The following is a 115,343-nucleotide window of genomic DNA, read 5'->3' on the forward strand; positions in this document are numbered from 1 at the left end:
GCCCATTTTTACCTGGCGCAGGTCCGGGCGCGCCTGCGGTTGGCGGTCGGGCAATGCATGATCGATGCGCGCGCCATGAAAATCGCCCCGCCGCAAAACTTTGGCGAACAAGCGCATCTGATTGCTGGTGCGCGTGCGCTCGCCCACAATCCGGGCGCTCGGCAATGCCGTCTCACGGGCGACTTCGGCGACGAAGTCCTCGCCCAGGGCGTCGAGCTCTTCGGCAATCGCATCAAGAAATGCCGCCCGCTTTTCCGCCGGCAGCTTGCGATAGCGCGGATAGGCGGCAGCAGCAGCGGCGACTGCGGCATCGACTTCGGCGTTGCTGGCTTCGTGAAACGCGACCGGATAGGCGTCGCCGCTGGCCGCTGCAAGGCTGCGCAGTGTGATGGCGCCCTTGGCGCTGCGCTGGCCACCGATATAATTGTGGCCGAGAATGGAAGTTGTCACTGGATGATGTCCTTGTTTGTTCAGCGATGTGTCGTCATGGCGTACAGTGAAATTCACCGGCGCTTACAGCGACTGTTCCAGCATCGTTGCGTAATCTTCTTCGCTGGCCACGCGGGGATTGGTCTTGTGGCTGTGATCGGCCAGCGCGCCCTGGATAATCTTCGGGAACAGCGCGCGGTTCACGTCCAGTTCTTTCAACCCGGCCGGCAATCCCAGCCGCTGGTTGAGCGCCTGGATGGCGGAGCCGATCTCGGCCGGATCGGCCAGGCCCATCGCCTGCGCCATGCGCGCCAGCTTGTTATCTTTCTGTACCGACGCCGACGACCGGTTGAAGTCGATCACCGCCGGCAGGAAAATCGCGTTCAGCGTGCCGTGATGCAGGCGCGGATTGGCGCCGCCCAGCGAATGACTCAAGCTATGCACGCAACCCAAACCCTTTTGAAATGCTAGGGCGCCCTGCATCGACGCGCTCATCATGTTGAAGCGGGCTTCACGGTCTTCCGGATCGCGGGTGGCGCGTTCGATATGCGACCATGCACGCCACAAGCCATCGAGGGCAATGCCGTCTGCCGGCGGGTTGAAGGCTGGCGCCATGAAGGTTTCCATGCAATGGGCAATGGCATCCATGCCGGTGGCCGCTGTCAGCATGGCCGGCAGCTTGAGCGTCAATTCCGGATCGCAGATCGCCGATTTCGGCACCAGGTACGGCGACAGGATGCCAACCTTGCGGCCATCGTCGAGAATCAGGATGGCGCCGCGTCCCACTTCGCTGCCGGTGCCGGCGGTCGTTGGAATGGCAATCACCGGTGCGGTGGCCGAAGTGATGCGGGCAACGCCGCCTTCGATGGCGGCAAAGGTTTTCAGCGGACCGGTGTGGGTGGCCAGCACGGCGACACCCTTGGCCAAGTCGATCGAGGAACCGCCACCGACCGCGATGACGCCGTCAAAAGCGCCTTCGCGGTAAATGTCGGCGGCGGCGCGCACCGCAGCTTCGTTCGGATTGGGCGGCGTCTGGTCGAACACGGCCACGCTGGCGGCATTGTTCAGTTGCGCCAGCACCCGGTCGAGAATGCCGGCGGCCTTGATGCCGGCATCGGTCACGATCATTGGACGGCGGATGCCGATGCGGTCGCATTCCTGTTGCAGCAAGCTCAGTGCGCCGAAATCAAATTGAACCTGAGTAATATAGTTAATCAGTGCCATGAGGGGGTTTTCCCAAAAGTTATAGATGAAATATTTGCCGCGTTAGCGCGCTGGCGCCATATCCGCATGCAGACGATCGCTGCTTTTTATTTATAGAGCGAAAGCCAGCACTTCAGGGGCAACTGTAAGTCAGGAAAACTTGCCTGACTAATGAGAAGTGATTATGCTGGTATAACTTTTTTTCATATCAGAGTGGCGTTATGTTGCCTCCCCTTAACTCGATCGTCTCCCGCCTGCGTTTGAAACAGCTGCGTCTGCTGGTTGCGCTGGGCGACCATGGATCCCTCATCAAAGCGGCCGAACAGGTGGCGTTGACACAGCCCGGCGCAAGCAAGGCGCTGCACGAAATCGAATCGGCGTTAGGCGCCACCCTGTTCGTGCGCACCAATCGCGGTCTCGAACCGAATGACGTGGGGCACGTCGTGATCCGCTACGCGCGCCTGATTCAGACCGATCTGGCGCACTTGCGGGAAGAGATGATCGGCATTCTGCAGGGCCATGGTGGCCGCCTGTCGCTCGGCACGATCATGGGTGCGGTGCCGCTGCTGACCGAGGCCTTGTCGCGGCTGCTGGAAAAACGCCAGGCGCTTTCGGTTGAAATCGTCGAGGATACCAGCGCCCACCTGCTCCATATGCTGGACGAGGGCAGGCTCGATCTGGCGATCTGCCGCACCAGCATCAGCCAGCGTCCGCACCTGTATGACAGTCTGGACGTGCGCGACGAGCAATTGGCGGTGGTGGCCAACAAGAGTCACCCGCTGGCGCAGGAAAAAAAACTGGTGCTGTCCGATCTGGCCGGCTTTCGCTGGGTGGTCTACTCGGCCAACATGCCGATGCGACTGCTGCTGGAACGCGAATTTCACGAGGCGGGTCTGCGTTTTCCTCTCTATCTGCTGGAAACGACATCAGCCTTCACCACGCTGTCGCTGCTGCAAAGGAACCCGACGCTGGTGGCCTTGCTGTCGACCGACGTCGCGCAATTCTGTTCACGCTTCGGCATGACGACAGTGCTGCCACTGGAACTGCATTCGCGCAGCGAACCGTACCAGCTGGTCACGCGGCATGGGAGCGTGCTGTCGCCGGTGGCCCGCCTGTTTATTCAGGAGCTGACCCAGGAATCCGGCGACGTTGCCAGCCTATAGCGGCAGGTTGCGCGGCTTGCGCCCGGCCTTGGCGCTGACGGCGTCAAACACGGCATTGGGCAATAGCCGCAGCAGCTTTGCCACCATCCCCATCTGCCACGGGATCACCCGGTAGCTTGTGCCCGCAGCGATGGCTTGCTGCGCGCGCACGGCGAATTTTTCAGCCGGCATCAAAAATGGCATGGGATAGGGATTAATGCGCGTCATCGGCGTGTCGATATACCCCGGCGCAATCGTCACCACGCGGATGCCGCTACCGCGCAATTCCACCCGCAACGATTCGCAGTAACTGATGACCGCCGCCTTCGAGGCGCTGTAGGCGCCGGCGCCGGGTATGCCGCGGATGCCGGCAACGCTGCCGATGCCGACCAGGCGGCAAGCCTGCCCCGCGGCGGCCTGCCGCTTCATCGTCGCGATGAACGGCGCAAAAGTCGCCACCGTGGCCGACAGGTTGGTGGCAACGATCCGCTCGAACACCGCCAGGTCTTCGGCAAATTCCGTCAGGGTGCCCTGCGAAATGCCGGCATTGGCAATCACCACGTCGGCGCCGCCGGCGAGCGCAATGAAATCGGCAGCGGCGGCAGCCAGCGCGCCATGGTCGGTGACGTCGAGCGGGTAACAGCGATGCCGTTCCGGATGGGGCAAGCTTGCCGCCAGCTGCTGCAGCACGTCGGCGCGGCGCGCCACCAGCGCGAGGCATGCTCCCTGTGCGGCATAGTGCCGCGCCAGGGCGGCGCCCAGGCCGCTGGAGGCGCCGGTGATAAAGACTCTTTGCATGGATCGGCCCTTGAAAAGAAAAAGTCCGCCGTCTTGCGAGCGGCGGACCGAAAAGCGTGCGGCAAGCGTGCCGCCGCCCTTATTTTTTTGCCGCCGGCTTGGCGGACATGTTCACGAGGCTGTCCAGGACCTTGGCAGTGGCGGCATGCAATGCCGCGTCCGGCATGCGGCCGTTACCTTCGGAAATAATGGAGGGCGCCGTCAAGTAGCGGCCATCGACTGCGAGGGTCGGCACGCCGCGGATCTGGTAAGCCGATTGCAGCTGCAAGGCGCGCTTGACCTTGGCATCGACGCCGAAGGAATTGTAAAGGTCGAGGAATTTTTGCTTGTCGATGCCTTCCTTGGCAATGAAGTCGACGATCTGCGCCTCGGTATCGAGCTGGCGGCGCTCGACGTGGATGGCGCGGAACACTTTGGACTGGAACTCATCGGCCTTGCCCATCGCTTCCAGCGAGTAATACAGGCGCTGTTGCGGCACGAAGGAATCGCGGAATGCCACCGGCACGCGCTTGAAGGCAATCTTGTCGCCCTGCTTTTTCACCCACTCGGCCAGGGCCGGCTCCAGGGTATTGCAGTGCGGGCAGGAGTACCAGAAAAACTCGGTGACCTCGACCTTGCCGGCCGCAGCTTCGGTCTGCTGCGGCTTGTCCAGGGTCAGGTAATCCTTGCCGTTTTGCGGATTGTCCGGCGTGGCGCTGACGGAAGCTGCCAGCAGGGAAAAACCGACGGCCATGAAAACACGAGAAAAAAGACGCATATCGATCCTTGTAAAAAAGTTATTTCTGGATGCGAACGACTGCCACATCCACCCCATTTTCAGACAGCTTCGAGCGGATCCTGTTCATCGCATCAACTTGCGAAAACGGACCCACACGGACGCGATACAGGGTACCCGTATCGGCGCTGCGCTCGCTGATACTGCTTTCGACGCCCAGCAAGGCCAGCTTGGCCTTGGCATTTTCCGCATCAGCCTGCTCGCGGAAGGCGCCCGCCTGCAAATAATACGTCCACTTTTCTTCGCCTGCAGCGCCGTCCTTGGCGGCAGCCGCGCCTTCGGCCAGCTTGGCCTTGTCGGCGGCCGGGGCCGGGGCCGGCGCCTTGGCCGGCGCAACTGGCGCTGCGGTCGCCGGGGCCGGCGCGGCGGCTGGCGGCTCGGCGCTGACGGCAGGCTCTTCCTTCTGGAATTCGCGCGCGGCCTGCTTGGCCGCATCGCGGTTGCCGTACAGGGACTTGTTCAGGTCCGGCATCTGGCCGGCCTCGGGATCCTGCTTCGGCTTGAAGCCGCGGTCGACAAAGGGGATCGGGGTCTTGTTGATGGTAACGGCGACGCCCACTGCGATGCCCAGGCCGATGATCAGGCCGATGATAATTCCGAGAAAAGTGCCGCCGGCTTGCTTGTGCCTGTAGTTCATGTAATTCCTGCTGCTTCCGTAAAGAGGGTCCATCACATCCGTGATGGCGCTGATACACCGATCAGCGCCAGGCCGTTGCGCAACACCTGGCGGGTCGCCTGCAGCAATGCCAGGCGTGCCAGCTTGGTCGCGTCATCATCGACAAGCACCCGCTCGGCGTTGTAGTAGCTGTGCAGGTCGCCAGACAGGTCGCGCAGGTAGAAAGCTACCTGATGCGGGCCCAGTTCGTCGAGGGCTTTTTGCAGCATGTCGGGATATTCCGCCAGACGCGCGAGCAAGGCGGCCTCGCGCGGCGACGTCAGTGGCGCAAGATCCACACCGGCCAGGGTCGTTTCATCACCGCCCCACTGGTTGAATACCGAGCAGATGCGCGCATGCGCATACTGGACGTAGTACACCGGGTTCTCGTCGGACTGCGCCAGCGCCAGGTCGACGTCGAAGACGAACTCGGTGTCGGCCTTGCGCGAAATGAGGAAAAAGCGCACCGCATCGCGCCCGCGCGTCAGGTCGCGCGCGCCGCCATTGTCGGCGCCTGCAGCATCGGCTGGCGCCTCGCCGGCCGACCATTCGATCAGGTCGCGCAGGGTCACGTAGGAGCCGGCGCGCTTGGAAATCTTCACTTCCTCGCCATTCTTCATGACGGTGACCATCTTGTGCAGCACGTAGTCGGGATAGCCCTCGGGGATGCCCACGCCGACCGCCTGCAGGCCGGCGCGCACGCGCGCGATGGTGCCGTGGTGGTCGCTGCCCTGGACATTGATGACCTTGCCGAAGCCGCGCTGCCACTTGGTGATGTGGTAGGCCACGTCCGGCACGAAATAGGTATAGGTGCCGTCGGACTTCTTCATCACGCGGTCCTTGTCGTCGCCGTAATCGGTCGAACGCAGCCACAGCGCGCCATCCAGCTCGTAGGTCTTGCCCGCCTTGATCAGGGCTTCCACTGCGGCGGCCACCTTGCCATCGTGGTACAGCGAGGATTCGAGATAGTAGTTGTCAAACTTCACGCCAAACGCTTGCAGGTCGAGGTCCTGCTCGTGGCGCAGGTAGGCGACCGCAAACAGGCGGATCGATTCGAGGTCGTTGGGGTCGCCGCTGGCGATCGCCGGCGCGCCGTCGGACGCCGACACGGTTTTCTTTGCCAGGAAATCGGCGGCGATGTCGGCGATGTAGTCGCCGTTGTAGGCCGATTCCGGCCAGTGTGCATCGCCCGGCTTGTGGCCGCGGGCGCGCGCTTGCACTGAATACGCAAGGGTGCCGATCTGTACGCCGGCATCGTTGTAGTAAAACTCGCGGGTGACGTCATAGCCCTGCTGCTCGAACAAGGCCGCCAGGGCGTCGCCCAGCGCGCCTTGGCGGCCGTGGCCGACGTGCAGCGGGCCGGTCGGGTTGGCCGAGACGAATTCGATCAGCACGCGCTTGCCGGCGCCCGATGCCCCCTGGCCGTAGCGCTGCCCCTGCTGCTGCACCGCGGCCACCACCGCCTGCTTGGCAGCCTCGGCCAGGCGCAGGTTGATGAAACCGGGGCCGGCGATCTCGGCGGCAGAGATCAGCTGCGCGCGCCCGGGCGCTGCCAGCAGGTTCGCCACCAGGGCTTGCGCGAGTTCGCGCGGATTTTTTTTCAGCGGCTTGGCCAGCTGCATGGCGATATTGCAGGCGACGTCGCCGTGCGCCGGGTCGCGCGGACGCTCCAGCACGACGGCGGGAGCGAGGTCGCTGCCGGCAACGATGGGCGCGAGCGCCTGCTGGAACAAGTCGATGATTTGCTGTCGTTGTATTGCGAGCATGGAAATTTCAGTCTATGCGGCGCCAGGCGCCAGGATTTGGGTTCAGACGTGATTATACCGGCTAGGTTGCCCGGCTCGCCTTCCCATCGGCAATATGACCCATCCTACACTGGCGCAACGCCAGTGCCTGTAACATAATGAAACAGAATCGACAAAAAGTATGCTGGCGCCAAGACCCTTGCAGAATTCAGGGTTTTTCCCGCCTTTTTTGGCAAGATGGCATCGCCGCCTGTGCGCAGCTTGCCGGATAGGAACGCACCATGAAAACCATTAACCTGTTACCCGCCGTCACGCTGGCCGCGGCCTTGTTCGCACCGGGCGCGCTAGCGCAAGGCGCCGGCCCAGCCAGGCCGGAAGCTACCGCCGCCGTGCCGGCAGCAGTTCCGGCTCCCGCGCCGGCCGCCCCGCGCACTGCCGCGCCCGCCCGCGCCGCGCCTACCCGCATTTACCGGCAAGTGCTGCCGGATGGCCGCATCGTCTACTCCGACGAAAACGTCGCCGGCGCCAAGGTCGACCATACCATCACCATGGCGCCCCCCATCGAGGGCAACCTCTGGAGCACTGAGCCGGGAACGCGTCCAAACATCGCGCCGCAGACCACGCCAACGCCGGTGCAGCGCATCGACCCGGTGCGCACTCCCGCGCCGGGCAAGAGCACCATTGCCGTGCCGGATGCCGCGCTGGCCGAAGTCATGCGCGCCGAAATGCTGCTGGAAGACGCAAAAAAGCGCCAGGCAGCGGGCATCAAGCCCCTGGCCGGCGAGCAGCGCGACAATAGCGATGGCGGCCTCTCGTATAACCAGGCCTACTTCAGCCGCCAGCAGCGCCTGGCACGCGATGTCGAATATGCCCGCGAAGAACTGAAAAAAGCCATGGCCGTGCGCGACGGCGTGCGCAGCGCGCGCTAGCGCCACGGGGCGATGATGCATTTACTGATCCGCAAATTCGCCCTCGCCTTCCTCCTTCTTTGCTGCAACTGGACGCAGGCAGCGCCGCCAGCCAGTACGCTGCGTATTTTCCCCACCGGCCCCATCTACGACTACCGCTGGAAGCTGCTGGAACTGGTCCTTGGGCGCACCGCGGACATGGGTGCACCGCAGCAGTTGGTGCCGTACCCGGAAGACGTGACACAAAACCGCGCCATGCTCTTGCTACAGGCAGGCGCAATCGACGTCATCGCGCTGGGCACCAATGCCGAGCGCGAAGCCATGGCGCAGCCCATCCGCATTGATATCCTGCGCGGCATCGTCGGCTACCGGGTGCTGGTGATCCGCGCCGCAGACCAGGCGCGCATCGCACGCATGGATGCCGACACCCTGCGCCGCCAGCTCAGCTTCGGCCTGAACAGCCAGTGGGCCGACCTGCCGATCATGCAGGCCAACGGCTTCACGGTAGAGACATCCAGCAGCCATGAAAACCTGTTCGGCATGCTGACCGCGGGCCGCTTCGATGCATTTCCGCGCGGCCTGAACGAAGCAGCGCGCGAACTGCAGGAACGCCGTCACCTGTATCCGGAACTCGCCCTGGAACAGGGAAAAGCCCTGTATTTTCCTTACCCGATCTATTTCTGGGTCAACCGGAAAAACACCGCGCTGGCGAAACGCATCGAGCGCGGCTTGCAACTGACGCTGGCCGACGGCACTTTCCGTAAGCTGTTCGAGAGCTACCATGCCGCCGAAATCGCCACGCTGCAAAAAGAACGACGGCAGGTGATCCGCCTGCCCAACCCGATTTTGCCGAAAGGCAATGCCGAACCCGACACGAGCTGGTGGTGGCAACCACCCCGTACGGAGCGGCGCCACGACAAACCATAAACACGACAATCCGTCATAGCGAACATGAGAGAACTGAAAATGGGCAAGCAGAAGCTGGCGCGTCGCCTGTTATACGTGATGTTTCCGTGGTACCTGGCACTGGCGCTGAGCGCTACCGGCGTGCAATTGGCAATTCAGTATTTCACCGTCGAACGCGCCATCGTTACCGATCTGGCATCGCTTGGCGCCACGGTGGGGCCGGCCGTGACGACGGGGGTCTGGGAACTGGACACGCCCAAGCTGGCCTCGATTGCGCGCGCACTGCGGCAAAACGCCATCGTCTCGGGCGTGCGGATTGCCGACGTCAACGGCGAAACGATGGTTGCCGAAGGCAAGGTGCCCAGCGCTCAGGCGGGCACTGCTGCCCCGCTCTTGCGCCCGCGCCATCACCAGAGCGTCGCACTGGAGTACGATTCGCAGCGCGAAGGCAAACGCATGATCGGCTTTCTGCACCTCTACACAAGCGATGAGGTATTGTGGGAACGTATCAAGTACGGCTTTTTCGTGGTGCTGGCCACCTCGCTCTTCATCACCACCGGCCTGTGGCTGCTGTTTTCCTGGACCATCCGCAACCGCCTTGCCGATACTGTGACCCGGGTGGCCAAATCCGTGTCGGACTGGCACTTTTCCGGCGACACGGCGCCAGCTGAAAAAATTCCCTACCCCTACCGCGACGAACTCGGCCTTTTGGTGAACGCGCTGAACGACAGCCGCAGCCGCCTGTTCGCTTCGATGCAGGAACTCAAGGCCGTCAACCAGAACCTGGAACAGAAGGTCAGGGAACGCACGCGCGAGCTCCAGCAAGCCAAGGAAATCGCGGAAGCGGCCTCGCAGGCCAAGGGCAGCTTCCTGGCCAACATGAGCCATGAAATCCGCACCCCCATGAACGCCATCATGGGCCTGACCCACCTGGTGCTGCAGACTGACCTGGCGCCGCGCCAGCGCGATTACCTGGAAAAGGTGCAGACCTCGTCCGGCGCGCTCCTCGGCTTGCTCAACGATATCCTCGATTACTCCAAGATCGAAGCCGGCCGCCTGCAGCTGGAACAGGCCGAATTCGAGCCCGAGCGCTGTTTGAGGAACGTCGCCGACCTGTTCATCGGCCGCATCGAGGAAAAGCAGCTGGAACTGTTCGTCGAGATCGATCCGGCGGTGCCGCGCTGGCTGGTAGGCGATGCGCTGCGCTTTGAACAGGTGCTCAACAACCTGGTCGGCAACGCCATCAAGTTCACCGATGCCGGCGAAGTGCACGTGCGACTGGGCCTGCAGTCGCGCAGCGACGAAGAGGTTGTGCTGCAAGTGACGGTGCGCGACACCGGCATCGGCATGGACGCAGCCCAGGCGCAGCGGATCTTCGAAGCATTCACGCAGGCCGACAGCTCGATCACCCGCAAGTTCGGCGGCACCGGGCTGGGCCTGGCAATCTGCCAGCACCTGGTGCAGCTGATGGGCGGCGAAATCGCCGTGCTCAGCGCGCCCGGGCGCGGCAGCACATTTACGTTCAGCGCGCACTTTGGCCGCGCCGGGCAGCGTCCCGTCACCGAAGGCGAGCACCTGCAGCAGCTGCGCCCGATGAAGACACTGGTGGTGGATGACCAGGATACTTCGGTGGCCCTGCTCGACAAGATGCTGTCGTCCTGGGGCTTCACTGTCACGACCTGCATCTCCGGCGCCACTGCCCTGGAGCTGGTATTTGCCGAAGAAGCCAGCGGCCGGCCCTTCGAGCTGTTGCTGCTGGACTGGAAAATGCCTGGCCTGAGCGGGCTCGAAGTGGCGCAAAAAATATCCCGCGCCGCGCAAAGCGGCCGCATGCAGTCGCCGCCGATCATGGCAATGGTCACCGCGCACGACCGTGAGGCGCTGCTGCGCGAAGCGGGCGACACGCGCCTGGATTCCGTGCTGGCCAAACCGGTGGTGCCATCATCGTTGTTCGACGCCATCCTGGTTCTGCAAAACCCGGAGCGCACGTCGCCGCAGGCCCAGGCGAACCGTACCCGCGATTCCCTCCAGCGCCATGCGGGCCCGCGGGAGACGCTGGCGTCCATCCGCGGCGCCCACGTGCTGCTGGTGGAAGACAACCCGCTGAACCAGGAAGTGGCGCGCGAATTCCTGCTGCAGGGCGGCCTGCAAGTGACGCTGGCGGAAAATGGCCAGCAAGCCCTCGACCTGGTGCGCACGCAACAATTTGACGCGGTCCTGATGGACCTGCACATGCCCGTCATGGACGGGCTGGAAGCGACGCGGCGTATCCGCGCGCTGGAACAGGGGCGCGAGCTGCCGATCATCGCCATGACCGCCGCGGCGATGAAACAGGACCGCATTGCCAGCGCCGCCGCCGGCATGAATGACCACGTCGCCAAGCCGGTCGACCCGCAAGAACTGGCCACGCGCCTGGTCGCGTGGATCCGGCCGCAGGGCGGCGCCACCTTTGCCATCGCCGGCACACCGCACGACGCCGGCGGCGATGACAGTGCCAATGGCACAAAAACCAGCCAGGCGGCGCAGCTCGTGCTGCTTTCGCGCGCCCTGCCGGGAGTCGCTGTGGCGCAGGCGCTGGCGAGGTTGCACGGCAATCTCGCGCTCTACCGGCAATTGCTGGGATCTTTTGCAGAGCGCCATCGGCACTCGCCAAGTGCGCTGCGCCGCCATGCCGGCGCCGGCGACCATGAGGCGCTGTACCGGTTGGCGCATGAATTGAAAGGCGAGGCCGGCAACCTGGGACTGGCGGGCGTGGGCGACGCCGCCGACGCACTGGCGCAGGCCACGCGTCAAGCGCAGCCGCAGGCCGGCGAACTTGCCGTTGCGCTGGCGGCGCAATGCGCGCAGGCACTTGCGCTGATCGATGCGCTGCCGGCAACAACACCGGCCGCCAGCGACGCCACACCCGCGCCATCCAGTGGCCAGCCGCTTGACCAGGAGATCACTGCGTTATTGGAAACCTTGCGCAGTGAGCTGACCGCGCGCCAGTTCGGCGCCATCCAGACCGCCGAACGCATTGAAGCGCTGCTCGCAGGCGGCGCGCCGGCATCAGCTTTTCAGCCGGTGGTGCAGGCGGCCAGGGTACTGAACTATGCCGCAGCAGGGGCGTCGCTGGAACGCTTCATGCTGCAACTGGTGGCACAGGCATGAGCCGGCAGCACCGGCGTCACTCCGAAACCATCGCGGCCGAAAGCGCCGGCAGCGCCTCGAAGTCGCTGACCTCACAGGGCTTGCCAAAGAAATAACCCTGATACAGGGTGCAGCCCTGGTTGACGAGAAAATCCAGCTCGGCAGCGGTTTCCACGCCCTCGGCGATCACAGGGATGCCCAGGCTGTTACCGAGGGTCATGATGGCGCGAATGATGGCGGCATCGATATTGCTATCCACCGCATTGCGTACGAATGACTGGTCGATCTTGAGCTGGTCGATCGGCAGTTTCTTCAGGTAAGCCAGGGAAGAATACCCGGTGCCGAAGTCATCCAGTGAAATACTGACGCCGATTTCGCGCAGGCGCTGCATCTTGCGCACGATGCTGTCGGTATTTTCCAGCAAGAGGCTTTCCGTGATTTCCAGCTTGAGCAGGCGCGCATCGATGCCGCTGGACTGCAACAGCAGCTCGATTTCTTCGACAAAACCGCCCCGTTCGAACTGGCGCGAACTGACATTCACCGCCAGCGTCAGATGCGCAGTGGCGGGGTTCGCTTGCCAGAGGCGCAGCTGGCGGCACGCCTGTTCGAGGATGCGCTGCCCGAGCGGCACGATCAGGCCGGTATCTTCAGCCAGCGGAATGAAGTCGCCCGGCGCCAGCACGCCCTTTTCGGGGTGGCGCCAGCGCACCAGGGCTTCGGCGCCGATGATGCGGCAGGTGCTGTCGACTTGCGGCTGGTATGCCAGGAAAAATTCGCCGCGCTCCAGGCCCTTGTAAAGCGCCTGCTCCAGCGCCACCCGCGTCATGGCGCTGGCCTGCATTTCCGGATCGAAGAAGCGCAGTGCATTGCCGGGCGAGGCCTTGGCGCTGTACATGGCCATTTCGACTTGCTGCAGCATTGCATCCTCGCCCAGGCGCTGGCCGCTGAACAGGGTCACGCCGATGGACACCGACACGCGGTACTGCTGGTCGGCCACTTCGAGCGTGCGGTCCACTGCCGCCATGACGCGCTCGCCGATGCCGGCGGTGCGCTGGGCTGCCTCGGCCTGGCTGGCGCCGAGCCCTTCCAGCAAGATCAAAAACTTGTCGCCGCCCAGGCGCGCCACCATGCCGGCATCCCCCACTGCCTGCTCGATGCGCCGGGCCGTCTCGACCAGCACCAGGTCGCCGACACTGCGGCCCTGCGCCTGTTCCAGGCGGCGGAAATTGTCGAGGTCGAGAAACATCAGCGCACCGGTATTGCGGGTGTGGGCACCGAAAGCCAGCGCCGCGCGCAGGCGGTCGCGCAGCATGCGCTGGTTGGGCAGCCGGGTCAGCTGGTCGTAAAAGGCCAGCGCGCGGATTTCTTCCTCGGCGCGCTTGTGCGGCGTAATGTCCTGCAGCACCGCCAGGTAGCCGGTCGGGTCCTGGTCCGAGCCGGCCAGGGCGTTGAGCGTCAATTGCAGGCTGCAGCGATTGCCGTCCTGCTCGAGGTCGAATTCCTGCTGCACCGTGCACTGGCAATCGATGGCGGCAGCAATTGCGCGCGCCAGCTGCTGCGCCGCTTCCGGCGGCAGCGCCGCGTCATACTGCTGGCCGACCAGTTCCGCCGACAGGAAGCCCAGGCGGCTGTCTTGCGGCACATGACACATGGTAATGCGGCCTTCGCGATCCAGCACCAGCACGGCATCCTGCAACGAGGCAATCATGGTGGCCAATTGCGCTTCGCGCCGGCGCAGCTCGAATTCAGCGTGCTTACGCCGGCTGATGTTCATGTAAGTGCCCATCATTTTCAGCGGACGGCCGCTGGCATCGAATTCCACCGCCTTGCCATGCAATTGCATCCAGACGTAAGTGTCATCCTTGTGACGCATGCGCAGTTCCGGATCGAACAGCCGGGTCTCACCGCTGAAATAGGTGTCGCGCGCGGCAAACAGCACGGGCCAGTCATCCGGGTGCACCAGCTGGCGCCAGCTCATCACGCAGGGGGCCATCTCGCCGCGCGCATAACCGAGCGGAATCGCCCAGTTGGCGTTGAACATGACATCGTCCTGCTCGGGGCGCCACTCCCACAGGCCCTGCTCGGCGCTTGCCAGCGACAATTCGAGGTCGCGCCGGCGCCGGCTGCGCTCGAGCACGTTGCGCACGCGCGCCAGCAGGATGGGGACGACAATGGGCTTGGTAATGTAATCTTCGGCGCCGAGCTTGAAGCCGGCCAGCTCGCTGCCCAGGGATGTATCGGCAGTAACAAAAATGACGGCGACATCGCGCAGGACCGGGTTGGCATGCTGGCGCAGGCGGCGATGCATCTCGTGGCCGCTCATGCCAGGCATCATCACGTCCAGCAGGATCAGGTCGGGAGGAGCGCGCTCGGCCAGTTCCAGCGCCTCGGCGCCAGACGTGGCGAAACGCACTTCGTAGGCATCTGCCAGGGCGTTGCCGAGTACGACAACATTCGCCGGAACGTCATCGACGATCAGGATGTGCGCGCGATCAGATACCTGTGCTTCCACCTCAAACTCCCCTTGGCGCAGTCTGTTGCTGCGGCATAGCCGGCTTCGCCCCGCCAGACTGGCAAGACCCGTTTGAGGTTAATTGTATGCTAATTCGGGCGTGCGCCCAATCCCGGGCAATCCGTGGCTAGCGCACAACGCTGAAGGGCAAGGCGCGCGCAGGGCGCCGTTCGAAGAGTTTTTCGCATTCGGCGGCCGGCAGCGGCTTGCTGAAATAATAGCCCTGGCCGATGCCGCAGCCGTGTTGTGCCAGGAAATTTTGCTGTTCGGCCGTCTCGATGCCTTCAGCCACCACGCCGATCTGCAACTGGCGCGCCATCGCCAGGATGGCGGTCACGATGGCCGCGTTGTGCGCATCGACATTGACGTCGCGCACGAAGGAGCGGTCGATTTTCAGGGTGTCGATCGGGAATTGCCGCAGGTAAGACAGCGAGGAATACCCCGTGCCGAAGTCATCGATCGAAATCGATACGCCGAGGTCGCGGATCTGGTTCAGGCGCGCGGCGCTGCTGACCGGGTCTTCCATGACGATGCTTTCGGTCAATTCCAGTTCCAGCAGGCGCGGATCCAGGCCGCTGCTTTCCAGGCACTGAGCGATCTTGGTAATCAGCGCCGGGTCCTTGAACTGGCGCGCCGAGACATTCACCGCCACGCCGATCGCGTCGGCGCCGCGCTTTTGCCAATCCTGCGCCTGGCGGCAGGCTTCCTGCATGACCCACTCGCCAATCGGCACGATCAAGCCGGACATCTCGGCCACCGGGATGAATTTCAGCGGCGCGATCATGCCCTGGCCGGGCCGGTTCCACCGAATCAGCGCTTCCACGGCAATCACGGCATTGGTCTGCAAGTCTTGCTGCGGCTGGTAATGCAACTCGAATTCGCGGTTTTCGAGGGCCTGGCGCAACTGGTTTTCCAGGCTCAGGTGCTCGCGCGCCAGTGCGCTCATCTCCGCCGCGTAGAAGGCAAAGCCATTGCCGCCGGCCTTCTTGGCCTGGTACATGGCGGTTTCCGCGCGCAGAATCAGCTGTTCCGGCGTGTCGCCATCGTCGGGATAGGTGCCGATGCCAATGCTGGGCGTCAGGTAGAGTTCTTCGTTGGCGATCACAAACGGCGTCTCGAAGCAGCGCTGCAGCTTCAGCGCCGCGCGCGCCAGGTCTTGCGAGTCGTTCACGTAGGGCAAAACGATCAGGAATTCATCGCTGCCCGGACGGGCAATCAGGTCTTCGGTGCGCAGGTTCTGCTTCAGGCGCTCGGCCACGGCGCAGATCAGGTCGTCGCCGGCGGCATGGCCGAGGCTGTCATTGATGCCCTTGAAACGGTCCAGGTCGAACATCAACAAACCCAGCTTGAAGTTTTGCCGGCGCGCCAGCGACAGTGACTGGCGCAGGCTTTCCAGCAACAGGCTGCGGTTGGGCAAGCCGGTCAGGCCATCATGTTGCGCCAGGTAATGCGCGCGGTCCTCGGCAGCGCGCTGGTCGCTCACGTCGCGCAGCGCCGCCAGGCGCACGCGGCGGCCTTCGTAATCGAAGTCGCGTGACTGGATCACCAGCGGCACCTCGCGGCCGCTGGCATCGGTCAGGGTAATTTCATAATCCTCGTCGCGGCGCGAGCGCAGCATTTCCTCGAGGCGGGCGCGATGCGCCGGAATCACGAATTCCAGCGCAGAGCGGCCGACCAGGCCATCGGCAGAACAGCCCACCATGCGGGCAAACGCCTGGTTGGCATTGATGATGACGCCAGCGTCGTGGAAGACCAACCCCTCGCTGGCGACCGCGGCCAGTTTCTCGAAGCGCGCCTGGCTGGCGCGAGCAGTCGAAGTCGATTGCAGCGCAGCTTGCTCGGCTGCCTGGCGGATCGCCACCTCGTCTTTCAGCGAGGCGACCAGTTCCTCATTGTTGAATTGCACGCGCAATGCCGCGCGCATGGCATGTCCCAGGCGCGTCGACGTCAGCAGCATCGACACCAGGAACACGACCGCCATGACACTGAGTTCATGGCTGACGGTGGATTCCGCCGTCAGTCCCCAGGCCAGCATCGGCGCCACCGCGCACACCGCAAAGACGCGGTAGACGCGCGGCACAGCAGAAAACATGGGCAACGCCGCAGCGCACACACCCAGCACCAGCACCGCGAGCACCAGCTGATATTCGTAGCCCACGTAGACGGAAAGCAGCACGGGGCACGCGCCCCAGCACAGGCCGATCATGGCAACGCAGGCGGCAAAACGGTTGGCCCACCTTGCCGCCTTGCTGTCGGCATCGGCCGCATTGCGGCGGCGGGCATGCATCAGCATCAGCCCTGCGGCGGCGCAGGAAATGGCCGCCAGCCAGCCCAGCAGCAAGGCAGCCGGCACGGTCTGGACGATCGCCACCAGCAACACGGCGGTCACCATGGTTGCCAATGCTGCGCCCCGCGCTTGTTGATACAGCAAGTCCACCTGCCGGGAAAACAGGCGATTTTCCGTATGCACGGCCGTCTCCTTGATTATTGTGAGAAAAGTATATTTCCGCTGGGAAATAAGTATACGGGCCAAACGGCCAGTCGGCGCCCCTCCTCCGGCGCGCCGTGCTGCGGCGCAACAAAGCCCCGCAGACAGTCAACGTTCCGCTGCAAACCCTTGAATTTAGCCGCCATGGCCTGAAACTTTGCGGAGCATCTGACGTCTATGGGTGCACAAGTCCTGCCTGTATTGTTGCAGTGCCGCTTGCACTGTTTCCGCTTCATAAAAAGGTGGATGCAATGAAATACCTGCAAAACCAGGCGGTAGCAACGCCAGTTGGTCGGGTTCTGGCGTTCCGGCCACGACACCTTGCCGCTGCGCCGGCGCATGCGCTGTACGGCGATGCGCTCGAACGGGGCTGGCACCAGCATTCCATCAAGCTGCTCGCCGAAACGACCGCCCAGCCGATGCAAGTGGTCACGCCCATGTATGAACAGGTGCTGGCCGAGTTGCGTCCCGCGGCAAGGCTCAAGGACTATTTGCCGATCTTTGTCAGCCGCCGCGTCCGGCGCATGCTGGGCGCCTGAGGCCCGTCGCCGCCTCGCCCAGCTGCCTCTCTATATATAATCTCTGCAGTCCCGTAATCCCGCCGGCGCGCAGTGCGCCGGCGGCCCAGCGCCGCGAAGCCATCCATGGAAATTGAACTCAAGCTGCTGGTGGAGCCTCGCCACCTCCCTGCCCTGCGCCGGCTGCCGCTGCTGCAGCAATACGCCTGTGCGCCGCCGCGCACGCTGCACATGCGCGACATTTACTTTGACACGCCGGACCTGGCCATCCGCAACAACAATGCCGGCTTGCGCGTGCGGCAGGTCGAGGGCGCCTGGATCCAGACCTTGAAGGGGGGCGGCAGCGTCGCCAGCGGCTTGCACAGCCGCCATGAGTGGGAATCCCGCGTAGCAGGCCCGCATCCAGACCTGGCCGCCCTCGCCATGATCGTGGATCGCCAATGCACCTGGAGCCGGCTGCTGCGCCAGCCCGACCTGGCCGCGCGCCTGGAGGCGGCATTTACCACCGATATCCGCCGCACCCTGTGGGAATTGCGCCTGGCCCAAGGCGACATGGTCGAGTTCGTGCTCGACGAAGGCAGCATCGAATGCCGCGGCGATAAAACCGCCGTGTGCGAAATCGAAATCGAACTCAAGTCCGGTGCGCCCGAACACCTGTTCGATTTTGCCCTGCTCCTGCTCGAAGCCATTCCGCTGCGCCTGTCCAACAGCAGCAAGGCGGCACGCGGCTATGGCCTGTACCGGCCGCAGGCGCCCGCCATCGTGCGCGCCGCGCCCTTGCGCCTGGCGCGCGAACTGACCGTCGAGGAGGGTTTCCGAGTCATCGTCGGCAACTGCCTGGCGCAAATCCAGGGCAATGAAGCGGCGGTGGTCGATGGCAGCGCTGCGGAAGGCATCCACCAGATGCGCGTCGGGCTGCGGCGCCTGCGCTCGGCGCTCAAGCTGTTCCGCAAACACGCGCCCTGCCCGCCGCAACTGCTGGCCGAACTGGCATGGCTGGGCGATGCCCTGGGTCAGGCGCGCGACTGGGAAGTATTGCTGGACGCGACCCTGCCAAGGCTTGCCCCGCTGCTGCCGCAATCGGCGGCGCTGGCATTGCTGCAGCAAGCCATCGAGACAATCGTCGCCGACCATCATCAGGAAGCTGCCAGTGCCGTTGCCTCCGAGCGCTTTGCCCGGCTGGCGCTGAATCTTGGGGCCTGGCTCGTCGGCGCGCGCTGGCGCGGCCCGGTTGCCGGCCGGCGCCAGCGCAAGCTGGATGCGCCGCTGGTGAAATTTGCCCGCAAGGCACTAGCGGGCAACCAGGCGGCGCTGCTGCGCAAAGGCAAGCGCCTGCCCCATGCTGGCCCGGCAGAACGTCACCGCGTGCGTATCGCCGCCAAGAAAGCCCGCTACGCCACCGAATTCTTCCAGTCGCTGCAAGCGCCCAGGCGCGTGCGTCCTTACATCGCCGCACTGGCCGCGCTGCAGGAGACGCTCGGCTGGCTCAACGATGCCGCCGTGGCCCAAAGCTTGCTGGCAAGCCTGCAGCAAGCCGGTACCGCCACGGCCGAACTGGCCGGCGCAGCAGGCATGGTGCGCGGCTACCTGAGCGCAGCCCCTGCGCTGACGCAGGCGGAATTGCTGGAATTGTGGAAAAAATTTGCCCGCACGCGTCCGCCCTGCCGCAGCTAAGCGGCGACAGCGCGGCAATGCAAAGGGGCTTAAAACTGGCTGTGATACACCTTGAGGATCACGCCGGGATCGGCCACGAGACGGGCGATGGCGCCGGCGCCATCGAGCGTGGCGGCGTCGAGCGAGCCATCGGCTACTGCTGCTGCCAGGGTGCTGGCGCGCCGGAGCACCTCCAGCTTGGCCGCGCCGCCAGACCAGACATAACAGGCGTGCTGTGCAGCCAGGGCGTGCAACGACAGCGATACGCGCGCATGCGGCGCCTGCCCCGGCTGCAGCGCCACGTAACGGCGCTCGGTCGTAGTGGCTTCATGCCATTGCGGCGCATCGGCAAACAGCGAAGCGGTATGGCCATCGGTTCCCAGGCCCAGCACAATCACCGCCGGCTTGACGAGTGCCGGGTTGGCGTTGGCAACCTGCACCGAGCGGCGCGCCCACAGCCAGGGGTCGGTCGCCGCCGCCACGTGCGACATCAGGGGCAGAAAGCGCGCTGCCGCAGCCGGCCCGCACAGCAAGTGCTCGCGCACCAGGGCGGCATTGGCATCCGGATGGTCGGGCCGCACGCTGCGCTCGTCCACCAGCGAGATGTCGATGTTTTCCCAGGCCAGCGGCTGCTGCGCCAGCGCCGCAAAAAACGGCAAGGGACTGCGCCCGCCGGACACTAGCAGCAAGGCCCGCTCCTGCTCCTGCGCAAGCACTTGATGCAAGTCCTTACTTACCTGCAATGCCAACGCCTGTGCGGCATCATCTGCGGTCTTGAAAGTTGTCAGTTGCAAAGCCATCGCTGCTCCGGGGGATGCGCAAGCCGCGCGAACCCGCATCATATACGATGCTGCAGGCGCCGATCCAGAACTGCTCAGAACTGTTGCACGTAACGCAGCGCCAGCATCTTTTCCATGGGCGCGGCAGTGATGTTGTCCGGATGGCGCCGCAGCGACACGGCCCAGCCGCCATACGCCGTTTGCCCCAGGGGCGCGACATAATTCATTTCCGCCAGCACTTCGCGTCCGCTCGGCACTGCCGGGTTTGGCGCGGCGCCGCTGCCGGCAACCCACAGGCCGCGATAGGGACGGATCGGCTGCGACAGCGTCAGCGAAAAGCGGTCGCCGGTGCGGTAACGGTCGGACGCCACGACCCCGACAGAAAAAGCATTGCTGTGCACCGTGCTGCCATCGATACCGACTAGCGTGCGGCCATACGAAGCCTGTGCTGCCAGGGCGACCTTGGGCGCCACCAGCCAGACCCCGGTCAATTGCGCCGAACTGGTCGGCGCGCCCAGGCTGAAGGCTGTCACAGTGCGCCGGCTGCCCGGCCAAGGTTGGCGCTCCTTGCTGCGCATGAGGGAAAACGACAGCGCCGTATCCTCGAAGGAATGGGACAATTCCAGCACGCGCGCATCGATGCGCGGCTGCACCGTCATCAAAACTGGCGACAATTCGTCCGGATCGAAGGCACGCAGCGCCATGCTGTGGGCCAGGCCGCTGCGCAGGATGCCGAACTTGACGCGGATGCCGCCCAGCTCGCGCGAAATGCCCGCGTGCGATGCATTCGGCATCAGGGAAAAATAGGGGTTGCCCAGCGCCGGCATAGCCAGCATGGCGTCGGCATCGCCTGAGTGGCGCGGCACGAGCCCGCCGGCGCCAAAATACTCGGCTGCCAGGCCGCCTGTGCCCACCGCATAGTCGCGGCCATCATCGCCGCGCGCCACCAGCGCATACGCGCGCGATGACAATAGCGGTGTGGCCGTGCTGCGATCGAGTTGCCCGAACACTTGCTCGAGCGGCATCGAAGTCGGCCGGATAAAGCCGCGCCCGAGATCATTTGCCAAGGCTGTCTGCAGGGGTGCTGCCAGCAAACAAAACGCCGCCAGTCCGAAGACACGGGACTTGAGGTGAATGAACTTAGCCATACGCCCTCCCTTTGCCAAACCGCTTGCGCGGCATAAGGGCAACGGGGTCGCCCTTACTTTCATTGTGTACTTTTATTTCCAGTTTGCAAGTAAATCCTGCGAAATCCCATATTTATGGGATACCCAAGGACACGGTTTTAGCTTGTAATTGCGTACATGCAAGAAATTTGACATTGGTGGACAACATGCACGCCCTCGACGACTTTACTGACCATTGGCGCGACCAGCCCAGCTTCCTGGTCGACGGTTTCGGCAACTCCACGTTCCTGGCCCAGGTGGAATACCATTCCCAGCGCATTCACCACCGCCACTCGACCATCGTGCGCATCCGCAAGCCAAGTGCGGGCCTGGGACAGGTCTCGCTGCAAAAAGCGCCGGCGCCGCTGCAGGGCTTTCCGCAACTGCTGTTTTCGCCGCCGCTGCACGCCTACGATTACGACCCCGCCAGCCACGCGCTCCTGGTGCAGGGCCACTCCAACCTGCTGGGCGGCGACTACCAGGTGGTGATCGTGCCGGCATAAGGCAACTGAGGCATAGCAGATTTACAATTCCCCGCGGTTTTCAGCGCAATATCCCGATTGCGGCGCGATTATTTGCTATAATCTGCGGCTTCGCGCATTGCGAACCGGAATCCAGGAGAGATGGATGAGTGGTTTAAGTCGCACGCCTGGAAAGCGTGTGTAGGTTCATAGCCTACCGGGGGTTCGAATCCCCCTCTCTCCGCCAAACACAAAAGCCCCGCACTCGCGGGGCTTTTTGTTTGGGCGGAGAGAAGCGCGCAATGCGCGCGGGGGGATTCGAAGCTTTTGCGCTTGCAAGCGCAAAAGCCGGGAGAATCTGCGGGGCGGTGTGGCGCGCAGCGACGCGCCGGGCCGCAGGGTGCCCCAAAAATTACAGCTGTTGCAAAACAGTACAACTGAATCAGACCCAGCCCTAAAAATGTTACGCTAGAAAACTTCTAGCGCTTCACCTGATCACCATGGCAATACAACGAGCCGTTAGCTCCCTCAAATTCAAATATATCGTTCTGACCTTGCTCGTGGCGCTGGCGATCATCACCGCCGCAGTGTTGCAAATCTGGATCGACTTTCAGGAAACAAAACGTCGCCAGGAATTAACGGCCGCGGACGTGACCAAGGTCGTCGAGGCGCATGTATTCAACACGGTCACGCAAGCACAAAACATCCTCGGCCTGGTAGCCGAAACCATCATTGATGACGACGGCCCGCACATGATGCGGGAGGCAGGCCGCTGGAAGCAATTGCACGCCTTTTGCGCCAGCCTGATTGGCTGCAAATCGATCGCTGTGGTGGATCCTTCCGGGCAGATCGTGGCGCTTTCAGATACCCGTGATGTGCCAAATATCGATGCCTCGGACCGTCTTTACTTCAAGGTCCCGCAAAAAACAAAGCGGCTTTTTATCGGCCCTGCCGTAGTCTCCCGGGTGAAGGGATCGCCGATTTTGTTTTCGATCGCCTTGCCTGTCTTCGATTCGGCTGGCAAGCTGCTTTCTGTCGTGTCTGCCGGCATGGTGACCAGCCATGCAACCGATTTTTATGGCTTGATGGGATTCGGGGTCAGCACCACCGTCTCGATCTTCAAGGGGAATGGCGACCTGGTCGCGCGCTATCCGGACATGGCAAGTCACGTCGGCAAAAACAATGCAAAAGGCCAGCTCTTTGCCAAGGAATTGCCCAAAGCACCCAGCGGCACTTATGAATCCATTTCTGTTTTTGACGGTAAAACGCGCATTGCCGCTTATCAGTCGGTAAAGGACCTGGACCTGGTGATCTTTGCCGGCATAGAAAAGAATGTCGCGTACCAGAACTGGTGGAACCGCAGCGCATGGACAGCCTCGATCATCGGCTTCCTCCTGGTTTTCATCCTCTTCATTTTATATTTCGGCTACCGTTCATTATCCCGGCAAGGCAAGCTGGAAGTGAAGAACAGGGAATTGAGCGAGCTGGCCACGATTGATGGCTTGACCGGTATCGCGAACCGTCGATTTTTTGATTTGACGCTGCAGCGCGAGTGGGACCGGCACAAGCGGGACAAGTCTGCACTGTCTGTGCTGATGCTCGACGTGGATTTCTTCAAGAGTTATAACGATCGTTACGGCCACCAGGCCGGCGATGAATGCCTGCGCAAAATAGCGCAAATACTGGACGCCTCGATCCATCGCGACATTGACCTGATTGCCCGCTATGGCGGCGAAGAATTCGCCGCCATATTGAACTGCGATGCCAATGGCGCGTACGTTGTCGCCGAGCGCATGCGACTGGCGGTCGGGTCGCTCGCCATTCCCCACGAAGACTCGAAAATCGGCACGACCGTGTCGATCAGCATTGGCCTGGCAAGCACGTCCACGAGCAAGATTGTCAGCAAGGAGGACTTGATTCAGTTGGCCGATGTCGCCTTGTACGAATCCAAATCCAATGGCAGAAACATGGTGAGTCCAAGTCCTGGAAAAATCGAAGCCCTCGAAGTGTTAGGTTGATTTGCTGCATCAGTGCTCTGGCACATCTCGTTGAAAATCGCTCCGCTGCCGGAATCCTTCCCGGCTTTGCTGTCTAATCCAGGTAATGATTGTAGAGATCGGCCGGTTTTCAGGAAAACGTATGGCAACCACCCTCAGGCATAGAAGCACCGATATCGTCACGCTGGAAGAAGGCGAACGCATCGCGGACAAGTGCGTCCCCGGCGATATCGCGCTGGTTCAGGAAGACGGCGGCTGGTGGACCCATTTCATCGGGGACGATGGCAGCGTTGAAAGCTATGACGAGGCCTACCCCACTTATAACCAGGCCCTGTGGGCCGCCAAGGCGGCCGCTGAATACACTTCTTCAACGGAAGACTAGCAGCCTAATTGAGCCTGGAAATATAGGCGGCGATGTCATCGGCCGACATCGGCATGGCTACCTGGGCGCCCTGCACCTCGTCGCATTGCAGGCTGCGCAACAGCTGCAGGGTATGTTCGCTTTCGACGCCTTCGGCAATTGTCGTCAGGTTCAGGCTGCGTGCCATCTGGATAATGGCGCGCACGATCGCCGATTCTTCCATGTCGCTGCCCAGGTCGCGGATGAATGACTGGTCGATCTTCAGCTTGTCGACGGCAAAACGCTTGAGATAGGCCAGGCTGGAATAGCCGGTGCCGAAATCATCGATGGCCAGCTTGAGCCCCAGCGCCTTCAAGCGCCGTACCGTTGCCAGCACCTGGTCGGAATCGTGGATCAGCACCGATTCGGTGAGCTCGAGCTCCAGCAGCGCTGGCTCCAGGCCCGAGGCGGCAAGGGCCGCGCCGACGCTTTTCTCGAGGTCGCCGCGCTTGAACTGCACGGCCGACAGGTTGACGGCCATCAGGAGTTGCGGCAAGCCTGCGCGCTGCCAGGCGACGGCCTGCCGGCATGCCTCGTGCAATACCCAGTCGCCGATCGGGATGATCAGGCCGCAGTCCTCGGCCGTCGGAATGAAGCTGCCGGCCGGTAGCATGCCCAGTTCCGGATGGTTCCAGCGGATCAGCGCCTCGACACCGACCACCTGGCCGCTGGCCAGGCTAATTTGCGGCTGGTAATGCAGCACGAACTCGCCGCGTTCCAGCGCCAGGCGCAAGCCATTGCGCATGTTCAGGTGGGCGCTGGCTTCGGCATTCATCTGCTCGGCGTAAAACCGGTAGGTATCACGGCCGGCTTCCTTGGCGTGGTACATCGCCGTATCTGCTTTTTTCAGCAGCGTATTGAAATCGCGCCCATCGTCCGGATACACGGCCACGCCCATCGACAGCGTGGCGAACAATTCCAGGCCATCGATATTGAAGACACGCGCCATGTTGTCCAGGACCTTTTCCGCCACTTTGGCAATCGCCTCGTTATCCCGCATGTCCGAAAGCACAATCAGGAATTCATCGCCGCCCTGGCGGCTGATGGTTTCGGTTTCGCGCACGCTTTCGCGCAGGCGCGTCGCCACGGCCTTGAGCAGGGCGTCGCCGATCAGGTGGCCGAGCGAGTCGTTGACCGATTTGAAACTGTCCAGATCGATGAACAGCAATGCCGCCTTGGCATGCGCACGGTCGCTGTAGGCCATCGCCTGTTCCAGCCGGTCCTTGGCCAGCAGGCGATTGGGCAGCTTGGTCAACGCATCGTGGTAGGCCAGGAATTCGATATACGCCTCGGACACCTTGCTGTCGGTAATATCCTGTACGGTGCCGATCGCCATCTGGACCTGGCCTGCATCGCCGAACGTCATCTCGGCGCGCTGATGCGCCCAGCGCATGCCCTCGGCCGTTTCAAACCGGTGTTCGACGTCAAAGGGCGTACCCTGCAAGGCAGTCTGCCAGGCGTTCCTGACCAGTTCACGGTCTTCCGGCAGCACGCAGTTGAGAACAATATCCCGCGACAGCGGCGTACCGGGCGGGATGCCGAAAATCTTGTACGTCTGCTCGGACCAAGTCACCTTCAGGTCGGCGATCTCGACGGTCCAGCTGCCGATGTTGGCCACCGATTGCGCTTTCTGCAGGGTACGTTCGCTTTCCTGCAGCGCCGCATGCAACCGGTTGCGCTCGACCACCAGCCGGTTGAAGCTGCTGACCAGCCGCCCGGTTTCGTCATCGCGCGCCACTGGCAGCGGCGTCAAGGCATTGCCGTGCTCGGCCATGCGTCCGATTGCCTTGGCCGCGTCTTCCAGCGGGCGCAGATGGCGCGTGAAAATGATGTGCAACAGCGCGGCAATGGCAAGCGTCATCAGGAGCGCCGTCAGGTAGATTTCGCGCTGCAGCGTCTTGATCGGCGCAAATGCCGTCTTGGTCGCCACGCCGGTAATCACCATCCAGTCGGTCGTTTTCATGAAGCGGTTCACATTCAGTGCCTCGACGCCGTTGGATACCATGTTAATGCCCGGCACCTCGATGCGCTCGCGCAGGCGGCGGTCCAGCAAGGGATTGACGCCCTTGGGAGGCAGTTGCTGCATGATCCGCTTCTGGTTATCGGCGAAGACGATCATGTTTGCCTTGGCCGACATCACCACGACCCGCACGATCATGCCGAGGTTGAGGTTTTCGCGGAACTTGAACAGGTTCGGGTCGAACGGCGAGATGCCTGCCGTGAGCACGCCGGCGGCAGCACCGGAGGCATCCTGCAGCTGCATGGCGAACGGAATGATGGGTTGCCTGGAAAAGCGGCTGATCACGGGCGTGCCGACATACGGCTTGTTTGTCGCCATGCTGGCGCGGAAATGCTCGCGGTCGCCGATGTAAGTGCCTACCCGCCCGGGATGTTGCGGGTAATCGGCAATGATGGTGCCGTTCTTGTCGGCCACCAGCAAGCCATTCGGAAACAGCTTGGGCGGCAGGTCGCGTTGTTCAAACAGGCGCTGGATTTTTGCCGGGTCGGCGAGCATGGCCGGCGTGATTGCAGCTGCTGCCTGGCTGAGCAAATCCGTGCGCAACTGCAGCTCGCTGTCGAGGTCGGCGGTGACAAAGTCGGCCGTTGCCGACATTTGCGCAATCAATATTTTTTCTAGATCGGCCTGCAACACGGCAGACATGCGCACCGCGAAGCCCCAGATGGCTGCGACAATCACGATCAGCACCACCACGAGCATGCGTAACTTCAGGCTTTTTGGGCCGAACGGCTGGGTCATTAAGTCATACGTTTTATGCAAGGCAGCGGCCATCTTAACATTCGATTCCGGCGTTCCGGCGGTTGCGATAAATCTTGACGATATTTAACCAAATAGTGTTGCCGAAATAGCGGCGCCTAGGCAGCCTCGACCTGTGCGCCCCACAACGCCCCGCCCGCCAGATCCATATGGGTCAGGTACAGGCGCAGGTCAAATTCGAACTGGTGGTATTGCGGCTCCATGTGCTGGCACAATTTATAGAATGCCTTGTCGTGCTCCTTCTCTTTCAGGTGCGCCAGCTCATGCACGACGATCATGCGCAAAAACTCGATCGGTACGCTCCTGAAGACGGAAGCCACCCGGATTTCATGCTTGGCCTTGAGCTTGCCGCCCTGGACCCTGGAGATGAAGGTGTGCGTGCCCAAGGCATGCTTGAGCACCTGAATCTTGTTGTCAAAACCGACCTTGCTGATCGGTTCCGCATTGCGCAGGAAGGCGCTTTTCAAGTCGAGCACGTATTGATACAGTGCCTTGTCGGTGCGGACGTCATGGGCTGCTGCATATTTTTTCAGCAGCACGCTCGCCAGTTTATCTTCCGCTAGCAGTCCCCGGACTTGTTGCTTCAGATGTTCGGGATAGCCCGCCAGATATTTCAAGTCTTGCATTGTCTATCACTTACTCCTGTGGAATTGCCATCTGCATGCCGGACGTAGCATGGTGCTTATTTTTAACCGTGTCAATTTCCCGCAGGGCGGCGGAAAATGCAACGGGCGGACTGCGCATCTTGCGCAGTCCGCCCGTAAACTACTTCGGCGTTAGCGGCCCGCAGGCCGGGGATCAGGCCGCTTGTGCCAGCGCCGGATAGTCGATGTAGCCCACCGGGCCCGGCACATAGAAGGTTTGCGGATTGGGCGCATTGAGCGCCGCATCGGCCTTGAAGCGCTGCACCAGGTCGGGATTGGCGATATACGCGCGGCCGAAAGCCACGGCATCGGCGCGGCCCGATTCGACTGCATCGATCGCCATGTCGCGGTTGTAGCCATTGTTGGCGATGTAGACGCCCTTGAATGCCTGGCGCGCACCGGCAAAATCAAAGCCGGGCACGTCGCGCGCGCCGCCCGTGGCGCCTTCGACGAAGTGGATGAAAGCGATCCCGCGCTGGTTCAATTCTGCCACCAGGTGGCCAAACACCGCTTGCGGATTGCTGTCCGAAATGTCATTGGAGGGCGTCACCGGCGACAGGCGGATGCCGACGCGGCCGGCGCCGATTTCGGCCACCACCGCATCCACCACTTCCAGCGCGAAGCGGGAGCGGTTTTCCACCGAGCCGCCATACGCATCGGTGCGCCGGTTGGCGCCGTCGCGCAGAAACTGGTCGACCAGGTAACCGTTGGCGCCATGGATTTCGACACCATCGAACCCGGCGCGGATGGCGTTGGCGGCGCCACGGCGGAATGCCTCGACCACGCCGGCGATTTCGTCCGTGCTCAAGGCATGCGGCACCGCGAAGTCAACCTTGCCGTTACGGGTATAGGCCGCGCCCCTGGCTTGCACTGCCGAAGGCGCCACAGGCTGGGCACCACCGGTCAGGTCGGGGTGGGTGATGCGGCCGACGTGCCAGATCTGCGCGACAATTTTCGAGCCGGCATCATGGACGGCCTGGGTGATTTTTTTCCAGCCTTCGACCTGGGCATCGGAATAGATGCCGGGCGTGGCCATGTAACCCTTGCCCTCGGGGGCGACCGGGGTGCCTTCGCTGATGATCAGGCCGGCATTGCTGCGCTGGCGGTAATATTCAACGTTGATTTCGCTGCCCGGAATATCCCCGGCGGCTTCATCGGCGCGGCTGCGCGTGAGCGGCGCCATGACGACGCGGTTGGCGACCTCGATGTCGCCGATGCGAAAACCTTGAAACAGCTTGGTGTCGGCAATGGCAAGGGCGTTGGTACTGGCAGTGGTCAGGGGAGCATTCATGAGATGGGATCCTTCAAGGGGAGTGATCGATGCTGGATTATCTCCATTCCAGACCACCATGAGTAGACTGGTAAAGTGATATTATCTATTCCTGACAGGAATAGATAAAACCATGGATCGTTTGCGCTTGATGGAAACCTTTGTGCGGGTGGTGGAGACCGGCAACTTTTCGGCCGTGGCGCGCGAAGGCTTTACCACGCAGTCCGCCATCAGCAAGCAGGTGCAGGCGCTGGAGGCGCAGGTCGGTGCGCGCCTGCTGGTGCGTTCCACGCGCAGCCACTCGCTCACCGAAGCCGGCAAGCTGTATTACGAGCGCTGCCGCCAGGTACTGGATACGCTCGAGGATGCCCGCATCGAAGTGCACCGCGCCGAGCATGAAATCAGCGGCGTGGTGCGGGTGGCGGCACCCGTCGCCTTCGGCCGCCTGCATATCGTGCCGCGCCTGCCGGCGTTTTTTGAACGCTATCCCAAGCTGCGCGTGGACCTGCAGCTCGACGACAGCTTCATCGACCTTGTGGCAGCGGGCATTGATGTGACCTTCCGCGTCGGCGAACTCAAGGATAGCCGGCTGACCGCGCGGCGCATCGGCACGGCGCACCGCGCTGCCCTGGCCGCGCCGGCTTACCTGGCACGGCATGGCGAGCCGCGTCATCCGGATGAACTGCTGCAGCATAACTGCCTGATCTATACGCCACTGGCCAGCATCAATGAATGGCACTTCCGGGATGAGCAAGATGCAGCGCACGTGGTGCGCGTTGCCGGCAGCTTCCAGTCCAACAGTTCCGAGGCGATCCGCCAGGCAGTGTGCGAAGGCATCGGCATCAGTTATTCCACGCTGTGGGTGTATGGCGACGATATCCGCGCCGGCCGCATCAAGCCTATCCTGACGCAATTCCGCCCGCCGCCCCTGCCGCTGAATGTGGTCTTCCAGCCGGCCCGGCGGCCCTCGCTGAAGATCAACAGCTTCGTCAATTATTTTGCGCACGCCTTCGACCAGGACCCGGATATCGCGCAAATGCTCACTGCCGCGGAAGAATAGGCACGCCCGATGCGTTATGCTTCCGCTATTCTTCACGCATCACAATCATCACTGGACCAGCCGATGGACGCCACCCTGCGCAATACCCTGGAACAAATGCCGAAGGCAGAGCTTCATATCCACATCGAAGGCTCGCTGGAGCCGGAACTCATCTTTGCCCTGGCGCGCCGCAACGGCGTTGTCCTGCCGTATGCCTCGGTCGAGGCGCTGCGCAGCGCCTACGCCTTCACGAACCTGCAATCCTTCCTCGACATTTACTATGCCGGCGCCAGCGTGCTGCTGACCGAGCCTGACTTTTATGACATGACCATGGCGTACCTGGCGCGCGCGCACGACGACCATGTTCGGCATGTGGAAATCTTTTTCGACCCGCAAACCCATACCGCCCGCGGCGTGGCATTTGCGACCGTGATCGGCGGCATCTACCGCGCGCTGCAGGATGCCCGGGCGCAGTGGGGCATGAGCGGTGCGCTGATCATGTGTTTTTTGCGCCACCTGCCCGAAGCGGAGGCATTCGCCACGCTCGAAGACGCCCTGCCTTACCGCGACAAGTTCATCGGCGTGGGGCTGGACTCTTCCGAACGCGGCCATCCGCCGGAAAAATTCACCAGGGTATTTGCGCGCTGCCGCGCACTGGGCTTGCATCTGGTCGCGCATGCCGGCGAAGAAGGCCCAGCCCAATACATCACGACCGCGCTGGATGACTTGCATGTGGAACGCATCGACCACGGCGTGGCTTGCCTGCAGGACCCGGCGCTGGTCGAGCGCCTGGTGCGCCAGCAGACGGCGTTGACGGTATGTCCGCTATCGAACATCAAGCTGTGCGTATTCGAGCGGATGGAAAACCACAACCTGCTGGCGTTGCTGGACGCGGGCATTGCCGCAACCGTCAATTCCGACGACCCGGCCTACTTCGGCGGCTACCTCAACGCCAATCTGCTTGCCGCATTCGAGGCCTTGCCCCTGACCCGCGAACACGCGCACCGGCTGGCACGCAACAGCTTTGCTGCAGCCTTTCTGCCACCGGCAGAAAAGGCGGCCTATCTGCGCGAAGTCGAGGCGTTTTTCAGCCAGCAGCCATAAAGTCCCTACAATTCATACAAGACGAGCAAAGGAGAATGTCATGACGCCCTACCGGCAAATCCCCATGGTGGTCAAGATGCGTGGCCTGTCCATTATCCAGACCATGGTGATCCTGGCGATCATCGGCATCGTCGGCTCGCTGCTGGCCAACTACGTCATCGACAAGCGCTGCGAAGCCGAGCCGACAAGGGAAATCTGCGCCAGGCGGCAATAGAGGCACCAGACGCTACAATGCCTTGGGCCGGGAGGATTGTTCGGCGCTTTCCGCCAGTTTTTTATTTTTTTCGGTCAGGGTCTCGATCAGTCCATCGATGCCGGCGCGGTTGATTTCCGACGTAAAGGTATTTCTATAGGCTTCGCTCATCCATACGCCAACCACGTTGACGTCAAAAATCTTCCAGCCGTCCGGCGTCTTCGCCATCCTGTAACTGACCCGGATCGGTTCGCCGCTGCGCTTGCGTTTCTGCACCACTTCGAAACGCACCTCCACTTCGGTTGCGCCCGGCTCGGCGCGCAGGGGCAGGAATTTCAAGGGATAGTCTTCCTTGATTTGCGACATGGCACCGGCATAGGTGTACATCAACAAGTCACGAAATTCGTTGATCAGTCGGTCTTTCTGTTCCGGGGTAGCGGCGCGCCAGTGGCGGCCCACTGCCAGTGCGGTGGCGCGCTGGAAATCGGCATGTGGCAGAATTTTTTCATTGACCACGGCAACGATGCGCTGACGATTGCCCGCCTGAATTTGCGGATCACGCGTTGCCAGGTGGATGATTTCCTCGCTGACGCGCTTGACCAGCACATCTGGGGCTTCCTGCGCAGACACCTGGCTTGCCAGCGCCAGCACGGTAAAGAGCATGCCGGCGAATGCCGCTGCCCGGTGACGGATTGTTTTCATGTGTCTGCCTTTACCCTGTCGCCACTGCATTTTCCGGGGCCTGCCACTGCCATATTGTGTGACAGCGGTGCGGCCATAAGTCATGCAAGATTCCAATTGCCATCTTGCGCTTTCCGCGAACGGATTTATTGTTGCGCATTAAATAATCCAGTGACATCTCCGGCAGGCGGCCCCTCGTCCGGTGCTTTCTGACAGCGGCGGCGCCTTGGCGCTGACGGCCACTTCGCCAGCCTTATCCTTGCTGCCGCTGCGCTTCCAGCCGGCTGGCCAATTCTGCAGGCGACATCGGCTTGCCGAACAGCCAGCCCTGTGCGTAATGTACACCGTGTTCGCGCAAATAGTGCGCCTGTGCTTCCGTCTCGACGCCTTCGGCGATAATTTTCAGCTTGAGCGATTTCGCCATTTCAATGATATGCAGGATGACCTGGCTGGTGGCCGATTCGGTGCCGATGGTGTCGACGAACGATTTGTCGATCTTCAGGTAATCCAGTTCGAACGTGGTCAGGTACGACAGGCTCGAATAGCCGGTGCCAAAATCATCGATGGCGACGCAAATGCTCATCTTGCGAATGTCGCGGATAGTCTGGGCGACATGCTTTGCATTGAGAAAGCCTCGTTCGGTTGCTTCCACCATGATGCCGCCGGGTCCGATGCCCGCTTTTTTGATCATGTCATGCAGTTCGTTGACAATATCGTTGCTTTGGAGATCCTCTGGCGATAAGTTGATGCCGACATGGAAATCCGTGTTCCGTTGCAATAGCTCGGCAATGTCGCGTACGACCAGCGCCATCACTTTGCGGGTCAATTGCCTGATCAGGCCATTTCCCTCCGCGGCGTGGATGAACAGGTCAGGCGCCAGCACTTCGCCATCTTTGCGGCGCCAGCGGATCAGCGCTTCGGCGCCATGCCAGCTGCCGCTTTGCAGATCGACCAGCGGCTGATAGAGCAGGAAGAACTCATCCGCGCGCAGCGCAACGCGCAGCAGCGCTGGTAGCGACAACTGCTGCCGTGTCAGGTAAAACACCGCGAACGCCAGCATGAGGCCCGCCGCAATTCCCACTGGTACCACCAACAGTGCTGTGCGGCGCATCCCCGCGCGCAGATAGGTGGCCGGCACGGCAGCGTAGGCAGTAAAGGCATTCAGTCCGGAATACTCGGTCGCGACGATATAGTCACCGTCGAAGCGCCGGTTTTTTTGTCCCGGCCTTGTGCCTTCCAGCCATTCCGGCTTGAACGCCCCACGGTTCATGAGCGGCTTGCCATCCTGGCCAACCAGGCCAATCGCCATGTCTGGCCGGTACATTGCCACGTCCAGCGGCAAGGATCGATGCACAATCGCCGCATAGCCACTTTGCTCGCGCGTGGAAATCGTGAATCGCATGGTCGGCGCAAACGGCAGCACGACCGAGGCGCGTATGCTGACCCCGGTAATATTCACATAGTCCGGTGCGCCTATGGCAATGCCGACGCCGTGACTGCCCAGCGAAGAACACATGAGTTTATTGTTGGCAACATACCCCACTGTCTGGAGATTGGTCGAACCGACGTCGATTTCGCGCATGCGCTCGATGTTTTCCAATGAGCATGGATCGGCGGACCGCGCGGCCTCCAGCTTGTCAAATGCAGCCAGGATCTGCAGGCTGGTTTCGTCGCTGCGACGCAGGACTTCGCTGGCAAGACTGGCGGCGCGCACTCTTTCTTCGTCGAGGCTCTGGCTGCCCGCCACGTACAGCGCAACCAGGATCGGCGCCGCGATGGCAATCAGGCCGACAACCAGTGCCATGACGATGGCGGCACGTTTTCTCAACTCGGTCTCCTTGACTCGCACATCGCATCGCCTGCGGTTTGATTTACCCAGTAATGTTCTATGGATCGCGGCAGCCTGCAATATCCTTTTTCTGCTGCAGCTGCGTTCTCTTACTCTATATGATTCTCCACATGCTTTTGGTTTTTTCCATTGGGGCCACGCGTTCGCACGCCCCTGTGGCTCTTCACTTTATTTGCTGCAAGACAATCTCCTGTCTGAATTAATTTTTCGCGAATTTGTTCCGCATTACAATTGGCTTTTCACCCTGGAGCGCCTATCGTGCCGCAGCAACCTGCTGACTCACCGCTTCGTCTGACTGGTTTTCGCACGGTATTCGCCTGCCTGTTTCTGGCCGGAGCCGCCACCTTCACGATGCCCCAACCTGCCCATGCGCTGAGCTGCGGCGTCCATGAAAAAAGCGTGTGCAAGGGAGAGGACAAGCAGTTTGCCGGCGGATTCAATCCCGGCACTGGCTACGGTGGCTTTGGCGGCGGCGCGTGCCGGGCGCGGCAGACGCCCGTGATTTTTATCCACGGTAATGCCGATGGTTCCGTGAGCTGGGATGCCCCGCCGGGCAATGTTGCCGGCTATCCGACGCCGCCACGTTCCGTGTATGCGGAAATGAAGGCGCGCGGCTACCAGGATTGCGAATTATTTGGGGTGACCTATCTTTCGGCGGAAGAACGCAAGCTGGAAAACGTCGGCAAGAATTATCACCAGCCAGCCAAATATCGCATCATTCATGATTTCATCCTGGCGGTGCAAGCCTATACCGGCAAGCCGCAAGTCGATATCGTGGCCCATTCGCTGGGTGTGACGCAAACGCTGGCGACCTTGCACTACTACAAGATGTCTGGCTCTGTGCGCAAGTTCGTCAATATCGCCGGTGGCCTGCGCGGCTTGGCCAGTTGCCAGCTGACCGGCTTTGCCAACCCGCAGGCGCCGACCTGCGGATCGCAAAATTTAGCAGACGGCAATACCTTCGGTTTTTATCCGGAAGGTTATGCCGGCGTACTGTGGGTGAGCAACCCGTGGACCGGCACCGGCACGCCCAGATCGTTGCGGCAAGCGCCCAAGCATGCTGCTGCCACGACGTTTTATACCATTAGCGCAGGCAACAGGGACGAGGTGGCTTGCGCTGCGTCGGGCTTCCACTCCGGCTGCCATCTCACCAGCAAATTCGACGCTGCGCCCAACGTGCGGGCACAAATCGACATCGGCGCCGGCGCAGATGCGGCGCAACTCGACCTGGACTGGTCGGACAAATCGCCCTTCAATCGCATGGGCGGCGATGCCAGCAATGGCATTGGCCACTTCCGCGCCAAGGATAATGCCGGCACCATCATTTACCGAATGCTGCAAACGGATTGCCGCGGCCTGGCATGCGCCCAGGAGTATCGCTATGGGCCCAAATCGGCTTACTAAAGCTTGCCATGTGCCTGAAGTTTGTTCAAACGCAATAACTGGAGTTTGTCACCGGAAAATAATTGGTGTTTTGACAACTGGATGACACCAAGATGATGAATCCGAACCTCGTTGCCGCGGCCCAGCATGGCAGCGCGTCGGTTGCGTTGCGCGCGGAAGCCTATCTGGCCAGCCTGCATGAAACCTCGGGAAACAACCTCACGGCCAACCTGGCGAACGGCATGGCGCTGGTGTCGGGACTATTGTGCGGCAAGCCGGATAATGCCCCCGCACAGGAACTGCACCGGGCGTTGGCAAAGCTGGTACTGGCAAAAATGCAGCGCATTGCGCGCGACACCAGCATGGGTCGCCAACAAGAAGCCTATCCCTGCTTTACCTCTTAAGCCAAAAGCAAGCGCCATCCGGCACCCGCTGCACGGCTATTTGCTCAGGCCGTCGACCAGCACGTGGCCTTTGATGAAGCCAGCCTGAATCGCGGCCGCGCGGTTGGGATAATCGCCGTCGTCGCCGGACTCGCCTATGACTTCGCTATCGCTGCTGGGGTCTTCTCCCGGCCAGGCAATGCGTACGGCGTAATCCCAACATGCGCGGGAACCTTCGTGGGGCAATGCAGTGACATAAATTTCCATGTCCTTGTACAGCTCGGTTTGCCAATCCTGTTCGCTTGCCATGACCACCTCCTGTATTGTTCAGCATAGTGGATTATGCAGACGATAGCAGGACAATCTTCAAGCGTGCCGCAATCGTTCAGCGGGCTTTCGACAACACGATCAGCCAGCGGCGCAGCAACAGGATATGCAGATGACCAGGAGCAACGCCCGGGTTGCATTCAAGAAGAGGATGCGCGCGGTAATAGCGCGTGCGGCAATCACGCCCGATGGAAACTTCGCGGCGGCCAACCCGCAGCTGGATGCTGGTTGCCACGTAACCGGGATGGAAACTGGTAGGGAGGGAAGACGTCAGGTTTGCCATGGTGCTAGCCTTTCTTGTATGTTATTGACATTGAACGCAACGCCACTTTAGCACGAACACTGTACGAATACACAGTATTAACTGTATTAATAAACAGTATTTTAAATGGTGTTGTTTTCAAGTCAATTGCATGAAAGGCCACTCAGGCACAGCGGCATGCTGGCATAAAAAACGGCAGCCTAGGCTGCCGTTGTTGTCTGGCTTGGTGCGATTACTTCTGGCGACGACGGCCCAGCAGGAATGCCGCCAGTCCCAGGCCCAGCAGCGCCAGGGGTGCCGGTTCCGGCACTTCTGCTGCAGCAACATACTTGAAATCATCGAGAATGAAATAATCGTACGTGTAGTTGCTTTGGTCGGTCAGCACGGCGTAAGCAATCGGCGCGTTGTCGGTGCCGCCGATGAAGCCGACGTACTGGCCGGACTGGGCAGCGATGTTCAGCGTGCCAAGCAGCGAGCCGCCGACGCCGAACAGGTCGATGGTCCAGGGCTGGTCAGCCGCGCCCCAAGAAAAACCGAAGGCGGAAACCGGGTTGGCAAACGCAATGGTGAACGGGCTGTCGCTGGACTGGCTGGCGATGTAATTGCCGCTGGCGCCATAGCTGCCGGAATAAGTGTTTTCAACAAACAGGGGCTGGTTGCCGCTGAAGGTGACAAAGCTGTTAAAGGTACGCGAGGTGAAGGAGCCGGTGGCTTCCGCATTGAAATCAAGTACGGTGGCGCCGTTCAGGGCAGGATCGGCGCTGCTGGAAATCAGTGCTGCAGCAGAGGCGGCGCTTGCCGACAGCATCAGGGTGGCGGCAATCAGGAAGTGCTTGAAGCTTTTCATGGGAATCCTTTGCTTGGGTATTTGAAGGTGCCTGTCCCAAGAGGAACAAGCTGCCATTAATTTGCAATTTGGAATCATTAATGCAAAAGTCAGGCCACCCAAGACAAGTGATTGTTTTTATTGGGAAATCTAAATTTCGTTAAAGAAATTTTCATGCTGCTGTAAATATTTCCGACAGATATCAAATTCTACCTGGCGTTTCCCCCTCTTCCATTGCCGCCTCGCCCAGCAAGACCTGCAAGCCGCTGGCGCGCTTGGTCTTGCGCAAAACCGCTGCTTCCAGCACGGCCGCCGCCGGCGTCACCAGCGTAAAGCATTCTCGGGCGCGTGTGATGCCCGTGTACACCAGTTCACGCGCCACGACCTGCCCGGCTTCCGGCGGCAAGACCATGGCCACATGGCGGAATTCCGAGCCTTGCGACTTGTGCACGGTCATCGCATACGCGGTTTCCACCGCCGCCAGGCGCGTTGCCAGGACGCTGCGCACCGCGTCGCCGTTGAGGAAGTACACGCGCTGGGCATCGGCGCGCGCCGGGTCCGGCAATACGATGCCGATGTCGCCGTTGAAGACGCCGACGCCGTAATCGTTGCGGCTCACCATGACGGGCCGGCCTGCGTACCATTCGCCGCGGCGACGGATCAGGCCTTCCCTTTCCAGGCGCTGTTCGATGGCCTGGTTGAGGCCGGCCACGCCCCACTCGCCCTCGCGCACGGCGCACAGGATGCGGAACGTATCGAAGGCCAGCAATACCGATTTCACCCATGCCTCGTACGCGACAGGATCGGCCGCATCGTCGGCCCGCGGCATTTTTTGCAGCAGCGCGAGATAGGCGCGGTAGCCGCCCGCGGCGCCCGCGCGGCCATCTGTCGCCAGCGCCAGCACGTCGGACTGCCGTGCATGCGCGATCCAGTGCACAGGGCCGCCGTCCGGGCAGCGCAGGCTTTCCTGCACTGCCGCCGGGTCGCCGGCATTGACTGCCGATGCCAGTGCGCCGATGGGGCCGCCGAAGCGCCGGCTCTTGCGCAGCATGACGGTTTGCTGCGCAAGCATGTCTCCGGCGCCCAGCATCTCCGCCGCGATGACCTGGCCGCTTGCTGCCAGCGCATAGTCCGCGGTGGCTTGCACATACGCGCCATGCTGGGCATCCGAGCACAGGTCGCCCAGCACCGCGCCGGCTTCCACCGAAGCGAGCTGGTCCTTGTCGCCCAGAAGGATCAGCATGGTCGTCGCTGGCAGCGCGTCAAGCAACGCCGCCATCATTTCCAGATGCACCATCGATGCTTCATCGACGACCAGGACATCGATGTCGAGCGGGTTGCCGGCGTGGTGACGCAGCGCGCGCGTGTCGGGGCGCGCGCCCAGCAAGCTGTGCAGGGTGCCGGCGGACGGCAGGCGCGCTGCCAGTTGCGCCAGCGGCAGGGCTGCGCCAACGCGGGCCACCAGGCCGCCGAGGGCATCGTCGATCGATTGTTTCAGGCGCGCCGCGGCCTTGCCGGTGGGCGCAGCCAGCGCAATGCGCAGGCGCTCAGGGTCTTCCGCCAGCGCAAACAACAGGGCCAGCAAGCGCGCCACCGTATAAGTTTTACCGGTGCCGGGGCCGCCGGTAATGATGGAAAAGCTGCTGCGCACGGCAATCGCGCAGGCGATCCTTTGCCAGTCGGGCCCGGCATCTGCCGCTGGCGCTTCCTGCGCAGCCGCGTCGAACAACCTGTCCAGCCAGTCGCGCACGCGCGCCGCATCCACTTCGCGCACGCAGGCAGCGCGCATTGCGGCCTGGCGCGCCACCAGGGTTTCATTGCGCCAGTAGCGGCGCAGGTACAGGCGGTCGCGGTCCAGCACCAGCGGCTGGCAACGGTCTTCTGTTCCGACCACCCAGACCTGCGTGCAGGCGCCCAGGGTAGTCTGCCATGCCGCAGCATCGGCGGGCAGCGGGCCGCTGGCATCCAGCACACCCTCCCACTGCTCGCGCGTCCAGCCCAGCAGCGCACACGGGTCGGCAGCGAGCTCGCCGAGATTCAGGCAACTGTGGCCGCGTCCTTCAAGTTCAGACAAGACGGCGCTGGCCAGCACCAGCGGCGCCGTGGTGGCAGGTGCTGCAGGAGCTGCATCGGCTGCAATGGCGGGCGACGCCGCCGACAGCGTGGCGATGAAGCGCGCAAAAGCGACGCCGAGATGGCGCAGCATGCCGTCTTCGACCAGCGCCTCAAGTCCGGCAAGCAAGGCATTTGCCTGGGTCATGCAAAATCCTCCGTGGCGGCCGGCACCGGCAGCAAGGCATCCAGCGCCTCCAGCAGGACGACATCCGCCGGCAAGTGGTAACAGCCGCGCGTCTCGGGGTTGTTGATGCCGCGCAGGAAGTAAAACAGCGCTCCGCCCAGTTGCGCCTGGGGATCGTATTCCGCGCCCAGGCGGCTCTTCAGCAGGCGGTGCAGCGCCAGCAGATAGATTGCCCCCTGCACGTCGTAACGACAGGCAGCCATGCCTTCGGCAAGGGCCTGGCGGTGGTAGCCCGCATCGGTCGGCGCCAGCGCATTGGACTTGTAATCCAGCACCCAGTAGCGCCCGGCATGTTCGAACACCAAGTCCTTGAAGCCGCGCAGCATGCCATGCAATTCGCGCTCCGACAGGGATGCGCGGGCGATGCCGTCGAGCAGGTGACGCTGGCACAGCGCATCAAGCGCGCCAGTGGCGACGCTGTGTGCCGGGAACCAGAATTCGGTTTCCGGCATGGCCCCGTCCAAGTCGCGCAGGGCAGCGCCCAGCGGCGGCAGCGGCGTTTGCGCAATCGCCCGCAGCCAGGCCACGGCGTCATCCTGCCTGTGGCCCCACCCTGCGCGCTCGCAACGCGCGCGCAGGCGTGACTCGAAGGTGACGTCGTCGACGATGCCGAATCCTTCGTTGGCCATCCATTCCAGTTGCGCGTGGAGGAACTGGCCGGGCAGCGAGCCGCGCGGAAAGCGGTGCCAGGCAGTGTCCTGCAGCTTGCCGAAACTGCGCAGGTCGTCGTCTTCCGCCAGCTTTTCCGCCAGCGGCGTGGCCGGTACCGGGGCGCTGCCGAGTTCGCGGGTGATCGAGGAATAACTGGCGATTTTCCAGTGGCGCTCGAAGCTGGCCGCATACGGCGGGGCATTCTGCAGGGGCGGCCGGCGCGGCCGGCGCGACAGCGGGCCGAAGCCGGGATCCGCAGTGGCATCGAGCAGGCTGATGGCGGCGCAATCGCCGCGCATCGCCTGCAGGCGCGCCATCAGTTGCGCGCCGTCGATCGCCTCGCCGCCGCCCAGCAGATAGCCCATGGCGCTGTCGTGGATCCTGTCCTTCAACGACGCCACGCCCAGCCAGAGCGCATGGCGCGCGCGCGTCAATGCCACGTACAACAGGCGCAAGTCTTCGTCCAGACGAGCGCGGTCCAGCTGCTCGCGCGCTTCTTCAGTCCGGGCGAAATCGACGCGGCGCGCGCCGTCTTCGCCGGTATGGAAAAAGAAGCTGCGGTTCGCGCGGTTGACAGGCTTGGCGCTGACGGCAAAAGGCAAAAACACCAGCGGGTATTCCAGGCCCTTGGACTTGTGCACGGTAATCACCTGCACCAGTTCGGCATCGCTTTCCAGGCGCAGGATGCGCTCGTCGCCGCCTTCGCCGTCATTGGCAATCTGTTCGGCCAGCCAGCGGATCAGGGCATGCTCGCCATCCAGGTTCTGGCTGGCCGCCTGCAGCATTTCCGCCAGGTGGAGCAGGTCGGTCAGGCTGCGCTCGCCGCCGGTTTCACGCAGCAGGCGGGCCGGCAGATCGAGTTCGTGGATGAAGCGGCGCAGCATGGCCAGCACGCCCTGGCGTTGCCAGACCAGGCGCAGGGCTTTCAATTGCTCCACGCGCGCTTCCCACGCCAGGTCGTCGGCGGCAAGATGCGCCAGCGCCTCCAGCGACAGGCCAGCGCTGCGCGTGGCGAAAGCCGCACGCGCGCAGCCGGCGTCGAGCGGATTGGCGACCGCCTGCAGCCAGGTCAGCAAATCGGCAGCCACCGTGCTTTCGAACACGGAGTCCTTGTCCGACAGGTAGACGCTGGCGACGCCGCGGCGCAGGAGCGCCCGGCGCACCGCCGCGGCTTCCTTGCGGTCGCGCACCAGCACGGCAATATCGGCCGGTTTCAGGGGAGTCAGCGCGTCCGCTTCGGCAAAGCCGGCGGCAGGGTCGTCGAGCAAGGCCACGATGCGCTCGGCGCACAGGGCGGAAAAATGCTCGCGGTAGCCGTCGCTTTTCAGGTCGGGCGAGTCGCTGCACCAGAACGTCATGGCGGCGACTGCGCCGCCGGTCTCGACAAGCTGCTCGGCTCGGCCTTGGGCGCCGACCGGTTCGAACGGCAAGGGGTTTTCGCCACCCCGGCGGAAGCGGAAGGCGCCTTGCGCGTGGCCCGCGCCGCACTGCCCATCCCGCCCGGCCGGCGCACCTTCGGCATGCAGAAAGAGGTGGTTGACGGCCTCGACGACTGCCGCCGTCGAGCGGTAATTGGTGCCAAGCAGATAATGCCGGCCGGCGGTAGCGCGGCGCGCATCGAGGTAGCTGTGGATGTCGGCGCCGCGGAAGCCGTAAATGGCTTGCTTGGGGTCGCCGATCAGGAACAGGCCCAGCTCATCCGGGTTATCGGCGATGCGATAAAGACGGTTGAAGATGCTGTACTGCTCGGGCGAGGTATCCTGGAATTCATCGATCAGCGCAACCGGGTACTGGCTGGTGATGCGGCGCGCGAGCGTTTCGCCATTGCCGCCTTCCAGCGCCATGCGCAGGCGCGTCAACATGTCGGCAAAACCGAACTGGCGCCGGCGCTGCTTGAGTTCCATCATGCGCTTTGCGATGCGGCAGGCGGCATGGCGCTGGATCTGGTAGGCCAGCGGCTCAATCGCCGCCAGCTGCGCCTGCAGCGCAGCGATGGCGTTAAAATCGCCGGGAATTTCGGCAGAAAATTTCGCCTTGAAACAATCGGTGATATGCGCCGGCGTCAGCCTGTGCCAGGCCGCGTCGAAGGCCGCGCCAGGCACGATGATCTCGGGGCCGTCAGCCCAGGTGCGCAAGGCCTCGAAACATGCGTCCAGCGTTGACTGCTTCATCTTGACGCCGTGCAGTCCGGCGCGATGCTTTTCCACCCACGCCACCATGCGTTCGACGCGCTCGCGCCAGCCAGGCTTGAACGCCGCCGCCACCGCATGCTGCTCATTTGTAGCGCGCGCGATCAGACGCGCCAGGCTTTCGTCGCCGGCGTCATCGAACAGGCCTGCATGCGGCACCAGCTGGCGCATCGCCTTTTCCAGCGCATCGACGTTATCCCAGCAGCCAAGCAGCATCGCCAGGGCGCTGCCGCCCAGCGGATACACCTGCTGGCGCCAGTAATCGCGCACGGCATCGCGAAACAGGCTTTCCTCGTTACTGACCAGTTCTTCATCGAACAGGCTGCCGCTGTCGAAGGCATGCTCGCGCAGCATGCGCTGGCACCAGGCATCGATGGTAAAGATGGCGCATTCGTCCATCGCTTCGGCTGCCAGCATCAGGCGGTGCGCCGCCTGCAGGCGTTCGGCCTGGCCGGGGTAGGATGCGATCAGTTCGATCAGGAAACCGTCATGGTCCTGCGGCGCCTGGCCACGGAAGCAGTGCGCCGCTTCCACCAGGCGCGCACGCACGCGGTCGGACAGCTCGCGGGTGGCGGCGCGCGTGAAGGTCATCACCAGGATTTCCGCCGGCGCCAGCGGCCGGCCGAAGCCATCGTCGCCGCCATGCCCGAGCACCAGGCGCACATACAGCGCGGCGATGGTCCAGGTCTTGCCGGTGCCGGCGCTGGCTTCGATCAGGCGCGAGCCGCGCAGCGGGAAAACGATGGGCTCAAGTGTCTGGCTCATGCTGCCTCTCCCGGTTGCTGCTCATCGTCGTGCAGGATCACTTCGACGGCGCCGGCGCACCAGGCAACCAGCGGCTGATACAGCGCCAGGGCGCAGGCGCGCCACTCCGGCTCGGCCTCGAGCGCGGCAAAATCTGCCCACAGGCGCGCCAGGCAAGGGTCGGCGACCTCGCCTTTCTGGAAATTGCCGGTCTGATGGTCGCGCCGGCCGTCATAGGTTTCGCGCAGCTTGTCATCGTCGCCTTCGCACAATTTCAGCGCGGTCTTGCGGGCCACCGGCAAGGGATTGCGCAAGCCTTGCCGCCACAATTCCAGCAAGGCTTGCAGCGCCTGGTGCGAGGCCTCGGCTTCCAGCGGCGCCAGGCGCAAGGTGGCATCCAGGCCCACCAGGTACCCGGTGACTGGCTGCCCGGCGACCGCAGCGGCCAGCTGGCGCACCCAAGCATCCAGCAACTTTTCCGGGCGCGGCATGATTTTCTTTTGCACGCTGCGCGTCAGCGCGCCGGGGTTCTGTTCGAGCCACGCAGTCTGGCGCCCATCGCCGCGCAGCTTGTCGATCCAGTCATCCAGGCGCATGCCCTCGTGCGCCATTGCCACCGGCAGCTTGCCGGCAGCATCAGGAAATTTCGCGCACAGCGCGAGCCAGGCCTGGCGCACCGGCGCAAGTTCGCGCACCAGCCGGTCTTGCCAGTACCGGCCCATCATGCCGATCGGCAGCACGCCCTGGCGCGCCAGGCGCGCAGTGCGCTCGCGCAAGCCCGCCTCGACTTCGCCCATGGCTTCCTGCTGGCCGTCGTCGTCCAGCAGCATCGCGGCGATGCCATATTTTTCCAGCGCGTTCAGGCCGAACGGTTCCTCGTCCTGACCCACCAGGGCACTGTCAGCGAACACGACCTGCAGGCGGTGCCGGAAAAAATACGTCACAGGCTGGCGTAAAAATCGCGCCAGATCGCCCAGCCTGACGCTGGCCGGCAGCTCCTGCGCAGCCGAACCTGCGGCATCCGCCGCCGGCCCCAGCAGCAGTTCGCCCTGCGTGGCCGCGGCAGCGTCGCGTCCCTGCGCATCCTCATGGGCCACGCGCCATTCGCGTGCAAAGGTCAGCAAGCCGCCTTCTTCGAAGTAGCGGCGGCTGAAGGGCTGCAGCGGGTGCTCGGTCGTCAGTTGCCGCAAGTCGAGGTCCCAGCCGCGCGCCAGGTAATCGCGCAGTTGCGACAGCAGCACCGAAGGCGGCTGCTCGCTGTTGTCGCGCACGTTGCGGCCTACCCAGCTGATGTACAGCTTTTCGCGCGCGGCCAGCAGCGCTTCCAGCATCAGGTAGCGGTCATCGTCGCGCCGCGAGCGGTCGCCCGGGCGCGCAAGACCAGGCAGCGCCAGCAAGTCGAAGTCGGCATGGTGGGCGCGGCGCGGATAGTCGCCGTCGTTCATGCCGAGCAGGCACACGGCGCGAAAAGGCACCGCGCGCATCGGCATCAGGGTGCAGAACGTCACACCGCCGGAGACGAAGCGCTGCGCCAGCGTGGGCGCGTCGATGGCGCCCAGCCAGGCTTCGCGCACCACCGCCAGCGGCACGGTCGCCGCAAAGCCGCCGGATTCACAATCTTCCAGCCAGCACGCCAGCGCCTGTTCGAGACTGGCAATGGTGAGGCGGTCGCGCTCCTCGCGGGCGTCAAAGAAGCTGGCCAGCAGCAGACGTGCGCGCGCGCCCCAGGCCTGCGGCGTGACATCCTGTGCCAACGCCTCGCGCCAGATCAGCAGCTTTTCGATGAAGGCCGCCAGGGAGCCCGCCAGCGCGGCGTCCAGGCCACCCACTTCGGCATACGGCTCGATGCCGCCGTAGCTGGCATCGTCACCGCTGGCATAGCCGAGCAGCATGCGGCGAATGCCGAATATCCAGGCATTCTGTTCGCCCGCCGGCGCCAGACCCAGGCCGGCGCGATGCTCGGTATCCAGGCCCCAGCGCACGCCGGCGCCATCGATCCATTGCGCCAGGCGCGGCAAATCCGCCGCAGCAATGCCGAACTTGGCAGCAAGCGCCGGCACGTCGAGCAGGTCGCGCACTTCGCTTTGAAGGCAGCGCTGCTGCGGCAGGCGCAGCAGCCATTCGAGGGCCACAAGCAGCGGGTTGACCTGGCGCTCGGTGACATCGGCGATTTCGAAGGGGATGAAACGCGCATCGTGGCGCGGGTACTGGCCGAACACTGCAGCGATCGCCGGCGCAAAGACTTCGATATCTGGCACCATCACCACGACATCGCGCGGCCGCAGCGGCACGGCAGTGGCATCGTCGGCGAACATCGCCAGCAGGCGGTCATGGAGAATCTCGACTTCGCGCTGGGCGCTGTGGGCAATGTGAAATTCGATCGAGCGGTCGTCCGGCGCGACTTCGGCGCGCGGGTGCTCATCCAGCGGCAGCATGTCGCGGATCGCCGCCTGCACCTGCTGCAGCAGGCAATCGCCCTCTCCTTCGCTGTAGAGGTCGATGCGCAGGCTGGAAAAATGTTCGCGGGTGGCCTGGGCGTCGTCGAATTCGTCGAGCATGCGCACGAAGTCGCGCCCGAGGCGCCCCCAGCCTGCCAGCAGCGGATGGCTGTGCGCATGCAATTCTTCCAGCGGCAGCGCGGCCAGGTCGCGGCCCTCGCGCATTTCCTGGCGGCGCCGGCCGGCTTTCAACAGATCGCGCCCGGCGATGATGTCGCCCCAGTAAAAGCGGCAGGGGTTGGGCACCGCCACCACCACTTGCATCTTTGCCGCCAGGGCGCCCAGCGCCTGCAGCGTCTGGTAGGGCAAGGCAGACACGCCGAACACCACGACCCGGCGCGGCAGGCGGGAAACGGACGCCTCGCCGGCCTGCAGGGCCGCGACAAAACGCTGGTGCACGCTGGCGCGCCCGCTGGTGCGTTCCTCTTCCGGCAGACTGGCCAGCACTTCGCGCCACAATTCTGCTTGCCAGCGCTGGTCGGATGCCAGCGGCGCTGCTTCACCAGCGGCTCTGCGCAACTGGTCGTTGCCGCCGGCCCAGTCCGCCAGCCAGTCGGCCCGGTACACCTGGTATTCATCGAACAGGTCAGCCAGGCGCAGCGCCAGCTGCAGGCGCCGCTCGGGATCGCCATCGGCGAGAAAATGGCGCAACGGCGCAAAGGCCGGGCGTGCCAGCAAGTCCGGCAGCAGCGCCATCAGGCGCCAGGTCAGGGGCGACTCGTCCAGCGCCGAGCGGTACGGCACCTGTTGCGGCCCGAGCATGCCGCGATACGCGTCCCACAGAAATCGTGCCGGCAGCGTCACGCGCGTGGAAGCGCATACGCCCATTTCCTCGGCAAGGGCGATCTTCAGCCACTCGGCCACGCCATTGGATTGCACCAGGATGATTTCCTGCTCCAGCGGCGCCAGCGGGTTGCTGCGCAGCCAGCCGAATACGGCGCTGCGCAATTGTTCGAGCTGGTTGCCGTGGATGGCGAGAAATCCTGGGCTCAGGTTGGATGGCATAGTGCTGAAAAAATAGGCAAACCGGTGCGGGACGACGGGTCAAGACCAAATATGGTCGTACGAATCGTGCTTGCGCGCAAGCGTGCACTGCAATTCCAAGGCATTTCGTCATCTTTTTGCCATGCTGCGTGGCAGCACCGGCACATGCCGTAGGGACGAAAAAAAACGCGCCGGCAAAAAGTGTGGAGACGCCCGGCGCGTATAAAGGAGAAGAGAAGAGAAGAGACTTGCTGCGGCAGAGATTGGCGGCATGGGGAGCCGCCGGCTTCTGCCGCCCTACCGCATCAAATGCCGCCCATGCACAGGTACTTGGTGACCATGTAGTCATCCAGGCCATACTTGGAGCCTTCGCGGCCAATGCCGGATTGCTTGACACCGCCGAATGGCGCCATTTCATTCGAAATCAGACCGGTGTTGATGCCCACCATGCCATATTCCAGGCCTTCGGCCACGCGCCAGATGCGGCCGATATCGCGCGAATAGAAATAGCTGGCCAGGCCGAATTCGGTGTCATTGGCCAGGCCGATGACTTCCTCGTCGGAATGGAAGCGGAACAGCGGCGCCAGCGGGCCGAAGGTTTCTTCCTTTGCCACCAGCATGCTGGCCGTGGCGTCGCGCACCACGGTCGGTTCGAAGAAAGTCTGGCCCAGGGCATGGCGCTTGCCGCCGGCAATAACCTTGCCGCCCTTGGCGACGACGTCGGCAATGTGCTCCTCGATCTTGGCCACGGCATTTTCGTCGATCAGCGGGCCTTGGGTGACGCCGGCTTCCAGGCCATTGCCGACCTTGAGCTTGTTGACGGCAGCGACCAGCTTTTCAGCGAAGGTGTCATAGACGCCATCCTGCACATACAGGCGGTTGGCGCAGACACACGTCTGGCCGGTGTTGCGATACTTGCTGGCCAGGGCCCCCTCGACCGCGGCATCCAGGTCGGCGTCGTCGAAGACGATGAATGGCGCATTGCCGCCCAGTTCCATCGAGGTCTTTTTGACGGTGCCGGCGCATTGCTGCATCAGCAGCTTGCCGACCTCGGTGGAGCCGGTGAAAGTGAGCTTGCGCACGATCGGGTTGGCAGTCATTTCGCCGCCGATGGCAGCAGCCGAGCCCGTCACCACCGAAAACACGCCGCGCGGCACGCCGGCTTCTTCGGCCAGCACCGCCAGCGCCAGTGCCGAGTAAGGCGTCTGGGTGGCAGGCTTGACCACGATCGGGCAGCCGGCCGCGAGCGCCGCGCCGACCTTGCGGGTGATCATGGCCGCAGGGAAATTCCAGGGCGTGATCGCCGCGCAAACGCCAATCGGCTCCTTGACGACCACGATACGGCGGTCCGCTGCCGGACCGGGAATCGTGTCGCCATAGGCACGCTTGGCTTCCTCGCCGAACCATTCGAGATAAGAAGCAGCATACGCCACTTCGCCCTTGGCTTCGGCCAGCGGCTTGCCCTGCTCGACCGTCATGATATGCGCCAGGTCATCGGTATTGGCGACCATCAAGTCGAACCAGCGGCGCAGAATGTTGGCACGCTCCTTGGCCGACTTGTTGCGCCAGGCGCTCCAGCTGGCATTGGCGGCTTCGATGGCGCGACGGGTTTCGTCGGCACCCATCTTCGGGATGGAACCAATGGTTTCGCCCGTGGCGGGATTGGTGACAGGCAGCGTGGCGCCACCGTCGGCGTCCACCCATTGTCCATCCACATAACATTGCTGGCGGAACAGCGCCGGCTTGTTCAGGGTAATCATGATGATGCCTTTCAAAGTTGGTCAGATGTGCAACGCGCGTTCATACGCCGCCAGCACCGCTTCATGCATGGCTTCGGATTGCGTCGGATGCGGGAAAATGGTTTCCATCAGCTCGGCTTCGGTGGTTTCCAGCTCGCGTGCGATGGTATAGCCCTGGATCATTTCAGTGACTTCTTCGCCGACCATGTGCGCACCCAGCAATTCGCCCGTCGCCTCGTCGAAGACCACCTTGGTGAAGCCGCCGGTGGACCCCAGTGCCAGCGCCTTGCCGTTGACGGCAAACGGGAACTTGCCCACCTTGACCCTGTGCCCTGCCGCTTTAGCCTTCGCTTCGGTCATGCCGACGCTGGCGACTTGCGGATGGCTGTAGGTGCACGCCGGGATCTTGCTGATATCCAGCGGGTGCGGATTCTTGCCGGCGATTTTCTCGATACAGATGATGGCTTCATGGCTGGCCTTGTGCGCCAGCCAAGGTGCGCCGGCCACGTCGCCGATCGCATACACGCCCTGCTCGCCGGTGGCGCCATAGGCATCGGTGACGATATGCGTGCGGTCGACCTTGACGGCCGTGCCTTCCAGGCCGAGATCCTCGACATTGCCGACAATGCCGGCGGCAGTCAGCACCACGTCGGCCGTCAGGCTTTCCTTGTGCTTGCCATCCAGGGCCAGGGTCCATTCGGCCGCCTGGCCGGCGCCGCGCTTGCTGCTGGTTTTGATGCTGGCGCCGAGGTAAAGCTTCATGCCTTCCTTGCGCAGCGTGTCTGCGACATAGGCCGACACTTCCTCGTCTTCCACCGGCAGCACGCGCTCGGCCATTTCCACGACGCTGACTTCTGCGCCCAGGGCATGGTAAAAGCTGGCGAATTCAATCCCGATGGCGCCGGCGCCGATCACCACCAGGCGCTTGGGCACGCGGCTGGGCACCAGCGCTTCGCGGTACGACCAGACGCTTTCGCCATCCGGCACGAGACCCGGCAGCACGCGCGCACGCGCGCCGGTGGCCAGAATGATATTGCGCGCCGATAGCGTCGACTTGCCGTCCGTTCCGGTCACTTCGAGCTTGCCGCGGCCAGCCAGCCTGGCATGGCCATTGACGACGGTGACCTTGTTTTTTTTCATCAGGTAACCGACGCCGCCCTGCAATTGCGCCGAGACGGCGCGCGAACGTTCGACCATGGTTTTCAGGTCGATTTCCGGCGTGCCGACGTTGACGCCGAAGCGCCTGGCATCGCGCACCATGCGCAGCACGTCGGCCGAACGCAAGAGCGCCTTGGTGGGAATGCAGCCCCAGTTCAGGCAAATGCCGCCCAGCTGCGCCTTTTCCACCAGCGCGGTTTTCAGGCCAAGCTGGGCCGCGCGAATGGCTGCCACATAGCCGCCCGGGCCGCCGCCAACCACCACCAGATCATATTGTGCTTGGGTCATGCTCACCTCAGATCAGGATGCTCAAGGGGTTTTCAATATACTGCTTGAACTGTGCCAGCCATTGCGCGCCGACTGCGCCATCGATGGCGCGGTGGTCGACCGACAGCGTCACCGTCATCATGCTGGCCACGGCCAGTGCGCCGTCAACGACAACTGCGCGCTGCTCGGTGGCGCCAACGGCCAGGATCGCCGCTTGCGGCGGATTGATGATGGCCGAAAATTCCTGCATGCCGAACATGCCGAGATTGCTGATCGTGAAGCTGCCGCCCTGGTATTCCTCGGGCGAAAGCGCATTGCTGCGTGCGCGCGCGGCCAGATCGGCGATTTCGGCGCTGATGGTCGACAACGATTTGCCTTCTGCCGCACGCACCACCGGCGTGATCAGGCCGCCCTCGGTGGACACCGCCACCGAGATATCGGCTTGCGCATACTTGCGCATGGCAGTATCGGTCCAGCTGACGTTCGCTTCCGGCACGGCGCGCAAGGTTGCTGCTGCTGCTTTCACAATGAAATCGTTGATCGAAATCTTGCGCGGCGCACTGGCATTGATTTCCGTGCGCAGGGCAATCAGCTTGTCCATGCGGCAATCCGCCTTCAGGTAGAAATGCGGGATGCTGGATTTGCTTTCCGTGAGGCGGCGCGCGATGGTGCGGCGCATGCCGGAATGTGCGACTTCGACATAGGCTGCACCCACGCCTGCCGCCACTTGCGCTGCGGCAGGCGCCGCGGCCTGGACTGCTGCTGCGGCAGGCGCTGCGGGAGCACCTTCGACATCGCGTTTGACGATACGGCCACGCGGGCCGCTGCCCTGCAATGCGCCCAGATCCACGCCGCGTTCCCGGGCGACGCGGCGCGCCAGGGGGCTGGCGAAAATGCGTCCGCCATTGGCAGCGGCTGCCGATGTTGCCGCCGCAGGTGCTGCCGGCGGCACGGCGATTGCCGCACCTGAAACGTTCGCCTCAGGAATCGCAGCCAGAGGAATGGCTGCAGCAGGCGCCGGGGCGCTTGCCACGCCAGCCGCAGCCAGAACGGCGTCGATATCCACATTGGTTTCACCAACGGCAAACAGTACCGCGATCGGCGCGCCGACTTCGATATCTTTGCCGGCGGGGGCGAGGATCTTGCCGAGCACGCCGGCTTCATCGGCGTCGAATTCGATCAGCGCCTTGTCGGTTTCGATCTCGGCCAGGACGTCGCCCACCTTGACGGCGTCGCCTTCCTGCTTGGTCCATGCCTTGATCACAGCCGACGTGGCGTTGGCAGCGATCTCCGGCATCTTGATTAGTTTAGCCATTTCAGTCGCGTCCTTATTTCTTCAGGTCGGCGCGATAGGCGCCAATGTCGGTGTATTGCACCAGTTCAAGCACATTGCCTTCCGGATCACGGCAAAATGCCAGGTACACGCCAGGGCGCACTTCCACGCGCTGGTTGCCGGTCATGAATTCGATGCCCGCTTCCAGCAGCTTGCCGATGGCAGCATCGATATCTTCGACGATGAAGGTCAGGTACGTGGCATTGGGCTTGTCGAGGATGTACTTCGCAGGCGCGTCTGCAGCCGGTGGCGTGTTGGGCGCCAGAAGCTTGATGCGTTCGCCGTAATTGGTCTGCAGGCGCACGACGGTATAGCCTTCCGCCGACAGCGCCGATTGCGCTGCCTTGTCGGCGCCGATCCGGATTTCGCTGATAAAGCTAAAGCCCATCACTTCTTCATAGAAGCGGCGCAGCTTGGGCAAGTCGCGGCAGGCGATGCCGACTTCCAGGGGGACGATCATATTGATGCTCATATCTGTTCTCCTTGATTACGCTGCGCCCTTGTCGCGCATGACTTGCCTCAGACCCTCGACCACTTCCTCGGTGCGCGCGGCAGCGGCACGCTCCAACACCTTGGAAATGCTGGGCGAGGCTTCGCTGCCGGACACGCGCTGCACCGGCTGGTCGAGCCAGTCGAAGTAACGGCGGTGGATTTCATCGGCCAGCCAGCCGCCGTAGGACGTACCGATCGAGCCTTGTTCCACGATCAGGACATTGTTGGTCTTCCTGATGCTCGCTTCAATCGTCTCCCAGTCGATGCTGGCGCGGTCCAGCCAGCGCAGGTCGACCACCTCGGCATCGATGCCGGTCTGCTCCACTGCTTCGAGCGTATGCGCCACCATCGACAGGTAGGTCAGCACGGTGACTTCGGCGCCGGCACGGCGCACGGCAGCCTTGCCGAACGGGATCTGGTAGTCGAAGTCCTCCACCGGCGCGATGCCCGAGGCGTTGTACAGGTCGACGTGCTCGATCACCAGCACCGGGTCCTTCAGCGCCAGCGCCGCATTCATCAGACCGACGTAGTCGAACGGCGTCGAAGGCGCGACGATGCGCCAGCCGGGGCTGGTCGCAAAAATGCCGGCCGGGTCCATCGAGTGTTGCGAGCCGTAGCCGGTGCCCATCGCCACCTTGGTGCGCAGCACGAACGGCATGTCGATATCACCGCCGAACATGTGGCGCGCCTTGCCGATCTGGTTGAACACCTGGTCGGCGGCCACCCACATGAAGTCGGGGTACATGAATTCGACCACGGGCTTGAAGCGCCCATCCATGGCCATGCCGCCGCCCAGACCGACGAAAGCGTTTTCGCTGATCGGCGTGCCGAGCGTGCGGTCGGGATACTTGTCCTTCAGGCCGCGGGTGGCGCCATTGGTACCGCCCTTCAGGCGATGCACGTCTTCGCCCATCACCACCACGGACGGGTCGACCGCCATGCGGCGGTCCATCACATCGGCCACCACGTCGATGAATTTTCGGGTATCGAGCTTGCCGGTGAAGCTGGCCTGCTCTTCGGTGCGCGCGCCATTCAGTTCGGACAGGTCGCCGCGCACGCCGACATTGCGGAAATCCGGGCTTGGCCAGAGTTCCGGGCGGATGCGCTTCTTGCCGGCCTTGCCATTCGGATCGGCTTCGGTGAGCGCTGCCACGGCCTTGGCCATGGAAGCCTTGATGCGGTTCCGCAGCGCCAGGATGCCGGCGGCATCGATCAGGCCGCGCTCCTGCATCTTGGTGCCGAGCAGTTCGAGCGGATCGCGCGTGCGCCAGCTCTGCTCTTCTTCACGGGTGCGATAGCCAAAGGCGCTGCCGGGGAAGCCGCCGTTCTGGTGGAAGAAGCGGTAGACATCGGCTTCGATGACGGTCGGGCCCTTGCCGGCGCGCATGTGCGCCAGCGCTTCGTTCATCGCGAGATACACGGCCAGCGGGTCCATGCCGTCGACTTTCCAGCTCGGGATATTGAAAGCCAGGCCGCGCGCCGACAGGCGCGGTTCGGCCGTGGCTTCATTGACGGTCGTGGAAACCGCGTAGCCATTGTTTTCGATAAAGAAGCACAGGGGCAGCTTCCATGCCGCAGCAAGGTTCATGGTTTCCAGCACCGAGCCGATATTCACCGCGCCGTCGCCGAAATACGTTACCGCCACCGCATCGGTGCCGGCATGCTTGTGCGCCCAGGCAGCGCCTGCCGCCAGCGGCGCGCCGCCGCCGACGATGGCGTTGGTGCCGAGCGCGCCCGCTTCTTCCCAGCGCAGGTGCATGGAGCCGCCGCGGCCGCTGCAAAAGCCTTGCGCCAGACCCAGGATTTCCGCCAGGGTGCGCTGCAGGAGCGTGTCGATTTCCGGCGTCAGCTCGGCTTTCGGGTCGACGCCATCGGGCGTGAGATAGCCCAGCGCCTTGGACAGGAACTGGTGGTGGCCGCGGTGCGAACCGTTGACCTGGTCAGCCCCCGTCAGCGGCACGATGGAGCCGGCGGCGCCGCCTTCCTGGCCGATGGCAGAGTGGGCCGGGCCGTGCACCAGGCCATCCATGGCCAATTCCAGCACGACTTCTTCAAATGCGCGGATCAGGTGGGAATGGGTGAGCAGCGTGCCGAGCACCGCCGGGTCGGCGGCTGCCCAGTCGGCATCGGTCGTGCGCAGTTCGACCCAGTTGGACGCCGGGACGAGTGCAATGTGGTCTGACATGGTGTCAATCTCCAGATAGAGGGTATGAGTTTGGTTCGGTTCAGATATAGCTGTAGGCAGACCAGCCGCCATCGGCGACGATGGCCTGGCCATTGATGTAGGCGGCGCTATCGGATGCCATGAACAGCGCCAGCGTGGCGATTTCATGGGTCTTGCCAAGGCGGCGCGCCGGCGTGCGCTTGATCAGCGCGTCGTAATCCATGCGGCCGGTGCGCACCAGCTCATCCGTCAGCGCGGTCTGCACATAGCCGGGCGCCAGCGCATTGACGCGCAGGCCGCTTGGGGCCCATTCCACCGCCAGCACCTTGGTCAGCATCACGACGGCTGCCTTGCTGGCGCAGTAGGCGGCACGCTCGGGCGCAGCCACCGTGCCATACATCGAGGCGGTATTGAGGATCACGCCGCTGCCCTGGGCAACCATGCGGCGGGCCACGGACTGGGCGCAATAAAAGGCGCCATTGAGATTGATATCGATGGCACGGCGCCAGTCGGCGGCTGCCAGCTCCAGCGTTGGCTTGTTCATCGAAATGCCGGCGTTATTGAGCAGCACGTCAATGCGGCCGAAGAGCGCCTGCACGTCGGCGACAGCGTTTTCCACCGCAACTTCGTCAGTGATCGACGCCACGCAGGTGGTGACTTCAATGCCAGGATAAGCAGCCTGCAATTCCGCCTGCGCCTTGTCCAGTGCAGCGGCGTTGATATCCAGCAGCGCCAGCCGCGCACCATTGATGGCAAAGGCATTGGCCATGGCGCGGCCGATGCCGCTGCCGCCACCGGTGATAAACACCACCTTGCCGGCCAGGTCGGGAAAATTCTTGTACTGCACTTCTGCATGCAACGCATGCGCGTCGATATCTTTTTGCGTGGTGTCTTGGACCTTGCTCATACTGCCAACCAGTCTTTCAGGAGTTGCGGATTGCCGGTCAGTTCGTTGGGGGTGCCGCTGAACACGATGTGTCCATGGCCCAACAAGCAAACGCCGGTGGAAATTTTCATGGCGATGGTGAGCTTCTGCTCGATGAGCACCACCGACACGCCGCGCCGGTGGATTTCCTGGATCGCTTCACCCACCACGGTCACGATCTTCGGCGCCAGGCCTTCGGTCGGCTCGTCGATCAGGATCACTTTAGGGTTGCCCAGCAGCGAACGGCACATGGTCAGCATCTGCTGCTCGCCGCCGGAAAGGTTGCCGGCGCGCGTGTTGCGGCGTTCCTTCAGGCGCGGGAAAAAGTCGAACATTTGCTCGACGGTCCACTTGGGTGCGTCGTCGTGACCGGGCTGCATGCCCATCTGCAGGTTCTCGTCCACCGTCAGGTTGCCGAACACTTCGCGCTCTTCCGGCACGAAGGAAATGCCGGCGCGGCTGATCGTGTAGGGACGTGCACCGGTCAAGTCGCGGCCGTCCAGCAAGACCTGGCCGCCGGTCGGCGGCACCAGGCCCATGATGGCGCGCGCCGTGGTGGAGCGGCCCGAGCCGTTGCGGCCCAGCAGGCTGATGACCTCGCCGCGGCCGACATCGAAAGTTACGCCCTGCAAAATATGGCTCTTGCCATAATGCGCATGCAAATCCCGGACTTGCAAAAGCGGCGTGGATTGCTTGGTCTGGCTCATGCCGCCACCTCCGTGCCCAGATAGGCTTCCTGTACCTGTTTGTTGTTGCGGATGTTTTCCGGCGTGTCGGTGGCCACGACCTGGCCGTACACCAGCACGCTGATGCGGTCGCACAGCGAAAACACCACGTCCATGTCATGCTCGACGATCATCAGGGTGCGCCCCGCCGTCAGCTCGCGCAGCAAGTCCACCGTGTAATCGGTTTCCTCGCGCGACATGCCAGCCATCGGTTCGTCCAGCAGCAGCACCTTGGGGTCGGAGGCCAGCGTCATGCCGATCTCCAGCGAGCGCTGCTCGGAATACGACAGCTCACCGCCCAGCGTGTCGCGGTGGCGCGTCAGGCGCACCTGTTCCAGCAACTGCTCGGTCAGCTCGCGCACGCGGCTGTAGCCGGCAATCGGACGCCACAGGGTGTACTGCATGCCGAAGCGCTGCATCACGCCCAGGCGCAGGTTTTCGAATACCGACAGCTTGGGGAAGATATTGGTGATCTGGAACGAGCGTCCCAGGCCGAGATGGTTGATCTTTTCCGGCGCCAGGCCGCTGATCAAGTGCTGGCCGAGCCGGATCTCGCCCGAGCTCGGCTTGAACTGGCCCGAAATCAGGTGGAACACGGTCGACTTGCCGGCGCCGTTGGGGCCGATGATGGCGTGACGCTCGCCTTCGAACAATTCCAGGTTGACGCCGCGGATGATATGCGCTTCGCCAAAGGATTTATGGACGTCGCGCAGCGACAGCGCGATCGGCCTGGCTTGATTGTGGACTTGCGTGCTCATGCCGCCTCCGTGTCGTTGAGCGCTTGCCAGCGGGCGCTGGTGAATTTTAGAAGTGCAATGCCGATCGCCAGCAGTGCCACCGGCAACAGCCACGTCGTGATGGCGCCGGGCAGCCAGGCGCGGCCGAACAACTGGATTGCCGGCCAGGCGCGGCCGGCCACCAGCGAGAACTGGTAATCGTCAGCCATGAGGCGTTGCAGCAGCTCGACGGTGAACACCACGCCGGCCGCGCTCACCAGGGTGCCGGCAGTCCAGCCCAGCATGTAGCGCAACAGGGTCGCAGCGGATTGCTTGCTGCCCTGCCACCAGGCGACGATGCCCGACAGGCCGGACGGCATGAACATCATGACCGCCACGAAAATGATGCCCTGGTACAGCAGCCAGGAGCGCGTGAGGTCGGAAACCGCGTAGCCGAAGAAAGTCATCACCGCTGCGCCCAGCGCCGGACCAAAGAACACGCCGACGCCGCCGATATAGGAATTGAGCACCACTTCGGAAGACAGGCGCACTTCGAACAGCGAATAGTTGGCCGCTTCGTTGCTCATGGCCAGCAGGCCGCCGGCAATGCCGGCAAAGGTGGCGGAGATCACGAAGACCATCACGCGCGCCATGTGCACGTTGTAGCCGAGGAACTTCAGGCGGTGCGCATTTTCACGCAAGCCCAGCGTCAGGCGTCCGAGCGGGGTGCGCGTGAAGAAATACAGCAGGGCCAGCGATACCACTACCCAGGCCAAGGTCAGGTAATACACTTCGGCGGCCGAGCCGAAGGTAAAGCCCCAGGCCGGCATGCGCATGGAGGGCACGCCGGCTTCGCCGCCGAATACACTCTTCAAGTGCGGCGCCAGGGCATGCAGCAACTCTGCCAGCGCCAGCGTGATCATGGAGAAATACACGCCGCTGCGCTTGGTCGAGAACCAGCCGGCTGCCAGGCCGGTGACGGCACCACCGATGGCGCCGAAGACCGGCAGCAGCGGCGTCGGCAGCAAGCCCTGGCCGGAGAATGCATTCATCGCATGCAGGGTCGCGAAGGCGCCGATGCCGTAATAGGCGCAGTGGCCAAAGGACAGCATGCCGCCCTGGCCGGCCAGCACGTTGAAGGCGCTTGCAAACAGTGCCGCGATCAGCATCTGGATCGCAGCATTGAGCAGCGTCGCCGACAGGAAGCCAGGCATTGCCACCAGCAGAAGCAGTAGCGCCGCCACCAGGATTTTCGGCAGCAACGGCAGGCCCGCGGGCTTCACCGCAGCGACTGGCGCGACGGCGACCTTGTCGAGCGAATTGTTTATCGTGTTCATTCCTTTTCTCCCATCAGGCCGGACGGACGCACCAAGAGCACCAGCAACATCAGTGCGAATGGAATCGTCGCAGCCAGCGAAGATACTTTCAGCGTCAGCAAGCCGCCGACTTGTTGCGCCCAATTGCCGGCGCCGACATACGCCAGCAGGTCGGCTGCCGTCAGGTCGACACCGACGGCAAATGACGAAATCAGGCCGATCAGGATCGACGCCACCATGGCACCCTCGAGCGAACCCAGGCCGCCGATCACCACCACGACGAACACCAGCACGCCCAGTTCCAGCGCCATGTTCGGATTGGTGGTGTAGAAAGCGCCGGCCACCGCGCCAGCCAGGCCGGCGAGTCCGGCACCGACGCCGAACACACCCATGAACACCAGCGGCACGTTATGGCCGAGCGCCTCGGCCATCTTCGGCCGGTAGATTGCCGAGCGCACCACGATGCCGACGCGGGTGCGCGACAGCAGCAGGAAAATGAGGCCGAACATCAGGAGCGAAATGCCACCCATCATCACGCGGTAGAAGGGATAGTTGGTGCCGAACAGCTGGAACGCCGCGAAATTCAGCGAAGCCGGCACCTGGTAATTGACCGGATAGTTGCCGAAGAAAAGCTTGATGAGTTCGGCGATGATGAAGGACAGGCCGAAAGTCACCAGCAATTCATGCGCGTGACCGTACTTGTGCACGCGGCGCAGGAAGAAGCGCTCGACGACAACGCCGAGGAAACCGACGATGATTGGCGCAATGATGATCGCAGGCCAGAAGCCGACCACCTTTTGCAGGCTGTACGCCAGGTAGGCGCCGATCATGTAGAACGAGGTGTGGGCGAAATTGAGCACGCCCATCATGCCGAAGATCAGGGTCAGGCCCGCGGAGACCATGAACAGCAGCAAGCCGTAGATGGTGCCGTTGATCAGCGATACGGTAAAGAATTCCATGACTTTTCCAGAATATGCGGGACAGGGAGTCCCGTTGCGCGCATGGCAGACATGCGCGGCAGGACTTTCACGTCGCGCGGCGCCGTGTCAGGTCACGGCGCCGCAGCGTTCACAACGCCTTAGGAGGGGCGCTGCATGTTGCAGGAGGCCTGCACCGGGTTGGCGGCGTCGGCAGCGCTGAAGGTCTTGACGACCTTGAAGCCCATGTCGGTGCCGTCGACCTTGAACTTGGCGCCCTTGTCGACCTTCGAGACGACCATCGGCAGCTGCACCTGGTGGTCAGCCGCGCGCATCGTCACGTCACCCATCGGCCCGGTGATCTTGGCCTTTTCGAGGTTCTTGGCCAGTTCGGTGACATTGATGCCGTCGCCGGCCGGCTTGGTGCCCTTCAGGGCCACTGCGAGCATCTGCATGCCGAAGATGGTTTGCGGCTCGACGTAGGCCGGATAGTGGCCGGTCTTGGCCTTGTAGTCATTGCCGAATTTCTCGGATTCCTTGTTGGCCTCGACGTTGTAGGTATGCGAGACATAGTGGCCCAGGGCGGTTTCACCGGCATTGCCGATATTGCCCGGCTGGTCCAGGAACACGGTGCCGAAGTCGGCGGTCAGGCCGGCAGCGCGCGTTGCCTTCATCAGCAGCAGCAAGTCGTTGGACCAGTTACCGGTCAGCACGGAGTCCGCGCCGCTGGCCTTGATCTTGGCGACGTAGGGCGCAAAATCCTGGATCTTGTTGACGTCATGCAAGGTGCTCTCGACCACGGCGTAGCCGCCGGCGGCCGCGTTGTCCTTGATCGCCTTGTCGACGTCCATGCCCCAGGAATAGTTCTGGTTCATGGCATAGACCTTGGTGCCCAGCGCCTTGGCTTCCTTCATCGCCGGCACCAGTGTCTTGATGCGCATGATGGCGTTGGTGGTGAAGCGGAAGTGGTAGAAGTGGCACTTCTCGCCGGTCAGCTCCAGCGCTTCGCCGCCCATGTTCAGGTACAGCACTTCCTTGCCGGGGTTGCGCAGGTTGTGCTTGCGCACGTCTTCGGTGATCTGGCCAGCTACGGCGGACGAGGAACCCTGGATGATGATCTGGGCGCCCTCGGCGATTGCCGCCTTGACCTTGTCGGAGGCGCCGGCAGTGCCGCCCTGGTTGTCGTACTCGGCAACAGCGATCGGCGCGCCGTTCCAGCCGCCGGCCGCATTGATGCGGTCCAGTTCATATTTGATTGCAGTGCGGTACAGCAGGCCGGTCGAGGCTTGCGGTCCCGACAGTGTTTCCACCAGCGCGACTTTCAGCGGCGCGGCTTGCACGGCACCTGCGGCAAACAGCGCGCAGACGGACAAGCTGATTTGTTTTTTGTTCATTGAGATATCTCCATTATGGTTTTGTCACACAATCAGGCGCGGCGGTAATACCGACATCAAACCTGGATTAAAAAAGGCTTGCAGTTCAGGGCGTCACAAGCCGCGTCGCACTACTTTGTTGAAACTCTGGTCAAATCAAGTTGAGGAACTGCGCCATGCGCTCGATCTGCACTTCCATCATGTGACGGCCAAAATGCACCGTCAGCCCACGTGCGCCGGCGCGCGCCAAAAGCGGCGTGACATCGGTTTTCATCACGGCCTCCGCCACCACGGCGCCGGCCGGCAAGTGGTCCGGCGAGAACGGCAGCGCGTCGCTTTCGTTCAGGCCCAGCGAGGTGGAATTGATGGCCAGCGTGTAATCGGTCGGGGCAGCATCGGCCAGGTGCACCTGCAATTGCGGATGATGCGCGCGCAAATCCTGCGCCAGCTGCTCGGCGCGTTCAGCGCTGCGATTGTGGATACCAAGGGCGGCGATGCCCTGCTCGGCCAGCGCATGCGCGATCGCCTTGGCGGCGCCGCCGGCGCCGGCCAGATAGACGCGGCGCGCGGCCAATTCATGGCCTTGGGCCAGCAAGCCGCCGACAAAGCCGGCGCCATCGAAGTTGCTGCCGATCACACTGCGCGCGCCATTGCCCGCATCGGCAAAGCGCACGATATTGACGGCGCCCACGCGGCGCGCCGCATCGGAAAGTTCAGTGCAATGGGAAAGGATGGTTTCCTTGAACGGGATCGTGACGACCAGGCCGGCGAGGCTGCGAATGTGCGGCGCGGCGGCCATGAAACTGGCGAAATCCTGCGGCAGCACATGAAAGGGCACCATCACGGCATCCACGCCGCGCTGCGCCATCAGTGCATTGAAGGCCTGTGGCGTACGCACATGGCCAATCGGGTCGGCAACGATCGCCACCACGCGCGTCTTGCCGCTGATAACACCTGTGTTGCTGGCAATCGCCATGCTGTCTCCTGGTTTGCGCCGCCATCCGTCCATACGGTGGCTGGTCTTTTGATTTTCTTGTCGGCAAGTATTTTGCGCTTGCCGCAGTAGGATTTTAGCCAGATGTCTGATAAGCTTTTAAACATGTCAGACAAGTTGTGTGGCGATTCTACCCACGAGTTTTTAAGGTGTCAACCGCCCGTTTGTTCAGACCTGAAAAAACCTATTTCAATCCGAAGGAGACAAGATGATTTCATTTAAGGACAAGAATTTCCTGATCACCGGTGCTGCCGGCGGTATCGCCCGCGCGACTGCGCGGCTGGTGGCGCAGCATGGCGCCCGCGTGGCGCTCAGCGACGTCAACCCGGCGGCGCTGGCGGCATTGCAGGCCGAACTGCTGGAACTTGCGCCGCACGCCCAGATCAGCGTGCATGCAACCGACGTCTCCGACGCCCAGGCTTGCCGCGCGACCGCACAGGCCGTGGCGGCGCGCTTTGGCGGCATCGACCACCTGGTGCATGCCGCCGGCATCTATCCGGAAAAACTGGTGGCGGACATGAGCGATGACGAATGGCACAGCCTCATGAAAATCAACCTGGACGGCAGCTTCTACATTTGCCGCGCCGTCATCCCCTATCTGAATGAAGCCAGCTCGATCGTCACGCTGACGTCGGTGGCGGGGCAGCGCGGCAGCTATGCGCATGCCCACTATGCGGCTTCGAAGGGTGCGCTGATCAGCTTTTCGCGCAGCCTGGCACTGGAGCTGGCGCCAAAAACCCGCGTCAACGCGCTATCTCCGGGTATCATTGCAACGCCGATGACAAAAGACTTGCTGGCCAAAAACGAGCAAGCGCTGCTGCAAAACACCCCGCTCAAGCGGCTGGGCACGGCGGAAGAAGTTGCCGGCGGCATTGCCTTCCTGTGTTCGCCGCTGGCCGGCTTCATCACCGCGGAAACGCTGCAAGTCAATGGCGGCCTGTATATCAATTGATACCCCGAATCATGAGAAACGAAACAGCACGCTTGCCGTCACATTCGCTGACTGAAGAAATCGTCGAGTGGCTCAACGAGGAAATCCGCTCGCAGCGGCTCAAGCCGGGCGACAAGTTGCCTAGCGAAAAGCAGTTGGGCGAACAGTTTTCCGTCAGCCGCTCGGTGGTGCGGGAAGCCGTGTCGCAACTGAAGTCGGAAGGCATCGTCAGCGCCCAGCAGGGGCGCGGCGTGTTCGTCAATGAACGCGGCTCGCGCCAGGCATTCCGCCTGGACGCCATGGCGCTGGATGATGCCCAGGGCCTGGAACATGTGATCGAGCTGCTGGTGACCATCGAAGCGGCGGCAGCGCGCTATGCGGCCTTGCGCCACACGCCGGCGGACTTGAAGCGGATCAAACAGGCGCTGGTCGGCATGGAGTACGCCATCGTCAACGACAAGCTCGGCGATGAAGAGGATTATGCCTTCCACCAGGCCATTGTCGACTCCACCAAGAATCCGCACTTCCAGATGCTCAACGAGTACCTGGAACAGCACGTGCGGCGGCTGATCCGGCAGGCGCGCAGCAACACTGCGGCGAATTACAACAACCTGGTCGAGGCGGTGCAGGGCGAACACAAGGCGATCGTGCAGGCGATTGAAAAACGCGATCCGGCAGCGGCAGCGCTGGCGGCGGAAACGCATTTGCGCAATGCCGCCAAACGGCTGAACAAGTATCTGAAGGATTGAGGCAAGGCTGACCGGCCGCAGGCGCGACAGTCAGCCGACGCGCGTTTTACTGCCGTGCGCCGAAGCGCGCGAACAGCCCTGCTGCCATTGCCTCGATTTCGTCGCGCATCGCCAGCTTGCCCAGCCAGGCGACCGGGATCGCCTCTACGCCGTAATAGGCGCCTGCAAGCTGCCCGACGATTGCCCCGGTCGTATCGGCATCGTCGCCAAGATTGACCGCTTTCAGCACGGCCGCCTCGAAGCTGGCGGTCTGGTAAAAGCACCACAGGGCTGCTTCCAGCGAAGCCACGCAATACCCCGTGCCGAAGATCTGTGCTGCATCTTTTTCAAGAAATGCGCCATCGGCCAGCGCGGCAATCTTTGGCTGCTGTGGCTTGAACAGCAACCCGTCCAGCAGCTTGTCGCGGTGGTGTCCCGCGAGCGCCCGGCTGATCAGCTCCGCAAACAGCTGGCAGCTTTCCACGGCTTCCGGCGCGCCATGCGTGGTGCGCGAACTGTGGGCGGCGTAGGCATGCAGCGCCAGCGGGTCGTGATGGGCGAACAGCACCACGGGCGCGAGCCGCATGAGCGAGCCATTGCCGGCCGTATGCGGGTCGGTCGCACCGCTGTAGGGTTCGCGCAATCTGACAAAGCGTTGCAGGGCATTGCGCACGGTATTGCCGATGTCGAAACAGTCGCCTGTGGAACTGAGATAGCCCCATTCCCACCAGTTCAGATAGCGGTTCATCTGGTCGGCAGGATCGAAGCCATCTTTGGCAAGCAGGCTCTCCGCCAGGCACAGCGCCATCGACGTGTCGTCGGTCCATTGCCCCGGCTTTAGCTTGAACGGCCCGCCGCCCACCATGTCGGTCACGGGATCGAAGGTGCCGCGCGGAGAGAATTCAACGGCGGTGCCGACGGCGTCGCCGCAGGCCAGCCCCAGCAGGGCGCCAAGATACCTGTCGCGCAAATCGGTCATGGTCATTCCGCAAGCAGATGCAGGAAGGTATCGAGGATATGGAAGTGGTCTTCAAAGAATTCCTCTTCCATCGCCGCCAGCTGGGCGATGGGCATCCAGCGCACATGGGCGGCGTCGTCGCCTGCTTGCACTGTCGGCAATGCCGCACCCTGCAATGCAAAATAATGCGCATGGGTGATGGTGCGTCCGCGCTGGCTGCGGTCCGGATGGTCGAATACCTTCACGTCACGCAGCGCCGCCAGCAGGATGGATGCGTCCAGCGCCAGGCAGGTTTCCTCGGTCAGTTCGCGCAAGGCGCTTTTCAGCAAGCGTTCGCGCGGCTCGACAAAACCGCCAGGCAGCGCCCACTGGCCCTTGCCGGGAAAGCCGCCGCGGCGAATCAGCAGCACGTGATTGGCGGCCGTGACCACGGCATCGACCGTGGAAAAAATCGGCGCATAGGGCGCCGCCGCCCAGGCTTTTTTGTAGTTCGCCACCAGCCGGTGTTCCTCGGCCAGCGCGACGTAGTCGGGCGACGCCATCCAGGACTGCAGGTTCGCGCGCACTGTGGACGGCACCAGGCTGTCGAGTGTGGCCAGCGCCTGCGCCGGGCTGGCGGCGTCGTACAGGATGGCGCGAATCGTCGTGGCATCGATCCCGCCGGCATTTTCCGCGGCGACCAGGCGCCATTGCGGGAAGTGATTCAGGTAATAGCTGGAATCATCCTTGAAGTGGCCAACCAGGGCAATTCTTGCGCCCTGCGCGCCCTGGCCCGCCTGCCCTTCCACGGCGCGGCGCAAGGCGGCCGACCAGCGCGCGTCGTCGTAATAATCGCGCAGCGGGATGAATGCCACGCGCGCGCGCTCCTGCTCGGACAGGGTGGCGGCAATCATTGCCGCGCGCTCGCGCCAGGTAAACGGGTTCTTTGCATTCTTGGCGCGATGGGACGAACCCAGCACGACCGCGACCCGCGGGGCGGTATCCAGAGCACGCCGCAGCAGGAAAGCATGGCCATTATGGAAAGGCTGGAAGCGGCCGATCAAAACGGCAAGGTCAGTGGGATTGTTCATGCGGACATTCCTGATGGTCTAGTCGTACTTTGCGGCGTTTGGCATCCGGCGGCCATGTCATGCACAAAATCGCCGTACTGCGCATCGCTTCCCGCCAACGGCATTGCAATCATATTCATTTTGTGCCCCGCAAGATGACGCCATTGATGGCAGCGGTCAGGTCGACCTGGCCGTCGATTATCCGCCTTGCCGGGTCGGGATTGACGCGCCGGATCAGGATTTTTTCCACCCGCAGCGGGTACTTCTCGCGCAGCTGCTGGTAAATTTCCGGGTCACGCTCGCCATCGTCACCCATCAGCACGAAACGCACATGCGGCAGGCGCGCAAAAATCCCCTCGAGCTTGGCGCTCTTGTAGGCAACCTGGTCCGCGAGCGGATCGCTGGTACGGTCGTTGGTCACACGCTTGGTCAGCAGTACGCCCGGCGGAAAGCCGTTATGGTCCAGGAAATCGAGGATATTGGCCTGCAACTGGCGCGGCGAAGCCGACAGGTAGATCACGGGCGCTGCCGCCGGCTGCGGATTACGGGCAGCAACATTCCGGATGAATTGGGCGGCGCCCGCAACTGCCTGGCGCTGGCGGGGGTTCTTGAGGAAGGTATTGGTCAGCAGCGCGCGCTTGCTGTTGACCTCCGTCACCAGCAGCGTGTCATCGAGGTCGGAAATGACGCCAATGGTATTTTCTGCGGGGACCACCAGCAGCCGGCCATCGGCCGCGACATCGCCGACCTGGCCGCGCACCGTGTGCCAGCCCGGCGCCAGCGCCGGCATGCCAGCCACCGCCTGGCTGAAATACCCTTCCTCATCGGTCCTGACGTCAAATGCGCGCCCGGCCACGTCCAGCCTGACGCGCGCATGCTCGCGCTCGCTGTTGACCATCAGGCGCGCATTGCGCCACAGGTTGCGCCACCAGGGCGCGTCGTCCCTGTGCGCCGCGCTGCCGCGGTCTTCGATGACGCGCCCTTCGATGACGGCGGCGCGGCTATCGCCGAAGGCCGGGTAAATCACCAGGGCGTCGCGGTCGTCATCGGCACGGACGCCGCTCACCAGAAACACCAGGCACGCGAACGCAGCGGCCATGCGGGGGCAAAAGAATTTCATGCAGATACGTTTTCCTTTCTGCCAGCCTGGGAAGTGCTGGCCGGACGCACCGCCAGCACCTCGTCAAGCACCCCTACTCCTGCCTGCGGGCGACCCAACGCCAACGCACGCCCGCGCATCTGCGCCAGCTGTGCGGGATGGGCCAACAAGTGCCTGACACGATAGACCAGCGCATCGCCATCGACCGCCTTCAGGGCCACACCCTGCTCCAGCAGAAAGTCGGCGTTGCGCTCTTCCTGTCCGGGAATGGGCGAATTGACGATCATCGGCAAGCCCATGGCCAGGCATTCCGACGTCGTCAGACCACCCGGCTTGGTAATCACGAGGTCGGCGCACGCCATCAGGCGCTCGACCTTGTCGGTAAAACCGTGCGGGAACAATCGTCCCCGATGGCGCGCCGCCAGGGCTTGCAAAGCCAGCAGCGCCGCAGCATTGCGCCCGGCCAGAACGACCAGCTGGAAATCGCCCTCCAGCGTCAGTAACCGGGCTGCAACGGCATCGAGGCTGCCGAGGCCTGCGCCACCTCCCATCAGCAAAATCGTGGTTTTGCCAGGATCGACGCCAAACTCGCGCGCACAAACGGCGCGCTCCAGCGGTGCGGCGAAGGCGGGCATAATCGGAATGCCGGTGACGTGGATGCATTGCGGCGCGATCCCGCATGCCTGCATGCGCCAGGCCACTTCATCATTGGCGGCAAAATAGCCGGCCATGCCTTCGTGCACCCACATGCGGTGCAAATCAAAATCGGTTACCTGGACCCAAACGGGGCAGGACAGGCGTTCCTTGCGGAGCATGCGCGAGAGCAGTTCAGCCGGCAGAAAATGTGTGCACACGATGGCATCCGGCTGGAAGCGCTCGATCTCGCGGCGCAAAGCGGCAGTGTTCAGACGCTCGACAGCACGGCGCAGCCGCTCCATGTAACTGTTGGGCTTGGCCTCGTGCGTGAACTGATAGAGGTAACCCCACAGTGCTGGCGCCTTGTTGACCAGATTGATATAGAAATCCGTGTACAGCTTGCGGAAGGTCTTTGGCACGAAATCCATGACATCGAGATGCGTGGCGTGCGCCGCGCCACCAAAGGACTGGGCATGACAGCGCAGCGCTTCGGCAGCGCGCATGTGTCCTGCGCCGGCCGACACGCTTAACAGCAGGATTTTTTTCGGAACCATGTGCCCCTACGGAGATGAGTTGGTGATTTTGGCATTATGACAAAAAAAAAGCCCGCCAGCGTTACCGCTGCGGGCTGAACCAGGCCGCCATCCGTCTTTAGCTCAATGCATCATCGCTTCTGTTGGGCGCCAGGCGTGGCAATTTCGGCATCCAGCTTTACAACGTCAAGTGACAGAGGCTTTACGGGCAATGCAAATTTCCCTTCCGTCAGGCCCAACGCTGCCGGCGTCAGCGTGCCAATGGCAGCCAGCAGGCGATAGCTGCCGATCAGCGTATCGTTCATCGCATTAAACTTGTTTGACAACACGGCGTAGTATTCCACTTCCGCATCCAGCACATTGATGGCGGTTTCCTTGCCCGCGTCACGCAAGCGCTTTCGGTTCTGCATGACATCGTAGGAAATACCTGCAGCACTTGCGAGCAGTTCCTCGCGCTCGCGGCCATTGATCAGCTGATTCCACGCAATACGCACAGCTTCGTCTGTCTTGTTAATGACGGCGACCTCCCGATCCAGCGCTGCCTGGTGCTGGATGGTTGCCGCCTCCGTGCGATTGGTCGTTTCGAAGCCGGCAAACAAGTTCCAGCTAAGCCGCATCAACACCGAGGTTTCATCGCGCCGGGCAATGGCGTTGACATTTTTTTCGGCGCCACGGGTGCCCACCAGATCCACCGAGGGAAACATGCCAGATCGCTCAACGGCAATCTGCTTTTGTGCCTTTTTCGATTGCAGATAGGCTTCCTTCAGGCGTGGGCTCTGGTCCCGCCCCTGCGCAAGGGCAGCATCGAGCGACTTCGGAATACGGTCGTTGAAGATACCCAGTTCCTGCATGCCGGCCAGCTCCGGCGCGTGACCGAAGACCTGGTGATAGTTCGCCACTGCATCGCGCAAGCCCTGTTCGTAAAACACGCGCCGTTCTTTCACCAGTTGCAGGCGGGCGCGCGCCTGCATGACATCGACGGCAATGCCGCCGCCACGCTCGACGCGCTGGTTCTCGAGCTGCAGCTGGCGCTGTGTCGTTTCTTCATTACGGCGCGCAATGGCAATCAGCGTCTGGTAACGCGCCACCTGCACGTATGCTGTGATGCCCTCAAACAGCAAATCCTGCGTAGTCGAGCGCAGGCTGTTGTCCTGTGCCGAGTAGTCGATATCAGCAATCTCGACCGCAGCGGCAGTGCGTCCACCCGCATACAGGTTTTGCTCGATGGTAGCCGTCAGCTTGCGCCGGTTGAGGTCGGTGATGGAGGTCTGCGTGTCGATCTTTTCCTTGCCAGAATCGCCGGAAATGGAAAAACGGGGATAGTAACCCGCCGCTGCGACGTCGCGCCCCTTGTCGGACGCCTGTACCGATTTGCGGACCGACTTGAGCAGCGGATGCTCGACCAGCAAGCCTTGCAATTCGCTTTCCAGCGAGCGCGCCCATGCTGGCGTGCTCATTACCATGGCAGTGATCAAAGCGGCGACTGCCGTGCGCTTGAATGTCATTTTATTTATTCCTGTTAAGACTGCGAAAACAGCGACGATTATTAATAAAAATCCGAAGAGATGGCATCCGTCAGACTTCCCTGAACGCCTCATGCTTGAGTTTCAAAACCGGCTTGATCAGCATCCAGAAAATCGATTGCGAATGCGCCTTGATGTCGACTTCTCCGACCATGCCCGGCGTGATCGGATACTGGCTGGGCGTGTCTCCCAGCCAGGACCGTTTGGTGCTGACCGTCACGCGGTAAAAATGCTCCTCGTTCTTCCCTGTGTCGGTATCGGCGGCAATGGCTGTCACACGGCCCTCCAGGCCGCCATAACGGAAATAATCATAGGCGGAGATTTTTACCAGAGCCGGCTGATTCAGGCTCACATAACCGCGGTCGGAAGGACTCAGGCTGACCTCGACCACCAGTTCTTCGCCGAGCGGCACGATTTCCATGATCGGCTCACCCGGTTTGACCACATTGCCGGCGGACTGATAACGCACATTCCTGACCACGCCCTCGATCGGCGCGCGGATCATGGCGCGTCCTTCCTGATCGTTGGCGCGCCCAAGTTCCTGCTGCAGGCTGGTGAGCTTGCGCTCCAGTTCACCCAGCTCGTCGGCGGCGCGACGACGGAATTTGGCTTCTTCCTCGCGTCGGCGCGCATCTGTTTCATTCTGCCCTGCCTGGGCGCCCGGTATCGCCTGCTGCGTCATCGCCACTTCGCCCTTGAGCCGTTCCACCGCACTCTTGCGCTGGAAATGCTCGAGTTGCGAGGTCAGCTTATCCTTGACCAGGTCTTCGGACACGGCCAGTTCCTGCCGTGCCAGGGTCAAGCTGGCTTGCAACGAGGCGAGCTTGGCCTGCAGTTCGGTAACGCGCTGGCGCCCCTGGGAACTTTGCCCGCTGAGCGCATCGAGCGCACCGGCGAGCTCATCGCGGCGCGCCTTGTAGGTCGAACGCTCCGCCTCGGCCACGGCCGGAAATTGTTTGGTCAGGCCTGCCGGAAATTCGAGCCCGCCGCCTTGCGATTCGGCCTCCAGGCGCGCCTTGGCAAACTGCAAGGCGGCCTTGCGCGCCGTCATTTCCGCCAGGTTGATGCCAGAAGTGGCCAGATCGAGTTCTACCAGTGCGTCGCCTGCCTTGACCACGGCGTTTTCGCGCGCGATGACGCGTTTGACGATGCCGCCCTCCAGATGCTGGATGATCTTGACCTTGTCTTGAGGGACGACCTTGCCTGGCGCGGTGACCACCTGGTCGACCTGGCCGATGAACGACCACCCGAGGGCAACGACCAGCAAGGCGACCAGCCGGCGGTCGCAGCGGCGCCAGACAGGCGCGCCAGCACGTACCAGCAGGGCATCCAGTTTCGAATCAGGCGACGGCGACATGCTTGTCCTTTTGCGGTTGCTGCGGCTCGCCATAACCGAGGCCTGACAAAATCTGCCGGGCTGGGCCAGCCGCTTTCAATTGCCCTTTTTCCAGCACCAGGATGCCATTGCACTGGCTCAGCACGGCCAGGCTGTGGGTGACAACCAGCACCGTATGGTCTGTCGCCAGGGCGCGCAGCGTGGCGATGAATGCCTGCTCGGCCTCGCGGTCGAGATCCGCCGTCGGTTCATCCAGCAGCAGCATCGGCGGGTCGCGCAGCAAGACCTGGGCAATCGCAATGCGCTTGCGCTCGCCTCCCGAAAAACGGCTGCCGCCTTCGCCAACCTCGGTTGCATAGCCATCGGGCAGATTGATGACAAAACCGTGGGCGCAGGCGCGCTGAGCCGCGGCAATGATGTGTTCGTCGTCGATATCCGGTTCGGCCAGGGCAATGTTGTCGCGCACGCTGCCGGAGATGAGTTGCACCTGCTGCGGCAGGTAGCCGATCCAGCGTGCCAGGTCTTGCTGCGAAAACTGGGCGAGGTCGCCGCCATCGAGCAGCACACGGCCGCTGGCCGGGCGATACAGGCCGCGCAGCAACTTGAGCAGCGTGCTCTTGCCGCTGCCGTTGGCGCCAACGATGGCATGCAAGCCATGGGGCCCGAGCTGGCCCGAGATTGCCTGCAATTGATCGTGTTCGCTGCCGGGGTAGCGGAAGGTGGCGTTGTCGAGCAGCAGCGTGCCCTGCGGGCGCGGCATTGCCACACCAGTTGCGGCACGCTCGGCAGGCAGGGCAAATAGCGCGTCGAGGCGCTTCCTGGCCGCCTGATACTGGCCGAACTGCTTCCATTGGCCGACCAGTTGCACCAGCGGCGAGATGATGCGGCCGGCCAGGATATTGGCGGAAATCAGCGCGCCCATCGTCATCAGGTGCGACAGGATGGCCAGCGCGCCAAATCCGGTCGTGACCACCGTGTTCAGCGTCGTCATGCCGTAGGCGACGTCACGGTAATGGTCGGCTTCTCGGCTGCGCGCCAGCGCTTCGCCCATCCATGCGGCATAGTTTTTTTCCCAGCGCTCGTGCGCGCTCTGTTGCGCGCCGATCGTCTTGAGCAGCATGCGCGCACCAGCCAGTTCGGCGATCGCCGCATCGCGCCCGACCAGTTTTTCGCGCTCGGTCTCGGCGGCGTGACGGGTAACCTTGCCCGAGCGCCATGCCAGGACCACGAAGGCAGCAATGGTGCCAAGCGCGACCGGCAACAGCGGCCAGGCAATCAGGCCCAGCAGCAGCAAAGCCAGCAGCAGGAATGGCAAGTCGATCAGCAGCAGCGCGCTGGCGCCGGAACAGGTTGCCCGCACCAGCTCGATGTCGCGAAACACCGTCTGCCAGTAGGCCGGCGAACGGCTTTCGAGGACCACTGCCGGCAAGGACATCAGGCGGGCAAAGGCACGCCGCGCAATCGTGGCCTCGATCTGCAGGCCGAGGCGTTGCAACAGGTGGGCGCGGCCGCTGCGCAATACCAGATCGAGGCCAATGGCGATCAGCATGCCCACCGTCAGCGCGACCAGGGATGAATAGCCGGCATGCGCCACGACCCGGTCATACACTTGCAGCGAGTACACCGCGGCACCCAGTGCGATCAGGTTGATCAGGAAGGCCAGCGTGAGGGCTTGCCGGTAAGCCGGCCGCAGCGGCAGCAGCAATTCGCGCAGCCAGTCGCTGCCCTGCACGCTGTCTTGCGAGAGGTCAACGGCGCCATTGGCGTCGGCTTGCTGCGGCGCCTGCGGGCCGGGCGCGCTTACAAACTCCCACAGCCAGTGCAACAACGCCCGCACCGTTTTGCCCAGCGCAGATGGTGCATGTGATGCAGGTGGCGCAGGCGGCACCGCCGGATCCGCGCCGGCCTCGGGTTGTTGCTGGTTCATTAGCTGATATTTTTGGTAATCGCGTCATCAATGACGGCATAGATATTGTCGGTACCGTGCTGGTACACCGAGAACGAGCCCGTTGCACCGGCCACGCTCACCCCGGTCGCAACCGCCGTGCCGTTCCATCCGGTATTGAGCGTGACGGTGTCGCTGCCACCCTCGCTGTCGATGACCAGCACATGCCCCTTCTGGTAACCGGCATCGTTGACGGCCGTATTATTCTCCCCGGTCATGGCCAGCACGTCCAGCGCGTTGAACGTCACTGTCTGATTGCCGACACCCAGCGTAAGGACCTCGATGCCCTCGACGCGGGTATTCGCCAGCGCGGTGAAGTCAATGGTCATGCCTGCCGTGAGTTCCATGGTGTCGATGCCGGTGCCGCCATCCAGCTTGAAGAAATTGGCGTCGGCCACTTTCAACACGTCGTTGCCGGCACCGCCAATGAGCACGTCGCGGCCGCCATCGCCCGTCAGAATGTCGTTGCCGGCATTGCCGATCAGGGTGTCGGCGGCGCCAATGCCCAGTGTGGCATTCAGCATGCCGCCGTTGATGACGCTGTTGCCTGGCGTGGTGTCATTCAGATCAGTAATGTGCTGCACCCCGACATTGCTGCCGGAAGTGAAGTTTTCATTGCCGTAAAGGATGGTCGTCGCGGTGGCATTGCTGTTGGAATAGGACAGATCGTCCAGGCCATCGCCATCGATGTCGCCCAACTGCTGCCAGAGGGATGACGCATTGGCCGCACCGCCCAGTATCTGCGTGCCGAAATCCTGGACTTGCAGCAGGCTGATGTCTTTCCAGCCAGTGCTGCGACCGAAAAGGAGGTAGGCCGAACCGGCGGCGCCGGTGCCGTTGACGGATTCGTCATCGCCGTAGGCGGCGATGACGAAGTCGTTGTAGCCGTCGCCATTGACATCGCCGGCACTGGTTGCGTCATAGGCCGCATAGTCGAAGTCGACTGCGCCGGTGATGCGGAAACCCCTGCCGGCTGCCGCCAGCCCGCTCAGGCTGAGATTGGCATCCCAGCCGCTGGCGGAACCAAACAATACATAGGCGCCACCATTGTCCTTGGCATTGTAGTCGTTGGCCGATTGCGCCGCGAACAGCAGATCGTCGTAGCCGTCGCCATTGATGTCGCCAAGGCCGCGCGTGTAAGTCGGATTGATGGCCTGGCCGGATTCAACCGCGATGAAGGTCGATGCCGCCACCGTGGCAGAAGCGGCAAGCGTACTACCCAGCGTGGTGGTCGCGTTCCAGTTGTTGCCCGCCTTGCCGAACACGATCGTGGCGCCGTTGCCGTCCCAGCTGAACACGAAGTCGGCAAAACCGTCGCCATTGACATCGCCGGCGGCGGCAATGGCGTTGCTGTTGGTGTTGCCGTTGATGGTGACGTTCTTCTGCGTCCATGTGACGGCGCTGCTCAGGGTGTCCAAGCCGGTCCAGCCGGTAGCCGAGCCGAGAATCAGCTTGGTATTGCTGGTGCCGGTGACAAAATCGTCGTAACCATCGCCGTTCATGTCGCCCAGGCTGACCGGTTGCCAGTTGCTGCCATACTGCGCATTCGCCGCGCCGATGAAGCTGCCGTCGGCCAGCGTTGCCGTGGTGGTGTAGGTGTAGACGGTGTTGGTTTCGGCATTCGCCGGACCGCGATCGGGCAAGTCGGTGATCAGCCCGCTGTTCACGTTGTAGGTAGTCGGCAGTGCGGTGCTGGCATTGAAGTCGTTGGCCAGGGTGGTGCTGGTGATGGCGCCACCAGCTTTGTTGACCAGCGCCGTGTTGTTGCCCAAGAAGAAGTACTGGCGACCTTCGTTCGACTGCGACCAGCTGTCGCTGTTCCAGTCGGGACTCAGACTGGCCGCATTGGGTGCAGTCTGGTATCGGTCGGCGTTGTGCGTGGGATCCGTACCGGTCAGATCACTGCCCGACTTCTCGCCACCTTCGTTGAAGGCAAAAATCTTGCTCGACTGGCTGGCGCCGATGACCATGTCGCTGATGCCATCGCCATTGATGTCGCCCAGGCCATTCATGTAAACACCCAGGTTTTCATTGGCGCTGGCCGAGCCTGTCAGCTTGATGGCATTGCCGTCGACGGGCGCGGCCAGATTGACCGTGCCCAGGCCGCCGGCCTTGCCGTAAATGACATAAGCCTCGCCCGAGTATTTCTGGTCCGCGCGTTGATTCAGGCGGGGGTACCAACCCCATACCGTATTCCCATTTTCCCAGTAAACGTTTTCATACCGTTCATACCATTGCAAATTCGTTAACGTCGCCGCGTCCTGGCGCACGGCAAAGTCGTTGAAGCCATCATTGTTGACGTCACCGATATTGGCCAGGTAGCTGCCCAGGCCCGTGTCCAGCGCAATCCCGCTGGTAACCGTACTGGTGCGGAAACCGGAGGGCATTGCAAACAGATCCATGGTTGCGCCGGCGTAAGGATTAGTCCAGCCGGCCACCGTGCGCGTCACATCGCTGTCGATCCGCACATACAAGCCATCCAGCGCATAGGTCGTGTGCGTGGCATCGCTGCCGACAGCGGCCCACGGCCCTTCGAGCGTCACCGCATCGCCGGCATCGCCATTGATGGTGAGTTTCACATTGTTGCCATAGGCCTGAGACAATTGCCGTTCCAGCAGGTAGGCCACCTCGCTGTAATTGATCACCAGGCTATTGTTGCCGTCGCCGGTCAGGTCAATTGTTTCAAAGCTGCGCACACTGGCACCGGCATAGCCGCTCATGTCCAGATGCATGCCGTGGCCGACGAATTTCAGCGTATCGGCACCGGTGCCGCCATCGACCAGCACGAAGTCAAGATCCGAGATCCCAATCGTGTCGTCGCCCGCGCCACCGCGCAGGATGTCGGCGCCACCCAGGCCGTAAATGAGGTCGTTGCCCTGCTGGCCCGCAATGCGGTTGGCATTGTAGTCGCCAAGGATCGTATTGGCGCCGGTGGTGCCCACGTTCATCAGCGAATCGGTGAAGTTGCCGCCATTAAGCACAAAGGCTTCGCCCGACGCATAGCCGTCGCGGTGGTTGACGGGCATGCCAAAAACGATGTCGATGGTACCGTCGCTATTGAAGTCGCCGGTGGCCGCCGAGAAGCCAAACTGCTCCTGCGGCAAGCCGCCGGTGATTTCAAGGCCGTCGGTGCCCAGCTGGGTGATGTTAACCGAGGAGGTCCAGTTCGAACGCGCCTGGCCATACACGACAAAAGCGGCGCCGGAATCGATGTCGCCGTCGTTGCTGGCGTTGCGGTCCTGGGGGGTGCCGTCATTGTCCGGATACCAGCCGCCCGAAGTCAGCAGCAGGTCGTTGTAGCCATCCTTGTTCAGATCGCCGAACTCGACCACGCGGGTCAGCCAGTTGCTGGCAGTGCCATAGATTTCGACTACCCGGCCGGCATCCTTGAGCTGCTGGATGTTTTGCACCGGCGCCCACTCACCCGCCTGGCCAAACACCAGATAGTACTTGCCATAGGCCCAGCCGCCGGCAATCGATGCGTCGTTAACCTGCTGATAGGAACCGACGACAAAATCGTTGACGCCGTCGCCATCGACGTCGCCGACCCCCTCGATCTGCTGCCCGGCCCACTGCATGTTGAAGGAATTGTTGAGTTGGCCGGGATCGATCTGCACCGCGGCCTCCGTGCTGAAGCTGAGGGTCGTCGCATTGCTGGCCCCGGCATAATAAGTGGTTGACGACGCATTCAGCGACTTGATCGCCTGGGTGTCAACGGTCAGGTAATAGCCGCCAGCCAGCATCAGGTTCTGGGCGGGGTTGATGACGACATTGTAGCCATTGAAACTCAGGTTGCCACCCTTGCTGCCATTGCTGCCATCGCTATCGGCGACATCGAAAGTTTCGATCAGCGTGCCGGCGCTGTTCCACAGCTTGACGAATTGCGTGCCGGGGCTGGCAGTGCCGGCCGTCACCGATTCATTGAACGAGATCACCAGGTTGTCGGTGATGCCGACCTTGAGAGAATGATCGACGGCATTGCCGCCTGCCACAGTGACGAGGCCGGTGGTGGTGGTGAAGTTGTAGGCACCCTGGACGGTGTAACCGGTCGCAGCGTTGCCGCTCGGGTCAGTCAAGGCACCAGCGCTGACATACAGGTCGTAGCCGGTGTTGTATGCCAGGTTGGATCCGGGATTGAGCGTGACCGTCTTGTTGTTGATGGTCAGCGTGCCGCCCTGGCTACCGCTGAGCGTGTAAATGCCGTTGCTGGCAACGGGTGCACTCGACCAGGCAAAGGTCTCTGCTGCAACACCGTTATAAGTGCTGCTGTAGCGCAGCTCGATCGATCCACTAGCTCCCGGCAGCAAGGATTCGTCGGCCTGGAAAACGATATTGTTTTCCACCGACACCCCGGTCAAGTTGTCGACCGGGGTGTGAACGCGGTAGGCGTTCGTCAATACTGGGCCACTGGCGTCGACGGCAGTCGTGTAGGTAAAGTTTTTAGCAAGACCGCCATCGAGCAAATTGCCTGCCACATCCTGAAAACCGGACAAGGTCACAGTGGTGAGCATGTTGCCGGCCAGCGTGGCGCCAAAGTTGACGCCGAAGGAAGTGTTATCCTGGGTGGCCGAACCACTCGGGAAATACACCGTGCCGCCTTTGGAGCCGAGACCGGTTTGCAGATCGAACACTTCCACCACAGTGCCACCTTGGGTGATGGTGACGGTGCCGTAAGGTTTGACGTTTTCGTTGAAGGAAAAGTCCAGCCGGTAGACCGGTGCGCCCTGATTGTTGTTGGTCGGTGCGCTCACCACGCCGCTGGTGCCACCGCTGGTGGAAATGCTGGCAGCGCCATCGCTATAGGTCAGCGTTGCATTGGCACTCAGCGTCGGCGCCGTGACATCGTTCAGGGGACTGCCTGTGGTCCTGAAATTCCAGGAAGTGCTGTCGGCGATGCCGGCGTAATAGTTGCCGGCAAGATCCTTGATAGCGGTTGCATCGATGGTGATGTAGTAATCGGTATTGGGCGCCAGCGGATTGAAGAAATTCATCTGAAGCAGATCATTTGCAACCTGCCAGTTTTTCAACGCCACTTTTCCGCCCATGCTGCCCAGGCCGGTCGCCACGTCGAATTTTTCGACAAGTACGCCCGTAGCCTGGTTGAACAGACTGATGTAGCCCGTGCCAAACATCACGCTCTCGCTGAACCCCTGCTGAACTTCCGGATTGTAGGCCAACGGGTAATTGGTCTGGCCATCACCTGGCGTGCTGGCCCCGGCACGGAAGGTGGGCGCGACATTATCGCGCTGCACCACGATGCTGTTGCCCCAGCCTTCAGCCTTGCCGAAGATGACGTAACCGCTGCCGCTGCGGTCTTGCTGCCCATTCGGCCCCGCAGAATCGATGCCTGGGCCGCCAATGGCAAAATCGGCAAAACCATCGGCATTGATATCGCCGAGTGCAGCGATGTCCGTGCCAAGTTTAATATAGTTGCTGCTGTCCGAAGAGATCACCACGCCCTTGGTGACAGGCATGCCGCTGGTGGCGATGTTGCCGCTGTAGGCGCCCCCGAACATTAGATAAGCCTTGCCGGAATCGCCCTGGCCATTGATGTCGCTGCTCCACATCTGGCTGATAACGTAATCATCGTAGCCATCGTTGTTGACGTCGCCTACGCCGGCGAAGCCGCTCAGGTTGTCCCCGCCCCCCCAACCGAAATTGGTCGTGATGGCAAAACCATTGCTGCTGCCGCTGACGAAGGTGCCGGCATTGCTGACATCAATGTTGCTCCAGTCGGTACGTCCATAGATGACGCGGAAGGTGTTGGTGGTGCCATTCGGCGCGATCATGTCGGCAATACCATCGCCGTTGACGTCGCCGATCGGAGTCAGACCGTAATTCAGGGATTGCCATTCCGACCAGCTGCTTAATGCATTGTTCGTGGTGATCCCATTGACCATGAAGCCACGGCTGCCGAGGTTGTTCAGGTCGATCTGGCCTTGCATGGATTCCGTGCCGAATACCACAAAGGCCGAATTGAGCTGGTTGACGATCATGTCGGCGATGCCGTCCTGATTGACGTCGCCGGCATTGGCCACTTTCCAGCCGGCGTACTTGTCGATGCCGGAGCTGACCAGATAGGCGCCATCGTCGTAGGCAACCGAGAACGCGCTCATCTGCGGCGTCGGATCCACCATGGCAACGGTCAGGCCGGGCGTGAAATAAAGCTTGCCGCCGTTGCTGGCCGTAATGGCCTTGTAGCTCACGCCGTTGTAGAGCACATCGGTCGCGCTGGCAATCGGGCTCCATTCGCCATACAGATCGATGCTGTCGGTGCCGATCGTGCCCTTGACGACGAGAATCTGGTCGGCATCCGTCATCGACAGCAGCTTTTCCGGCGTCAGGATCAGTTTGTTGGCGGCAGCCGAACCGCTGGCAAGATCGATTTCCTCGATATTGGTCAGCGCAGTGGGCGACATCAGCGAGGTATTGATATCGCCAGAAAACTGGAAATACACCTTGTCATAGCCGCGTCCGCCATCGGCGCCGGTGAAGCTCATGTTGTTAATGCGGATCAGGTCATCGCCGTCGCCGGTGAGCACGCCGCCATTGGTGGAAACAGTCTTGTCATCAGCGCCCGAGGTGCCGATGACGACCTTGCCGCCCATCTCGTTGGTGATGTCGAGCGTGACTTCCGATACGACGTGGACGTAGGCATCGCCTTTTTTCATCACGGTATACAGCTTGCCGTCGGCGTCGGACTCCACATTGCTGTAGACCCAGCCGCCGTATAGCTTGAGCACGTCGCCGAGGTCGCCCATGACGGTCATGTGGCCGGTGTCGGACAACGTCTGCACCGATGGCGCGTCGAGCTTGACGGTCTGGTTACCGTTACCGCGCATTTCGATCACTTCAAAGCCGGTCACGACACCACCCGCCGCCAGCGTCAGATCAATGTCGCCGGCAGTTGTGTTGGTGCCGGAAGCAGTGTTGCTGATGCCGCCATCGCCATCAACCGTGTTGATGACCAGGGTATCGGTGCCTGCGCCGCCGAAGATGCGCAGGTCGGCCGCGTCGTAGATCACGCTGTCATCGCCGCTGCCGGCGTAGATGATGTCGGCGCCCAGGCCGCCATGAATGGTATCGTTGCCGCCGTCAGACTTGATGGCATCCTGGCCGCCTGTACCGGTGATGTTGTCACCGGTAGCAGTGCCACGCGTCAGCGCAGTCTGGGTGACGCCACCAACCAGGTTCAGGGTCGAGCTCAGGCTGCCGTCGACGAACACGATGTCATCGGCGGTGCCGCTGACGGTCAGCGTGCCGCCGGCCAGTCCGGCAAGCGTGGCCTCGTCAAGAATCAGATAATTTGCACTGCCGGTATTGAGATCAACGACTTCGAAACTGCTCAGGGTCGGACGCAGCGCAGCCGCATCCGGACGGCCGGCTTCCTGCAAGTCGATGATTTCGCCGCCGGTGGCCAGTTGCAGGGTATCTGTGCCGCTGCCGCCGCCCGCGGCGATGTCGAGTGCATCATAGATGACGATATCGTCATCGGCGCCGCCATCAAGAATGTCGCTGCCGGTGCCGCCGCTGATACTATCATTGCCCGCCATGCCCTGGATATCATCGCTGCCGGTGCCGCCGGCCAGGGTATCGTTGCCGCCTGAGCCGACGATCTGGTCGCCCTTGACCATTTTCAGACCGCCGAGCACGGTGACCAGCGTGCCGTCAGTGGCGTAGCCGATGAACTTGTTGTAAGTAATGCCGGCCACCAGTTCGGAGCCGCGGCTTTCCCAGCCGGTGCCGGACAGGCGTACCGAGTCGCCGACATTGCCGGTGACGATCAAGGTATCGGTATCGGTCGACAGCGCCTTGAGATCATCGGCGTTGAGCACCAGGGTATTATCGCCGCTGCCGGTAATGTCGATTTTCTCGATGCCGGTAATCCGGTTATTGGCAATTGCGGTCAGATCCAGGGTAACGCCTGCACCTTCGAGGCGCAGGGTATCGGTCCCGGCGCCGCCGCTGATGCTGGTATCGGCCGCATCGTAAACCAGCACGTCATCGCCGTTGCCGCCAAGCAGAGTATCGGCGCCGCTGCCGCCATCCAGCGTGTCATTACCGCCAAGCGCATCGAGCGTCTGGCTGCCGGCGCCGGCAAGCATGTTATTGCCCTGAGTCGTGCCCGTATAAGTCACCGTGACGGCAATCGTCTGTGCGATATCGAGCGTCGCTGCGCCCAGGGTATACGAGGTGTAGCCGCCGGCAGTTGCGCCGGTGACCCAGTTGCCGGAGAGCGCCACGCTGTCGCTGGCATCGCCGTCGACACGCACCGTGCCGGTGCTGTTGAGGGCGATGATATCCGCCGCCGTTGCGCTCAGCGTAATGCTGCTGCCGCCGGTGACCAGGTCGATGATTTCGATATTGGCGACCTTGCTGCCGGCCACGCCGGCCAGGTTCAAGCTGCTTGCGAGCCGCAGCGTATCGCTGCCGTCGCCGCCATCGATGGTCAGGTCGCTGGCGTCGTACACCAGCACGTCATTGCCGGCGCCACCGTTGAGTACGTCGGCCCCACCCGCACCGTCAAGGGTGTCGTCGCCGCCGAGCCCGCGTATGACGTCAGAACCGGCCGTCGCACCCGGAATCGGGTTGGCGCTGTTGGCGTCACCGTTCGGATCATCCAGCACGGCGCCCACGGCGATTGCCGTAGCGACGCGCAAGGTGGCGCCATCTTTCGAGTAGCTATGGTAACCGCCGGCAATGCCGTCATCGGTCCAGCTACCAACGATGTACACGGTGTCGCCGGCATTGCCGGTAATGTCGAGCGAGTCGGTGCTGTCAGAAAGCGCCTTGAGCGAGGTCGCATCGATGACCACGCTATTGTTGCCACCGCCGGTGATGTCGATGATTTCGAAACCGGTCAGGGTTGGCCGCAAGCCATTCACTGCCGGGCGCGCGAGCTGGCCGAAATCGAGCAGCAAGCCGCTGGCCGTGCCGGCGAATTTCAGCGTGTCGGTATCGGCGCCACCGTCCTGGTAGACGTCACTACTGTCGTAAATGATGGTGTCGTTGCCAACGCCGCCGTAGACGCTGTCGGCGCCTGCCGCGCCATCCAGGGAATCGTTACCTGCGCCACCGTCGACATTGTCGGCACCACCACCGCCGCTCAACGTATCGTTGCTGGCCGAACCAAGATAAACGATGTCGAGCGTCATCGCAGGATCCACCAGCACGGTTGCCGTCGTGGACCCGTCGATCGCCAGCGTCAGCTTCACGTAGGGCTGGCTGGACGCGCCGTTGTAACTGACCGGCTGGGTGCCCGCATTAATCCAGTTGCCCGACAGCGTCAGCTTGTCGCCGGCGTCGCCATGGATCTTGAGCGTATCGGTGGTATCGGAAAAAGCCACGACGTCGGCAGCGTTCAGCACGATGCTTTGCACGCCATTGCCGGTCAGGTCAATTTCCTCGATGCCGACGAATCGGCTGTTGTCGATCGCCATGAAGTCAACGACCGTGTTGTCGGCAATTGCCAGCGTGTCGACGCCGATGCCGGCATCGACCAGCGCATCGGCTGCATCGAACAGGATCCAGTCATTGCCGGCGCCCGTTGCGATGCTGTCGCTGCCGGCACCGCCCGTGACGCGGTTGGCGGCGTCGTTGCCGGAGATGGTATCGTTGCCGGCGCCGCCGACGACGTTCTCGAAGTTTGCCAGGGTGTCGCTGCCGATGCCGGTACCTGTGCCACTGCCTGTGGTCAAGTTGATATTGACGGGATCGCTCTCGGCACTGTAGTCGAGGGTGTCGGTGCCGCTGCCGCCATCGAGCGTATCGTTGCCGGCACCGCCGACCACGCTATCGTCGCCCGTGCCGGCATTGATGCTGTCGTCGCCTTCCCCGCCATTGATCTGGTCGTTGCCGCTACCGGCGTCGACCGTGTCGTTGCCGCTGCCGGCCTGCAGGTTATCGTTGCCTTCGCCGCCGCTGACGGAATCGTTGCCGCTGCCAGCAATGATTCCATCATTGCCGCTACCGCCGATGATGCTGTCGTCGCCATCGCCGGCGCTAATGACGTCGTCACCCTCGCCGCCATCGATGCTGTCATTGCCGCTGCCGGCGGTATCGGCAGCGTCGCCGCCGAAGATGGTGTCGCTACCGCTGCCACCCAGCAAGGTATCGTTGCCGGCATCGCCTGCCATCCAGTCGTTATCGCCGCCGCCATTGCCATAGTCGTCGCCGGCGCCGGCATTGAACGTGTCGTTGCCGCCATTGCCTTCGTACGTATCGCCGCCGTCGCTGCCGTTGGTTACCTCGCCAAGTTCTCCCGAGTTGAACAGGTATCCGACCGAGACAACATCCCTGATTTTGATGGTCGCGCCGTTATAGGTATAGACGTTATACGTGACGCTGTCGATGACTTCGGTCGGAATACCGGTGGTCGGCCAATTGGCGCCGACCAGTCGCACCGTGTCGTCGCTGCCGCCATTGACGATCAGGGTGCCGGTCGCACCGCCACCGGTAAGCGCCTTGATGTCGGAGTCCGAAATTTTCACGATCTGGGCGCCGGCAACGGTGACGTCGAGGATTTCAAAATTGTTGAACACCTCGTCGCGCACCAGCGTCAGATCCAGCGTGGCAAGACCGGCACGCACCAGCAACGTATCGGCGCTGCCCGCGCCGCCGTCGACGAAGGCATCGTTTTCATCATAATAGATGGTGTCATTGCCAGCGCCGCCATCGATCGAGTCGCCGCCGTCGGCGCCATCGATGATGTTGTCGCCAGCGCTGCCGACCAGGGTATCGGTGCCGCCTGAGCCGACGATATTTTCAATGTTGAGGAGCGTGTCGGTGCCAGCGTTGGCGCCGGCCTGGGTCACGCCCTGGGCGCTGCCGGCGAGCACGTTGTAGCCATATCCAGTTCCAGCTACGGTGACGGTCAGGTTCAGCGTGGTCGCGCCAAGATTGACGATGACCGGGCCGTTGACGTCATCATAAAAAACGCCATCGATACCGTTGCCACCATCAATGGTGTCATTACCCTGGCCGCCACGCAGGCTGTCGTTGCCATCGCCGCCCTGCACGCTATCGTTGCCGGCATTGCCCCAGATCTGGTTGGCACCGGTGTCACCAGTCAGGGTATCGTTGACGCTACTTCCGGCAATGTTCTCGATATTGCTCAGGGTATCGGTGCCAATGCTGCCGCCGGTTGCACTGGCCGTGGCGAGATTGACGTTGACGGCCGTGCCCTGGTCGGAATAGTCTGCCGTATCGCCATTGCCGAGATGACTGCCACCATCCAGGCTGTCGTTGCCGGCACCGCCGCGCAGGCTGTCGTCGCCTGCGCCGCCCTGCAAGGTGTCGACGCCCGCTCCGCCGGACAGCAGATCATTGCCGGCATTCCCCACCAACAGGTTATTTTCCGTGCCACCGACCAGAATGTCGTTGCCGCCACCGCCCAGTACGGTTTCGAATCCGGACAGGCTGTCGATCCCGCCAAAGCCATCACTGGCCGTGCTGGCGAGCACCGCGTTAACTGTTGCATTGCTCAGGTTGACGATGATCGCGCCGCTGACGGCGGAGTAATCGAGCGTGTCGAGACCGCCACTGCCGACCAGGGTGTCATTACCCGCAGCACCTGCAATGGTGTCGTCGCCGGCACCGCCGTCGAGCCGATTCGCATTGGCATCGCCAATCAGGATGTCGCCAGCGCTGCCGCCGGTGACGTTTTCCACGCCGCTGAAGCTGTCGCTGCCGCCACTGCTGTCGGTGCCGCTACCGGTGGCAAGATTGACGCTGATGCTGTTGCCTTCGCTGCTGAAGTCGGCCGTGTCGGTACCCAGGCCGCCGATGAAGCTGTCGTTGCCTGCGCCGCCGATGAGGGTGTCGTTGCCGGCACCGCCATCAAGACTATCGTCACCGCCACCGCCAATCAGCGTGTCCTGGCCGAGCCCGCCCGAAAGCGTATCGTTGCCAAGGCCGCCGTCGAGCTGGTTGAAGTCATCGCTACCGGTAATGCTGTCATTGCCGGCGCCGCCGATAATGTTTTCAATGCTGCTGATCTGATCGTTGCCGGTAATTGCGCCGGCGCTGCTGCCAATCGCCGTTGCCAGCGAAACGGTGACGCCGCCAGTCTCGGCGCTGTAGTCGATCGTGTCGGTGCCGTTGCCGCCGCTGATGCTGTCGTTACCGGCGTCGCCGATGAACATGTCATTACCGTCAAGACCTGACAGGCTGTCATTGCCGAGGCCGCCGGTCAGACTGTCGCCACTGCTGCCGCCGGTGATGACATTGTCCAGGCTGTTGCCGGTGCCGGTGAAAGCACTGGCGCCGGGTGCCGCGTACGTTGCATTGGTATAGGTGAGATTTTCAACCTCAGGATTGCCGGCCAGGGAATAGCTGGTCAGCACGGTCCTGATTTCGTCGGTGCCCTCACCGGCGCTTTCATTAACGACATCGCCGACGACGTCCTTCCAGTAGACGTCGTTACCTGTTCCGCCGCTCATGCTGTCAATACCGGCACCACCGCTGAGAGTGTCGTTGCCGGCCCCTCCCGACAAGGTGTCACTGCCGCTGTCGCCAACGAGGTTGTCGTCGCCGGACGTGCCGCTGAGGTTCGCCACGAGTTCGACCCCGGTAGCAAGGCTCAGGGTCAAGGTCTCGGCGTTGTGCACCCGGGTAAAGCTCGTATAGCCGCCGCCAGTGGCGCCACGCTGCCATTGCTCTGTGACGAGGATGCGATCGCCCGAATCGCCATTGATTGTGAGCGTGGTGACGCCGCTGGCCAGCAAGGCGCGCACATCTGCTGCGCCCAGTTCGATTTGCGCAGCGGTGCCGCCATTGACGGCACGCATGTCAAGGACCTCGATGTTGCTCAAGGTGACCGTATCGGTAGTCAGGTTGGCATTGGACAGGAAACGCAAGGTATCGGTGCCGGCACCGCCATCGATGAGCACATCGCTGGCATCGTAGATCAGCGTGTCGTTACCGTTGCCGCCTGCCAGGCTGTCGGCGCCTGCGCCACCGTCGAGCGTGTCATTGCCAGTGCCGCCGGTGATGGCGTTGACCAATGCATTGCCCGTGGCATTCGTATTGCCGCTACCGGTGACGAGCAGGTTGTCGACGTTCGCGCCCAGAGTATAGCTTGTCAGAGTGGTGCGCACCTCGTCGACACCTTCACCGGCCGCTTCGCTGACCACATCGCCGGCATTGTCGACGATGTAGACGTCGTTGCCTGCCCCGCCCGTCATACTGTCCGCGCCGCTGCCGCCATCGAGTGTGTCATTGCCGATGTTGCCGGTGATGGCATTGGCCAGTCCATTGCCGGTGCCGGCGGCATCGCCCGCAGCGGTGAACACCAGGTTCTCGACGTTGGCGCCCAGCGTGTAGGTGGTCAGGTTGGTGCGCACTTCGTCGACACCTTCGTTCAACGCCTCGACGATGACATCGCCGGCATTGTCAACGATGTAGACGTCATTGCCTGCGCCGCCCGTCAAGGTATCGGCGCCTGCTCCGCCATCGAGCGTGTCGTTGCCGACGTTGGCGGTAATGGCATTGTCCAGCGTGTTGCCATTACCGGCGGCATTGCCCGTGCCGGTGAAGACCAGATTCTCGAGGTTGCCACCGAGGGTATAAGTGGTCAGGTTGGTGCGCACTTCGTCAGTGCCCTCGCCAGACGCTTCGATCACAATATTGCGCACGTCGGTAACGATATAAGTATCATTGCCTGCGCCGCCGCTCATGCTGTCGTCATCTGCGCTACCAGTAAATGTGTCATTGCCTGCTCCGCCAACGAACGTATCCTTGCTGCCGGAGATCGTGATGGTGATGACCTTTTGCACGCCATCGGTGGTGGCCACGGTAATGCTGTCGGTGTAGTCGACGCCGGTTACAAACTCGTTGTGTGCTGTGTCCGCAATATAGTTCCAGACACCGCCAGTGGTGATGCTGAACTTGCCATAGCCGCTGCTGCCTGCCACCAGCGTTTGCGCGAGAAAGCTCGCGGTGCTGTCGACATCGGTCGCTGTCAAGGTACCGCTGGCGGTGAGCGCAACATCGGTCTCGGTGAGACTGGCGCTGCTGACGCCGCCGATCACGGCGAGATCGTCAACGCCGGTGACAGTGATGGTCAGCGTGCTCGTGCCGGTCGTGCCCTTGTCATCGGTGACGGTGTAGTTGGCCACCACGTCTGTCGTTGCGCCCTGAGCAAGCGATTGATAGGCCGAGTTGGTCGGATCGAAGCTGTAGTTCCCGTTAGTGCTCAGCGTCAGGCCGGCGACTGCCGCGTTGAGCGTGTAGGTCGCGGTTTTTCCTGTGACATCGGGATCGACTGAAGTCAGCGTACCTGTAACGGTGCTGCCATCTTCTGTTGCGCTGTTGGTTGCCGCAACGGCGACCGGCGTATCGTTGCTGCCGGTGACGGTGACGGTCAATGTGCTGGAGCTGATGGCGCCGTTGTTGTCCTGGTTGGTATAGGTAACGCTGGTGATCTGGGATTCTCCCGCGACCAGATAATCAAAATCGCTCCCCGGATTGAAGCTGTATGCGCCGTTAGCGGCAATCGTGAAGGTGCCGCCGTTCGAGCCGGCGACACCGACTGCAACATTGCCGGCCAGGCCGTTGACCGCACTGACAATGTGCGTGTCAGCCGTATCGACATCGCTGTCATTGAAAAGCAGGCCGCTCCCGGCAGTGACCGTCAAAGTGGCATTTTCCGAAGTGCTGCCGGTATCGGCGCTAGCCACCGGTACATCGTTGGTGCCATTGATCGTGATCGTGACCGTCTGGTCGACATAGGCACCGAAGTCATCCGTAACACGGGCGGTATATGTCTGGGTAACGACTTCGCCTTCCTTCAAGGCCTGGGTTGCCGCCAGGGTGTTGTCCAGCGTGTAGGTCCACACACCCGTGGATGCATCGATGGCGATGCTGCCATATGTCGTGCTTGGCGTGCCTTCGATGGTCCATGCTTTTGTGGCTGCCGCATCGACATCGGTGGCTGTCAGCGTACCGGTGGCGCTCACCGTGCCTGCTGTGGCCGTGCCGTCATCCAGATGTCCAGCTTCCGTGATGCTGCCTGCCAGCGCCGCCGCCAGGTTGCTCACCACCGGCACATCATTGGTGCCGTTGATCGTGATCGTGACCGTCTGGTCGACATAGGCGCCAAAGTCATCCGTGACACGGGCCACATAAGTCTGGGTGACGGTTTCGCCTTCCTTCAATGCCTGGGTTGCTGCCAGGGTATTGTCCAGCGTGTACGTCCACACGCCGGTCGAAGCGTTGATTGCGATGCCACCGTAAGTCGTGCTTGGCGTGCCTTCGATGCTCCACGCTTTTGTGGCTGCCGCATCGACATCGGTGGCTGTCAGCGTACCGGTGGCGCTGGCGGTACCGGCTACAGCCGTACCGTCATCGGCATGACCGGCTTCCGTCACAGTGCCCAGCAAGGCAGCACCGGCATTGCTCACCACCGGCACATCGTTGGTGCCGTCGATCGTGATCGTGACCGTCTGGTCGACATAGGCGCCAAAGTCATCGGTGACGCGGGCCACATAAGTCTGGGTGACGGTTTCGCCTTCCTTCAATGCCTGCGTCGCTGCCAGGGTATTGTCCAGCGTATAGGTCCACACACCCGTGGAGGCATCGATGGCGATGCTGCCATAGGTCGTGCTTGGCGTGCCTTCGATGGTCCATGCTTTTGTGGCTGCCGCATCGACATCGGTGGCTGTCAGCGTACCGGTGGCGCTGGCGGTACCGGCTACAGCCGTACCGTCATCCAGATGGCCAGCTTCGGTGATGCTGCCTGCCAGCGCGGCTGCCAGGTTGCTCACCACCGGTACATCGTTGGTGCCATTGATCGTGATCGTAACTGTCTGGTCGACATAGGCACCGAAGTCATCGGTGACGCGGGCCACATAGGTCTGGGTGACGGTTTCGCCTTCCTTCAATGCCTGGGTTGCTGCCAGGGTATTGTCCAGCGTATAGGTCCACACACCCGTGGATGCATCGATGGCGATGCTGCCATAGGTCGTGCTCGGCGTGCCTTCGATGGTCCATGCTTTTGTAGCTGCCGCATCGACATCGGTGGCTGTCAGCGTACCGGTGGCGCTGGCGGTACCGGCTACAGCCGTGCCGTCATCCAGATGGCCTGCTTCCGTGATGCTGCCTGCCAACGCTGCCGCCAGGTTGCTCACCACCGGTACATCGTTGGTGCCATTGATCGTGATCGTAACTGTCTGGTCGACATAGGCACCGAAGTCATCCGTGACGCGGGCCACATAGGTCTGGGTAACGACTTCGCCTTCCTTCAAGGCCTGGGTTGCCGCCAGGGTGTTGTCCAGCGTGTAGGTCCACACACCCGTGGATGCATCGATGGCGATGCTGCCATAGGTCGTGCTCGGCGTGCTTTCGATGCTCCATGCTTTTGTGGCTGCCGCATCGACATCGGTGGCTGTCAGCGTACCGGTGGCGCTGGCGGTACCGGCTACAGCCGTACCGTCATCGGCATGACCGGCTTCCGTCACAGTGCCCAGCAAGGCAGCACCGGCATTGCTCACCACCGGTACATCGTTGGTGCCGTTGATCGTGATCGTGACCGTCTGGTCGACATAGGCGCCAAAGTCATCGGTGACGCGGGCCACATAAGTCTGGGTGACGGTTTCGCCTTCCTTCAAGGCCTGGGTTGCTGCCAGGGTATTGTCCAGCGTATAGGTCCACACACCCGTGGATGCATCGATGGCGATGCTGCCATAGGTCGTGCTGGGGGCGCCCTGCAGACTCCAGGTCTGGGTGGCTGCCGCATCGACATCGGTGGCTGTCAGCGTGCCGGTGGCGCTGGCGGTACCGGCTACAGCCGTACCGTCATCGGCATGACCGGCTTCCGTCACAGTGCCCAGCAAGGCAGCACCGGCATTGCTCACCACCGGCACATCGTTGGTGCCGTCGATCGTGATCGTGACCGTCTGGTCGACATAGGCGCCAAAGTCATCGGTGACGCGGGCCACATAAGTCTGGGTGACGGTTTCGCCTTCCTTCAATGCCTGCGTCGCTGCCAGGGTATTGTCCAGCGTATAGGTCCACACACCCGTGGAGGCATCGATGGCGATGCTGCCATAGGTCGTGCTTGGCGTGCCTTCGATGGTCCATGCTTTTGTGGCTGCCGCATCGACATCGGTGGCTGTCAGCGTACCGGTGGCGCTGGCGGTACCGGCTACAGCCGTGCCGTCATCCAGATGGCCTGCTTCCGTGATGCTGCCTGCCAACGCTGCCGCCAGGTTGCTCACCACCGGTACATCGTTGGTGCCATTGATCGTGATCGTAACTGTCTGGTCGACATAGGCACCGAAGTCATCCGTGACGCGGGCCACATAGGTCTGGGTGACGGTTTCGCCTTCCTTCAAGGCCTGGGTTGCTGCCAGGGTATTGTCCAGCGTGTAGGTCCACACACCCGTGGATGCATCGATGGCGATGCTGCCATAGGTCGTGCTCGGCGTGCTTTCGATGCTCCATGCTTTTGTGGCTGCCGCATCGACATCGGTGGCTGTCAGCGTACCGGTGGCGCTGGCGGTACCGGCTACAGCCGTACCGTCATCGGCATGACCGGCTTCCGTCACAGTGCCCAGCAAGGCAGCACCGGCATTGCTCACCACCGGCACATCGTTGGTGCCGTCGATCGTGATCGTGACCGTCTGGTCGACATAGGCGCCAAAGTCATCGGTGACGCGGGCCACATAAGTCTGGGTGACGGTTTCGCCTTCCTTCAATGCCTGCGTCGCTGCCAGGGTATTGTCCAGCGTATAGGTCCACACACCCGTGGAGGCATCGATGGCGATGCTGCCATAGGTCGTGCTTGGCGTGCCTTCGATGGTCCATGCTTTTGTGGCTGCCGCATCGACATCGGTGGCTGTCAGCGTACCGGTGGCGCTGGCGGTACCGGCTACAGCCGTACCGTCATCCAGATGGCCAGCTTCGGTGATGCTGCCTGCCAGCGCGGCTGCCAGGTTGCTCACCACCGGTACATCGTTGGTGCCATTGATCGTGATCGTAACTGTCTGGTCGACATAGGCACCGAAGTCATCGGTGACGCGGGCCACATAGGTCTGGGTGACGGTTTCGCCTTCCTTCAATGCCTGGGTTGCTGCCAGGGTATTGTCCAGCGTATAGGTCCACACACCCGTGGATGCATCGATGGCGATGCTGCCATAGGTCGTGCTCGGCGTGCCTTCGATGGTCCATGCTTTTGTAGCTGCCGCATCGACATCGGTGGCTGTCAGCGTACCGGTGGCGCTGGCGGTACCGGCTACAGCCGTGCCGTCATCCAGATGGCCTGCTTCCGTGATGCTGCCTGCCAACGCTGCCGCCAGGTTGCTCACCACCGGTACATCGTTGGTGCCATTGATCGTGATCGTAACTGTCTGGTCGACATAGGCACCGAAGTCATCCGTGACGCGGGCCACATAGGTCTGGGTAACGACTTCGCCTTCCTTCAAGGCCTGGGTTGCCGCCAGGGTGTTGTCCAGCGTGTAGGTCCACACACCCGTGGATGCATCGATGGCGATGCTGCCATAGGTCGTGCTCGGCGTGCTTTCGATGCTCCATGCTTTTGTGGCTGCCGCATCGACATCGGTGGCTGTCAGCGTACCGGTGGCGCTGGCGGTACCGGCTACAGCCGTACCGTCATCGGCATGACCGGCTTCCGTCACAGTGCCCAGCAAGGCAGCACCGGCATTGCTCACCACCGGTACATCGTTGGTGCCGTTGATCGTGATCGTGACCGTCTGGTCGACATAGGCGCCAAAGTCATCGGTGACGCGGGCCACATAAGTCTGGGTGACGGTTTCGCCTTCCTTCAAGGCCTGGGTTGCTGCCAGGGTATTGTCCAGCGTATAGGTCCACACACCCGTGGATGCATCGATGGCGATGCTGCCATAGGTCGTGCTGGGGGCGCCCTGCAGACTCCAGGTCTGGGTGGCTGCCGCATCGACATCGGTGGCTGTCAGCGTGCCGGTGGCGCTGGCGGTACCGGCTACAGCCGTACCGTCATCGGCATGACCGGCTTCCGTCACAGTGCCCAGCAAGGCAGCACCGGCATTGCTCACCACCGGCACATCGTTGGTGCCGTCGATCGTGATCGTGACCGTCTGGTCGACATAGGCGCCAAAGTCATCGGTGACGCGGGCCACATAAGTCTGGGTGACGGTTTCGCCTTCCTTCAATGCCTGCGTCGCTGCCAGGGTATTGTCCAGCGTATAGGTCCACACACCCGTGGATGCATCGATGGCGATGCTGCCATAGGTCGTGCTCGGCGTGCTTTCGATGCTCCATGCTTTTGTGGCTGCCGCATCGACATCGGTGGCTGTCAGCGTACCGGTGGCGCTGGCGGTACCGGCTACAGCCGTACCGTCATCGGCATGACCGGCTTCCGTCACAGTGCCCAGCAAGGCACCACCGGCATTGCTCACCACCGGCACATCATTGGTGCCGTTGATCGTGATCGTGACCGTCTGGTCGACATAGGCGCCAAAGTCATCGGTGACACGCGCCACATAGGTCTGGGTGACGGTTTCGCCTTCCTTCAAGGCCTGGGTTGCTGCCAGGGTATTGTCCAGCGTATAGGTCCACACACCCGTGGATGCATCGATGGCGATGCTGCCATAGGTCGTGCTGGGGGCGCCCTGCAGACTCCAGGTCTGGGTGGCTGCCGCATCGACATCGGTGGCTGTCAGCGTACCGGTGGCGCTGGCGGTACCGGCTACAGCCGTACCGTCATCGGCATGACCGGCTTCCGTCACAGTGCCCAGCAAGGCACCACCGGCATTGCTCACCACCGGCACATCATTGGTGCCGTTGATCGTGATCGTGACCGTCTGGTCGACATAGGCGCCAAAGTCATCGGTGACACGCGCCACATAGGTCTGGGTGACGGTTTCGCCTTCCTTCAAGGCCTGGGTTGCTGCCAGGGTATTGTCCAGCGTATAGGTCCACACACCCGTGGATGCATCGATGGCGATGCTGCCATAGGTCGTGCTGGGGGCGCCCTGCAGACTCCAGGTCTGGGTGGCTGCCGCATCGACATCGGTGGCTGTCAGCGTACCGGTGGCGCTGGCGGTACCGGCTACAGCCGTACCGTCATCGGCATGACCGGCTTCCGTCACAGTGCCCAGCAAGGCACCACCGGCATTGCTCACCACCGGCACATCATTGGTGCCGTTGATCGTGATCGTGACCGTCTGGTCGACATAGGCGCCAAAGTCATCGGTGACACGCGCCACATAGGTCTGGGTGACGGTTTCGCCTTCCTTCAAGGCCTGGGTTGCTGCCAGGGTATTGTCCAGCGTATAGGTCCACACACCCGTGGATGCATCGATGGCGATGCTGCCATAGGTCGTGCTGGGGGCGCCCTGCAGACTCCAGGTCTGGGTGGCTGCCGCATCGACATCGGTGGCTGTCAGCGTGCCGGTGGCGCTGGCGGTACCGGCTACAGCCGTACCGTCATCCAGATGACCTGCTTCCGTGATGCTGCCTGCCAACGCCGCCGCCAGGTTGCTCACCACCGGCACATCATTGGTGCCGTTGATCGTGATCGTGACCGTCTGGTCGACATAGGCACCAAAGTCATCGGTGACGCGGGCCACATAGGTCTGGGTAACGACTTCGCCTTCCTTCAGGGCCTGCGTCGCTGCCAGGGTATTGTCCAGCGTGTAGGTCCACACACCCGTGGATGCATCGATGGCGATGCTGCCATAGGTCGTGCTTGGCGTGCCTTCGATGCTCCATGCTTTTGTGGCTGCCGCATCGACATCGGTCGCAGCCAGCGTGCCCGTGGCGCTCACCGTGCCTGCTGTGGCCGTGCCGTCATCGGCATGACCGGCTTCCGTCACAGTGCCCAGCAAGGCAGCACCGGCATTGCTCACCACCGGTACATCGTTGGTGCCGTTGATCGTGATCGTGACCGTCTGGTCGACATAGGCGCCAAAGTCATCCGTGACACGGGCCACATAAGTCTGGGTGACGGTTTCGCCTTCCTTCAATGCCTGCGTCGCTGCCAGGGTATTGTCCAGCGTGTACGTCCACACACCCGTGGATGCATCGATGGCGATGCTGCCATAGGTCGTGCTCGGCGTGCCTTCGATGCTCCACGATTTTGTAGCTGCCGCATCGACATCGGTCGCAGACAGCGTGCCGGTGGCGCTGGCGGTACCGGCTACAGCCGTGCCGTCATCCAGATGGCCTGCTTCCGTGATGCTGCCTGCCAACGCTGCCGCCAGGTTGCTCACCACCGGTACATCGTTGGTGCCATTGATCGTGATCGTAACTGTCTGGTCGACATAGGCACCGAAGTCATCCGTGACGCGGGCCACATAGGTCTGGGTAACGACTTCGCCTTCCTTCAAGGCCTGGGTTGCCGCCAGGGTGTTGTCCAGCGTGTAGGTCCACACACCCGTGGATGCATCGATGGCGATGCTGCCATATGTCGTGCTCGGCGTGCTTTCGATGCTCCATGCTTTTGTGGCTGCCGCATCGACATCGGTGGCTGTCAGCGTACCGGTGGCGCTGGCGGTACCGGCTACAGCCGTACCGTCATCGGCATGACCGGCTTCCGTCACAGTGCCCAGCAAGGCACCACCGGCATTGCTCACCACCGGCACATCATTGGTGCCGTTGATCGTGATCGTGACCGTCTGGTCGACATAGGCACCAAAGTCATCGGTGACGCGGGCCACATAGGTCTGGGTAACGACTTCGCCTTCCTTCAGGGCCTGCGTCGCTGCCAGGGTATTGTCCAGCGTGTAGGTCCACACACCCGTGGAGGCATCGATGGCAATGCTGCCATAGGTCGTGCTTGGCGTGCCTTCGATGCTCCATGCTTTTGTAGCTGCCGCATCGACATCGGTGGCAGCCAGCGTACCGGTGGCGCTGGCGGTACCGGCTACAGCCGTACCGTCATCCAGATGACCTGCTTCCGTGATGCTGCCTGCCAACGCCGCCGCCAGGTTGCTCACCACCGGCACATCATTGGTGCCGTTGATCGTGATCGTGACGGTCTGGTCGACATAGGCACCGAAGTCATCCGTGACACGGGCGGTGTATGTCTGGGTGACGGTTTCGCCTTCCTTCAATGCCTGCGTCGCTGCCAGGGTGTTGTCCAGCGTGTAGGTCCACACCCCCGTGGATGCATCGATGGCGATGCTGCCATAGGTCGTGCTCGGCGTGCTTTCGATGCTCCACGCTTTTGTGGCTGCCGCATCGACATCGGTCGCAGACAGCGTGCCGGTGGCGCTGGCGGTACCGGCTACAGCCGTGCCGTCATCCAGATGGCCTGCTTCCGTGATGCTGCCTGCCAATGCTGCCGCCAGGTTGCTCACCACCGGCACATCGTTGGTGCCATTGATCGTGATCGTGACGGTCTGGTCGACATAGGCACCGAAGTCATCGGTGACACGGGCGGTATAGGTCTGGGTAACGACTTCGCCTTCCTTCAAGGCCTGCGTCGCCGCCAGGGTGTTGTCCAGCGTATAGGTCCACACCCCCGTGGATGCATCGATGGCGATGCTGCCATAGGTCGTGCTCGGCGTGCCTTCGATGCTCCAGGTTTTTGTGGCTGCCGCATCGACATCGGTCGCAGCCAGCGTGCCCGTGGCGCTCACCGTGCCTGCTGTGGCCGTACCGTCATCGGCATGACCGGCTTCGGTCACAGTACCCAGCAAGGCAGCACCGGCATTGCTCACCACCGGCACATCGTTGGTGCCATTGATCGTGACAGTCACCGTCTGGCTTTTTCCGTCCTTCGTGACAACGGTAAAGCTATCGGTGTAAACCACGCCAGATATAAATTCGTTGTGCGCACTATCGCCAATGTAATTCCACGCTCCGGCAGCGTCGATACTGAACTTCCCGTACCCGCCACTACCGGAGACCAGCGTCTGAGGAACAAAAATTACCGAACTATTGTTAGTCGCCAGGGTACCGGTAGCTAGGAGTATTGCGTCAGTTTCGTTCAAACTGGCGGCAGTACTGCCAGTGATGATCGTCGGGACCACCGGGGGTGGACTCTGGACGAGAGGCGTATTCACATCTGTTGCATTGCCGCCCGTCGTCCCAACAGGCGGAACAATCGAATTGTCTGTGCTCGATGCAGGCACGGGAGTGGTCGATACGCCAGAGGTCCCGGAAAATGGCGCGTTTTGGCTGCCACCGGAAAAAGGGGAAAGTTCGGAAAATGATGTGGTCGAGGCTGTCGGCGACCCGGCAGTGCTACCCGAAATTGGCCCGCGCGAATTGCTGGCGAAAATTGGATTTGCATTGTCACCCGTGTCTGCGCTGAGGGTGCCACTGACAGTCCCTGCACGGTCCGCCCCCCCGGTGCTGGCGCCGGGAGCAGCAACCAGACGGGAAATCGGATCAACCTGCGCGGACGATAGCGATCCGGCCTGCGATGCGGGAGAGTCGCTTGTTTGCAGGACAAGTCCATCGCCTGGCACCGAAATCCGGGATTCAATGCCCGCTCGTTGTATGAAGATCCCGGTATCGGCAACCATAGCGGAGCCGCTCGTTCCGAGCGCCACGACCGTCGTCTCACCCGTGATCGCATTGACGTGGATCCCGACGCCTTGGCCTCGGGCCGCCACCAGACCTGCTGGTGTATTGATATGAATGCTGTCGCTAATGCTCGACAAATTCTCGATTGCGATAGCGCCGCCACTTAAATTCAATGTGACCGTCTGCTTCTGAATACCGCCTTGTGCAATCGTTTCGCCCTGAAACAAAATGCGGGAATTGGCACCAATGACACCGGTGGCCAACTGGTCACCGCCACTTCGAGAGTTCGTCCGCACGAACTCCATCTTGACCGCGACACCGCCCGTGCTGTCAAGGCTGTCGCCTGCAAGAATGGCATCGCCTGGCTTACCGAAAAATTCCTTGCCGTCTCGTATTACCTTGACGCGGCCATCTGTTTCACGAATATGCGCCACGATGATTGATGCGGCTGATCCGGCATCAGCGTCGGCGGTAGTCCCGCTGGATAATTGGGTGGCGGCCTGCGCTGCGCGCAGAAAAGGAAAATTTGCGATGAGTATTTCCGCAGAAAATTCCGCCAGCGATCCAGGCACTTTAAATGCGGCATTCGGGTCGCTGAAAAAGTTGGAATAAACAGTTATCTCCCCGTTTGGGGACTTGACCACCAGGTTGTCGCCAACACGTGATAGCTTATTGCTATCCACTGTCGATAAATCCAGTACGGGGCCTTCAAATTTGCCGATGGCGTTCCGCTGAACTGCACTGGTTTCGTTGTTGGTAGTCAAAATAGTAGTCCTTGAAGGAACAATCGATGCAACCTGTCAGTTCGTAAATTGGAATTTTTGTGACGCGGTATCGACCTCCATGAGGGCACAGGTTGGAAACCGTGCGGCCGTCATGAAGGCCGAATGGCCGCAATTCCTGAAACATCTCCTATTCCCAGACGGACATCTGCCATCTTGAGAATTGATATTTCTCAATAGTAGAAGTTTCTAAACAGAAATTGCCTGAGCAAATCTGAGCGGCGTGTTAAATAACATTGCCGAAAGACAACGAAGGGAAGAACGGACAAAATGACGGGGCAGTTTGGCCTTACCGGCAAACTTCGATTTCGTCGTAAAAACGATAGCCAATACCCCGCAAGGTGGTCACGGGCAGTTGGAGGCCGCAAGCCTCCTCGACCTTGCGACGCAGGCGGCGCATCTGGGTGTCGAGCCGACGTTGGTCATAATCCACGTAGTCCTCACCCAGCGCACAAACAATTGTCTTGCGACTGACACTATTACCACCTGCGGCCAGGGCCAGCAGTACCGTGTAGTCTTGAGCGGAGAGGGTAATCGGCGCGAAGCCGGGGGGAGTCAGGCATGGCGGCGAACCTGACAGGCGCCAGCGCGGTACTGAATCGGCAATGGCTTGGGAAGCCACATCGATGGGATTGGTATGTCTGCGCTCGGTGACATCGCGAGCCACAGCAACCCTGACCTGATCGGTCTCCGACCAGCGGGCCGACCACATGATGTTGGCGATGCGGCCATCCTTGCGGATATAGCGGTTCTCGAAATGCAGCTGCAGGTAGCCGGCCTCAATCCGCTCAACCGCCTTCAATGTCCTCGTGCGATCCTCGGGGAATACCAGGTCAATCATCTGCTTGCCCACCATTTCGTCTGGCGTATATCCGAAAATTCGTTCGCAAGCACCACTAACAGAAATGAATCGCCCTTGGGTATCAACCACACAGATTGCATCCGGCAGCAAATCCATGAAATTCGTCAGTACGTTGGGGCCATTTTGTTGCATGGTAAATGGGAAGATTGACTACCGAAACAAGAAGCTGGAAAAATGCTGACAAATTTATAATTGTTTAATTTAACAAGCAGCTTGATCCGAATAGAGGAAGAAGGCTTGTGTTGGCAGCTTGTTTTTTCAAATTATAAATATGGCGTGGAGATGGGCAAAATATATTTTTCGCTCACATCTCTAAATCTGGTGCGGCTGGCGGGGATCGAACCCACGACCCTTGGCTTCGGAGGCCAATACTCTATCCACTGAGCTACAGCCGCGTAGGAGGAATACAGAAGAGTCCAGAAGGATACCGTTTTTCTGGCATGTCGTCCATGCAAACCGCTTGCCATCCGTTCCAAATCGACAGTATTGCGTCTATAATCAAAGGTTTGGCGACCTATTGCGCAATGAAATCCCAGCTTGGCTTCGGATCCGTGCGTACCCGCCTACCAGTTTAAAAAAATGTCTTGAGGGAATAATGAGCGACGCACACAACGAACACGAATCCTTGATTAAAACACCCAAGCAGTTGATCGCTGTGATCGCGGCAGCGTTTATCGTGCCGATCCTGGTCATCGTGCTGCTGACGAAATTCGTCGCTGGCGAAAAAGGCGGCCTGTCGGGCCTCTCCAATGAACAAATCGCCGAAGCTACCGCTGCACGCATCCGTCCGGTCGGTGACGAGGGCTTTACCCTCAAGGATTCAAACGCCCCGCGTCAGTTGCAAACCGGCGATGGCGTCTACAAGGCCGTTTGCGCGACCTGCCATGACGGCGGCCTGGCTGGCGCACCGAAGCTGGGTGACGCCGGGGGCTGGTCGGCCCGCATTGCGCAAGGATACGACAAGCTGGTCGCCCACGCCATCAGCGGTATCCGCGGCATGCCTGCAAAGGGCGGCAATCCGGATCTGGATGACGTTGAAGTCGCGCGCGCCGTGGTCTTCATGGCCAACAAGTCGGGCGCAAGCTTCAAGGAACCTGCTGTAAAAGCCGCCCCGGCAGCTGCTGCACCGGCTGCCGAAGCTGCCGCGCCTGCTGCCGCCGCTCCTGCTGCTGCAGTTGCTGCCGCACCGGCCTCAGCCCCGGCAGCCCTTTCTGCTGATGCAGGCAAGAAGATCTATGACTCGGCCTGCGTGGCATGCCACGGTGCCGGCATTGCCGGCGCGCCGAAGTTCGGTGACAAGGCCGCTTGGGCGCCGCGCCTGAAAAAAGGCGCCGATGCATTGCACGCCAGCGCCATCAAGGGCTTGAACGCCATGCCGCCCAAAGGTGGCTCGTCCGCTTCCGATGCCGAAATCAAGGCAGCCGTCGATTACATGATGGCCGCGGCCAAGTAAGCCGCCGCGCTTGCGACAAGAAGCCGACCTGCGGGTCGGCTTTTTTATGGAAGTTCTATAAACGCAATAAGACGCCGAGGTTGCGGCGGTTGGAATGCGGCAATGGCGGCGCTAGGGGCGGTCGTGGCGGGTGCGTCGGCGCCGGGCACTCGCGCGCTTGAGGGCAAAAGCAGCCAGCGCGCCGAGTGCACCGGCGGCTAACAGCTTGCGCGTTGTCGGCCCGGAAGGCTTGAAGCGGCCCAGCAGGGACAAGCCGCGCATGGCGACGGGCAATGCCAGCGGCAGCAATGCCGCCATCCCGCCGGACGCCACGCCACTCTTTTTATTCCGCAATAGTGCAAGCCCGGTCAGCGCCAAGCCGCCGACCGCCTGGACCAGGGCGCCGGGGTGCAGGCCCTCGGCCAGCGCATGGCCGGCCTGCACCATGCCTTGCCGGTGCCGTGCGGCTTGCGCTACCAATGCCTGTTTTTGATCGGTCGGTTTCATGAATACGCCTTATTGCAGGGCGTCGCGGTCGTTGCGCAATTCCGCCATGGTCAGCGGCATCGCCAGGCGGCCGTCGCGAATCATGGCGCGCGCATACAAGGCAATGACCAGCGTTGCCAGGGTATAGAACAGGGCGACGATGCCGAGGATTTTCCAGCCCAGGCTATCCCAGGCCAGTATCACCACCAGTCCGGTCCAGCATGCCAGCGCAAAAAATGCGGTGACGACACCGGCGGCAAAAAATACCGCCAGCTTCAGCAAGGCGGCGCGGACATCCGCCAGTTCCAGTGCCGCCAGCTCGATGCGGCACAGTGCAAGGCCCAGAAGATTGCGCGCCATGCTGGCCGCACCGGCAATGATGCCAGGACGTAGCGGTTCTTCGCCGGAGGTATCGATATTCATCCAGTAAGCGCTTACTTGCGGGAGATGAGCATGCCGAGCAAGACGCCAACGCCGGCAGAGATGGCCACCGCTTTCCAGGGATTTTCCTTGACGAAGTCGTCCGTGGTGCTGGCTAGCTCCTTGCCCGTTTCGAGGGCGGCGGCTTGCAATTCCTGGGCGCGTTGGGCGGCATTGTCGAGCAGGTCCTGGCCCTTGGCCCGCAACTCGTCGGCGCGTTCGCCAGTGGCGACGCTCGCTTCACGGAACAGTTGCTGGGCATCCCGCACCAGGGTTTTCATATCGTTGCGCACTGTTTTATAGCTGGAAGCAGTCATGTTGATTCTCCATGTGAAATCAAATTGTCGGTCTTATCATACCGAGCCATGCTATTACCGGCAAGCCGGCAAGTTTGATTCCGCACTGGAAACCTTCCCATTCCCGCCCCAATTTGCTGTATCGGGTTAGGAAGAAACCATCAAAGTAAGCGCCCACTTAGCCGGCAGAACTAAAGGTAGGAGGCTTTTGACCATGCAGCTGGTACCACAACAAGCCCAGCCATTCATGCAGGGCGTAGTAACTCAGATCGATCCCGCGCACCGAGGGCAGAAAACTGTTGAAGGAATGTTCCCCGCGAAAAACGAAGACGGTAGGCGCCGCCTGCACCGTCAAGCCATGCTGCTCGAAGGCGCGACGGGCACGCGGCATATGCAACGCATCGGTCACCAGCGCGACTTTTTGGATGCCGGCCTGGCGCAGGATGCGGGCGGAAAACTCGGCATTTTGTGCAGTGTTGTCGGAGGCATCCTCGATCCAGCGCACCGGCACGCCCATCTCGCCCTGCAGCACCCGCGCCATCAATGTTGCCTCGCCTTCCGGCGCGCCGTCGGGCGAACCGCCGGAAACCAGGAGCGGCAAGCCGCTGGCGCGCTGCAGATAAGCACCGTAGCGCATGCGTCCCAGCGTGATGAGCTTGGGCACATCGGCGCCGCCATATTCGGGGGCCTCTGACAAGCGCCCGCCGGCCAGGACCACGATCGCTTCGGCATCCAGGCTTGCGGGCGTTGCCAGGGGAGGATTGCGGTTTTCCAGGGGGGCGCCAAGCTGGCTGGCGATGAATCCCGTACTCAGGGCAGTCAGCAAGAGTAGCGCAAGCGCGCTGATGCGCCGTCCCAGGCGCGGCCGCTTGTGCGCGACCAGCAAGCCGATCGCGCACAGCAGGATCATGTTAAAGGGCGGCAGCAGGATCGTGCCGATGACGGTATTGAAGACCCAGCTTGCACTCATGGAGACTTTCCCGGTTTGGATAGGCGCACTGTGCAAGAAAGTGTGGCCTGTCGTCAAGCAACCAGCGGGATCGCAGCCTCCCGTTCACTCGTCTACTTGTTTCTGCGCCGTACTACGCAGCTGGAAGCGGCCATCGTTATTGAACAGCCACGTCTCCGCCAGTTCGAGCCGGCCGCGCTGCAGCAGGTGCGGTGCCGGCGGCGGGAACGGCGCGCTGTTGCGCAGTGTGGCCAAGGCCGTGGCCTCGGTCGTGCGGTCATGATTGGAGCGCATGATTTCCGAGCGCACCAGGCGTCCGTCACCATCGACGACATATTTCACCACGACCACCGAGCGCAGCAGTGCTTGCGGCCGGCCGGCATACATGCGCTCGCCATTAGCGGCAGCAATGTGGTTGGCAAGCGCGACCTTGTAAGCAGTCACGCTGGCTGCCGGAGCGGGCAGCGTATCGGACGTGCCGGGTCTGCCACGAACCGCTGACGTCGAAAGGGGCGCGTCACTCGCACACCCCGCAAGGATGGCGATGGCGCACAGCAGGCAGAGTTTCGTTTGTTTCATGGCAATTGACCTTATAGTTATCCTTGATCCCGGTGCCTTTCTTGCTGGCCAATCCCGGGAATGGGTGAATGAATAGGCATGCTGAGCGCTTGTCGCAAGGGCACGCTGGCGTAGGACAGACGAGCGCAAAAATAGTTCCCAAAAGCAACATAGTCGTCATGCCTACGACCTGTCCGTCATTCATTCTATGAAAATCCGCCCTGGTGCAGCAAGTTCGATATGCTCCCTGTGGCAGACCCGCCAATGCCTGCGTGCAGAAGAATACTTGAGTCACGCTTGGGGAAATGATAACTTGCCGTACCACACAAAACTTTCACCCCATGTTGACCTCCCTGTCCGGCCGCCTTTCCCGCCTCATCTGCCTGCTTGCGCTGTGCTGTTCGATTCCCACCGCGCTGGGCTCGGAAGCCGACGCCGAGCCGGACGTCACTGTCGCGGTCCACAAGAATGGCGACGCCATCGTGGTCGATGTCAGCTTCAGCGTGGCGGCCAGCCAGCAGGAAGCCTGGGGGGTGCTGACCGATTTTGATCACATGAGCGAATTCATTTCCAACCTGCAATCGAGCAAGGTGGTCAGCCGTAGCGGCAACAAGCTGCAGGTGGAGCAAACCGGCAAGGCTGCGCGCGGCATGTTCAGCTTTTCCTTCGAATCGGTGCGGGAAGTCGAACTGACGCCGCACTCGTTGATCCGCTCGCGCCTCTTGTCCGGCAATATGAAAAAAATGGATGGGGCCACGCTGCTCAGCAGCGAAGGCGACGCCACGCGCGTGGAATTCCATGGCGAATCCATCCCCGCGATATGGGTGCCGCCGGTGGTCGGCGCCAAGTTCATCGGCAGCGAAGTGCGCGAGCAATTCCGCGAAATGCGCGCCGAAATTCTCCGGCGCCGGCGCGCTGAGGCGCGCCGCCTTTAATCGAAATGCCCTTGCCGCCGGAACTGTTCGGTGGCGTCCACCAGCGCCCGCGCAATGCCCGGTTCCATGCCGGCATGGCCGGCATCGGCGATCATGTGGAATTTTGCTTCCGGCCAGGCCTGGTGCAGGCGGTATGCCGAGAGCGGCGGACACACGACATCGTAGCGGCCCTGTACGATCACGGCGGGCAAATGGCGCAGGCGCGCGGCGTTGCGCACCAATTGGTCATCGCTGAAAAAGCCGGCATTGAGAAAGTAATGCGCTTCCAGGCGGCCAATGCCGATGCTGGTGGTGTCGGTGGCGAAGGCATCGACCGCCTCCGGCTGCGGCAGCAAATGCAGGCAACTGCCTTCATAGCGGCCCCAGGCGCGAGCGGCCGCGAGGCACGCTGCCTCATCGTTGCCGAACAGGCGACGGGCGAATGCCTGCAGCAAGTCGCCGCGCTCCTCCTGCGGGATTTGCCGCACGAATTCTTCATGCGCTTCCGGAAAGAACCAGCGGATGCCATGCATGAACCAGTCGATCTCGGCCGGCGTACACAAAAAAATACCGCGCAGGATGAAGCCGCTGCAAGCAGCCGGATGCGCCTGGCCATAGGCCAGGGCCAGGGTTGACCCCCACGAGCCGCCAAATACCAGCCAGCGGTCGATGCCCAGCATGGCGCGAAGACGCTCGATGTCATCGACCAGAAGCGGCGTGGTGTTGTCGCGGTATTCGCCCAGCGGCGTGGAACGGCCGGCGCCGCGCTGGTCGAACAGCACGATACGGTAATACGCCGGGTCGAAGTAGCGCCGGTGGTTAGGCGACAGCCCGGCGCCGGGGCCGCCATGCAGGAACAACACCGGCATGCCATGGGGGTTGCCGCACTCTTCCCAGTAGATCGTGTGGCGGTCATCCACTGCCAGCGTGCCGCAGCGGTAAGGCTCGATCGGGGGAAACAGCGGCAATACATTGTTCATGGGCGGGGCACGACGTCGACATTGAAAATGTCATGATACGCCGGGCCGGCATTCACGGCTATGCTGCCAGGGCGAACTCGCCATGGCGCCGGCGGTCTGACGTTTGAAGCATGTCATGGACAATGCCAGATGAACGCCTACAAGCTCCCGGTACGCCAGTCCCGGCTGCGCGCCCGTGCACCGGGTGGCGACGCCGACTATGAAGAAGAAGAGATCGACGAGGTCGAGTCCCTGCCGCGCGAGATCGAGCACGATGAGGAAGAGCGCGACCCTGATCCAGAGCGCGGCGGAGTACCGTCAGAACATGCGCAAGAACAACGCCACGAACGCCAGCCTGGAACTCGGCATGGCACCTCCGCTCCCCGCTAACGGCCCGCTGCGCTGGCGCTTTTGCCACCGCCCTCGGAAACCGGGCGCGCCTTGCCGGCATATTGCTTACTGCGTTGCTGCGCGCGCATTTTCGGCAAGACCGCTCGCGGTGCTATCGGGCGTGCGCCTGCCGGCACCATCACCACCGCCGAGCCACCGCTGGCAGCGGGCGGGGCGGCAGCCTGCGCCGGAGCAGGCGAAGCGGCGGATTGCTGCGCAGGCGCGGACGGCATGGCCGGTGCTGGCGGCACCGCGGCGCTGCGCGCGGGCTGGGACTCCAGCGATGCGGCCACTGCGGGCGCACTCGGCGGGATGCGCGGCAGCGGCGGCGAAGCGGACGTGGACGCAGATGACGGGGGTGAAGTTGGGCTGTCAGGCGTCGGCTGCGGCGACATCACTGCCCCGCCGCTTGCCGGATTCGCCCCCCCGGGCAAACTCCCGCCACCGGAGCGTTGGGCCACGCCGGCCGGCGCGGAATCGCGAAATACCTGCGCCAGCATGATTGGCGCGGCCTGAGGCGGGCCCACGCCGGACGCTAAGGAGGGCTGGGCATTGCTGGAGGCAGAAAACAAGAAGGTGGCAAAGACTGCCACGCTGCTCGACAACCTGGACAAGGTGCGCATTGGATTCCCTTTGCTGCAGCAAGCTGCAACTGTCTATTACTAATCGACAGGGAAGTGCTGGCAGAGTTCAACCAGTTATTACATGCAGGCAAGTTAGCAATGCCATCTGGAATGAAAAGGCATGCAGGCCGGAGATGCGCTGGAAAAGGCTAATAGTGTGGCGGCTTTTCGTCGCCGGCGCCACCGAGCTCGTCGGCACGTTGCCGCACATCCTGGACATGGCGCGCTAGCGCCATGCACAAGGCTTCGAGTTCGTCGATTTTCTTTTGTTGCCGGTAAATGGTCTGGTTCAGCGTATCCATCAAGTCTTCCTGGCGCGCCAGCTTGATTTCAATCTCGACCAATCGGTTTTCTGTCATGTTTTTGCCACGCTCCGTAAGGCAAGCCATATGCCAGCCTGCCTCGCCAGTATAAGGCCAGCGCCGCAATCCCGTGGGTTCAGGCGCCGGGCAAGCCGGTGGGCAAGGCTTCTTCGATCTGGATGGTGCGCTGACCGCCTTCGCCTTGCGCCTGGCGCATGCCTTGTTCGGCGCGCTTGATCATTGATTCAGCCGTATCGCCAAAGGCATTGGTGGTAATCCCACCGGAAAATGTCAACTTCAGGCCGGGGGCGGTATCGCCCCAGTCGCAATCGGCAATCGCCTTGGAGAGACGGCCCATGGCAATCATGCCCTGGTCGAGCCAGGTTGCCGGCAAGACGATGCCAAAGGATTCGCCGCCCAAGCGGCCGAAACGGTCGACCGTGCGCAGCAGCTTGATGGCCGTATCCGCCATTTTTTTCAGAACGGCATCTCCGGCCAGGTGACCGTACTGCCCGCTGACGGCTTCGAAGCGGTCAAGTTCAAGCACGGCAAAACAGAAGGGATGGCCGGTGCGCTGCGCCCGCTGCAACTCGGCCACCAGCGTTTCGAGCAAGCTGCGGCGGTTGAGTGCCCCGGTGATGGAATCGTGCCGGCCAAGTTCGTCCATGCGGGCACGCAACTGGGCAATTTCCGTTTCTTTTTCTGCCAGTTGGGTGCGCAGCTGCTCGCAATTACCACATGAATGATTTGCGTCTGTCATGAACAACTCCCGAATGCCTCAAAAAGGGTCGAAGGCAACGATAGCATATTTGAATTGAAGAGAGGAAATATTGATGGCATCGGCTGCCTGTAGCGCCGAATCCAGCTAGACTAGTCGCTTCTTTGTTGCACAACCGACGGATTTTTCATGCGATCGACCAAAGCCAGCGCCGCCGTCACCCGCCTCAATACGCGCGACCCCGCCCATCGCTATTCCATGGGCGTGACCGCGAGCGGGTTTTTTTATTTGCTGCGCACCAGCGCCACAGGCGCTGCAGAAAGAATCAGCGACGAGCTGACCCAGGAAGAATTCATTGCCCTGGTCAACCGCACCGGCCCGCAAAAGCAGGTCAAGATCAGCCGCCATGATGCGGCTTTTGAAAAGCAGTTGCAGCGCCAAAAATAAACGACGCCGTCACCCGCAACAGGTGTCGGCGCAGCGATACGAAAACAACTCAGGCAGAAGGTTTTGGTGGTTCTTGCCGTAGTTTCTTGTCCAGGTTGATCATGAATTGCTCGCGCATGCGCATCTGGGTATTTTTCATGTATTCCGCAAAAGTTTCCTCGATTTGCGGCATCGCGCCCACAAAAGCCTGACCAGCCTTGGTCGCATCAAAGCGTTTCATGATCGCCTTTTCCTTCGGCGTGAATTCCAGCGGCGGCGCCTCGCCAGTGGTGAGCATGCGAACCTGGGTCTTGACGAGCTTCTTGCCGATCGGGCCTTCCCAGAACGCGGCAATCTGCTGGCAGGTGGCCTGGTCGAACTGGCTGGCAAAATAACCTTTCAAATGCTGCGCGGTATATTGCTTTTCCAGATAAGGCGCCATGGTGGACGACATCAGGGGAGCGTTGTCCGGATCTTTTTCCAGGCTGTTCTGCAGCAATTGCCGGGTCGGAATGATAAAGCGTTCCGGCAAGGCCATTGCATAGACCACGCGCTCGGCAGCGGCCAGATGGCTCGGCGCATAAGCGTTGCCGCTGGCGTTGCCGGCGTCCTGCGCCCAGGCCTGCCCTGCCGCCAGCAGGCATCCCAGGAAAAATAGCTTGATCAGTTTCATAGATATTCGAATTCAATTAAGTGAAAACCCTGCCCCACAGACGAAGCATATCCTAAAGGTACCGCCAGTTGCCGGCATCGTCGCGCAAATTGGTGGCGATTTTGTGACGCCGCAAAACAAAAAATCCCCAGGCAAGCGTGGATGCCTGGGGATAAACGGGAGATGCCACAGTAAAACCTGTGCCGCCGCGCTGGCGGCGGATTGAAACTCAATTCATGATCAGGTCGGCTTGCTTGATGGTGGTATAGGCTTGCAGGCCGAGGTGACCCAGCGCATAGTCGTAGCTGGCATTCTGCATGTCGATGTTGCTGGTATGGGCGCCCCAGACATAGCAGCTGCCGATACAAACCAGTTCATCCATCCAGCTCTTGATCGAATACATCTTGGCGCCGTAACGCTTGTTCTTGACCGAGACGATCAGCGGGCTGTCGATCGACAGGCCGGCCGAGCCGCAGGTGGCGGACCAGACGTTGAACGGATACACGCCGCACGAATTCAAGCCATGCTGGGCGCCGGCCACGCCGATGAAGCTGTTGACCTTGGAAGAGTACCCCAGTTCGTTGATCGCCTTCATGGCCAGCGTCACGCCCATGGAATGGCCGATGACATCGATCTTGCCGGTGCAGGAAGAAGCCAGGGCCGATTGCAGGGCGCTCTTGACGACGCCGGTATTGGTTGCGTCATGGCTATTGCTGCCGGCATTGATTTTGGAACCCCAGCTTGGCAGGAACAATTGCGAAGCGACGTAGCCGCGGGCCTTCAGCTCGGCGACGGTATTGTTCCAGCTCGATGGATAAGCCATGTTGCCGTGGACCAGCACGACATTGTCGAGGCAGGCGGCCTGGGCGGCGAAGCTGGAAACTGCCAGGGCAGCGGCGGCGAGTAAACGGGAAAGCGAGAATGCTGATTTCATAATGTCTCCTAGGTGCTTGTAATTTTTTAGGGGGGCCGTATTTTTTTGCTATCGTCGGCATGGAGGCAATGTAATGGCAAGGCGGGCCGGATGCCACTATCCGTTCGGGGAGGGCATTTAAAACCTACCGGGAAGCAAGATTGCTGCGGCGCCGCAATCTTGCTTTTTTGATTACAGCGCCAGCAATTGCGCCAAACGCGTATCGAGCGAACGCAGGAATTGGTCGACCTCGCGGGTGTAGGCGGCATCCTGCCCGAGCAGCAAGTTGATTTCCCGATGCGACATGTCCAGCGCCAGCACTTGAGCGCGGCCGTCCAGGGACTGTGCCTTGGCGGTGAAATGCTGCGCCTGCGGACAAGCCGCCTTGCGCTGGGCGGAACAGACGGCCAGCAGCGGCGCCATTGCACCCTCGAGCTGGCGATATGGCGAGACGTCGGCCCACAATTTTGGGTCGGCGCCAAAGGCATCGTCGTACAGTCGGGCATGCGGCGCGCGCATGACTTGCTCGACGTCGTAAATGGCACTGTCGAGCGCGATGGTGCCCAGTACCGGGGCGGCGCCGGCATTGCGCAAGAGACTCGGGGAAGCCGCCAGCAGCGTCACCAGGTGCGCGCCTGCCGAATGCCCCACCAGGACAAATTTGCCGCGCGCGCCGCCCCAGGATGATGCCTGCGCTTGCGCCGCTGCCAGTGCGCGCGCTACATCGCGCGCCTGCTCCAGCGGTGGCGTCTCGGGCAGCATACGGTAATTCACGGAAACCAGGATCACCCCTTGCGGCACCCAGTGCGCCACCTTGGGGTCCACCACCGACGCCATCGCCTTGTCGCCGCGCTTCCGGCCGCCGCCGTGCACCATGAACAAAACCGGTGCATCCTGCGCGCGCGGCGGCAGGTACAGGTCGTAGCGCTGCCGGGGATCGCGCCCATAGGACAAGTCGCGGCGCACCGTGACGCCGGCAGGCAGGGCACGTGATGCCCCCTCAGGCGTACTTGCCGCCTCGCGCTCCGGCACATTCTGTTCGGCCCGGGCGGCACGCCGCTCGGCAATCCGCTCGCGCAAGGAGCCCGCATTGGCGCTCTGCCACGCCAGCAGCGTCACGAGCAGCAAGGGCACGCCGCGGCGCCAGGCGGCGCGGGCAGTGGGTGCGGCATGCAGGGCCGCGCGGCAGTTTGACCGGTTCATGAAATCTCCCTTGTGAAGTCGATGCGTGCATGACGATGGCGCGATTTTCCCACGGCGAGACCATGCATTTATATAAACAAAACAATATTACTGCTAGTATATAAATGCGATGAATCGGAGAGAAAAAGATATGCCAGCACAGGCGGCGACCATGCAAAGCGGCGACACGCTGCGCCAGCGCTATGAAACCATCGAGCTGCGGCGGCAAGCGCTGCTGCTTTATCTGGGCAATGCGGTGGCCAGCATCTTCCTGTTCGGATTCGGGGTTGCCAATCTAGTGGCGGAGCGCCACTTGCTCGCCTGGTTCACTCTGGTACACGGCGGCATCACGCTCGCCAATATCGTGCTGTTCCGCGTTACCGGCAATCGCAACTGGGCCAGCTATGGCTTTACTTACGGCTTGCTGGCGCTGTTCGGTTTTCTGGTGGCTACCGGCGGCGTCGACCACACCGGGCCCCTGTGGGGCTACCCTATGGCCGTGGTCGCGCTGTCGATCCTGCGCGCACGCTTCGGTCTTGCCGTCATCGCCGCCATGCTGGGCGTTATCCTGGTGCTGTTCCTGGCGCCCCCGGCGTTCATCGAGATCGCGGCTTACTCGGCTGCCTTCAAGCTGCGGTACACCGCGACCTTCCTGGCGCTGGTCTTGTTTACCGGCTTGCACGAATTTGCGCGCGCCAAAAGCCAGGGCGCGCTGGAACAGGTCAGCGAGCAAATCGACCGGCTCTCGCAAACCGATGTGCTGACCGACTTGCCCAACCGGCGCTATATGCTGGATCGGCTGGAAGAAGAGAACAGCCGTTACCTGCGGCACCAGCATCCGTATGCGATCCTGTACGGCGATGTCGATGATTTCAAGCAGATCAATGACCGCTACGGCCACGCTGCAGGCGACGAAGCATTGCGCGCCATCGCCCACGCCATGCGCACCCGTCTGCGCCAGCATGACATCGTGTGCCGCTGGGGCGGTGAGGAATTCCTGGTGTTATTGCCCGAAACCGGTGCGGAACTTGCCTTGGAAGTGGCAGAAAAATTGCGTGCGGCGATCGCCGCCATCGAATTCCAGCCGGGCGGCATCGCGCATCGCCTGAGCATCAGCTTTGGCGTGCAGGTGGCGTCCGTCCCCGATACGGTCGACAATTTCATCCACCAGGCCGACCAGAAACTGTACCGCGCCAAGCAGGCCGGCAAGAACCGCGCACTGGACTAGCCCTGCCGCTTCGGATAACCCTCACGGGTGATCCTCTCCCACACCGCATCCTTTTCCGCCTGCGTCAAGTAGACCCAGTGCGAGACTTCCGTCGCGGTGCGACCGCAGCCGCGACAGATATCATCGAACAACGTTGAGCAAACAGCTACGCAAGGCGTATCCGGGCGATTTTTGTTGAAAACCTGCGACATTACTTCATGGCGGCGCGACTCAATGGTCGTGCTTGTCCTTGTGCTTGTCCTTGTGCTTGTTGCCCTTGCCATGTCCATGACCGTGGTCATCGTCATGCCCGCGTGAACGCTCTGAGCGATCGTAATCGTAGCGGTCACCGCCCCGATGTTCATGCCGCCCGCCGCCGTGGTAATCGCCGCCGTATTCCGCCGTCTTGACGAAATATACCGGCCGGTTGCAGGCATTGTAGCGGTGGCAGTGCTTGCTCCATTTTTTGGCATGGCCGGGAGGCACATTCATGTAGATCGGCTGCATCGGCCGCACCGGCTGCATAATGACCATCGGCTGTTGATAAACGAGCACGGGTCGCGCATTGCCGACATTAACCTGCCCGTAGACGCCGGGCGCAACTTGCCCGCCAACACTGACGCCAAAATTCACATCCGAGGCATGCGCTGCCGTACCGGCTAATACCAGCATCAGAAGCGTTGCCGATTTGATCAGTTTGACCATGCTCTTTACCTATCAGGGTTAGTTTCTACGATTAAATTATCGAGGTTCTGACGAGGAAAAGCACGAAAAGTTTCATTCGGTTACTTCTACAACAAGTTAGGGATCGATTCAAAAGACAGCGCTTGTCGCAGGCGCCGCGTCGCTTGCGGCGATGAGCACTTTGGGCAATAACGCCCTGCTGTGCAACCTGCAACTCGCCAGGGGGGCCGCGGCATATCGCAAGTGTTGCATTTACGCCCACACAATATGGCATCACGTATACTGGAAACCGGATGCAAAATGCGCCCGCCCGATGTGCGAGGCGCGCCACAATCATGACAGGGGAGCCACAATGCAAGAGCAGCAAATGGAGAATGTCACCTACGACGAGCTGAAAATCGGCCAGAGCGCCATGGTGACGCGGACCTTATCGGAACGCGATATCGAACTCTTCGCCGTCATGTCGGGCGACGTCAATCCGGCCCACCTGGACGCCGACTACGCCCGCGACAGTGCCTTCGGCGGCGTGATCGGCCATGGCATGTGGACCGGCGCGCTGATTTCGTCCGTGCTGGGCACCACCCTGCCCGGCCCCGGCACCATCTACCTCAACCAGAACCTCGACTTCAAGAAGCCGGTGCACCCAGGCGAAACGGTGCGCGTGTCGGTGACCGTCAAGGAAAAGCACGACCACAAGCATGTGGTCATCTTCGACTGCCTGTGCAGGAATGGCCTTGGCGAAACGGTCGCCGCCGGCACTGCCGTGGTGATTGCGCCCACCAGCAAGATCCGCCTGTCGCGCCCCGACCTGCCCGAAGTGCAACTGCACAACCACGACCGCTACCGCCAGCTGGTCGATTCCTGCGAAGCCTTGGCGCCCGTACGCACGGCGGTGGTGCACCCGGTGACGGCAATCGCTCTGCAGGCGGCGCATGAAGCGGCCCTGGAAAAACTGATCGAGCCGGTGCTGGTCGGGCCTGAAGCGCGCATCCGCCAGGCAGCCCTGGACGCCGGCATCGACATTCGCGCCTACCAGGTGATCGATGCCGAACACAGCCACGCGGCGGCGGCGCGCGCCGTGCAACTGGCCGCGCATGGCGAGGTTGCCGCACTCATGAAAGGCAGCCTGCCGACCGACGAACTGCTGGGCGCGGTCTTGCCCAGTGCAGGCGGCCTGCGCACCGAGCGCAGGATCAGCCATGCCTATGTCATGGACGTGCCGACCTACCACAAGCTGCTGTTCATCACGGACGCCGCCATCAATGTCGCCCCGACCCTGGATGAAAAAGCCGACATCTGCCGCAATGTCATCGACCTGTGGCGCGTCATTGTCGACCCGGCTGCCCGGCCCAAGCTGGCGATCCTCGCCGCAACCGAGAAAGTGAAATCGAACATCCAGGCGACTGTCGACGCGGCATGCCTGTGCAAGATGGCCGAGCGCCACCAGATCGACCATGCGCAACTGGACGGTCCGCTGGCGCTCGACCTGGCCATCAGCGAGCAAGCCGTGCTCGACAAAGGCCTGGCATCCGCCGTGGCGGGCGACGCCGACATCCTGCTGGCGCCGGATATCCACTCCGGCAACATGATCGCCAAGCAGCTGACCTTCCTGGGCGGCGCCGATGCCGCCGGCATCGTGCTGGGCGCGCGCGTGCCGATCATCCTGACCAGCCGCGCCGACTCGCTGCGCACGCGCATGATGTCGTGCGCGCTGGCGGTGCGCATGGCCGATGCCCGCCGCACGGGGGCCGTCAAATGAAAAGCGATGTCCTGCTGGTCCTGAACGCCGGCTCATCAAGCCTGAAGTTCCGCGTCTTTGGCGCGCAGGCAGACTTGCCGCTGCTTGCCAATGGCCGCATCACCGGCATCGGCAGCCGGCCGGAATTCATCGTCGACGGCGAACCGGTCACCAGGCTTGAGGCCGGCATCGACCAGGCGCACGCGCTGCGCGCCATCGTCGAGTGGATCGACCGCCATGACGACAACTGGCGCATCCGCGCTGTCGGCCACCGCATCGTCCACGGCGGCGAATATTACGCCGCGCCGGTGGTGCTGTCGGCGCAGGCCATGGAAAATCTGGAGTCCCTTGTGCCGCTGGCGCCGCTGCACCAGCCGCATGCACTGGCGGCCGTGCGCACCCTGGCGCAGATCTATCCGGAGCCGCAGCAAGTGGGCTGCTTTGACACGGCATTTCATGCCAGCCATGACCCGCTGTTTCGCGAATATGCGCTGCCGCGCAAGCTGCGCGAACACGGTATACGCCGCTACGGTTTCCATGGCCTGTCCTATGAATGGATGGCGCAAGTGCTGCGCGAACGTCATCCGCGCCTGGCGCAAGGCCGGGTGGTGGCGGCGCACCTCGGCAACGGCGCCAGCCTGTGCGCCATGCATGCTGGCAAAAGCATCGACACCACCATGGGCATGACCGCCCTTGACGGCCTGCCGATGGGCACGCGTTGCGGCAGCATCGATCCGGGCGTCACGCTCTACATGATGCGCCAGCTCGGCATGAGCGGCGACGAGATCGACCACGTGCTGTCGCACGAGTCGGGCCTGATGGGGCTTTCCGGCATCAGCAGCGACATGCGCACGCTGACTGAAAGCGACAGCGCGTCAGCGCGTTTTGCCATCGATTATTTTTGCATGATGACTGCCCAGCATGCGGCGCGCATGGCGGTGGCGCTCGCCGGCATCGATGCGCTGGTCTTCACCGGCGGCATAGGCGAGCATTCCAGCCAGGTGCGCGAGGCGGTCAGCCGCCACCTCGCCTTCCTGGGGCCGTTCGAGGTGCTGGTGGTCGAAGCCGACGAAGAGCGCATGATTGCCGGTCATTGCCTGGAATTTGCATAGTCACGCGGAAGGCAGCGTCCAGGTCGACTCGCCATAGATGTCGTCGTAACTTGCCATAGCGACCAACTCCACGCCGACGGCCTTGAGGAACAGGTGCTTGCCGCCATCCTTGTCGCCGGCCGTGTGGACATACCAGGCCGGCTGGCGGCGGTCGGGATAACAGCGGTAATACTTGGCGCGCTCGATCAATAGCCAGCGCAGGAAGACTTCGTTCTCCGCCAGCGCCAGCCCGAATATCAGCAAAGGCTTGTGAAAGAGGATTTGCAGCCAGGTCGACGCACCCTGCCAGGCCTGCAGGTCCTTGCAGGAAAAGAGCCTTCCCGCGCCCTTGTGCAACCAGCTGCGCGCCCGTTCCACCGATCCCATGTAGTGGCTGAGGCCCAGGCGGATGCTCTGCCGGTAGCATTGCATGCCGTTGATATGCCAGACAGCGAATTCGCGGCACGGGTCGGCCACGGCTTGCGGAGCGTAATAGCGCTCCCATGGATAGAAGGCGGTGAAGCCGGCCTGGCGCGTGCGCTGCAGCGTGCTGCAGGCGCCCTCGCCCAGCGTGCTTTCGAAATTTGTGGTCAATACGGGCACGGCGTGCCGCAGTGCCCAGCGGGCGATGCGTTCATGCTGCGGCAGCGGCTGCCATCCGGCCATCAGCTCGCAGAACTGCGCCTGCAATCCCGCCTCGCTGCTGTTGCGCGCATACCCCAGTTCCAGCACATCATAGAATTCAGTCAGGGAAATGCCGGGCGGGACGCGGTCATGCGCAGGATCGAGGTGTCTTCTTGCCAGCGCGCCGAGCAGCGCATCCCAGGAATTGCCCTGCAGGGTCGCGCCATAGCGGTTAATGCCATTGCCGACCAACAGGGCCAAGTTGGCATGGTGGCGCGTGAGAAGAGCCTTGAGTTTCATGGCAGTGGATACGGTCGTGTAAGAAAACGCGCCAACATTACCCAGCGATTAATCAAATTGCAATAGAATAATTATTTTTAAAAACCCATCAGGTTTTCGCTGGAGAAGCGCGCCGACATGAAATCCTTACGTGCCGTCTTCGCGATGCTGACGAGTCTGGCCATCCTTCCCGCAGCAGTGGCCGAAACCGTGCCGCCAGCACCGCGTTCCGTCAACAACATGCTCGGCATGCAATTCGTGCTCGTGCCTGCCGGCGAATTCATGATGGGCAGCGCCGAATCGCCGCAAGTCCTGGCAGCGGCATACCCGCAACTGGAGCACGCCCGCTTCCTCGACCTGGCCGATGAGACGCCACTGCATCGCGTGAAGATCACGCGGGCGTTTTACTTCGGGCAGCACGAGGTGACGGTCGGCCAGTTCCGGCACTTCCTGCAAGCCTCCGGCTACCGGCCCGAATCGGAAGCCGACGGCACCGGCGGCTATGGCTACAATCCCGACTATGACCCCTCCCGCTCGGAAAGTGGCGATGCTTTCGAAGGCCGCGACCTGCGTTATTCCTGGCGCGATCCCGGCTTCGCCCAGGACGACAGTCACCCGGTCACCAACGTCAGCTGGAACGATGCCGCGGCGATGGCCAGGTGGCTGAGCGAAAAGGAAGGCCAGACGTATCGCCTGCCCACTGAAGCCGAGTGGGAATACGCTGCGCGCGCCGGCACCCGCACGCGCTACCACAGCGGCGACGATCCGCAGTCGCTGCTGACGGCGGCGAACGTCTTTGACAGCGACGCCGCGCGCAATTGGGCAAAATGGCGGGATAAGGCACTGCCCGGGAACGACGGCTTCGCCTTCACTGCACCGGTCGGCAGCTTCGCACCCAATGGCTTTGGCCTGTACGACATGCATGGCAATGTCTGGGAATGGTGCGCCGACTGGCACAGCGACGATTACTACGCGCATTCGCCGGCCGACGATCCGCCTGGCCCGGCCACCGGCACGGTGCGCGTGCGGCGTGGCGGCTCGTGGCATACCTGGCCATTTTACGCACGCGCCTCGTACCGCAACTGGAACTCGGCGCAGACACGCTACACGCTGGTCGGCTTCAGGCTGGTGCGCGAGTTGGGTTCTTATTCAACGCCTAAAAACGTGCCGTAAATCGCCAATAGCAGGATCGGCCCGCCCAGAGCGACGGCAACCCAGTTCCAGGCACCAAAGCGGGCGTTGCGGTCGTGTGCCGGCGCCACCACCTGGTTGAGACTGTTGACCGCCTGCTGCACCGGCAACAGGACGAGCATGCCCGGAAACCCGAGCAGCCAGTAGGGAGCGGGCAGGTTAAACAGCAGTGTGGCGATGATCCACGCCGCGGCCAGGGGGCCCGCAGCTAGTTTCGCCGAAGGCAGGTCCGGACGATAGCGGCGTATCAGGTCAAACAACTGGTAGCAATAGAAAATGGAAAAGAAGGTGCGCCAGAACGGCGAGATATTGGCGCTGTTGCGCTCGCGGACAAGCTTCCAGTTGTTGTAGAGCCAGTAATACTGATAAAGGCCGAAGGTGCAAAGGGTGAGCACCAGCAGCTTGCTTTGCGAGACAGAAAAGAAGGCAGGCAGATCGTCGCCGGCGAGATAGGTCAGCGGCGGCACATCAGCGACATTGGATTGTGGCGGGGAATAGGGATTGGTTTGCACGCGTGCGCCTCCGCTGTGTGATCGGTTTATGTTAACGGCGCTAAAGTATGCGTGTTTTTGCCGCTCCCCGCATCCCATGAATATGGGAGAAAAAATCCTCCTAGCGTCCGTTCCAGTGCACCAGCACCCGTTCCAGGCGATCCAGGATGAAATTGAGCAGCAGCCCGATTGCACCGATCAGGGCAATGCCGATGAAAACCACCGGGATATGGAACAGCTGCGCCGCGTCGGCGATCATGAAGCCCAGGCCACGTTGCGCTCCCACGAGTTCGGCCGCGACCACCACGGCCCAGCTCAATGCCATCGCCACTTTCAAGCCCGTGAAGATCTGCGGCACGGCAGCCGGCAGCACCACCCGGAAAAAGATTTGCAACCGGCTCAAGCCCAGCGATTGCGCCGCACGATGGTAGGCAATCGGCACGCCGGCGGCGCCGGCATGGGCATTCACCTGGGCATAGTTAAATGCCGTAAAGAAGATCAGCACGATCTTGCCCAATTCACCGAGACCGAAATACAGCACCGCCATGGGAATGAAGGCGATCGGCGGAATCGGCCGGACAAATGCCATCAGCGGCGACACCAGCGCGCTGCCGACGCGGCTGTAGCCGGTCAACAGCCCCAGCGGTATGCCCAGCAAGGCGCCAAGCGCAAATCCGGCAAGCGTGCGGCCGAGGCTGGCGCCGATGTGCGCGTACAGGGGGATATCCTTGTAGCCATCGGCAAGCAGCGCATTGAATGCGGCGAACATGCCCAGCGGGCTGGGCAGATAATCCGGGTCGATCCAGCTGCCGGCTGTCACCACGGTCCATACGATCAGCAGCGCGACGATCGCCGCCACCGAATAGACCCAGTCCGGCATTGCCCGGCGGCGCACGCCGGGCGCATTGGCACGTGCGTCCCCGGCCTCGGCGCTGCGGCCATACTCGACAGTGGCAGTGGCTGAATTGCTCATCAGCGCGCCTGCTTGAGATAGTTTTCGATGTAGGACGGATCGATCGCGGCGCGGATCTGTTCCCAGCTCAAGGGCGCGGGAATGGTGCCGGTTTCATGCAGGATTT

86 protein-coding genes and 2 tRNA genes (2 of these 88 running past the window's edge) are annotated in these 115,343 nt (G+C 62.2%); 28 read left to right on the forward strand and 60 right to left on the reverse strand.

Features of this window, described 5'->3' with window-relative positions:
* Both EKL02_RS00515 and EKL02_RS00520 read right to left on the reverse strand, forming a co-directional pair.
* Positions 1-450 carry the beginning of an aldehyde dehydrogenase (NADP(+)) gene (locus EKL02_RS00515; RefSeq protein WP_128900198.1) on the reverse strand. Its footprint begins 1,134 nt before the window's first position, so the window shows 450 of its 1,584 coding nt (coding positions 1-450); it begins with the start codon at positions 448-450; the stop codon falls past the left edge of the window.
* Positions 451-513: 63 nt separating this feature from the next.
* Entirely contained in the window at positions 514-1,653 is a 1,140-nt protein-coding gene (locus EKL02_RS00520) for an iron-containing alcohol dehydrogenase (protein WP_128900199.1), read from the reverse strand.
* Between the two features lie 200 nt (positions 1,654-1,853).
* On the opposite strand from EKL02_RS00520, the gene EKL02_RS00525 reads away from it, so the two are divergent.
* Positions 1,854-2,795, forward strand: a complete 942-nt coding sequence (locus tag EKL02_RS00525) for a LysR family transcriptional regulator (protein WP_128900200.1) — start codon at positions 1,854-1,856, stop codon at positions 2,793-2,795.
* Here EKL02_RS00525 and EKL02_RS00530 read toward each other — a convergent pair.
* The 4 genes from EKL02_RS00530 to argS all read right to left on the reverse strand — a co-directional run bounded on the left by EKL02_RS00530 (position 2,790) and on the right by argS (position 6,768).
* Positions 2,790-3,572, reverse strand: a complete 783-nt coding sequence (locus EKL02_RS00530) for an SDR family oxidoreductase (protein WP_128900201.1) — start codon at positions 3,570-3,572, stop codon at positions 2,790-2,792. The two genes, EKL02_RS00525 and EKL02_RS00530, sit on opposite strands and share 6 nt — an antisense overlap.
* Positions 3,573-3,651: 79 nt before the next feature.
* The gene (locus EKL02_RS00535) at positions 3,652-4,329 is read right to left on the reverse strand and encodes a thiol:disulfide interchange protein DsbA/DsbL (protein ID WP_128900202.1); all 678 of its coding nucleotides are present in this window, start codon (positions 4,327-4,329) and stop codon (positions 3,652-3,654) included.
* Positions 4,330-4,348: 19 nt separating this feature from the next.
* Positions 4,349-4,984, reverse strand: a complete 636-nt coding sequence (locus EKL02_RS00540; protein ID WP_128900203.1) for an SPOR domain-containing protein — start codon at positions 4,982-4,984, stop codon at positions 4,349-4,351.
* 32 nt (positions 4,985-5,016) lie between these two features.
* Entirely contained in the window at positions 5,017-6,768 is a 1,752-nt protein-coding gene (argS, locus tag EKL02_RS00545; RefSeq protein WP_128900204.1) for an arginine--tRNA ligase, read from the reverse strand.
* A gap of 260 nt (positions 6,769-7,028) precedes the next feature.
* On the opposite strand from argS, the gene EKL02_RS00550 reads away from it, so the two are divergent.
* The 3 genes from EKL02_RS00550 to EKL02_RS00560 are packed head-to-tail and all read left to right on the forward strand — an operon-like array spanning position 7,029 to position 11,711.
* A complete protein-coding gene (locus EKL02_RS00550) occupies positions 7,029-7,676 on the forward strand; it encodes a hypothetical protein (RefSeq protein WP_128900205.1) in 648 nt (215 codons plus the stop codon).
* A gap of 15 nt (positions 7,677-7,691) precedes the next feature.
* Complete coding sequence (locus EKL02_RS00555) at positions 7,692-8,582, forward strand: transporter substrate-binding domain-containing protein (protein WP_241687757.1); 891 nt, start codon at positions 7,692-7,694, stop codon at positions 8,580-8,582.
* 24 nt (positions 8,583-8,606) lie between these two features.
* Positions 8,607-11,711: a hybrid sensor histidine kinase/response regulator gene (locus EKL02_RS00560; RefSeq protein ID WP_128900207.1), complete on the forward strand. Its 3,105-nt coding sequence runs from the start codon at positions 8,607-8,609 to the stop codon at positions 11,709-11,711.
* Positions 11,712-11,727: 16 nt separating this feature from the next.
* On the opposite strand, the gene EKL02_RS00565 is transcribed toward EKL02_RS00560, so the two are convergent.
* Complete coding sequence (locus EKL02_RS00565) at positions 11,728-14,202, reverse strand: EAL domain-containing protein (protein WP_128900208.1); 2,475 nt, start codon at positions 14,200-14,202, stop codon at positions 11,728-11,730.
* Positions 14,203-14,329: 127 nt separating this feature from the next.
* The gene (locus tag EKL02_RS00570; RefSeq protein ID WP_128900209.1) at positions 14,330-16,672 is read right to left on the reverse strand and encodes an EAL domain-containing protein; all 2,343 of its coding nucleotides are present in this window, start codon (positions 16,670-16,672) and stop codon (positions 14,330-14,332) included.
* A 269-nt stretch (positions 16,673-16,941) separates the two neighbouring features.
* Between EKL02_RS00570 and EKL02_RS00575 the strand changes: the two genes are divergently transcribed.
* Together EKL02_RS00575 and EKL02_RS00580 are read left to right on the forward strand one after the other, a co-directional pair.
* The gene (locus EKL02_RS00575) at positions 16,942-17,229 is read left to right on the forward strand and encodes a DUF3562 domain-containing protein (protein ID WP_128900210.1); all 288 of its coding nucleotides are present in this window, start codon (positions 16,942-16,944) and stop codon (positions 17,227-17,229) included.
* 105 nt (positions 17,230-17,334) lie between these two features.
* Positions 17,335-18,882: a CYTH and CHAD domain-containing protein gene (locus EKL02_RS00580; RefSeq protein WP_128900211.1), complete on the forward strand. Its 1,548-nt coding sequence runs from the start codon at positions 17,335-17,337 to the stop codon at positions 18,880-18,882.
* Positions 18,883-18,911: 29 nt separating this feature from the next.
* On the opposite strand, the gene pgl is transcribed toward EKL02_RS00580, so the two are convergent.
* Both pgl and EKL02_RS00590 read right to left on the reverse strand, forming a co-directional pair.
* Positions 18,912-19,661, reverse strand: a complete 750-nt coding sequence (pgl, locus tag EKL02_RS00585) for a 6-phosphogluconolactonase (protein ID WP_164931904.1) — start codon at positions 19,659-19,661, stop codon at positions 18,912-18,914.
* Positions 19,662-19,735: 74 nt separating this feature from the next.
* On the reverse strand, positions 19,736-20,788 hold the full coding sequence (locus tag EKL02_RS00590) for a hypothetical protein (protein ID WP_128900213.1): 1,053 nt from the start codon (positions 20,786-20,788) through the stop codon (positions 19,736-19,738).
* Positions 20,789-20,973: 185 nt separating this feature from the next.
* Here EKL02_RS00590 and EKL02_RS00595 point away from each other — a divergent pair, with 185 nt between their 5' ends.
* The 4 genes from EKL02_RS00595 (at position 20,974) to EKL02_RS00610 (ending at position 23,646) form a co-directional block, all read left to right on the forward strand.
* Positions 20,974-21,309: a hypothetical protein gene (locus EKL02_RS00595; protein ID WP_128900214.1), complete on the forward strand. Its 336-nt coding sequence runs from the start codon at positions 20,974-20,976 to the stop codon at positions 21,307-21,309.
* 114 nt (positions 21,310-21,423) lie between these two features.
* A tRNA-Ser gene (locus tag EKL02_RS00600) sits at positions 21,424-21,514 on the forward strand.
* 253 nt (positions 21,515-21,767) lie between these two features.
* On the forward strand, positions 21,768-23,285 hold the full coding sequence (locus tag EKL02_RS00605; protein WP_128900215.1) for a sensor domain-containing diguanylate cyclase: 1,518 nt from the start codon (positions 21,768-21,770) through the stop codon (positions 23,283-23,285).
* A 121-nt stretch (positions 23,286-23,406) separates the two neighbouring features.
* Positions 23,407-23,646 (forward strand): hypothetical protein, encoded by a 240-nt coding sequence (locus tag EKL02_RS00610; RefSeq protein WP_128900216.1) that lies wholly within the window; start codon positions 23,407-23,409, stop codon positions 23,644-23,646.
* Positions 23,647-23,650: 4 nt separating this feature from the next.
* Here EKL02_RS00610 and EKL02_RS00615 read toward each other — a convergent pair whose 3' ends face one another.
* From EKL02_RS00615 to EKL02_RS00625, 3 genes are all read right to left on the reverse strand, one after another.
* A complete protein-coding gene (locus EKL02_RS00615) occupies positions 23,651-26,422 on the reverse strand; it encodes an EAL domain-containing protein (protein ID WP_164931905.1) in 2,772 nt (923 codons plus the stop codon).
* 116 nt (positions 26,423-26,538) lie between these two features.
* Complete coding sequence (locus tag EKL02_RS00620) at positions 26,539-27,066, reverse strand: YgjP-like metallopeptidase domain-containing protein (protein ID WP_128900218.1); 528 nt, start codon at positions 27,064-27,066, stop codon at positions 26,539-26,541.
* A gap of 172 nt (positions 27,067-27,238) precedes the next feature.
* Positions 27,239-28,375, reverse strand: coding sequence for an alkene reductase (locus EKL02_RS00625; RefSeq protein ID WP_128900219.1), 1,137 nt, complete (start codon positions 28,373-28,375; stop codon positions 27,239-27,241).
* A 112-nt stretch (positions 28,376-28,487) separates the two neighbouring features.
* Here EKL02_RS00625 and EKL02_RS00630 point away from each other — a divergent pair, with 112 nt between their 5' ends.
* The 3 genes from EKL02_RS00630 to EKL02_RS18075 all read left to right on the forward strand — a co-directional run bounded on the left by EKL02_RS00630 (position 28,488) and on the right by EKL02_RS18075 (position 30,711).
* Positions 28,488-29,414, forward strand: coding sequence for a LysR family transcriptional regulator (locus tag EKL02_RS00630; RefSeq protein ID WP_128900220.1), 927 nt, complete (start codon positions 28,488-28,490; stop codon positions 29,412-29,414).
* A gap of 63 nt (positions 29,415-29,477) precedes the next feature.
* On the forward strand, positions 29,478-30,497 hold the full coding sequence (locus tag EKL02_RS00635) for an adenosine deaminase (RefSeq protein ID WP_128900221.1): 1,020 nt from the start codon (positions 29,478-29,480) through the stop codon (positions 30,495-30,497).
* 40 nt (positions 30,498-30,537) lie between these two features.
* The gene (locus EKL02_RS18075; RefSeq protein ID WP_164931906.1) at positions 30,538-30,711 is read left to right on the forward strand and encodes a hypothetical protein; all 174 of its coding nucleotides are present in this window, start codon (positions 30,538-30,540) and stop codon (positions 30,709-30,711) included.
* Between the two features lie 12 nt (positions 30,712-30,723).
* Here EKL02_RS18075 and EKL02_RS00640 read toward each other — a convergent pair whose 3' ends face one another.
* Both EKL02_RS00640 and EKL02_RS00645 read right to left on the reverse strand, forming a co-directional pair.
* Positions 30,724-31,392 (reverse strand): ABC transporter substrate-binding protein, encoded by a 669-nt coding sequence (locus EKL02_RS00640; RefSeq protein ID WP_128900222.1) that lies wholly within the window; start codon positions 31,390-31,392, stop codon positions 30,724-30,726.
* A 232-nt stretch (positions 31,393-31,624) separates the two neighbouring features.
* Positions 31,625-33,199 carry an EAL domain-containing protein gene (locus tag EKL02_RS00645; RefSeq protein WP_128900223.1) on the reverse strand — a complete coding sequence of 525 codons (1,575 nt, stop codon included), beginning with the start codon at positions 33,197-33,199 and terminating at the stop codon, positions 31,625-31,627.
* A 279-nt stretch (positions 33,200-33,478) separates the two neighbouring features.
* Here EKL02_RS00645 and EKL02_RS00650 point away from each other — a divergent pair, with 279 nt between their 5' ends.
* Positions 33,479-34,624 (forward strand): lipase, encoded by a 1,146-nt coding sequence (locus EKL02_RS00650; protein ID WP_128900224.1) that lies wholly within the window; start codon positions 33,479-33,481, stop codon positions 34,622-34,624.
* Positions 34,625-34,719: 95 nt separating this feature from the next.
* On the forward strand, positions 34,720-35,007 hold the full coding sequence (locus EKL02_RS00655) for a hypothetical protein (protein WP_128900225.1): 288 nt from the start codon (positions 34,720-34,722) through the stop codon (positions 35,005-35,007).
* Positions 35,008-35,043: 36 nt separating this feature from the next.
* Here EKL02_RS00655 and EKL02_RS00660 read toward each other — a convergent pair whose 3' ends face one another.
* The 18 genes from EKL02_RS00660 to EKL02_RS00745 all read right to left on the reverse strand — a co-directional run bounded on the left by EKL02_RS00660 (position 35,044) and on the right by EKL02_RS00745 (position 59,867).
* Complete coding sequence (locus EKL02_RS00660; protein ID WP_128900226.1) at positions 35,044-35,295, reverse strand: hypothetical protein; 252 nt, start codon at positions 35,293-35,295, stop codon at positions 35,044-35,046.
* A 76-nt stretch (positions 35,296-35,371) separates the two neighbouring features.
* Positions 35,372-35,596, reverse strand: coding sequence for a hypothetical protein (locus tag EKL02_RS00665; RefSeq protein WP_128900227.1), 225 nt, complete (start codon positions 35,594-35,596; stop codon positions 35,372-35,374).
* A 211-nt stretch (positions 35,597-35,807) separates the two neighbouring features.
* A complete protein-coding gene (locus EKL02_RS00670) occupies positions 35,808-36,422 on the reverse strand; it encodes a PEP-CTERM sorting domain-containing protein (RefSeq protein WP_164931907.1) in 615 nt (204 codons plus the stop codon).
* Positions 36,423-36,603: 181 nt separating this feature from the next.
* Positions 36,604-38,661 (reverse strand): exodeoxyribonuclease V subunit alpha, encoded by a 2,058-nt coding sequence (gene recD, locus EKL02_RS00675; protein WP_128900229.1) that lies wholly within the window; start codon positions 38,659-38,661, stop codon positions 36,604-36,606.
* Positions 38,658-42,305 carry an exodeoxyribonuclease V subunit beta gene (recB, locus tag EKL02_RS00680; protein WP_128900230.1) on the reverse strand — a complete coding sequence of 1,216 codons (3,648 nt, stop codon included), beginning with the start codon at positions 42,303-42,305 and terminating at the stop codon, positions 38,658-38,660. The genes recD and recB overlap by 4 nt, the downstream gene beginning before the upstream one ends.
* Positions 42,302-45,787, reverse strand: a complete 3,486-nt coding sequence (gene recC, locus EKL02_RS00685; RefSeq protein WP_128900231.1) for an exodeoxyribonuclease V subunit gamma — start codon at positions 45,785-45,787, stop codon at positions 42,302-42,304. The genes recB and recC overlap by 4 nt, the downstream gene beginning before the upstream one ends.
* 284 nt (positions 45,788-46,071) lie before the next feature.
* Complete coding sequence (gene gabD / locus EKL02_RS00690; RefSeq protein ID WP_128900232.1) at positions 46,072-47,526, reverse strand: NADP-dependent succinate-semialdehyde dehydrogenase; 1,455 nt, start codon at positions 47,524-47,526, stop codon at positions 46,072-46,074.
* Between the two features lie 21 nt (positions 47,527-47,547).
* A complete protein-coding gene (gene lpdA / locus EKL02_RS00695) occupies positions 47,548-48,951 on the reverse strand; it encodes a dihydrolipoyl dehydrogenase (protein ID WP_128900233.1) in 1,404 nt (467 codons plus the stop codon).
* 7 nt (positions 48,952-48,958) lie between these two features.
* Positions 48,959-50,245, reverse strand: coding sequence for a pyruvate dehydrogenase complex dihydrolipoamide acetyltransferase (locus EKL02_RS00700; protein WP_128900234.1), 1,287 nt, complete (start codon positions 50,243-50,245; stop codon positions 48,959-48,961).
* A 13-nt stretch (positions 50,246-50,258) separates the two neighbouring features.
* A complete protein-coding gene (locus EKL02_RS00705; RefSeq protein WP_128900235.1) occupies positions 50,259-50,735 on the reverse strand; it encodes a VOC family protein in 477 nt (158 codons plus the stop codon).
* Positions 50,736-50,750: 15 nt separating this feature from the next.
* Positions 50,751-52,940 (reverse strand): alpha-ketoacid dehydrogenase subunit alpha/beta, encoded by a 2,190-nt coding sequence (locus EKL02_RS00710; RefSeq protein WP_128900236.1) that lies wholly within the window; start codon positions 52,938-52,940, stop codon positions 50,751-50,753.
* 40 nt (positions 52,941-52,980) lie between these two features.
* Positions 52,981-53,826, reverse strand: a complete 846-nt coding sequence (locus EKL02_RS00715; RefSeq protein ID WP_128900237.1) for an SDR family NAD(P)-dependent oxidoreductase — start codon at positions 53,824-53,826, stop codon at positions 52,981-52,983.
* Entirely contained in the window at positions 53,823-54,551 is a 729-nt protein-coding gene (locus EKL02_RS00720) for an ABC transporter ATP-binding protein (RefSeq protein ID WP_128900238.1), read from the reverse strand. Before EKL02_RS00720 ends, EKL02_RS00715 begins: the two co-directional genes overlap by 4 nt.
* Entirely contained in the window at positions 54,548-55,327 is a 780-nt protein-coding gene (locus tag EKL02_RS00725) for an ABC transporter ATP-binding protein (protein ID WP_128900239.1), read from the reverse strand. The genes EKL02_RS00720 and EKL02_RS00725 overlap by 4 nt, the downstream gene beginning before the upstream one ends.
* Positions 55,324-56,499 (reverse strand): branched-chain amino acid ABC transporter permease, encoded by a 1,176-nt coding sequence (locus EKL02_RS00730; protein WP_241687890.1) that lies wholly within the window; start codon positions 56,497-56,499, stop codon positions 55,324-55,326. The genes EKL02_RS00725 and EKL02_RS00730 overlap by 4 nt, the downstream gene beginning before the upstream one ends.
* Positions 56,500-56,618: 119 nt before the next feature.
* Positions 56,619-57,560, reverse strand: a complete 942-nt coding sequence (locus EKL02_RS00735) for a branched-chain amino acid ABC transporter permease (RefSeq protein WP_128900241.1) — start codon at positions 57,558-57,560, stop codon at positions 56,619-56,621.
* Between the two features lie 119 nt (positions 57,561-57,679).
* Positions 57,680-58,912 (reverse strand): branched-chain amino acid ABC transporter substrate-binding protein, encoded by a 1,233-nt coding sequence (locus EKL02_RS00740; RefSeq protein ID WP_128900242.1) that lies wholly within the window; start codon positions 58,910-58,912, stop codon positions 57,680-57,682.
* Positions 58,913-59,042: 130 nt separating this feature from the next.
* On the reverse strand, positions 59,043-59,867 hold the full coding sequence (locus EKL02_RS00745; protein ID WP_128900243.1) for a shikimate dehydrogenase: 825 nt from the start codon (positions 59,865-59,867) through the stop codon (positions 59,043-59,045).
* A 226-nt stretch (positions 59,868-60,093) separates the two neighbouring features.
* Here EKL02_RS00745 and EKL02_RS00750 point away from each other — a divergent pair, with 226 nt between their 5' ends.
* Complete coding sequence (locus tag EKL02_RS00750) at positions 60,094-60,837, forward strand: SDR family NAD(P)-dependent oxidoreductase (RefSeq protein WP_128900244.1); 744 nt, start codon at positions 60,094-60,096, stop codon at positions 60,835-60,837.
* Positions 60,838-60,848: 11 nt separating this feature from the next.
* Positions 60,849-61,565 (forward strand): FadR/GntR family transcriptional regulator, encoded by a 717-nt coding sequence (locus tag EKL02_RS00755; RefSeq protein WP_128900245.1) that lies wholly within the window; start codon positions 60,849-60,851, stop codon positions 61,563-61,565.
* A 46-nt stretch (positions 61,566-61,611) separates the two neighbouring features.
* Here the strand turns inward: EKL02_RS00755 and EKL02_RS00760 are convergent, their stop codons facing one another.
* The 8 genes from EKL02_RS00760 to EKL02_RS00795 form a co-directional block, all read right to left on the reverse strand.
* Positions 61,612-62,523: an ADP-ribosylglycohydrolase family protein gene (locus EKL02_RS00760; protein WP_206732429.1), complete on the reverse strand. Its 912-nt coding sequence runs from the start codon at positions 62,521-62,523 to the stop codon at positions 61,612-61,614.
* Positions 62,524-62,525: 2 nt separating this feature from the next.
* Positions 62,526-63,572 (reverse strand): bifunctional nicotinamide-nucleotide adenylyltransferase/Nudix hydroxylase, encoded by a 1,047-nt coding sequence (locus EKL02_RS00765; RefSeq protein ID WP_128900247.1) that lies wholly within the window; start codon positions 63,570-63,572, stop codon positions 62,526-62,528.
* Positions 63,573-63,687: 115 nt separating this feature from the next.
* Positions 63,688-64,671 carry a phosphatase domain-containing protein gene (locus EKL02_RS00770; RefSeq protein ID WP_128900248.1) on the reverse strand — a complete coding sequence of 328 codons (984 nt, stop codon included), beginning with the start codon at positions 64,669-64,671 and terminating at the stop codon, positions 63,688-63,690.
* Positions 64,668-65,840 carry a glycosyltransferase gene (locus tag EKL02_RS00775; RefSeq protein ID WP_128900249.1) on the reverse strand — a complete coding sequence of 391 codons (1,173 nt, stop codon included), beginning with the start codon at positions 65,838-65,840 and terminating at the stop codon, positions 64,668-64,670. Before EKL02_RS00775 ends, EKL02_RS00770 begins: the two co-directional genes overlap by 4 nt.
* Before the next feature lie 110 nt (positions 65,841-65,950).
* Positions 65,951-67,324 (reverse strand): TolC family protein, encoded by a 1,374-nt coding sequence (locus tag EKL02_RS00780; protein ID WP_164931908.1) that lies wholly within the window; start codon positions 67,322-67,324, stop codon positions 65,951-65,953.
* A gap of 70 nt (positions 67,325-67,394) precedes the next feature.
* Positions 67,395-68,699, reverse strand: coding sequence for an HlyD family type I secretion periplasmic adaptor subunit (locus EKL02_RS00785; RefSeq protein WP_128900251.1), 1,305 nt, complete (start codon positions 68,697-68,699; stop codon positions 67,395-67,397).
* Positions 68,683-70,605, reverse strand: coding sequence for an ATP-binding cassette domain-containing protein (locus tag EKL02_RS00790; RefSeq protein WP_206732430.1), 1,923 nt, complete (start codon positions 70,603-70,605; stop codon positions 68,683-68,685). The genes EKL02_RS00785 and EKL02_RS00790 overlap by 17 nt, the downstream gene beginning before the upstream one ends.
* Complete coding sequence (locus EKL02_RS00795) at positions 70,605-94,529, reverse strand: VCBS domain-containing protein (RefSeq protein WP_128900252.1); 23,925 nt, start codon at positions 94,527-94,529, stop codon at positions 70,605-70,607. Before EKL02_RS00795 ends, EKL02_RS00790 begins: the two co-directional genes overlap by 1 nt.
* A 1-nt stretch (position 94,530) precedes the next feature.
* Here EKL02_RS00795 and EKL02_RS18080 point away from each other — a divergent pair, with 1 nt between their 5' ends.
* The gene (locus tag EKL02_RS18080) at positions 94,531-94,707 is read left to right on the forward strand and encodes a hypothetical protein (protein WP_164931909.1); all 177 of its coding nucleotides are present in this window, start codon (positions 94,531-94,533) and stop codon (positions 94,705-94,707) included.
* A 459-nt stretch (positions 94,708-95,166) separates the two neighbouring features.
* Here the strand turns inward: EKL02_RS18080 and EKL02_RS00800 are convergent, their stop codons facing one another.
* Complete coding sequence (locus tag EKL02_RS00800; protein ID WP_128900253.1) at positions 95,167-95,871, reverse strand: PAS domain S-box protein; 705 nt, start codon at positions 95,869-95,871, stop codon at positions 95,167-95,169.
* 187 nt (positions 95,872-96,058) lie between these two features.
* Positions 96,059-96,134, reverse strand: a tRNA-Arg gene (locus tag EKL02_RS00805).
* A 200-nt stretch (positions 96,135-96,334) separates the two neighbouring features.
* Between EKL02_RS00805 and EKL02_RS00810 the strand changes: the two genes are divergently transcribed.
* Positions 96,335-97,192, forward strand: coding sequence for a c-type cytochrome (locus EKL02_RS00810; protein ID WP_128900254.1), 858 nt, complete (start codon positions 96,335-96,337; stop codon positions 97,190-97,192).
* Positions 97,193-97,303: 111 nt separating this feature from the next.
* Here EKL02_RS00810 and EKL02_RS00815 read toward each other — a convergent pair whose 3' ends face one another.
* From EKL02_RS00815 to EKL02_RS00835, 5 genes are all read right to left on the reverse strand, one after another.
* Positions 97,304-97,678 carry a hypothetical protein gene (locus tag EKL02_RS00815; RefSeq protein ID WP_128900255.1) on the reverse strand — a complete coding sequence of 125 codons (375 nt, stop codon included), beginning with the start codon at positions 97,676-97,678 and terminating at the stop codon, positions 97,304-97,306.
* Positions 97,679-97,687: 9 nt separating this feature from the next.
* Positions 97,688-98,080, reverse strand: coding sequence for a phage holin family protein (locus tag EKL02_RS00820; RefSeq protein WP_128900256.1), 393 nt, complete (start codon positions 98,078-98,080; stop codon positions 97,688-97,690).
* Positions 98,081-98,091: 11 nt separating this feature from the next.
* A complete protein-coding gene (locus EKL02_RS00825; protein ID WP_128900257.1) occupies positions 98,092-98,394 on the reverse strand; it encodes a DUF883 family protein in 303 nt (100 codons plus the stop codon).
* A 157-nt stretch (positions 98,395-98,551) separates the two neighbouring features.
* A complete protein-coding gene (locus EKL02_RS00830; RefSeq protein WP_128900258.1) occupies positions 98,552-99,343 on the reverse strand; it encodes a YdcF family protein in 792 nt (263 codons plus the stop codon).
* Between the two features lie 84 nt (positions 99,344-99,427).
* A complete protein-coding gene (locus EKL02_RS00835; protein WP_128900259.1) occupies positions 99,428-99,901 on the reverse strand; it encodes a TonB family protein in 474 nt (157 codons plus the stop codon).
* A 320-nt stretch (positions 99,902-100,221) separates the two neighbouring features.
* Between EKL02_RS00835 and EKL02_RS00840 the strand changes: the two genes are divergently transcribed.
* Complete coding sequence (locus tag EKL02_RS00840) at positions 100,222-100,815, forward strand: SRPBCC family protein (protein WP_128900260.1); 594 nt, start codon at positions 100,222-100,224, stop codon at positions 100,813-100,815.
* Here the strand turns inward: EKL02_RS00840 and pip are convergent.
* A complete protein-coding gene (pip, locus tag EKL02_RS00845; RefSeq protein ID WP_128900261.1) occupies positions 100,812-101,774 on the reverse strand; it encodes a prolyl aminopeptidase in 963 nt (320 codons plus the stop codon). The genes EKL02_RS00840 and pip overlap by 4 nt on opposite strands.
* Positions 101,775-101,834: 60 nt before the next feature.
* Between pip and EKL02_RS00850 the strand changes: the two genes are divergently transcribed.
* Positions 101,835-102,143, forward strand: a complete 309-nt coding sequence (locus tag EKL02_RS00850; protein WP_128900262.1) for a hypothetical protein — start codon at positions 101,835-101,837, stop codon at positions 102,141-102,143.
* A gap of 21 nt (positions 102,144-102,164) precedes the next feature.
* Complete coding sequence (locus EKL02_RS00855) at positions 102,165-102,659, forward strand: hypothetical protein (RefSeq protein ID WP_128900263.1); 495 nt, start codon at positions 102,165-102,167, stop codon at positions 102,657-102,659.
* 256 nt (positions 102,660-102,915) lie between these two features.
* On the opposite strand, the gene EKL02_RS00860 is transcribed toward EKL02_RS00855, so the two are convergent.
* Together EKL02_RS00860 and EKL02_RS00865 are read right to left on the reverse strand one after the other, a co-directional pair.
* A complete protein-coding gene (locus tag EKL02_RS00860; RefSeq protein WP_128900264.1) occupies positions 102,916-103,125 on the reverse strand; it encodes a SlyX family protein in 210 nt (69 codons plus the stop codon).
* Between the two features lie 79 nt (positions 103,126-103,204).
* A complete protein-coding gene (locus EKL02_RS00865; protein ID WP_128900265.1) occupies positions 103,205-103,828 on the reverse strand; it encodes a GGDEF domain-containing protein in 624 nt (207 codons plus the stop codon).
* A gap of 147 nt (positions 103,829-103,975) precedes the next feature.
* On the opposite strand from EKL02_RS00865, the gene EKL02_RS00870 reads away from it, so the two are divergent.
* Entirely contained in the window at positions 103,976-104,233 is a 258-nt protein-coding gene (locus tag EKL02_RS00870) for a hypothetical protein (RefSeq protein ID WP_128900266.1), read from the forward strand.
* A 49-nt stretch (positions 104,234-104,282) separates the two neighbouring features.
* On the opposite strand, the gene EKL02_RS00875 is transcribed toward EKL02_RS00870, so the two are convergent.
* Complete coding sequence (locus tag EKL02_RS00875; protein WP_128900267.1) at positions 104,283-104,885, reverse strand: hypothetical protein; 603 nt, start codon at positions 104,883-104,885, stop codon at positions 104,283-104,285.
* On the opposite strand from EKL02_RS00875, the gene EKL02_RS00880 reads away from it, so the two are divergent.
* Entirely contained in the window at positions 104,872-105,090 is a 219-nt protein-coding gene (locus EKL02_RS00880) for a hypothetical protein (protein WP_128900268.1), read from the forward strand. The genes EKL02_RS00875 and EKL02_RS00880 overlap by 14 nt on opposite strands.
* Positions 105,091-105,093: 3 nt before the next feature.
* Here the strand turns inward: EKL02_RS00880 and EKL02_RS00885 are convergent, their stop codons facing one another.
* Both EKL02_RS00885 and EKL02_RS00890 read right to left on the reverse strand, forming a co-directional pair.
* Positions 105,094-105,798: an alpha/beta fold hydrolase gene (locus EKL02_RS00885; RefSeq protein ID WP_128900269.1), complete on the reverse strand. Its 705-nt coding sequence runs from the start codon at positions 105,796-105,798 to the stop codon at positions 105,094-105,096.
* 171 nt (positions 105,799-105,969) lie between these two features.
* Complete coding sequence (locus tag EKL02_RS00890) at positions 105,970-106,980, reverse strand: alpha/beta hydrolase (RefSeq protein WP_128900270.1); 1,011 nt, start codon at positions 106,978-106,980, stop codon at positions 105,970-105,972.
* A gap of 130 nt (positions 106,981-107,110) precedes the next feature.
* On the opposite strand from EKL02_RS00890, the gene EKL02_RS00895 reads away from it, so the two are divergent.
* Positions 107,111-108,187, forward strand: a complete 1,077-nt coding sequence (locus EKL02_RS00895) for a GGDEF domain-containing protein (protein WP_164931910.1) — start codon at positions 107,111-107,113, stop codon at positions 108,185-108,187.
* Here the strand turns inward: EKL02_RS00895 and EKL02_RS00900 are convergent.
* Together EKL02_RS00900 and EKL02_RS00905 are read right to left on the reverse strand one after the other, a co-directional pair.
* A complete protein-coding gene (locus EKL02_RS00900; RefSeq protein WP_128900272.1) occupies positions 108,184-108,378 on the reverse strand; it encodes a DUF1289 domain-containing protein in 195 nt (64 codons plus the stop codon). The two genes, EKL02_RS00895 and EKL02_RS00900, sit on opposite strands and share 4 nt — an antisense overlap.
* Positions 108,379-108,397: 19 nt before the next feature.
* Complete coding sequence (locus EKL02_RS00905; RefSeq protein WP_164931911.1) at positions 108,398-108,871, reverse strand: hypothetical protein; 474 nt, start codon at positions 108,869-108,871, stop codon at positions 108,398-108,400.
* A gap of 331 nt (positions 108,872-109,202) precedes the next feature.
* Between EKL02_RS00905 and EKL02_RS00910 the strand changes: the two genes are divergently transcribed.
* Both EKL02_RS00910 and EKL02_RS00915 read left to right on the forward strand, forming a co-directional pair.
* Positions 109,203-110,609, forward strand: coding sequence for a bifunctional enoyl-CoA hydratase/phosphate acetyltransferase (locus EKL02_RS00910; protein WP_128900273.1), 1,407 nt, complete (start codon positions 109,203-109,205; stop codon positions 110,607-110,609).
* Positions 110,606-111,700 carry an acetate/propionate family kinase gene (locus tag EKL02_RS00915; RefSeq protein WP_128900274.1) on the forward strand — a complete coding sequence of 365 codons (1,095 nt, stop codon included), beginning with the start codon at positions 110,606-110,608 and terminating at the stop codon, positions 111,698-111,700. The genes EKL02_RS00910 and EKL02_RS00915 overlap by 4 nt, the downstream gene beginning before the upstream one ends.
* Here the strand turns inward: EKL02_RS00915 and EKL02_RS00920 are convergent, their stop codons facing one another.
* Complete coding sequence (locus tag EKL02_RS00920) at positions 111,701-112,603, reverse strand: hypothetical protein (protein ID WP_128900275.1); 903 nt, start codon at positions 112,601-112,603, stop codon at positions 111,701-111,703.
* 219 nt (positions 112,604-112,822) lie between these two features.
* Here EKL02_RS00920 and EKL02_RS00925 point away from each other — a divergent pair, with 219 nt between their 5' ends.
* On the forward strand, positions 112,823-113,755 hold the full coding sequence (locus tag EKL02_RS00925; protein WP_241687891.1) for a formylglycine-generating enzyme family protein: 933 nt from the start codon (positions 112,823-112,825) through the stop codon (positions 113,753-113,755).
* Here the strand turns inward: EKL02_RS00925 and EKL02_RS00930 are convergent.
* From EKL02_RS00930 to EKL02_RS00940, 3 genes are all read right to left on the reverse strand, one after another.
* Entirely contained in the window at positions 113,728-114,285 is a 558-nt protein-coding gene (locus EKL02_RS00930; RefSeq protein WP_128900277.1) for a hypothetical protein, read from the reverse strand. The two genes, EKL02_RS00925 and EKL02_RS00930, sit on opposite strands and share 28 nt — an antisense overlap.
* 100 nt (positions 114,286-114,385) lie before the next feature.
* On the reverse strand, positions 114,386-115,237 hold the full coding sequence (locus tag EKL02_RS00935; RefSeq protein WP_241687758.1) for an ABC transporter permease: 852 nt from the start codon (positions 115,235-115,237) through the stop codon (positions 114,386-114,388).
* Positions 115,237-115,343, reverse strand: partial view of an ABC transporter substrate-binding protein gene (locus EKL02_RS00940; RefSeq protein ID WP_128900278.1) — the 3' portion only. The gene runs 961 nt beyond the window's last position; 107 of the gene's 1,068 nt are visible here — the last part of the coding sequence; its start codon lies beyond the right edge, outside the window — the gene reads right to left on this strand; it ends in the stop codon at positions 115,237-115,239. Before EKL02_RS00940 ends, EKL02_RS00935 begins: the two co-directional genes overlap by 1 nt.

The organism is Janthinobacterium sp. 17J80-10, from assembly GCF_004114795.1.
Lineage (GTDB): Bacteria > Pseudomonadota > Gammaproteobacteria > Burkholderiales > Burkholderiaceae_D > Paucimonas.

Coding starts and splice junctions, on each gene's coding strand:
- EKL02_RS00655 (WP_128900225.1), top strand. CDS start 34,720: ATGAATCCGAACCTCGTTGCCGCGGCCCAGCATGGCAGCGCGTCGGTT.
- EKL02_RS00870 (WP_128900266.1), top strand. CDS start 103,976: ATGCGATCGACCAAAGCCAGCGCCGCCGTCACCCGCCTCAATACGCGC.
- EKL02_RS00660 (WP_128900226.1), bottom strand. CDS start 35,295: ATGGCAAGCGAACAGGATTGGCAAACCGAGCTGTACAAGGACATGGAA.
- lpdA (WP_128900233.1), bottom strand. CDS start 48,951: ATGACCCAAGCACAATATGATCTGGTGGTGGTTGGCGGCGGCCCGGGC.
- recD (WP_128900229.1), bottom strand. CDS start 38,661: ATGACCCAGGCAAATGCCTTGCTTGCCGGACTTGAGGCGCTGGTCGAA.
- EKL02_RS00550 (WP_128900205.1), top strand. CDS start 7,029: ATGAAAACCATTAACCTGTTACCCGCCGTCACGCTGGCCGCGGCCTTG.
- EKL02_RS00875 (WP_128900267.1), bottom strand. CDS start 104,885: ATGAAACTGATCAAGCTATTTTTCCTGGGATGCCTGCTGGCGGCAGGG.
- EKL02_RS00825 (WP_128900257.1), bottom strand. CDS start 98,394: ATGACTGCTTCCAGCTATAAAACAGTGCGCAACGATATGAAAACCCTG.
- gabD (WP_128900232.1), bottom strand. CDS start 47,526: ATGATTACCCTGAACAAGCCGGCGCTGTTCCGCCAGCAATGTTATGTG.
- EKL02_RS00525 (WP_128900200.1), top strand. CDS start 1,854: ATGTTGCCTCCCCTTAACTCGATCGTCTCCCGCCTGCGTTTGAAACAG.
- EKL02_RS00840 (WP_128900260.1), top strand. CDS start 100,222: ATGTTGACCTCCCTGTCCGGCCGCCTTTCCCGCCTCATCTGCCTGCTT.
- EKL02_RS00770 (WP_128900248.1), bottom strand. CDS start 64,671: ATGAAATTCTTTTGCCCCCGCATGGCCGCTGCGTTCGCGTGCCTGGTG.
- EKL02_RS00890 (WP_128900270.1), bottom strand. CDS start 106,980: ATGAACCGGTCAAACTGCCGCGCGGCCCTGCATGCCGCACCCACTGCC.
- EKL02_RS00920 (WP_128900275.1), bottom strand. CDS start 112,603: ATGAAACTCAAGGCTCTTCTCACGCGCCACCATGCCAACTTGGCCCTG.
- pgl (WP_164931904.1), bottom strand. CDS start 19,661: ATGGCTTTGCAACTGACAACTTTCAAGACCGCAGATGATGCCGCACAG.
- EKL02_RS00760 (WP_206732429.1), bottom strand. CDS start 62,523: ATGACCGATTTGCGCGACAGGTATCTTGGCGCCCTGCTGGGGCTGGCC.
- EKL02_RS00755 (WP_128900245.1), top strand. CDS start 60,849: ATGAGAAACGAAACAGCACGCTTGCCGTCACATTCGCTGACTGAAGAA.
- EKL02_RS00520 (WP_128900199.1), bottom strand. CDS start 1,653: ATGGCACTGATTAACTATATTACTCAGGTTCAATTTGATTTCGGCGCA.
- EKL02_RS00710 (WP_128900236.1), bottom strand. CDS start 52,940: ATGTCAGACCACATTGCACTCGTCCCGGCGTCCAACTGGGTCGAACTG.
- EKL02_RS00800 (WP_128900253.1), bottom strand. CDS start 95,871: ATGCAACAAAATGGCCCCAACGTACTGACGAATTTCATGGATTTGCTG.
- EKL02_RS00735 (WP_128900241.1), bottom strand. CDS start 57,560: ATGGAATTCTTTACCGTATCGCTGATCAACGGCACCATCTACGGCTTG.
- EKL02_RS00615 (WP_164931905.1), bottom strand. CDS start 26,422: ATGACCCAGCCGTTCGGCCCAAAAAGCCTGAAGTTACGCATGCTCGTG.
- EKL02_RS00620 (WP_128900218.1), bottom strand. CDS start 27,066: ATGCAAGACTTGAAATATCTGGCGGGCTATCCCGAACATCTGAAGCAA.
- pip (WP_128900261.1), bottom strand. CDS start 101,774: ATGAACAATGTATTGCCGCTGTTTCCCCCGATCGAGCCTTACCGCTGC.
- EKL02_RS00745 (WP_128900243.1), bottom strand. CDS start 59,867: ATGGCGATTGCCAGCAACACAGGTGTTATCAGCGGCAAGACGCGCGTG.
- EKL02_RS00715 (WP_128900237.1), bottom strand. CDS start 53,826: ATGAGCAAGGTCCAAGACACCACGCAAAAAGATATCGACGCGCATGCG.
- EKL02_RS00630 (WP_128900220.1), top strand. CDS start 28,488: ATGGATCGTTTGCGCTTGATGGAAACCTTTGTGCGGGTGGTGGAGACC.
- EKL02_RS00540 (WP_128900203.1), bottom strand. CDS start 4,984: ATGAACTACAGGCACAAGCAAGCCGGCGGCACTTTTCTCGGAATTATC.
- EKL02_RS00935 (WP_241687758.1), bottom strand. CDS start 115,237: ATGAGCAATTCAGCCACTGCCACTGTCGAGTATGGCCGCAGCGCCGAG.
- EKL02_RS00785 (WP_128900251.1), bottom strand. CDS start 68,699: ATGTCGCCGTCGCCTGATTCGAAACTGGATGCCCTGCTGGTACGTGCT.
- EKL02_RS00605 (WP_128900215.1), top strand. CDS start 21,768: ATGGCAATACAACGAGCCGTTAGCTCCCTCAAATTCAAATATATCGTT.
- EKL02_RS00860 (WP_128900264.1), bottom strand. CDS start 103,125: ATGACAGAAAACCGATTGGTCGAGATTGAAATCAAGCTGGCGCGCCAG.
- EKL02_RS00790 (WP_206732430.1), bottom strand. CDS start 70,605: ATGAACCAGCAACAACCCGAGGCCGGCGCGGATCCGGCGGTGCCGCCT.
- EKL02_RS00905 (WP_164931911.1), bottom strand. CDS start 108,871: ATGGTCAAACTGATCAAATCGGCAACGCTTCTGATGCTGGTATTAGCC.
- EKL02_RS00635 (WP_128900221.1), top strand. CDS start 29,478: ATGGACGCCACCCTGCGCAATACCCTGGAACAAATGCCGAAGGCAGAG.
- EKL02_RS00575 (WP_128900210.1), top strand. CDS start 16,942: ATGAAATACCTGCAAAACCAGGCGGTAGCAACGCCAGTTGGTCGGGTT.
- EKL02_RS00640 (WP_128900222.1), bottom strand. CDS start 31,392: ATGAAAACAATCCGTCACCGGGCAGCGGCATTCGCCGGCATGCTCTTT.
- EKL02_RS00915 (WP_128900274.1), top strand. CDS start 110,606: ATGAAAAGCGATGTCCTGCTGGTCCTGAACGCCGGCTCATCAAGCCTG.
- EKL02_RS00900 (WP_128900272.1), bottom strand. CDS start 108,378: ATGTCGCAGGTTTTCAACAAAAATCGCCCGGATACGCCTTGCGTAGCT.
- EKL02_RS00925 (WP_241687891.1), top strand. CDS start 112,823: ATGCTCGGCATGCAATTCGTGCTCGTGCCTGCCGGCGAATTCATGATG.
- EKL02_RS00810 (WP_128900254.1), top strand. CDS start 96,335: ATGAGCGACGCACACAACGAACACGAATCCTTGATTAAAACACCCAAG.
- EKL02_RS00530 (WP_128900201.1), bottom strand. CDS start 3,572: ATGCAAAGAGTCTTTATCACCGGCGCCTCCAGCGGCCTGGGCGCCGCC.
- EKL02_RS00580 (WP_128900211.1), top strand. CDS start 17,335: ATGGAAATTGAACTCAAGCTGCTGGTGGAGCCTCGCCACCTCCCTGCC.
- EKL02_RS00595 (WP_128900214.1), top strand. CDS start 20,974: ATGCACGCCCTCGACGACTTTACTGACCATTGGCGCGACCAGCCCAGC.
- EKL02_RS00895 (WP_164931910.1), top strand. CDS start 107,111: ATGCCAGCACAGGCGGCGACCATGCAAAGCGGCGACACGCTGCGCCAG.
- EKL02_RS00885 (WP_128900269.1), bottom strand. CDS start 105,798: ATGAAATCAGCATTCTCGCTTTCCCGTTTACTCGCCGCCGCTGCCCTG.
- recC (WP_128900231.1), bottom strand. CDS start 45,787: ATGCCATCCAACCTGAGCCCAGGATTTCTCGCCATCCACGGCAACCAG.
- EKL02_RS00560 (WP_128900207.1), top strand. CDS start 8,607: ATGAGAGAACTGAAAATGGGCAAGCAGAAGCTGGCGCGTCGCCTGTTA.
- EKL02_RS00910 (WP_128900273.1), top strand. CDS start 109,203: ATGCAAGAGCAGCAAATGGAGAATGTCACCTACGACGAGCTGAAAATC.
- EKL02_RS00555 (WP_241687757.1), top strand. CDS start 7,692: ATGCATTTACTGATCCGCAAATTCGCCCTCGCCTTCCTCCTTCTTTGC.
- EKL02_RS00720 (WP_128900238.1), bottom strand. CDS start 54,551: ATGAGCCAGACCAAGCAATCCACGCCGCTTTTGCAAGTCCGGGATTTG.
- EKL02_RS00830 (WP_128900258.1), bottom strand. CDS start 99,343: ATGAGTGCAAGCTGGGTCTTCAATACCGTCATCGGCACGATCCTGCTG.
- EKL02_RS00705 (WP_128900235.1), bottom strand. CDS start 50,735: ATGAGCATCAATATGATCGTCCCCCTGGAAGTCGGCATCGCCTGCCGC.
- EKL02_RS00725 (WP_128900239.1), bottom strand. CDS start 55,327: ATGAGCACGCAAGTCCACAATCAAGCCAGGCCGATCGCGCTGTCGCTG.
- EKL02_RS00670 (WP_164931907.1), bottom strand. CDS start 36,422: ATGAAAAGCTTCAAGCACTTCCTGATTGCCGCCACCCTGATGCTGTCG.
- EKL02_RS00765 (WP_128900247.1), bottom strand. CDS start 63,572: ATGAACAATCCCACTGACCTTGCCGTTTTGATCGGCCGCTTCCAGCCT.
- EKL02_RS00730 (WP_241687890.1), bottom strand. CDS start 56,499: ATGCCTGGCTTCCTGTCGGCGACGCTGCTCAATGCTGCGATCCAGATG.
- recB (WP_128900230.1), bottom strand. CDS start 42,305: ATGAGCCAGACACTTGAGCCCATCGTTTTCCCGCTGCGCGGCTCGCGC.
- EKL02_RS00740 (WP_128900242.1), bottom strand. CDS start 58,912: ATGAACAAAAAACAAATCAGCTTGTCCGTCTGCGCGCTGTTTGCCGCA.
- EKL02_RS00820 (WP_128900256.1), bottom strand. CDS start 98,080: ATGAATATCGATACCTCCGGCGAAGAACCGCTACGTCCTGGCATCATT.
- EKL02_RS00775 (WP_128900249.1), bottom strand. CDS start 65,840: ATGGTTCCGAAAAAAATCCTGCTGTTAAGCGTGTCGGCCGGCGCAGGA.
- EKL02_RS00535 (WP_128900202.1), bottom strand. CDS start 4,329: ATGCGTCTTTTTTCTCGTGTTTTCATGGCCGTCGGTTTTTCCCTGCTG.
- EKL02_RS00750 (WP_128900244.1), top strand. CDS start 60,094: ATGATTTCATTTAAGGACAAGAATTTCCTGATCACCGGTGCTGCCGGC.
- EKL02_RS00835 (WP_128900259.1), bottom strand. CDS start 99,901: ATGAAACAAACGAAACTCTGCCTGCTGTGCGCCATCGCCATCCTTGCG.
- EKL02_RS18075 (WP_164931906.1), top strand. CDS start 30,538: ATGACGCCCTACCGGCAAATCCCCATGGTGGTCAAGATGCGTGGCCTG.
- EKL02_RS00625 (WP_128900219.1), bottom strand. CDS start 28,375: ATGAATGCTCCCCTGACCACTGCCAGTACCAACGCCCTTGCCATTGCC.
- EKL02_RS00665 (WP_128900227.1), bottom strand. CDS start 35,596: ATGGCAAACCTGACGTCTTCCCTCCCTACCAGTTTCCATCCCGGTTAC.
- argS (WP_128900204.1), bottom strand. CDS start 6,768: ATGCTCGCAATACAACGACAGCAAATCATCGACTTGTTCCAGCAGGCG.
- EKL02_RS00850 (WP_128900262.1), top strand. CDS start 101,835: ATGCTGCCAGGGCGAACTCGCCATGGCGCCGGCGGTCTGACGTTTGAA.
- EKL02_RS00610 (WP_128900216.1), top strand. CDS start 23,407: ATGGCAACCACCCTCAGGCATAGAAGCACCGATATCGTCACGCTGGAA.
- EKL02_RS00865 (WP_128900265.1), bottom strand. CDS start 103,828: ATGACAGACGCAAATCATTCATGTGGTAATTGCGAGCAGCTGCGCACC.
- EKL02_RS18080 (WP_164931909.1), top strand. CDS start 94,531: ATGATTGATGCGGCTGATCCGGCATCAGCGTCGGCGGTAGTCCCGCTG.
- EKL02_RS00590 (WP_128900213.1), bottom strand. CDS start 20,788: ATGGCTAAGTTCATTCACCTCAAGTCCCGTGTCTTCGGACTGGCGGCG.
- EKL02_RS00780 (WP_164931908.1), bottom strand. CDS start 67,324: ATGACATTCAAGCGCACGGCAGTCGCCGCTTTGATCACTGCCATGGTA.
- EKL02_RS00700 (WP_128900234.1), bottom strand. CDS start 50,245: ATGGCTAAACTAATCAAGATGCCGGAGATCGCTGCCAACGCCACGTCG.
- EKL02_RS00815 (WP_128900255.1), bottom strand. CDS start 97,678: ATGAAACCGACCGATCAAAAACAGGCATTGGTAGCGCAAGCCGCACGG.